This is a genomic window from Phenylobacterium sp., from assembly GCF_019636135.1.
In the GTDB taxonomy this organism is placed as follows: Bacteria; Pseudomonadota; Alphaproteobacteria; order Caulobacterales; family Caulobacteraceae; genus Phenylobacterium.
The window spans coordinates 1-110,189 of sequence record NZ_JAHBYD010000001.1; the positions used below are offsets into that span (position 1 = coordinate 1).

109 protein-coding genes and 2 pseudogenes (1 of these 111 running past the window's edge) are annotated in these 110,189 nt (G+C 70.7%); 54 read left to right on the plus strand and 57 right to left on the minus strand.

The window, feature by feature from the left end; all coding sequences use genetic code 11:
- The 3 genes from KF737_RS00005 to KF737_RS00015 all read left to right on the plus strand — a co-directional run.
- On the plus strand, positions 1–709 hold a 709-nt coding region (locus tag KF737_RS00005; protein WP_296448768.1), incomplete at its 5' end, for a D-alanyl-D-alanine carboxypeptidase family protein.
- A gap of 11 nt (positions 710–720) precedes the next feature.
- Positions 721–1,518 (plus strand): alpha/beta fold hydrolase, encoded by a 798-nt coding sequence (locus KF737_RS00010; RefSeq protein ID WP_296448771.1) that lies wholly within the window; start codon positions 721–723, stop codon positions 1,516–1,518.
- 257 nt (positions 1,519–1,775) lie between these two features.
- On the plus strand, positions 1,776–3,416 hold the full coding sequence (locus tag KF737_RS00015) for an acyl-CoA dehydrogenase family protein (protein ID WP_296448774.1): 1,641 nt from the start codon (positions 1,776–1,778) through the stop codon (positions 3,414–3,416).
- A gap of 172 nt (positions 3,417–3,588) precedes the next feature.
- Here the strand turns inward: KF737_RS00015 and KF737_RS00020 are convergent, their stop codons facing one another.
- Both KF737_RS00020 and KF737_RS00025 read right to left on the minus strand, forming a co-directional pair.
- The gene (locus KF737_RS00020; RefSeq protein ID WP_296448777.1) at positions 3,589–4,245 is read right to left on the minus strand and encodes a TetR/AcrR family transcriptional regulator; all 657 of its coding nucleotides are present in this window, start codon (positions 4,243–4,245) and stop codon (positions 3,589–3,591) included.
- A 19-nt stretch (positions 4,246–4,264) separates the two neighbouring features.
- Positions 4,265–4,915, minus strand: a complete 651-nt coding sequence (locus KF737_RS00025) for a TetR/AcrR family transcriptional regulator (protein WP_296448782.1) — start codon at positions 4,913–4,915, stop codon at positions 4,265–4,267.
- Positions 4,916–5,252: 337 nt separating this feature from the next.
- Between KF737_RS00025 and KF737_RS00030 the strand changes: the two genes are divergently transcribed.
- The 3 genes from KF737_RS00030 (at position 5,253) to KF737_RS00040 (ending at position 6,553) form a co-directional block, all read left to right on the plus strand.
- Entirely contained in the window at positions 5,253–5,450 is a 198-nt protein-coding gene (locus KF737_RS00030) for a twin transmembrane helix small protein (RefSeq protein WP_296448785.1), read from the plus strand.
- Complete coding sequence (locus KF737_RS00035; protein ID WP_296448788.1) at positions 5,450–6,034, plus strand: cob(I)yrinic acid a,c-diamide adenosyltransferase; 585 nt, start codon at positions 5,450–5,452, stop codon at positions 6,032–6,034. Before KF737_RS00030 ends, KF737_RS00035 begins: the two co-directional genes overlap by 1 nt.
- A 114-nt stretch (positions 6,035–6,148) precedes the next feature.
- Complete coding sequence (locus tag KF737_RS00040) at positions 6,149–6,553, plus strand: endonuclease domain-containing protein (protein ID WP_296448790.1); 405 nt, start codon at positions 6,149–6,151, stop codon at positions 6,551–6,553.
- A 44-nt stretch (positions 6,554–6,597) separates the two neighbouring features.
- Here KF737_RS00040 and KF737_RS00045 read toward each other — a convergent pair whose 3' ends face one another.
- Complete coding sequence (locus KF737_RS00045; RefSeq protein WP_296448793.1) at positions 6,598–6,864, minus strand: hypothetical protein; 267 nt, start codon at positions 6,862–6,864, stop codon at positions 6,598–6,600.
- Positions 6,865–7,012: 148 nt separating this feature from the next.
- Here KF737_RS00045 and KF737_RS00050 point away from each other — a divergent pair, with 148 nt between their 5' ends.
- From KF737_RS00050 to KF737_RS00090, 9 genes and pseudogenes are all read left to right on the plus strand, one after another.
- Complete coding sequence (locus KF737_RS00050; RefSeq protein WP_296448796.1) at positions 7,013–7,759, plus strand: electron transfer flavoprotein subunit beta/FixA family protein; 747 nt, start codon at positions 7,013–7,015, stop codon at positions 7,757–7,759.
- On the plus strand, positions 7,760–8,692 hold the full coding sequence (locus KF737_RS00055; RefSeq protein WP_296448799.1) for an electron transfer flavoprotein subunit alpha/FixB family protein: 933 nt from the start codon (positions 7,760–7,762) through the stop codon (positions 8,690–8,692).
- A 297-nt stretch (positions 8,693–8,989) separates the two neighbouring features.
- Positions 8,990–9,867: pseudogene (locus tag KF737_RS00060) on the plus strand (3-hydroxybutyryl-CoA dehydrogenase).
- Positions 9,868–10,081: 214 nt separating this feature from the next.
- The gene (locus KF737_RS00065) at positions 10,082–10,462 is read left to right on the plus strand and encodes a YciI family protein (protein WP_296448803.1); all 381 of its coding nucleotides are present in this window, start codon (positions 10,082–10,084) and stop codon (positions 10,460–10,462) included.
- Positions 10,459–11,715, plus strand: a complete 1,257-nt coding sequence (locus KF737_RS00070) for an RNA polymerase sigma factor (protein WP_296448806.1) — start codon at positions 10,459–10,461, stop codon at positions 11,713–11,715. Before KF737_RS00065 ends, KF737_RS00070 begins: the two co-directional genes overlap by 4 nt.
- Positions 11,716–11,834: 119 nt before the next feature.
- On the plus strand, positions 11,835–13,148 hold the full coding sequence (locus KF737_RS00075; protein WP_296448809.1) for an EAL domain-containing protein: 1,314 nt from the start codon (positions 11,835–11,837) through the stop codon (positions 13,146–13,148).
- A 58-nt stretch (positions 13,149–13,206) separates the two neighbouring features.
- On the plus strand, positions 13,207–14,067 hold the full coding sequence (locus KF737_RS00080) for a TIGR01459 family HAD-type hydrolase (protein ID WP_296448814.1): 861 nt from the start codon (positions 13,207–13,209) through the stop codon (positions 14,065–14,067).
- A 70-nt stretch (positions 14,068–14,137) separates the two neighbouring features.
- Positions 14,138–14,560: a MaoC family dehydratase gene (locus tag KF737_RS00085; protein WP_296448817.1), complete on the plus strand. Its 423-nt coding sequence runs from the start codon at positions 14,138–14,140 to the stop codon at positions 14,558–14,560.
- 13 nt (positions 14,561–14,573) lie between these two features.
- Positions 14,574–15,515, plus strand: a complete 942-nt coding sequence (locus KF737_RS00090; RefSeq protein WP_296448820.1) for a bifunctional riboflavin kinase/FAD synthetase — start codon at positions 14,574–14,576, stop codon at positions 15,513–15,515.
- A 62-nt stretch (positions 15,516–15,577) separates the two neighbouring features.
- Here KF737_RS00090 and KF737_RS00095 read toward each other — a convergent pair whose 3' ends face one another.
- The 4 genes from KF737_RS00095 to KF737_RS00110 all read right to left on the minus strand — a co-directional run bounded on the left by KF737_RS00095 (position 15,578) and on the right by KF737_RS00110 (position 20,980).
- The gene (locus tag KF737_RS00095) at positions 15,578–16,933 is read right to left on the minus strand and encodes a VWA domain-containing protein (protein ID WP_296448821.1); all 1,356 of its coding nucleotides are present in this window, start codon (positions 16,931–16,933) and stop codon (positions 15,578–15,580) included.
- 212 nt (positions 16,934–17,145) lie between these two features.
- Complete coding sequence (locus tag KF737_RS00100) at positions 17,146–18,099, minus strand: MoxR family ATPase (protein WP_296448824.1); 954 nt, start codon at positions 18,097–18,099, stop codon at positions 17,146–17,148.
- Between the two features lie 84 nt (positions 18,100–18,183).
- Positions 18,184–19,707, minus strand: a complete 1,524-nt coding sequence (locus tag KF737_RS00105) for an aldehyde dehydrogenase family protein (RefSeq protein WP_296448826.1) — start codon at positions 19,705–19,707, stop codon at positions 18,184–18,186.
- Between the two features lie 163 nt (positions 19,708–19,870).
- Entirely contained in the window at positions 19,871–20,980 is a 1,110-nt protein-coding gene (locus KF737_RS00110) for a saccharopine dehydrogenase C-terminal domain-containing protein (protein WP_296448829.1), read from the minus strand.
- A gap of 122 nt (positions 20,981–21,102) precedes the next feature.
- On the opposite strand from KF737_RS00110, the gene KF737_RS00115 reads away from it, so the two are divergent.
- Both KF737_RS00115 and KF737_RS00120 read left to right on the plus strand, forming a co-directional pair.
- Complete coding sequence (locus KF737_RS00115) at positions 21,103–21,528, plus strand: Lrp/AsnC family transcriptional regulator (protein WP_296448832.1); 426 nt, start codon at positions 21,103–21,105, stop codon at positions 21,526–21,528.
- A gap of 4 nt (positions 21,529–21,532) precedes the next feature.
- Complete coding sequence (locus KF737_RS00120) at positions 21,533–22,291, plus strand: PIG-L deacetylase family protein (RefSeq protein WP_296448836.1); 759 nt, start codon at positions 21,533–21,535, stop codon at positions 22,289–22,291.
- A gap of 142 nt (positions 22,292–22,433) precedes the next feature.
- Here KF737_RS00120 and KF737_RS00125 read toward each other — a convergent pair whose 3' ends face one another.
- The gene (locus tag KF737_RS00125; RefSeq protein WP_296448839.1) at positions 22,434–22,763 is read right to left on the minus strand and encodes a hypothetical protein; all 330 of its coding nucleotides are present in this window, start codon (positions 22,761–22,763) and stop codon (positions 22,434–22,436) included.
- Between the two features lie 3 nt (positions 22,764–22,766).
- Entirely contained in the window at positions 22,767–23,609 is an 843-nt protein-coding gene (locus KF737_RS00130; protein ID WP_296448841.1) for a Gfo/Idh/MocA family oxidoreductase, read from the minus strand.
- A 122-nt stretch (positions 23,610–23,731) separates the two neighbouring features.
- Between KF737_RS00130 and KF737_RS00135 the strand changes: the two genes are divergently transcribed.
- Positions 23,732–26,233, plus strand: coding sequence for an ATP-binding protein (locus KF737_RS00135; RefSeq protein WP_296448844.1), 2,502 nt, complete (start codon positions 23,732–23,734; stop codon positions 26,231–26,233).
- Between the two features lie 139 nt (positions 26,234–26,372).
- On the opposite strand, the gene KF737_RS00140 is transcribed toward KF737_RS00135, so the two are convergent.
- Complete coding sequence (locus KF737_RS00140; protein WP_296448848.1) at positions 26,373–27,515, minus strand: hypothetical protein; 1,143 nt, start codon at positions 27,513–27,515, stop codon at positions 26,373–26,375.
- A gap of 14 nt (positions 27,516–27,529) precedes the next feature.
- Positions 27,530–27,931: an OB-fold domain-containing protein gene (locus tag KF737_RS00145; protein WP_296448851.1), complete on the minus strand. Its 402-nt coding sequence runs from the start codon at positions 27,929–27,931 to the stop codon at positions 27,530–27,532.
- A 105-nt stretch (positions 27,932–28,036) separates the two neighbouring features.
- Here KF737_RS00145 and KF737_RS00150 point away from each other — a divergent pair, with 105 nt between their 5' ends.
- Positions 28,037–28,465, plus strand: a complete 429-nt coding sequence (locus tag KF737_RS00150) for a DUF1810 domain-containing protein (RefSeq protein WP_296448854.1) — start codon at positions 28,037–28,039, stop codon at positions 28,463–28,465.
- On the opposite strand, the gene KF737_RS00155 is transcribed toward KF737_RS00150, so the two are convergent.
- From KF737_RS00155 to KF737_RS00165, 3 genes are read right to left on the minus strand one after another with little or no spacing between them, the layout of a single operon-like run.
- Positions 28,462–28,893 (minus strand): hypothetical protein, encoded by a 432-nt coding sequence (locus KF737_RS00155; protein WP_296448857.1) that lies wholly within the window; start codon positions 28,891–28,893, stop codon positions 28,462–28,464. The genes KF737_RS00150 and KF737_RS00155 overlap by 4 nt on opposite strands.
- Positions 28,890–29,144 carry a type II toxin-antitoxin system Phd/YefM family antitoxin gene (locus tag KF737_RS00160; RefSeq protein ID WP_296448860.1) on the minus strand — a complete coding sequence of 85 codons (255 nt, stop codon included), beginning with the start codon at positions 29,142–29,144 and terminating at the stop codon, positions 28,890–28,892. The genes KF737_RS00155 and KF737_RS00160 overlap by 4 nt, the downstream gene beginning before the upstream one ends.
- Before the next feature lie 49 nt (positions 29,145–29,193).
- A complete protein-coding gene (locus tag KF737_RS00165) occupies positions 29,194–29,889 on the minus strand; it encodes a helix-turn-helix transcriptional regulator (RefSeq protein ID WP_296448863.1) in 696 nt (231 codons plus the stop codon).
- 102 nt (positions 29,890–29,991) lie between these two features.
- Here KF737_RS00165 and KF737_RS00170 point away from each other — a divergent pair, with 102 nt between their 5' ends.
- Positions 29,992–30,165, plus strand: coding sequence for a hypothetical protein (locus KF737_RS00170; RefSeq protein WP_296448865.1), 174 nt, complete (start codon positions 29,992–29,994; stop codon positions 30,163–30,165).
- Between the two features lie 211 nt (positions 30,166–30,376).
- Here the strand turns inward: KF737_RS00170 and KF737_RS00175 are convergent, their stop codons facing one another.
- The 4 genes from KF737_RS00175 to KF737_RS00190 all read right to left on the minus strand — a co-directional run bounded on the left by KF737_RS00175 (position 30,377) and on the right by KF737_RS00190 (position 33,316).
- Positions 30,377–30,547 carry a hypothetical protein gene (locus KF737_RS00175; RefSeq protein WP_296448867.1) on the minus strand — a complete coding sequence of 57 codons (171 nt, stop codon included), beginning with the start codon at positions 30,545–30,547 and terminating at the stop codon, positions 30,377–30,379.
- A 66-nt stretch (positions 30,548–30,613) separates the two neighbouring features.
- Positions 30,614–30,997: a hypothetical protein gene (locus tag KF737_RS00180; protein ID WP_296448869.1), complete on the minus strand. Its 384-nt coding sequence runs from the start codon at positions 30,995–30,997 to the stop codon at positions 30,614–30,616.
- Positions 30,994–32,022, minus strand: a complete 1,029-nt coding sequence (locus KF737_RS00185) for a phosphotransferase family protein (RefSeq protein WP_296448872.1) — start codon at positions 32,020–32,022, stop codon at positions 30,994–30,996. The genes KF737_RS00180 and KF737_RS00185 overlap by 4 nt, the downstream gene beginning before the upstream one ends.
- 1 nt (position 32,023) lies before the next feature.
- Positions 32,024–33,316, minus strand: coding sequence for a cytochrome P450 (locus KF737_RS00190; RefSeq protein WP_296448875.1), 1,293 nt, complete (start codon positions 33,314–33,316; stop codon positions 32,024–32,026).
- 147 nt (positions 33,317–33,463) lie between these two features.
- On the opposite strand from KF737_RS00190, the gene KF737_RS00195 reads away from it, so the two are divergent.
- On the plus strand, positions 33,464–34,537 hold the full coding sequence (locus tag KF737_RS00195; RefSeq protein WP_296448878.1) for a hypothetical protein: 1,074 nt from the start codon (positions 33,464–33,466) through the stop codon (positions 34,535–34,537).
- A 192-nt stretch (positions 34,538–34,729) separates the two neighbouring features.
- Here KF737_RS00195 and KF737_RS00200 read toward each other — a convergent pair whose 3' ends face one another.
- From KF737_RS00200 to cpaB, 7 genes are all read right to left on the minus strand, one after another.
- Positions 34,730–35,254 carry a TonB family protein gene (locus KF737_RS00200; RefSeq protein ID WP_296448881.1) on the minus strand — a complete coding sequence of 175 codons (525 nt, stop codon included), beginning with the start codon at positions 35,252–35,254 and terminating at the stop codon, positions 34,730–34,732.
- Between the two features lie 120 nt (positions 35,255–35,374).
- Positions 35,375–36,355 carry a type II secretion system F family protein gene (locus tag KF737_RS00205; protein ID WP_296448886.1) on the minus strand — a complete coding sequence of 327 codons (981 nt, stop codon included), beginning with the start codon at positions 36,353–36,355 and terminating at the stop codon, positions 35,375–35,377.
- A 4-nt stretch (positions 36,356–36,359) separates the two neighbouring features.
- A complete protein-coding gene (locus tag KF737_RS00210; protein WP_296448889.1) occupies positions 36,360–37,331 on the minus strand; it encodes a type II secretion system F family protein in 972 nt (323 codons plus the stop codon).
- Positions 37,331–38,722: a CpaF family protein gene (locus tag KF737_RS00215; RefSeq protein ID WP_296448892.1), complete on the minus strand. Its 1,392-nt coding sequence runs from the start codon at positions 38,720–38,722 to the stop codon at positions 37,331–37,333. The genes KF737_RS00210 and KF737_RS00215 overlap by 1 nt, the downstream gene beginning before the upstream one ends.
- Positions 38,723–38,799: 77 nt before the next feature.
- Complete coding sequence (locus tag KF737_RS00220; RefSeq protein ID WP_296448895.1) at positions 38,800–39,975, minus strand: cellulose synthase operon protein YhjQ/BcsQ; 1,176 nt, start codon at positions 39,973–39,975, stop codon at positions 38,800–38,802.
- A complete protein-coding gene (locus KF737_RS00225; protein WP_296448897.1) occupies positions 39,975–41,294 on the minus strand; it encodes a type II and III secretion system protein family protein in 1,320 nt (439 codons plus the stop codon). The genes KF737_RS00220 and KF737_RS00225 overlap by 1 nt, the downstream gene beginning before the upstream one ends.
- A gap of 14 nt (positions 41,295–41,308) precedes the next feature.
- Positions 41,309–42,226, minus strand: a complete 918-nt coding sequence (gene cpaB / locus KF737_RS00230) for a Flp pilus assembly protein CpaB (RefSeq protein WP_296448900.1) — start codon at positions 42,224–42,226, stop codon at positions 41,309–41,311.
- Between the two features lie 186 nt (positions 42,227–42,412).
- On the opposite strand from cpaB, the gene KF737_RS00235 reads away from it, so the two are divergent.
- Positions 42,413–43,342: an aldo/keto reductase gene (locus KF737_RS00235; protein WP_296448904.1), complete on the plus strand. Its 930-nt coding sequence runs from the start codon at positions 42,413–42,415 to the stop codon at positions 43,340–43,342.
- 29 nt (positions 43,343–43,371) lie between these two features.
- Here KF737_RS00235 and KF737_RS00240 read toward each other — a convergent pair whose 3' ends face one another.
- From KF737_RS00240 to KF737_RS00250, 3 genes are all read right to left on the minus strand, one after another.
- Complete coding sequence (locus KF737_RS00240; protein WP_296448906.1) at positions 43,372–43,857, minus strand: DUF4440 domain-containing protein; 486 nt, start codon at positions 43,855–43,857, stop codon at positions 43,372–43,374.
- 183 nt (positions 43,858–44,040) lie between these two features.
- Positions 44,041–45,537, minus strand: coding sequence for an RNA polymerase factor sigma-54 (gene rpoN, locus KF737_RS00245; RefSeq protein ID WP_296448909.1), 1,497 nt, complete (start codon positions 45,535–45,537; stop codon positions 44,041–44,043).
- Positions 45,538–45,772: 235 nt separating this feature from the next.
- A complete protein-coding gene (locus KF737_RS00250; protein ID WP_296448912.1) occupies positions 45,773–46,513 on the minus strand; it encodes a glutathione S-transferase family protein in 741 nt (246 codons plus the stop codon).
- Positions 46,514–46,594: 81 nt separating this feature from the next.
- Between KF737_RS00250 and KF737_RS00255 the strand changes: the two genes are divergently transcribed.
- A complete protein-coding gene (locus KF737_RS00255; protein WP_296448915.1) occupies positions 46,595–47,311 on the plus strand; it encodes a YafY family protein in 717 nt (238 codons plus the stop codon).
- Between the two features lie 189 nt (positions 47,312–47,500).
- Positions 47,501–49,372 (plus strand): M3 family oligoendopeptidase, encoded by a 1,872-nt coding sequence (locus KF737_RS00260; protein ID WP_296448917.1) that lies wholly within the window; start codon positions 47,501–47,503, stop codon positions 49,370–49,372.
- A 9-nt stretch (positions 49,373–49,381) separates the two neighbouring features.
- Here KF737_RS00260 and KF737_RS00265 read toward each other — a convergent pair whose 3' ends face one another.
- Positions 49,382–49,912, minus strand: coding sequence for an HAD family hydrolase (locus tag KF737_RS00265; protein WP_296448922.1), 531 nt, complete (start codon positions 49,910–49,912; stop codon positions 49,382–49,384).
- A gap of 116 nt (positions 49,913–50,028) precedes the next feature.
- Between KF737_RS00265 and KF737_RS00270 the strand changes: the two genes are divergently transcribed.
- The 3 genes from KF737_RS00270 (at position 50,029) to argE (ending at position 53,111) form a co-directional block, all read left to right on the plus strand.
- Entirely contained in the window at positions 50,029–51,237 is a 1,209-nt protein-coding gene (locus KF737_RS00270) for a threonine ammonia-lyase (RefSeq protein ID WP_296448925.1), read from the plus strand.
- A 150-nt stretch (positions 51,238–51,387) separates the two neighbouring features.
- On the plus strand, positions 51,388–51,897 hold the full coding sequence (locus tag KF737_RS00275; RefSeq protein ID WP_296448927.1) for an FKBP-type peptidyl-prolyl cis-trans isomerase: 510 nt from the start codon (positions 51,388–51,390) through the stop codon (positions 51,895–51,897).
- A gap of 47 nt (positions 51,898–51,944) precedes the next feature.
- Entirely contained in the window at positions 51,945–53,111 is a 1,167-nt protein-coding gene (gene argE / locus KF737_RS00280; RefSeq protein ID WP_296448930.1) for an acetylornithine deacetylase, read from the plus strand.
- Positions 53,112–53,291: 180 nt separating this feature from the next.
- Here the strand turns inward: argE and KF737_RS00285 are convergent, their stop codons facing one another.
- Positions 53,292–54,323, minus strand: coding sequence for a glycosyltransferase family 2 protein (locus KF737_RS00285; protein ID WP_296448932.1), 1,032 nt, complete (start codon positions 54,321–54,323; stop codon positions 53,292–53,294).
- 33 nt (positions 54,324–54,356) lie between these two features.
- Between KF737_RS00285 and rfbC the strand changes: the two genes are divergently transcribed.
- Positions 54,357–54,911, plus strand: a complete 555-nt coding sequence (gene rfbC, locus KF737_RS00290; RefSeq protein WP_296448936.1) for a dTDP-4-dehydrorhamnose 3,5-epimerase — start codon at positions 54,357–54,359, stop codon at positions 54,909–54,911.
- A 148-nt stretch (positions 54,912–55,059) separates the two neighbouring features.
- Here rfbC and KF737_RS00295 read toward each other — a convergent pair whose 3' ends face one another.
- The 4 genes from KF737_RS00295 to KF737_RS00310 form a co-directional block, all read right to left on the minus strand.
- Positions 55,060–55,782 carry a DUF899 family protein gene (locus tag KF737_RS00295; RefSeq protein WP_296448941.1) on the minus strand — a complete coding sequence of 241 codons (723 nt, stop codon included), beginning with the start codon at positions 55,780–55,782 and terminating at the stop codon, positions 55,060–55,062.
- A 16-nt stretch (positions 55,783–55,798) separates the two neighbouring features.
- Positions 55,799–56,920, minus strand: a complete 1,122-nt coding sequence (gene queG, locus KF737_RS00300) for a tRNA epoxyqueuosine(34) reductase QueG (RefSeq protein WP_296448944.1) — start codon at positions 56,918–56,920, stop codon at positions 55,799–55,801.
- Complete coding sequence (locus KF737_RS00305; RefSeq protein WP_296448947.1) at positions 56,901–57,590, minus strand: glutathione S-transferase family protein; 690 nt, start codon at positions 57,588–57,590, stop codon at positions 56,901–56,903. The genes queG and KF737_RS00305 overlap by 20 nt, the downstream gene beginning before the upstream one ends.
- Positions 57,591–57,665: 75 nt before the next feature.
- Entirely contained in the window at positions 57,666–58,604 is a 939-nt protein-coding gene (locus tag KF737_RS00310) for a cation diffusion facilitator family transporter (RefSeq protein ID WP_296448952.1), read from the minus strand.
- 128 nt (positions 58,605–58,732) lie between these two features.
- Here KF737_RS00310 and KF737_RS00315 point away from each other — a divergent pair, with 128 nt between their 5' ends.
- Together KF737_RS00315 and KF737_RS00320 are read left to right on the plus strand one after the other, a co-directional pair.
- Positions 58,733–60,517, plus strand: a complete 1,785-nt coding sequence (locus KF737_RS00315) for an acyl-CoA dehydrogenase C-terminal domain-containing protein (RefSeq protein WP_296448954.1) — start codon at positions 58,733–58,735, stop codon at positions 60,515–60,517.
- On the plus strand, positions 60,517–60,987 hold the full coding sequence (locus KF737_RS00320) for an OsmC family protein (RefSeq protein WP_296448957.1): 471 nt from the start codon (positions 60,517–60,519) through the stop codon (positions 60,985–60,987). The genes KF737_RS00315 and KF737_RS00320 overlap by 1 nt, the downstream gene beginning before the upstream one ends.
- 405 nt (positions 60,988–61,392) lie before the next feature.
- On the opposite strand, the gene KF737_RS00325 is transcribed toward KF737_RS00320, so the two are convergent.
- From KF737_RS00325 to KF737_RS00350, 6 genes are all read right to left on the minus strand, one after another.
- On the minus strand, positions 61,393–61,890 hold the full coding sequence (locus tag KF737_RS00325; RefSeq protein WP_296448960.1) for a GNAT family N-acetyltransferase: 498 nt from the start codon (positions 61,888–61,890) through the stop codon (positions 61,393–61,395).
- Between the two features lie 32 nt (positions 61,891–61,922).
- Positions 61,923–62,336, minus strand: coding sequence for a very short patch repair endonuclease (locus KF737_RS00330; protein WP_296448964.1), 414 nt, complete (start codon positions 62,334–62,336; stop codon positions 61,923–61,925).
- Between the two features lie 160 nt (positions 62,337–62,496).
- A complete protein-coding gene (cysK, locus tag KF737_RS00335) occupies positions 62,497–63,483 on the minus strand; it encodes a cysteine synthase A (RefSeq protein WP_296448968.1) in 987 nt (328 codons plus the stop codon).
- A 180-nt stretch (positions 63,484–63,663) separates the two neighbouring features.
- Complete coding sequence (locus KF737_RS00340; protein ID WP_296448970.1) at positions 63,664–64,830, minus strand: DegT/DnrJ/EryC1/StrS aminotransferase family protein; 1,167 nt, start codon at positions 64,828–64,830, stop codon at positions 63,664–63,666.
- A 400-nt stretch (positions 64,831–65,230) separates the two neighbouring features.
- Positions 65,231–66,478: an amidohydrolase family protein gene (locus KF737_RS00345; RefSeq protein ID WP_296449507.1), complete on the minus strand. Its 1,248-nt coding sequence runs from the start codon at positions 66,476–66,478 to the stop codon at positions 65,231–65,233.
- 107 nt (positions 66,479–66,585) lie between these two features.
- Positions 66,586–67,323: a TorF family putative porin gene (locus KF737_RS00350; RefSeq protein WP_296448973.1), complete on the minus strand. Its 738-nt coding sequence runs from the start codon at positions 67,321–67,323 to the stop codon at positions 66,586–66,588.
- A gap of 49 nt (positions 67,324–67,372) precedes the next feature.
- Between KF737_RS00350 and KF737_RS00355 the strand changes: the two genes are divergently transcribed.
- Entirely contained in the window at positions 67,373–68,284 is a 912-nt protein-coding gene (locus KF737_RS00355; protein WP_296448975.1) for a LysR family transcriptional regulator, read from the plus strand.
- Positions 68,285–68,288: 4 nt separating this feature from the next.
- Here KF737_RS00355 and KF737_RS00360 read toward each other — a convergent pair whose 3' ends face one another.
- From KF737_RS00360 to KF737_RS00375, 4 genes are all read right to left on the minus strand, one after another.
- Positions 68,289–69,872 carry an AMP-binding protein gene (locus KF737_RS00360; RefSeq protein ID WP_296448978.1) on the minus strand — a complete coding sequence of 528 codons (1,584 nt, stop codon included), beginning with the start codon at positions 69,870–69,872 and terminating at the stop codon, positions 68,289–68,291.
- A gap of 215 nt (positions 69,873–70,087) precedes the next feature.
- Positions 70,088–70,501, minus strand: coding sequence for a DUF2177 family protein (locus KF737_RS00365; RefSeq protein WP_296448981.1), 414 nt, complete (start codon positions 70,499–70,501; stop codon positions 70,088–70,090).
- Between the two features lie 137 nt (positions 70,502–70,638).
- Positions 70,639–71,664, minus strand: coding sequence for a cyclopropane-fatty-acyl-phospholipid synthase family protein (locus tag KF737_RS00370; RefSeq protein WP_296448984.1), 1,026 nt, complete (start codon positions 71,662–71,664; stop codon positions 70,639–70,641).
- A 17-nt stretch (positions 71,665–71,681) separates the two neighbouring features.
- Positions 71,682–72,470, minus strand: a complete 789-nt coding sequence (locus KF737_RS00375) for a DUF1295 domain-containing protein (protein WP_296448987.1) — start codon at positions 72,468–72,470, stop codon at positions 71,682–71,684.
- 144 nt (positions 72,471–72,614) lie between these two features.
- Between KF737_RS00375 and KF737_RS00380 the strand changes: the two genes are divergently transcribed.
- Both KF737_RS00380 and KF737_RS00385 read left to right on the plus strand, forming a co-directional pair.
- Positions 72,615–73,952, plus strand: coding sequence for an NAD(P)/FAD-dependent oxidoreductase (locus tag KF737_RS00380; protein ID WP_296448990.1), 1,338 nt, complete (start codon positions 72,615–72,617; stop codon positions 73,950–73,952).
- A 1-nt stretch (position 73,953) separates the two neighbouring features.
- On the plus strand, positions 73,954–74,757 hold the full coding sequence (locus KF737_RS00385) for a DUF1365 domain-containing protein (RefSeq protein WP_296448993.1): 804 nt from the start codon (positions 73,954–73,956) through the stop codon (positions 74,755–74,757).
- A gap of 237 nt (positions 74,758–74,994) precedes the next feature.
- Here the strand turns inward: KF737_RS00385 and KF737_RS00390 are convergent, their stop codons facing one another.
- Positions 74,995–75,762, minus strand: coding sequence for a class I SAM-dependent methyltransferase (locus tag KF737_RS00390; protein ID WP_296448996.1), 768 nt, complete (start codon positions 75,760–75,762; stop codon positions 74,995–74,997).
- Positions 75,763–75,833: 71 nt separating this feature from the next.
- Here KF737_RS00390 and KF737_RS00395 point away from each other — a divergent pair, with 71 nt between their 5' ends.
- The 7 genes from KF737_RS00395 (at position 75,834) to KF737_RS00425 (ending at position 84,964) form a co-directional block, all read left to right on the plus strand.
- Positions 75,834–76,493: a LemA family protein gene (locus tag KF737_RS00395; RefSeq protein WP_296448999.1), complete on the plus strand. Its 660-nt coding sequence runs from the start codon at positions 75,834–75,836 to the stop codon at positions 76,491–76,493.
- 4 nt (positions 76,494–76,497) lie between these two features.
- A complete protein-coding gene (locus KF737_RS00400; protein ID WP_296449001.1) occupies positions 76,498–77,319 on the plus strand; it encodes a YgcG family protein in 822 nt (273 codons plus the stop codon).
- Positions 77,319–78,032, plus strand: a complete 714-nt coding sequence (locus KF737_RS00405; protein WP_296449004.1) for a TPM domain-containing protein — start codon at positions 77,319–77,321, stop codon at positions 78,030–78,032. Before KF737_RS00400 ends, KF737_RS00405 begins: the two co-directional genes overlap by 1 nt.
- A gap of 181 nt (positions 78,033–78,213) precedes the next feature.
- Positions 78,214–78,678: a (2Fe-2S)-binding protein gene (locus tag KF737_RS00410; protein WP_296449007.1), complete on the plus strand. Its 465-nt coding sequence runs from the start codon at positions 78,214–78,216 to the stop codon at positions 78,676–78,678.
- Positions 78,679–78,681: 3 nt separating this feature from the next.
- The gene (locus KF737_RS00415; protein ID WP_296449009.1) at positions 78,682–80,907 is read left to right on the plus strand and encodes a xanthine dehydrogenase family protein molybdopterin-binding subunit; all 2,226 of its coding nucleotides are present in this window, start codon (positions 78,682–78,684) and stop codon (positions 80,905–80,907) included.
- A 56-nt stretch (positions 80,908–80,963) separates the two neighbouring features.
- Positions 80,964–81,098 (plus strand): hypothetical protein, encoded by a 135-nt coding sequence (locus KF737_RS00420; protein WP_296449012.1) that lies wholly within the window; start codon positions 80,964–80,966, stop codon positions 81,096–81,098.
- A 527-nt stretch (positions 81,099–81,625) separates the two neighbouring features.
- Entirely contained in the window at positions 81,626–84,964 is a 3,339-nt protein-coding gene (locus KF737_RS00425; protein ID WP_296449015.1) for a carboxyl transferase domain-containing protein, read from the plus strand.
- 268 nt (positions 84,965–85,232) lie between these two features.
- Here KF737_RS00425 and KF737_RS00430 read toward each other — a convergent pair whose 3' ends face one another.
- On the minus strand, positions 85,233–86,045 hold the full coding sequence (locus KF737_RS00430; RefSeq protein WP_296449018.1) for an SDR family oxidoreductase: 813 nt from the start codon (positions 86,043–86,045) through the stop codon (positions 85,233–85,235).
- A 54-nt stretch (positions 86,046–86,099) separates the two neighbouring features.
- Positions 86,100–86,666 (minus strand): TetR/AcrR family transcriptional regulator, encoded by a 567-nt coding sequence (locus KF737_RS00435; RefSeq protein WP_296449021.1) that lies wholly within the window; start codon positions 86,664–86,666, stop codon positions 86,100–86,102.
- A 105-nt stretch (positions 86,667–86,771) separates the two neighbouring features.
- Here KF737_RS00435 and KF737_RS00440 point away from each other — a divergent pair, with 105 nt between their 5' ends.
- The 4 genes from KF737_RS00440 (at position 86,772) to KF737_RS00455 (ending at position 91,771) form a co-directional block, all read left to right on the plus strand.
- On the plus strand, positions 86,772–87,992 hold the full coding sequence (locus KF737_RS00440) for a serine hydrolase (RefSeq protein ID WP_296449022.1): 1,221 nt from the start codon (positions 86,772–86,774) through the stop codon (positions 87,990–87,992).
- Positions 87,989–88,621, plus strand: a complete 633-nt coding sequence (locus tag KF737_RS00445; protein WP_296449024.1) for a TetR/AcrR family transcriptional regulator — start codon at positions 87,989–87,991, stop codon at positions 88,619–88,621. Before KF737_RS00440 ends, KF737_RS00445 begins: the two co-directional genes overlap by 4 nt.
- Positions 88,622–88,743: 122 nt before the next feature.
- Positions 88,744–90,234 carry an MFS transporter gene (locus tag KF737_RS00450; RefSeq protein WP_296449027.1) on the plus strand — a complete coding sequence of 497 codons (1,491 nt, stop codon included), beginning with the start codon at positions 88,744–88,746 and terminating at the stop codon, positions 90,232–90,234.
- A gap of 46 nt (positions 90,235–90,280) precedes the next feature.
- Positions 90,281–91,771, plus strand: coding sequence for an MFS transporter (locus KF737_RS00455; protein WP_296449030.1), 1,491 nt, complete (start codon positions 90,281–90,283; stop codon positions 91,769–91,771).
- Between the two features lie 461 nt (positions 91,772–92,232).
- On the opposite strand, the gene KF737_RS00460 is transcribed toward KF737_RS00455, so the two are convergent.
- Genes KF737_RS00460 through KF737_RS00470 form a run of 3 tightly spaced genes read right to left on the minus strand, consistent with a single transcriptional unit; the run spans position 92,233 to position 93,403 of the window.
- Complete coding sequence (locus KF737_RS00460) at positions 92,233–92,418, minus strand: DUF3606 domain-containing protein (RefSeq protein ID WP_296449033.1); 186 nt, start codon at positions 92,416–92,418, stop codon at positions 92,233–92,235.
- Positions 92,419–92,424: 6 nt separating this feature from the next.
- The gene (locus KF737_RS00465) at positions 92,425–92,580 is read right to left on the minus strand and encodes a hypothetical protein (RefSeq protein ID WP_296449038.1); all 156 of its coding nucleotides are present in this window, start codon (positions 92,578–92,580) and stop codon (positions 92,425–92,427) included.
- 40 nt (positions 92,581–92,620) lie between these two features.
- Positions 92,621–93,403 (minus strand): prolyl oligopeptidase family serine peptidase, encoded by a 783-nt coding sequence (locus tag KF737_RS00470; protein WP_296449041.1) that lies wholly within the window; start codon positions 93,401–93,403, stop codon positions 92,621–92,623.
- 241 nt (positions 93,404–93,644) lie between these two features.
- Between KF737_RS00470 and ileS the strand changes: the two genes are divergently transcribed.
- The 3 genes from ileS (at position 93,645) to KF737_RS00485 (ending at position 97,770) form a co-directional block, all read left to right on the plus strand.
- Entirely contained in the window at positions 93,645–96,548 is a 2,904-nt protein-coding gene (ileS, locus tag KF737_RS00475) for an isoleucine--tRNA ligase (protein WP_296449043.1), read from the plus strand.
- A 66-nt stretch (positions 96,549–96,614) separates the two neighbouring features.
- Positions 96,615–97,130 carry a signal peptidase II gene (gene lspA, locus KF737_RS00480; protein ID WP_296449046.1) on the plus strand — a complete coding sequence of 172 codons (516 nt, stop codon included), beginning with the start codon at positions 96,615–96,617 and terminating at the stop codon, positions 97,128–97,130.
- A gap of 76 nt (positions 97,131–97,206) precedes the next feature.
- Positions 97,207–97,770, plus strand: coding sequence for a DUF3035 domain-containing protein (locus KF737_RS00485; RefSeq protein ID WP_296449048.1), 564 nt, complete (start codon positions 97,207–97,209; stop codon positions 97,768–97,770).
- A 150-nt stretch (positions 97,771–97,920) separates the two neighbouring features.
- On the opposite strand, the gene KF737_RS00490 is transcribed toward KF737_RS00485, so the two are convergent.
- A complete protein-coding gene (locus KF737_RS00490; protein WP_296449051.1) occupies positions 97,921–98,883 on the minus strand; it encodes a TraB/GumN family protein in 963 nt (320 codons plus the stop codon).
- A 41-nt stretch (positions 98,884–98,924) separates the two neighbouring features.
- Between KF737_RS00490 and mutL the strand changes: the two genes are divergently transcribed.
- Positions 98,925–100,769 carry a DNA mismatch repair endonuclease MutL gene (gene mutL, locus KF737_RS00495; protein ID WP_296449054.1) on the plus strand — a complete coding sequence of 615 codons (1,845 nt, stop codon included), beginning with the start codon at positions 98,925–98,927 and terminating at the stop codon, positions 100,767–100,769.
- 189 nt (positions 100,770–100,958) lie between these two features.
- Here the strand turns inward: mutL and rsmD are convergent, their stop codons facing one another.
- Complete coding sequence (gene rsmD, locus KF737_RS00500) at positions 100,959–101,525, minus strand: 16S rRNA (guanine(966)-N(2))-methyltransferase RsmD (RefSeq protein WP_296449056.1); 567 nt, start codon at positions 101,523–101,525, stop codon at positions 100,959–100,961.
- A gap of 146 nt (positions 101,526–101,671) precedes the next feature.
- Here rsmD and KF737_RS00505 point away from each other — a divergent pair.
- Positions 101,672–102,295 (plus strand): annotated as a pseudogene (locus KF737_RS00505) (enoyl-CoA hydratase/isomerase family protein); the annotation flags it as partial.
- Here the strand turns inward: KF737_RS00505 and KF737_RS00510 are convergent.
- Positions 102,252–103,409 (minus strand): pseudouridine synthase, encoded by a 1,158-nt coding sequence (locus tag KF737_RS00510; RefSeq protein ID WP_296449058.1) that lies wholly within the window; start codon positions 103,407–103,409, stop codon positions 102,252–102,254. The pseudogene KF737_RS00505 and the gene KF737_RS00510 sit on opposite strands and share 44 nt — an antisense overlap.
- Before the next feature lie 12 nt (positions 103,410–103,421).
- Here KF737_RS00510 and tadA point away from each other — a divergent pair, with 12 nt between their 5' ends.
- The 3 genes from tadA to KF737_RS00525 all read left to right on the plus strand — a co-directional run bounded on the left by tadA (position 103,422) and on the right by KF737_RS00525 (position 105,497).
- Positions 103,422–103,862, plus strand: a complete 441-nt coding sequence (gene tadA / locus KF737_RS00515) for a tRNA adenosine(34) deaminase TadA (RefSeq protein WP_296449061.1) — start codon at positions 103,422–103,424, stop codon at positions 103,860–103,862.
- A 23-nt stretch (positions 103,863–103,885) separates the two neighbouring features.
- Positions 103,886–104,344 carry a DUF6265 family protein gene (locus tag KF737_RS00520; RefSeq protein WP_296449064.1) on the plus strand — a complete coding sequence of 153 codons (459 nt, stop codon included), beginning with the start codon at positions 103,886–103,888 and terminating at the stop codon, positions 104,342–104,344.
- 250 nt (positions 104,345–104,594) lie between these two features.
- Complete coding sequence (locus KF737_RS00525; RefSeq protein ID WP_296449067.1) at positions 104,595–105,497, plus strand: SDR family NAD(P)-dependent oxidoreductase; 903 nt, start codon at positions 104,595–104,597, stop codon at positions 105,495–105,497.
- Between the two features lie 149 nt (positions 105,498–105,646).
- Here the strand turns inward: KF737_RS00525 and KF737_RS00530 are convergent, their stop codons facing one another.
- Together KF737_RS00530 and KF737_RS00535 are read right to left on the minus strand one after the other, a co-directional pair.
- Positions 105,647–106,231, minus strand: coding sequence for a GNAT family protein (locus KF737_RS00530; RefSeq protein ID WP_296449068.1), 585 nt, complete (start codon positions 106,229–106,231; stop codon positions 105,647–105,649).
- 239 nt (positions 106,232–106,470) lie between these two features.
- A complete protein-coding gene (locus tag KF737_RS00535; RefSeq protein WP_296449071.1) occupies positions 106,471–107,226 on the minus strand; it encodes a sulfite exporter TauE/SafE family protein in 756 nt (251 codons plus the stop codon).
- Between the two features lie 219 nt (positions 107,227–107,445).
- Between KF737_RS00535 and KF737_RS00540 the strand changes: the two genes are divergently transcribed.
- Together KF737_RS00540 and KF737_RS00545 are read left to right on the plus strand one after the other, a co-directional pair.
- Positions 107,446–107,820 (plus strand): hypothetical protein, encoded by a 375-nt coding sequence (locus KF737_RS00540; protein ID WP_296449074.1) that lies wholly within the window; start codon positions 107,446–107,448, stop codon positions 107,818–107,820.
- Entirely contained in the window at positions 107,817–108,437 is a 621-nt protein-coding gene (locus KF737_RS00545) for an SMI1/KNR4 family protein (protein WP_296449076.1), read from the plus strand. Before KF737_RS00540 ends, KF737_RS00545 begins: the two co-directional genes overlap by 4 nt.
- 59 nt (positions 108,438–108,496) lie before the next feature.
- Here KF737_RS00545 and KF737_RS00550 read toward each other — a convergent pair whose 3' ends face one another.
- A complete protein-coding gene (locus KF737_RS00550; RefSeq protein WP_296449078.1) occupies positions 108,497–109,840 on the minus strand; it encodes an acyl-CoA dehydrogenase family protein in 1,344 nt (447 codons plus the stop codon).
- A 75-nt stretch (positions 109,841–109,915) separates the two neighbouring features.
- Positions 109,916–110,189, minus strand: the 3' portion of a protein-coding gene (locus tag KF737_RS00555) for a sigma factor (RefSeq protein ID WP_296449080.1). 77 nt of this gene lie beyond the right edge of the window; the window shows 274 of its 351 coding nt (coding positions 78–351); its start codon lies beyond the right edge, outside the window — the gene reads right to left on this strand; its stop codon occupies positions 109,916–109,918.

A 110,189-nucleotide genomic window follows, 5' to 3' on the forward strand; every position in this document is an offset into this window, starting at 1 on the left:
GCTGGCGACGCTGGCCTGGGCGCCGTTCGGGCGGGCGGAGACGGGATGGGAGATCTACGTCCCGCTGATCCAGCACGAGATCGGCGCCGCCTGCGGGCCGGAGACCGAGGCGTTCGCCGCGGCGCTCGCCGCCTGGCAGGGCGCGAACGGGCAGCCGGCCGACGGGATGCTGAGCGAACCCTCGTTCCTGGCGATGAAGGGCGCGGTGCAGACGCGGCGCGAGTTCGTGCGGTTCGTGGCCGACGGCGCCTGCCCGGAGACCCCCGACCTGATCACCGCGGCGCGGCCGGAAGAGGGGCTGGGCGGCAAGCCGGTGTGGATGCGGCCGCGGGCGCTGGAGGCCTATCGCGCGATGGTCGCGGCGGCGCGGGCCGAGGTCCCCGAGATCGCCGCCGACCCGCGCAACCTGACCATCTTCTCGGGCTATCGCAGCCCGTCGGCGGACGCGGCGCGCTGCGCGGCCGAGGGCAATTGCAACGGGATCGTGCGCGCCCGCTGCTCGGCGCACCGCACGGGGCTGGCGGCGGACCTGTTCGTCGGCGCGGCGCCCGGCTTCAGCGCGGATTCGACGGCCGACGCGAACCGGCTCTTCATGACGCGGACGGCGGCCTACCGCTGGCTGCTGGCCAACGCCGGGCGGTTCGGCTTCGTGAACTACCCGTTCGAGCCGTGGCACTGGGAGTGGACAGGCGAGGCGCCCGCGCCTTAACGTCGCGCCCCATGCCCACCACGATCCTGAACGGCGCCGAGATCGCCTACGACGACATCGCCCCGCCGGGGCCCGCCGAGCGCACGATCCTGCTGCTCCACGGCTTCGCGTCGAACCGCAACGAGGGCTGGAAGCGGACCGGCTGGTACCAGGGCCTGGGGCGGCGCGGGTTCCGCGTCATCGCCATGGACCAGCGCGGGCACGGCGAGAGCGCCAGGTTCCACGACCCCGCCGACTACGGGCGCGAGACGCTGGCGGCCGATGCGCTCGCGCTGCTGGACCACCTCGGCGTCCGCGCGCCGGAGGTGTTCGGCTATTCGATGGGCACGCGCACGGCCATGCAGATGGCGCTCGACGCGCCCGACCGGGTGAACAACCTGATGCTGGGCGGCGTGGGCGGCAAGCTGTTCGACCCGCCGCAGGCCAACGCGCACGGCGAGAGCATCGTCACCGCCATGAACGCCGAGGACCCGGCCAGCATCAGGACCGAGTTCCTGAGGAGCTTCCGCCAGTTCGCCGACGAGCAGGGCGAGGACCGGCAGGCGCTCGCGGCGTTCTCGCAGGCGCAGAGCCCTGCCCTCGACCGCGCGGCGCTGGGCCGGCTCGACATGCCGGTGCTGGTGGTGGCGGGCGCGGGCGACGACCTGGCGGGCGATCCCGAGGCGCTGGCGCGGGTGTTCCCCCACGGGCGCGGCGTCACCCTGCCGGGCTGCGACCACTTCTCGGCCATCCCGCATGCGGCCCTGAAGGCCACCGTCCTCGATTTCCTGGACGGCATGCTCGACGACGACTTCCCGCCGTTCGAGTAGCGCCGCGAAGGCCGCGAAGCGGCGCCTTCCGATTCGGTCAAACCGCGGAATGCGCGGAATGACGCGGAAAGCGGCTCCGGAACTCCTTCCGCGAAATTCCGCGTATTCCGCGGTTCCAGGTGACTGAGCTTCCGCTTCCGCGAAGGCTCGCGGACCACCGCGCGTACGACAGGTCGATGTCGGCGCCGGCGACGTCCTTTACAGGGCACGGCAAAGCCGCCTCGCCCGATGCCCCGCAACCCTGCCATAGTGTGCGCATGACTCTCGTTATCCCGAAGCTCCCGGGCCTGCTCGAAGAGGCCGCCGACGAGGCCGCCGCCATGGTGGCCTCGATCACCGGCTCGGTGCGGAGCCGGGTGTGCAAGGGCGACGCCCTCGACCGCAAGCTGCTCGACGCCGAGCAGCACGTGGCGCACGGGCTGGCCTGGGCGGCTTCCTACGCGGAGACGCTGCGCCAGGTGGCGGCCTGGGCGCGGGACCTGGGGCCGCTGTTCACGGAGGCCGAGGCGCTGCCGGCGCAGCTCCTGGCGCACGAATACCTGAGCCAGCTCGCCGGCGGCATCCCGATGAGCCAGGGCGAGGTGTTCCGTCCGTCGGACGTGTTCGCGCCGGCCGAGCGGCTGACGCACGTGCTGGGCCGCTTCCGGCCGGCGGCGTCGCAGAAGTGCAAGACGCGGATCGTCGAGCTGCTGGCCCGCGCGCAGGGCCAGCCCTCGCTGGAGGCGAGCGGGCTGGACGAGACCCTGGTGCTGGCGCGCCACCAGTTCCACGAGTTCACGCAGGACAGGATCACCCCCCACGCCCACCGCTGGCACCTGAACGACGAACTGATCCCGATCGAGCTGCTGCAGGAGCTGGGCGACCTCGGCGTGTTCGGCCTGACCGCGCCCGAGGCATGGGGCGGCTCCGGCCTGGGCAAGGTGGCCATGTGCGTGGTGACCGAGGCGTTGTCGCGGGGCTGGATCGGCGCGGGGTCGCTGGCGACGCGCTCGGAGATCGCCACCGAGCTCCTGCTGGCGCACGGCACGGAGGACCAGAAGCAGAAGTACCTGCCGGGCATCGTCTCGGGCGCGATCATCCCGACGGCGGTGTTCACCGAGCCCGACACCGGCTCCGACCTGGGGTCGCTGAAGACGCGGGGCCTGCGCTGGGCCAACGGCTGGAAGGTCTACGGCGCCAAGACCTGGATCACGCATGCGGCGCGCGCCGACCTGATGACGCTGCTGGTGCGGACGGATCCCTCGAAGAAGGACCACCGCGGGCTCTCCATGCTGCTGGCCGAGAAGCCGCGCGGGACGGCCGACAACCCCTTCCCCGCGCCCGGCATGAGCGGCGGCGAGATCGGCGTGATCGGCTATCGCGGCATGAAGGAGTACGAGATCGGCTTCGACGGCTTCGAGGTTCCGCACGAGAACCTGCTGGGCGGCCAGGAGGGCCAGGGCTTCGTGCAGCTCATGGCGACGTTCGAGAGCGCCCGAATCCAGACCGCCGCGCGCGCCATCGGCGTGGGGCAGAGCGCGCTGGACCTGGCGCTGGACTACGCGCTGACCCGCAAGCAGTTCGGCGAGCCGATCGCCCACTTCCCGCGGGTGGCCAACAAGCTGGCGATGATGGCGGCCGAGCTGGCGGGCGCGCGGCGGCTGACCTGGTTCGCGGCGCGGTCGAAGGACGAGGGCCGCCGCTGCGATCTCGAAGCCGGGATGGCGAAGCTGGTGGCGGCGCGGGTCGCCTGGGCGGCGGCGGACAACGCCGTGCAGGTCCACGGCGGCAACGGCTTTGCGCTGGAGAGCCCGATCAGCCGCGTCCTGGCCGACGCGCGCATCCTCAACATCTTCGAAGGCGCCGGCGAGATCCAGGCGCAGGTCATCGCGCGCAGGCTGCTGGAAGGCGCGAACTGAGCAAACCCGATTGTCATCCCGGTTTCGCGAAGCGAAGACCGGGACCCAACCTTCCGGTGCTCTGAGTTTAGTGGGCGGCCCTGAACGTTGGGCCGTACTCCTTGGCGCGGAGCACCAGTCGGTTGGGTCCCGGTCTTGGGCTCCGCCCAAACCGGGATGACAACGCGTGGGGTCAGTCCCGGGGGGCGAAGCCGTCGGCGATGAGGCCGATCTGGCGGTCCATGACGGCGATCATGCCCTTGGCGTCGGTGTCGTTGGTGATGACGAGGCGGTACGTCCAGGCATAGGCGCTGCACAGGAGGTCGATCACCTCCTGCAGGTCGATGTCGTGGCGGACGTCGCCCTCGGCCTGGCCGCGCAGGAGCGTCTCGCGGATGATCTGCTGCAGGCGCTGGTTGCGGCCGTAGGGCCGGGCGCCGGGCGCCAGCGTCCAGTCGTAGGCGGCGGCGATGTGGCTGAGGAACAGCCGCACGTGCCGGGCCTCGAACTCGAAGTGGACGGCGAACATGGTCCTGAGGCGATCGGCCGTGGAGCCGCGCACGTGGGGCATCACCCGGTCGATCTCCGCGTAGAGCGGGTCGAGCCGGGCGGCCATCACCTCGGAGAGGATCTCGCCCTTGGAGGCGAAGGTCGTGAAGACCGATCCCACGGCGACGCCGGCATGACGGGCGATCTCGCGGATCGTCGTGCCTTCGTAGCCGTGGGTGTCGAACAGCTCCCGCGCCGCGGTGATGACCCGCTGGCGCGTCGCTTCCTTCTGCGACTGCCGCGCGGGCGGAACCCCCTTTTCAGGAGAAGGAGGGGGCGTGGGTCCGACGTCAGCCTTCATCCGGGATTCGGTCGCGGCCTCAGCCGCGACGGGCGCCCGCCAGCAGGATGCGGATCTGGTCGCGCGAGCGCGCCTGCAGCGCGTCCAGGCTCCAGCCCTCGAAGATCGCCTGCGGGAAGTTCGACAGGTAGGTGTCGAACAGCATCTGCGAGCGGAGCTTCACTTCGGCTTCCTGCGACAACTCGCCGCGGGTGACGGCGTTCGCCAGGGTCTCGGTGAAGAGATCCTGCATGATCAGGTTGTTGGGCAGCCCGCGCAGCGTGGGGCCGCCGTCCTTGTCCCACGACACCGAGAAGGCCGCGCGGGCAAGCTGGAGGCGGGTCTTGTAGAAGGTGTAGCCCGCCATGAACATCTTCAGCAGGCCGTCCTCGACGTTGCGGCCGCGCTCGGCGGCTTCGCGCATCGACGCGATCAGCGCCTCGATGTCGTCGACCATGATCTCGCGGAAGAGATCCGACTTGTCCGTGAAGTTGGCGAAGACCGCGCCGGTCGACATCCCGGCGGCCGAGGCGATGTCCCGGATGGTGGCGCCTTCGTAGCCTTGTTCGGAGAAGAGGCGGCGCGCGGCGGCCAGGACCTTCAGGCGGGTCTGCTGCTTGGCGAGGGCGCGACGGGTGGGGGCGCGGGCCGGAGCATCGGCGGCGACCGAGTTGGGGGAGATGTGCTTCATTCGTCTCTTGTTGTTCACCGGAGGGGGGTTCCGGCGAAGGGCTTGGTTTGAGGGAGAAACCGGCGTCGGCGTAGCCTATCACCGGCGGTGAACATGTTCAACTAACTCGTTACTCGAACTAGGTTGCAGGCTTGCAATCCGCCAGGCGACGACCTGTCCGGAGCGAGGACCGCGGTCCGCAAATCCTTATTCCACAAGGAAGACTCAGTCATCTCCGATCCAGCCTGCGGGGCCTGAGCAGCGCTCGTTGAACATGATCATGGGCGCTAAAGTCAAGTTTCAAATGAACATGGGCTTGGCGTTGGCCTAGTCCCCGTCTGAGGCCTAAGTTGGGCGCATGGACGTGTTCGACTACCTCATCTACGCGGCGCTGGCGGCGGTCGCGATCGTGCTTGCGGCGGGCATCTATGCGCTGTTCCGCGGCGGCGACTTCGGGCGGTCGTATTCCAACAAGCTGATGCGCCTGCGGGTGCTGACCCAGGCGATCGCGGTGGCGGTGCTGTGCCTGGCGGTCTGGTGGCGCAGCCAGAGCTGATGGTCACGCTCAACCGCATCTACACGCGCACCGGCGACGCCGGGACCACGCGGCTCTCCACCGGCGCGCCGGTGAGCAAGGCCGACCTGCGGGTCGAGGCCTACGGCGCGGTCGACGAGACCAACGCCTGCGTGGGGCTGGCGCGGACGGGCGAAGGCGTCGACGCCGAGCTCGACGCCATGCTGGCGCGCATCCAGAACGAGCTCTTCGACCTGGGCGCGGACCTGTCGACGCCGCCCAGGGACGGGGAGGCCGAGGGCTCCGTGCTGCGGGTGACGGACGCTCAGGTGACCTGGCTGGAGGGCGCCATCGACGCGCTGAACGACCGCCTGCCGGCGCTGCAGTCGTTCGTGCTGCCGGGCGGGACGCCGGCGGCCGCGGCCCTGCACCTGGCGCGGACGGTGTGCCGCCGCGCCGAGCGCGAGGCCGTGCGGCTGGTGGAGGCCGGCGAGCCGGTGAGCGGCCCGGCCATGCGCTACCTGAACCGCCTGTCGGACTTCCTGTTCGTCGCCGCGAGATGGGCCAACAACCGCGGCGAAGCCGAGGTCTTCTGGCAGAGCGGCAAGACGCGTTCCCTCCCTTAATGGGAAGGGACAGACCGCGTAGCGGTCAGGGTGGGGCAGCCTGACCCAAACTCGGCGCCACGCGATTCCCAATCCCCACTTGCATATCGGAACATATCATGAACATTGTGACCCATGCGCTCCGAGATCACCCGTGCCCGCGAGTTTCGCAGCAACATGAGCGAGCCGGAGGTGATGCTGTGGAGCCGGCTCAAGCTGTTGCGCGAGCGGGGCTTCCGCTTCCGCCGCCAAGCGCCGTTCAAGGGCTTCTTCCTCGACTTCGTCTGCTACTCGCGGCGGCTGGTCGTCGAGGTCGACGGGAGCCAGCATGGCGAAGACGTTCAGGGCGCGCACGACGCCATGCGTGACGCGATCCTGCGGCGGCAAGGTTTCACGGTCCTGCGGTTCTGGACCAGCGAGGTGCGCGGAGATCCCGGTGGCGTCGTGGACCGGGTGATCGCTCACTTGGAGGCGACGCCGCGGGTGCATGAGGACGCTAGCCGGCGGGCGCGGAGCCTGGGTCAGACTGCCCCACCCTGACCGCGCTGCGCGCGGTTTGTCCCTCCCCATTAAGGGAGGGAAGGCTACTTCTTCGCCGCCGGCTGGTCGCGGCCGATGGCCTTCTTGGCTTCGGCCAGGGCCTTCTCGTCGGTGATCAAGCGGCCGGTGATGTCGCTGGTCAGGACCGGGGTGGCGCAGATTCGCTCGACCGGGTCCCACCACTTCTTGAGCTCCTTCTCGCAGTGCATGGCGGGCTGCACCCACCACACCTGCCAGACGCCCACGCCGATGGCCGCGGCGATGAAAAGGCCGAAGAAGATCAGCTTCAGGCGCTCGATATTCGGGTTCATGCGGCGCTTTTACGTAAGGAGAGGCGGGTCTGGCTAGGTTTGTGGGACGCCATCGAAGCGCGGCGGCTGCACTTGCAATGCGCGCCGGAACGGGTATCAGCCACCCGCTTATTGCATTTCCGCGAACAATTTGAGGCGCTAGCAACCCATGAAGGTGTTGGTCCCGGTCAAGCGGGTGATCGACTACAACGTCAAGGCCCGCGTGAAGGCCGACCAGACGGGCGTCGACCTCGCAAACGTCAAGATGTCCATGAACCCGTTCTGCGAGATCGCGGTCGAAGAGGCCGTCCGTCTCAAGGAGAAGGGCGCGGCCACCGAGGTCGTCGCCGTGTCGGTGGGCCCGACGCAGGCGCAGGAGACCCTGCGCACGGCGCTGGCCATGGGCGCCGACCGCGCCATCCTGGTGCAGACCGATCAGGACCTGGAGCCGCTGGCGGTGGCCAAGGTGCTGAAGGCGGTGATCGCCGAGGAGGCGCCTGAGCTGGTCCTGATGGGCAAGCAGGCGATCGACGGCGACAACAACGCGGTCGGCCAGATGCTCTCGGCGCTGCTGGACTGGCCGCAGGCGACCTTCGCCTCGGAAGTGACGATCGGCGGCGGCAAGGCCACCGTGACCCGCGAAGTCGACGGCGGCCTGCAGACCATCGACGTGACGCTGCCGGCGGTGGTGACCGCCGACCTGCGCCTCAACGAGCCGCGCTACGCGTCGTTGCCCAACATCATGAAGGCCAAGAAGAAGCCGCTGGACGTGAAGGAGCTGGGCTCGCTCGGCGTCGACACCGCGCCGCGCCTGAAGGTCGTCAAGGTCACCGAGCCGGCCAAGCGCTCGGCCGGGATCAAGGTGGAGACTGCCGGCGATCTCGTCTCGAATCTCAAGACTGCGGGGGTCCTCTAAATGGCCGTTCTCGTCATCGCGGACCACGACAACGCGACCCTCAAGGACAACACGCACAAGGTGGTGACCGCCGCTCAGGGCATCGGCGGCGACGTCGACATCCTGGTGGCCGGGACCAATGTGGCGGCCGTAGCGGCGGAAGCCGCCAAGATCGCCGGCGTGCGCAAGGTGCTGACGGCGGAGAGCGCCGAGCTGGGCCAGGGCCTGGCCGAGGCGGTGGCCGACCTGATCGTGGGCCTGGCCCCCGGCTACGACGCCATCCTGACGCCGGCCACCTCGCAGGGTAAGAACTTCAGCCCGCGCGTGGCGGCGAAGCTGGACGTGGCGCAGATCTCGGACGTGACCGAGGTCGTCTCCGCCGACACCTTCACCCACCCGATCTACGCCGGCAACGCCATGGAGACCGTGCAGTCCTCCGACGCCAAGAAGGTGCTGACGGTGCGCCCGACCGCCTTCAAGGCGGCCGCGGAAGGCGGCTCGGCCAAGGTCGAGAGCGTCGCGGCCCCGGCCGCGCCGGCGAAGACGAAGTTCGTCGACCAGAAGATCGTCAAGTCGGCCCGCCCCGAGCTGGGCGCCGCCAAGATCGTGGTCTCGGGCGGCCGCGCCATGGGCTCGGCCGAAGAGTTCCAGAAGGTCATCGAGCCGCTCGCCGACAAGCTGGGCGCGGCCGTGGGCGCCAGCCGCGCCGCGGTGGACGCCGGCTACGCGCCGAACGACTACCAGGTGGGCCAGACCGGCAAGGTGGTGGCGCCTGAGCTCTATGTCGCCATCGGCATCTCGGGCGCCATCCAGCACCTGGCCGGCATGAAGGACTCCAAGGTGATCGTGGCGATCAACAAGGACCCCGACGCGCCGATCTTCCAGGTCGCCGACTTCGGCCTCGTGGCGGACTACAAGGCCGCGGTTCCCGAGCTGATGAGCGCCCTGGGCTGATCACGGCCCCGGCCGCATCGACGACGGATCGAAGGGCGGGCCGCAAGGTCCGCCCTTTTTCCTTCCCGACGCACGTCATCCCGCGACTTGTTCGCGGGACCCATGATCGCGGGAGAGCGTTGCGACCCGCGGCGGCGGCTCGGCGCCACATCCTCGGCGGCGACCGGAAAGACACGCCTGCCGGAGCATCGATTTTGCGACGCAGCAAAGCTCTTGCCGCGCTGCGCCATACACGTGTTAGAAAGTCGCCTCTTTCAGAAGGGCGCGGCTGGCGCTCGGGCATCGAAGGCCTCGTCTATGGTTGGCATCAAGAAGGTCGGCATCATCGGCGCCGGCCAGATGGGCACCGGCATCGCCCACGTCGTGGCGCTCGGCGGCTATGACGTCCTGCTTCACGACGTGAGCCAGGAGCGGATCGACCAGGGCATCGCGCTGATCGAGAAGAACATGACCCGCCAGGTCGCCCGCGGCCTCATCGAACATACGGCGATGGAAGCGGCGGTCGCCCGCATCAAGCCGGCGGCGGAACTGCAGACCATCGGCGGCGCGGACCTCGCGATCGAGGCGGCCACCGAGAACGAAGAGACCAAGAAGACCATCTTCAAGGCGCTGCAGCCGCACCTGGGCGCGGACACCCTGCTGGCCTCGAACACCTCGTCGATCTCGATCACGCGGCTGGCCTCGGCCACCGACCGGCCGGGCAAGTTCATCGGCCTGCACTTCATGAACCCCGCGCCGGTCATGAAGCTGGTCGAGATCATCCGCGGCATCGCCACCGACGCCGACACCTACGAGACCGCCGTCAGCTTCGCCCAGTCGCTGGGCAAGACCACCTCGAACGCCGAGGACTTCCCGGCCTTCATCGTCAACCGCGTGCTGGTGCCGATGATCAACGAGGCGATCTACACGCTGTACGAAGGGGTGGGCACCGTCGACGCCATCGACACGGCGCTGCGGCTCGGCGCCAACCACCCGATGGGCCCGCTGGAGCTCGGCGACTTCATCGGCCTCGACACCTGCTGTCGATCATGAACGTGCTCTACGAGGGCCTTGCGGACTCGAAGTACCGCCCGTGCCCGCTGCTGGTGAAGTACGTCGAGGCCGGCTGGCTGGGCCGCAAGTCGGGCCGCGGCTTCTACGACTACCGCGGCGACAAGCCGGTCCCGACGCGCTGATTTCCCTCCCTTAATGGGGAGGGACAGACCGCGCGAAGCGCGGTCAGGGTGGGGAAGCCTGGACTAACCCCTGCCTCTCAGATTTCGCACTGCACTGCCCCACCCTGGCCGCTTCGCGGCCTGTCCCTCCCCATTAAGGGAGGGAAATTGCGGCGCTGCTTGTCGGCCCGACCTATCCTCGTTCGTCCTGCGACTGAACGGGAAGGCCTGCGCCATGCTCTACGCCCTGCTCTGCTACAACGACGAGGCCGCCGTCTGGGCCTGGGACAAGGCGCAGGACGACGAGGTCATGGCCCGGCTGGCCGTCGTGCGCGGCAAACTGGAGCGGGAGGGCAAGCTCGGGCCGTCGCTGCGCCTCCTGCCCACCACCGCGGCCACCACGCTGCGCAAGAGCGACCCGCCGCTGGTGATCGACGGCCCCTTCGCCGAGACGAAGGAGCAGTTGCTGGGCTTCTACATCGTCGACGTCGCCGACCTCGACGAGGCGGTCGCGGTGGCCAAGGAACTGGCCGAGGCCAACCCGGGCGGCGCGTACGAGATCCGGCCGCTCGCCCTGTTCAACGCCGGCGCGCCCCTGCGCGTCGAAGCCGTATGAGCGCCGACATCGCCTGGATCGACGCGGCGATCACCGCCGCGCGGCCCCAGGCGGTGGGCGCGCTGCTGCGCTATTTCCGTGACCTCGACACCGCCGAGGAGGCGTTCCAGGACGCCTGCCTGCGGGCGCTGAAGACCTGGCCGGCGAACGGCCCGCCGCGCGACCCGGCCGCCTGGCTGATCATGGTGGGCCGCAACGCCGCGCTGGACGGCGTGCGCAAGCGCTCGCGCAACACCGGGCTGCCGTCCGAGGAGGTGCTGAGCGACCTCTCCGACCAGGAGGCGCGCGCGGCCGACCAGGTGGACGCCGGCGACTACCGCGACGACGTGCTCAGGTTGCTGTTCATCTGCTGCCACCCGGACCTGCCGGCGACCCGGCAGATCGCGCTGGCGCTCAGGATCGTCTCGGGCCTCACGGTGAAGCAGATCGCCCGCGCCTTCCTGGTCTCCGAGGCGGCGATGGAACAGCGGATCACGCGGGCCAAGCGCGAGGTGGCGGCCGGCGAGGTCGCCTTCGAGACGCCGGGCGCGGTCGAGCGGTCGGAGCGGCTGGCGGCGGTGGCGGCCATGCTCTACCTCGTCTTCAACGAGGGCTATTCGGCCGGCGACAACCCCGAGCGGGCGCAGCTCTGCGGCGAGGCGATCCGGCTGACGCGCCTCCTGCTGCGGCTGTTCCAGGCCGAGCCCGAGATCATGGGCCTGCTGGCGCTGATGCTGATCCAGCATTCCCGCACGCCCGCGCGGTTCGACGCCGATGGCCAGGTCGTGCTGCTGGACGACCAGGACCGCGGGCTCTGGGACCGCAAGCTCGTCACCGAGGGCCTGGCGCTGATCGACAAGGCGATGCGCCACCGCCGCCCCGGCGCCTACCAGGTGCAGGCCGCGATCGCCGCGCTGCATGCCCGCGCCGCCACGCCCGCCGACACCGACTGGGCGCAGATCGACGCCCTCTACGCCGGCCTGGAGCGCCTGACGCCGTCGCCGGTGGTGACGCTGAACCGCGCCGTCGCGGTCTCGAAGGTCCGCGGGGCGGAGGCGGCGCTAGAGATGATCGCGCCGCTGGAGGGCCGGCTCTCGGGCTACTTCCACTTCCACGGCCTGCGCGGCGCGCTCAACCTCGAACTCGGCCGCCACGCCGAGGCCCGGGCCGCCTTCGACCGCGCCATCGCCCTGGCCGGCACCGCCGCCCAGGCCGCCCACATCCGCCGGCACCTCGACCGCCTGATGGCGGATCACCCCGCGCCGGCGGCGTGACGCACGGCGCGCCGCCGGCCCGATTCGGCGTTAACCAAACCCGAACCCGCCACATGGTTAATGAATTCGACTGAGCCGGAGTCCGCAGCGGATACTCCGGGTGATTCGGACGGGGTTCCATGCGGCGGCTTACGCTTACGCTTCTCTGCGCGACCTACCTGTGCCTGTCGCTGATCGTGGCGCTCACGCTGTGGCGCAACGGCCTGGGCGGCGGCGCGGCCATCTCGGCGTTCCTGGGCGCCTTCGGGCTCTGCCTGGCCTCGCACGGCATGGTCATGCGCTTCCTGGAGATGCGCGAGATCCGCGGCGAGGTCGAAGCCGTCCGCGACGCCCACAAGATCCTGCTGGACCAGGTGGTGCGCATCGACGGCCGCGTGACCGACGTGGCCCGCGCGGTCGAGGCCGACCTGACCCGCGGCGCCGAGCTTTCCAGCGAGGTCCACATGCTGGAGGAACTGGTGGGCCGGCTGGGCCAGCGGTTCGAAGAGCAGCCCTACCTGGCGGCCCGCGGTCATGACGTGCGTGAGGCGGCGGCCGCCGCCGCGCCGCGGCCGGCGGGCCTGCTGGAGGTGGTGAAGGACGCGCTGACCCAGAACCGCGTCGACCTCTACCTGCAGCCGGTCATGGCGATCCCGCAGCGCAAGACCGTCTTCTACGAGAGCTATTCGCGCCTGCGCGACGCGACCGGCCGCGTGATCCTGCCGGCGGAATACCTGAGCGTCGCCGAGCCCGCGGGCCTGGTCACCGCCATCGACAACCTGCTGCTGTTCCGCTGCGTGCAGATCGTGCGGCGCCTCGCGCGGCAGGACCGCCGCGTCGGCATCTTCTGCAACATCTCCATGGCGAGCCTGGGCGACGAGGGGTTCTTCCCGCAGTTCCTCGACCTGCTGCGCGCCAACCGCGACCTCGCGCCCGCGCTGGTCTTCGAGATCGGCCAGCAGGCGTTCGAGACCCGCAACGGCGTGCAGGCCCGCAACATGGCCCGCCTGGCCGACCTCGGCTTCCGCTTCTCGGTCGACAAGGTCGTGAACCTCGACATCGACCTGGCCGACCTCGGCCGGTCGGACGTGAAGTTCCTGAAGGTCGGCGCCCAGGCGCTGCTGGACGAGCTGACCGAGGTGGAGGACCGCCTGGTCCTGCGCTCGATGCCCGACCTGGCGGCCGAGGACTTCGCGCTGCTGCTCCGCCGCTACGGCGTCGACCTGGTGGCCGAGAAGGTCGAGAACGAGCGGCAGGTGGTCGACCTCCTCGACCTCGACGTCCAGTTGGCCCAGGGCCACCTGTTCGGCGCGCCCCGCGCGATCAAGGAATCGGTCCTCACCGAGGCCCCCGCGGCGCAGGCGGCTCCGCCGGCCACCCCGGTCGCGGCCCCCGCGCCGGCGCCCAGCGCCCAGCGCAGCAACATCGAGCGCATCGCCCGCCGCGCGGCCTGAGCCTCCTCTCCCTCTCCGCTTCGCGGGGGGAGAGGAGTGTGATAACCGCCGCGGCGCCATGACCTCCCCCACGCCGATTTCCGGGCTCCGCGAGCTCGCGTCCCGCTACGACGTCCTGCTGTGCGACGTCTGGGGCGTGATCCACAACGGGCGCGAGAGCTTCCCCGCCGCCTGCGCGGCCCTGGCGCGGTTCCGGGCCGAGGTGGGGCCGGTGATCCTGATCTCCAACGCGCCGCGGCCGCATCCGCCGATCGTCGAGCAGCTCGATTCGCTCGGCGTGCCGCGCGCGGCGTGGACGAAGCTGATCACCTCGGGCGACGCCACGCGCGGGCTGCTGGCCGAGCGAGGCGGCAAGGTCTGGAAGATCGGGCCCGACCGCGACGAGGTGCTGTACGAGGGCCTGGGGCTGGCCGCGGGCGGCCCCGACGACGCCGACTTCATCTGCGTGACCGGCCCCTACGACGACGAGACCGACGAGCCGGCCGACTATCGCGAGCGGTTCGAGGCCTGTGTGGCGCGCGGGCTGGACCTGATCTGCGCCAATCCGGACATCGTGGTGCAGCGGGGCGACAGGCTGATCTACTGCGGCGGGGCGCTGGCGCAGCTCTACGAGAGCCTGGGCGGCCGCGCAGTCATGGCGGGCAAGCCCTATGCGCCGATCTACCGGATGGCGCTGAAGGCCGCCGAAGCCGGGCTGTCGCGACCGATCGACACGGCGCGCGTGCTCTGCGTGGGCGACGGGCTGCCCACGGACGTGCGCGGCGCCAACGCCCGCGGGCTGGATATTCTCTTTGTCGCCAATGGGATACATGGCGGCGAGACCGTGGGGCCGGAGGGGCTGAACCGGGCCGTCGTCGGCGACCTCCTGCGGCAGGAAGGCCTGCAGGCGAACTGGGTGATCGCCGATGTGGCGTGGTGAACGGCGTACGCTGTAAGATCGACGGCAACGGGCTCGCGGCAAGGCGCGCCACGCAGAGCTTGGGGGAGCCGTGCAGGGATTCTATTTCGACGAGTTGACGGTCGGCCAGACCGCGGAGACCAGCCGCGTGGTCGGCCTGGCGGACATCCAGGCGTTCGCGGACGTCTCGGGCGACCACAATCCGCTGCACCTGGACGAGGCCTACGCCAGCACCACGACCTTCGGGGAACGCATCGCCCACGGCATGCTCTCGGCGTCGTTCATCTCGGGCCTGATCGCCAACAAGCTGCCGGGCGCGGGCGCCATCTACCTCTCGCAATCGCTGCGGTTCCGCCGGCCGGTGAGGATCGGCGACCTGGTGGTCGTGCGGGTGACGATCCGGACGCTGGACGAGGGCCGGGCGCACGTCACGCTCGACACCGCCTGCGAGGTGAGCGGCAAGACCGTGATCGACGGCGAAGCTCTGGTGATTGCGCCCCGCCGCCCGGCGTGACAATCGGGGGCGCATGAAGCGCATCCGGGTGATCCGCGGCTGGAACGACCTGTCCCCCGACGATCGGGGGGCGGCCGTCGCCATGGGCAGCTTCGACGGCGTCCACAGGGGCCACCAGCAGGTGATCGAGCTGGCCGGGCGCGCCGCGAACGAGCTGGGCACCCCGCTGGGCGTCATCACCTTCGACCCGCATCCGCGCGTCTACTTCCGCCCCGACGAGCCGGCGTTCCGGCTGATGAAGACCGACCAGCAGGCGCGCGCGCTGGAGAAGCTGGACGTCGACATCCTCTACGTCCTGCCGCTCGACGCCGAGCTGGCCGGCATGACCGACCGCGCGTTCGCGACCCGCGTGCTGCACGAGGGCCTGGGCGCGCGCCACGTGGCGGTGGGCTTCGACAACTCGTTCGGCAAGGGCCGCACCGGCACGCCCGACACCATGCGCCAGTACGGCGCCGAACTGGGCTTCGGCGTCTCGGTGGCCGAGCCGGTGGGCGATGGGGAGGGCGACAAGTATTCTTCGACCGCCGTGCGCCAGGCGCTGCGCGACGGCAGGCCCGAGGCGGCCGCCGAGATCCTGGGCCGCCCGTTCGCCATCGAGGGGCCGGTGCAGCGCGGGCGGCAGCTCGGCCGCAAGCTGGGCTTCCCGACCGCCAATGTCGACCTGGCCGACTACGTCGCCCCGCGGTTCGGGGTCTACGCCACCCGCACCCGGCTGTCGGACGGGCGGGAGTTCGCGGGCGTCGCCAACATCGGCGTGAACCCGACGGTGCATGGCGTCACCCGGCCGCTGCTGGAGGTCTGGCTCTTCGACTTCGACGAGGACATCTACGACCGCGTGATCGAAACCGACCTCGTGGCCTTCCTGCGGCCGGAGGAGAAGTTCGACAGCCTCGAGATCATGACCGACCAGGTCATGCGCGACGCCGACGCCGCCCGGAGGGTGCTGGGAAGCTAGGAGAATTCAACAGCTTCCGCTCATCCCGGCATTCGCCGGGATGAGCGGTATGAGTCGGGACGTCAGTGCGGGACGTAGCTCCTCAGCACGTCCTCGATGATGCGCTCCAGTTGCTCGATGGTGCCGCACTGCTTGGCCACGTGGCAGAAGCGGGCGTAGCGGTTCATGACGCTGTCGCCCTGGCCCCAGTAGCTCTCGGGTTCGGGGTTCAGCCAGATCACGGCGCGGCTGCGGTCGTGGATCTCGCGCATGAGGTCCAGCCGCGGGTCGGCGAAGTTCGAGCGGCCGTCGCCCAGGATGATCACCGTCGTGCGGCGGTCGAGCTTGTCGAGGTGCTGTTCCGAGAAGTCCTGCAGCGAGCGGCCGTAGTCGGTCTGCTGGAAGCCGATCTCCTGCAGCACCTTGAAGATCGCCTGCTCGACGCCGTGGTCGTCCAGGATGTCGTTCACGCTGATCATCCGGCCCGAGAAGGCGAAGGCCTCCATCCGGTCGACCACCTCGTTCAGCGAGTAGAGGAAGGTCAGCAGGAACTGGGCGGCGGCCGCGACCGACTTGCTCACATCGCAGATCGCCACGATCGACGGCTTGTCGACCTTCTTGACCTTGAACTGGATGTCGAAGGGCACGCCGCCGTAGGCGAGGCTGCGGCGCAGCGTCTTCCGGACGTCGAGGTGGCCCTTGTGGGCGATGTGGCGGCGGCGCGAGTACTTGGCGGCCAGGCGCTTGGCCATCTTCTTCACCAGCGCGGCCATGAGCTGGTAGTCGACCGGGTCGACGCCGCCGTCGGCGTTGAGCTGCTTGCGGGCGAGGCGCTCTTCCCGGAGCGCCTGGGCGGAGGCCGCGGCGTAGAGGTCGTGCTGGCGGGCGACGTACGCCTGCGCCTCCGTGAACAGGTCGCGGCGGGCCTGGTCGAGGCGGTCGGCGAGGCCCTGCTGCTCGGGGAAGCGGCGCGCGTTGGCGATGATCCGCTCGATCTCCTCCAGCCCCATCTCCTCCAGCAGGCGGCGCGTGAGGCGCGAGCGCTGGGTAGTGAGGCGGATGTCGGCGACGCCGGCCCGCCCCGCCGCCTCCTCCATGGCCTGCTGGATCCGGGCGTTGTCGCCGCTGAGCACCGCCTGGGCGAGCGGGCTCGACTCGGTGGCGGCCATGTCGGCGTCGCTGGGCTCGCCCTGCGGCGAGGCCGAGGGCGGCGGCATCGAGACGGCGTCGCGGGCGAAGAAGGTGTCGAAGACGGCGTCGAACCGGCCCACCTCGTCGGCCGACTTGGCGAGCGTCGAGCAGAGCGCGTCCTTGAAGAGCGTGCGGTCCGCGTAGCCCGTGACGGTCACCGCGCGCGAGGCGTCGATCGCCTCGGCCGGCGAGACCCGGACGTCGGCGGCCCGCAGCGCGCGGAAGAACTGCTCGAGCGTGTGCTGCATCTAGACCTCCTCTCCCCCCGGCGCAGCCGGAGAGGGAGAGGGCAGGGAGAGGGCGGCTCTGCCTTTCGGCGTTTGCGGCGGCGAAACGAGGGCGCGCGGCAGCCCGGGGTCCTGGCTGAACCTCGGGCGCGGCCGACGGGCCGGCGCCACCCTCTCCCTGCCCTCTCCCTCTCCGCTTCGCGGGGGGAGAGGAGGCCGTAGCGCGTGCGCCCTCATCGCCGGTGCAGCAGTTCGACCACCTGGGGCTCGACGGCGGCGATGTCCTGCTCGAACTTCAGGATGACGTTGAGGGTGTCGCGCACCATCTCCGGCGACAGGCTGTCGGCGTGCAGCAGGACCAGCGCGCGAGCCCAGTCCACCGTCTCGGAGATGGAGGGCGCCTTGCGGAGGTCCAGCGTGCGGAGCGTCTGCACGAAGCCCACCAGTTCGCGGGTCAGCCTGGCCTCGACGCCCGGCACGCGGGAGGCGACGATCTTCTCCTCCAGCGCCGCCTCGGGCAGCGGGATGTGCAGGTGCAGGCAGCGGCGCTTGAGCGCGTCGCCCAGGTCGCGGACGTTGTTGGAGGTGAGGAACACCAGCGGCGGCGTCTTGGCCTGCAGCACGCCGAGCTCCGGCACCGAGACCTGGTAGGCCGACAGCACCTCCAGCAGGAAGGCCTCGAACGCCTCGTCCGACTTGTCGACCTCGTCGATCAGCAGCACGCAGCCGTCGTCTTCCTTCAGCGCGCGCATGAGGGGCCGCGGCTCCAGGAACGGCTCGGAATAGAAGAGGTCGCCCATGCCGTGCAGGCGGACCATGGCCTCGTCCATGTCGGCGGCGTCGGCCAGCGCCTCGCCCATGCGGTCCTTCAGGATCTGGGTGTAGAGGAGCTGCTTGCCGTACTTCCACTCGTACAGCGCCTTGGACTCGTCGAGGCCCTCGTAGCACTGCATGCGGATGAGCGGCAGGCCCAGCAGCGTGGCGGTGGAGAGCGCCAGCTCGGTCTTGCCGACGCCCGCCGAGCCTTCGACCAGGATCGGCTTCTGCAGGTTCACCGCCATGTAGAGCGCCGTGGCGATGCGGCGCGAGGCGATGTAGCCCACGCCGCCCAGGCCCGCGATCAGCGCTTCGACGGAAGACAGCGGACCACCGGCGTTGGCCGCGGCTGCCGGGTTGGAAATGCTCAAAGGACCGGACTTTCGAAAATGAAGATCTGAAAGCCCGATTGTGCCGTGCGGGGCGAGCCTGTGCAAACAGGCGTTTGGATTCGCTCAGACGTCGAACGTCACGCCCTGGGCGAGCGGGAGGGTCTTGCCGTAGTTGAGGGTGTTGGTGGCGCGGCGCATGTAGGCCTTCCAACTGTCGGAGCCCGACTCGCGGCCGCCGCCGGTCTCCTTCTCGCCGCCGAACGCGCCGCCGATCTCGGCGCCCGAGGGGCCGATGTTGACGTTGGCGATGCCGCAGTCCGAACCGCGCGCCGAGATGAACAGCTCGGCCTCGCGCATGTCGTTGGTGAAGATCGACGACGACAGGCCCTGCGGCACGTCGTTCTGCAGCGCGATGGCCGCGTCGAGGTCGCGGTACCTCATGACGTAGAGGATCGGCGCGAAGGTCTCGCGCTTCACGACGTCGGCCTGGGCCGGCATCTCCACGAGCGCGGGGCGCGCGTAGCAGCCCTGGGCCAGGTCCACGGCTCCCCCGCCGTGGACCTGGCCGCCCGCCTGGCGGGCGTCTTCCAGGGCGCGCTGCATCCCCATGAGCGCGGCCTGGTCGATGAGGGGACCCACGAGCACGCCCGCCTCGCGCGGATCGCCGACCTTCACGGAGGCGTAAGCCGCCTTCAGGCGCGGCAGGAAGGCGTCGTAGACGCTCTCGTGTACGAAGAGGCGGCGCAGCGTCGTGCAGCGCTGGCCGGCGGTGCCCATGGCCGCGAAGGCGACGCCGCGGATGGCGAGGTCGAGGTCGGCGGTGGGGGCGACGATCGCGGCGTTGTTGCCGCCCAGCTCCAGCAGGGCGCGGGCGAAGCGCCGGGCCAGGCGCGGGCCGACGGCGCGGCCCATGGCGGTGGAGCCGGTGGCGCTGACCAGCGGGACCTTCGGATGGTCGACCAGGGCCTCGCCGACCTCGCGGGCGCCGATCACCACGGCCGAGAGGCTGGCCGGGGCGTCGCCGAACCTGGCGACGGCGCGCTCGAACAGGGCCTGGACGGCGAGCGCCGTCAGCGGGGTCTTCTCGCTGGGCTTCCAGACGCAGGTGTCGCCGCAGATCAGCGCCAGCGCCGCGTTCCAGCACCACACGGCGACCGGGAAGTTGAACGCCGAGATGACGCCGACGACGCCCAGCGGATGCCAGGTCTCCATCATCCGGTGGTCGGGGCGCTCGGTGGCGATCGTCAGGCCGTAGAGCTGGCGCGAGACGCCGACGGCGAAGTCGCAGATGTCGATCATCTCCTGCACTTCGCCCAGGGCCTCCGAGGTCACCTTGCCGGCCTCCAGGGTGACGAGGGCGCCCAGGTCGGCCTTGGCGGCGCGCAGCTCCTCGCCGAACAGGCGGACCAGCTCGCCGCGGCGGGGCGCAGGGACGTTGCGCCAGGCGAGGAAGGCCGTGTGCGCGGCCTCGACCGCGGCGGTCACGTCGGCGACCGAGGCGTCGTGGACATGGGCCATGGTCTCGCCGGTGATCGGCGAGCGGACGGCGCGGGCGCCGCCGGTCCAGAGGACGTCGGCGACGCCGAGCGCATTGAGGACTTCGCCGGCCTCAGCGGCGGCGGAGGCGATCGGGGTCTGGACGGTCATCGGCGGCTCCGGATTGGGGCTCGAACTCTCTCTATTTGAACGTCCTCCCCGGGCTTGTCCCGGGGATCCATGAGCGCCGTGGCGGCCGGAGTTCCGCAGCCTCGCCGACGGTGTTCATGGGTGGCCGGGACAAGCCCGGCCATGACGTTCCAAGGATGGGTTGCTACTCGGCGGCGGCGCGAAAGGCCGGCGCCTCTTCAGCCGCGTAGTAGCGCCCGAAGCGGTTGGCGAGGAACGCGTGCAGCGGGATGTCCTCCTGGCGGATGAAGCCCTTCGCCGGCAGGTCGCCCGAGGCCAGCATGTCGAGCACCGCGCAGATGGCGCCGGCGGTGGTGATCTGGATGGCGCTCTTCACCTCGCCGCCGATCTCCTGGGCGAAGACCTTGTTGACGTAGGTCTCCTGCATCAGGTGGCCCTTCTTCATCCCCGAGACGGTGACGAAGACGATGACCACGTCCTGCATGGTGGCCGGGACCGAGTTCTCCAGGATGTCCTTGAGCACGTCGCGGCGGTTGCGCAGGTTCAGGTCGTTCAGCAGCGCCTTGATGATCGCCGCGTGGCCCGGATAGCGGATGGTCTTGTAGTTCAGGTTCCGGACCTGGCCGTCGAGGGTGTGGCAGAGGGTGCCGAGCCCGCCCGAGGTGTTGAAGGCCTCGTAGGTGACGCCGTCGAGGGCGAACTCCTCACGCTCCTCCATGGCCGGCGTCTCGCGCAGCTTGCCGTTCACGATGGCCTCGCACGGCTCGCAGTACTCGTTGATCACGCCGTCGGTGGACCAGGTGAGGTTGTAGTTCAGCGCGTTCGACGGATAGCGCGGCAGGGCGCCGACCCGCAGGCGCACGTCGTGGAGCTGGTCGAAGTGCTTGATCAGGTCCCACGCGGCGATGGTGATGAAGCCGGGGGCGAGGCCGCATTGCGGGATGAAGGCGGTGGCCGCGTCGGCGGAGAGTTCGCGGACCACGCGGCTGGAGGCCACGTCCTCGGTCAGGTCGAGGTAGTGGGCGCCGGCGGCCTTGGCGGCGCGCGCGACGGCGATGGTCAGGTGGTAGGGGGCGCAGTTGACGGCGGCGAAGCAGCCCGCGAGCGCGCCTTCGGTCTGGGCGGGGCTGTCGATGGCGAGCGCGGCGGTCTCGACGTGCGCGCGGCCGGCGAATTCGCCGAGCGCCTCGGCCGACTGGTCGATGAGGATGACGCTGTAGCTGCCCGAACCCACCAGGAGGTCGACCACGGTCGAACCGATCTTGCCTGCCCCGACGACGGCGACCTTGCGCATTTCCTGTGCTCCCGCGGCTGAGGGATCGAGATTCGCGCTCGCCGCCGCCGCTTTCAATTGGCGCTTGGTCGATCTGGGGGTTTAGTCTGGGCGTATCGCCGATCAGATTGTGCGGAACGCCGATGGACGACCTGGACGAACACCTGCTGGCCCGGCTGCGCGAGAACGCCCGCGCGCCGGTCGCGGAACTGGCCCGCGCGCTGGGCCTGTCGCGGACCACGGTGCAGAGCCGGCTCGCCAAGCTGGAGCGGAACGGGACGATCGCCGGCTACGCGGTGCGGCTCGCGCCCGCCTACGAGCAGGGCCGGGTGCAGGCCTTCGTCATGCTGACCGTCGAGCCCAAGCAGGCGGCGGCGGTGAACGCGGCCTTGAAGCGCATGTCGGGCGTGCGGCGGCTGCAGTCGGTGAGCGGGCCGTTCGACATGATCGCGACGGTCGAGGCCTCCGGCGTGGCCGAGATGGACGCCGCCATCGACGAGATCGGGGCGGTGAAGGGCGTCGAGCGCACCAACACCTCGCTGGTGCTCTCCACCAAGTTCGACCGTTAGCGGCATGGCGAAGATCGTCGCGATCCATGCGCACCCGGACGACATCGAGTGGCTGGCGGCCGGGACGCTGGCGCTGCTGGGCCGGGCCGGGCACGAGATCGCCATCGTCACCGCCACGGCCGGCGAGGGCGGTTCGGCGGAATATCCGCCCGAGGAGACCGGCCGCATCCGCCAGGCCGAGGCGGCGGAGGCCGCCGCGCTGATCGGAGCGGAGTATCGCTGCCTGGGCTTTCCGGACCTCGGCGTCTTCAACGACGACCCGTCGCGGCGGCGGGTGACCGGGCTGATCCGGGCCATGGCGCCCGACGTGGTGATCGCCGCCTCGCCGATCGACTACCACCCGGACCACGAGGCGATCAGCGTGCTGGTCCGCGACGCCTGCTTCGCCGCCCCGGTGGCGAACTACAGGGCCGGCGAGGCCCCGCCGCTGGCGGCGATCCCGCACCTCTATTTCTGCGACGCCGCGGGCGGCCGCGACCGTGAGGGCCGGCCGCAGGGGCGCGATTTCGCCGTCGATGTCGGCGCCACGTTCCAGCTTCGCCGCGAGATGCTGGACCGGCACGTGAGCCAGGCCAACTGGGTGAGGAAGCACCACGCCATCGACGACCACCTGGCCTCGATGGAGGCCTGGGCGCGGCGCGTGGGCCGCGACTACGGCGTCGCGTTCGCCGAGGGCTTCCGCCAGTACCGCCACGAGCCCTATCCGAAGAGCCCGCGCCTGCAGGAGCTGCTCGGCGACAAGGTCCTCGCCAACCCGTCCTGAACGTCATGGCCCGGCTCGTCCGGGCCACCCACTGGGCTGTGAGTGGCCTGTTGGAGCGCGGCGGCGCCGCTGCTGTTCCCCGCCCGCCTCACAGCCCAATGGGTCCCCCGGACAAGCCGGGGGATGACGAGCGGAGGGGGGTTTATGCGGGCTTCTGTTCCCCCGTACGGGCCGCGTCGTAGCGGGCCCACATGGGGGCGCAGTCGACCAGGGTGCGCTCGTCCATCGCCCGGTCGATGGCCATGACGGTGAGGCCGGCCTCCATCGACTCGTAGGGCGTGACCGGGAAGGGCGCCCGGCCCTCCATCGTCGCCAGGAGGTCCAGCGCCATCGCCTGGTCGGCGCCGTTGTGGGCGTCGGCGGTGCGGGTCTCGAAATCGAGGCGCTCCGGCTTCCCGCGATGGAGCGTGTGGCGGACCATCAGCTTGTTGCGCACCAGGTCGGCGATCAGCGTCCCCTCGGTCCCGGCCACGTACTAGCGCCGCTCGCTGAGCGCCGTGTGGCTGTTGGCGTGGAAGCCGAGCCGCACCTGGTTGTCGTACTCGACCATGGCGACCTGGTGGTCGGCGACGTCCATGTCGGACTGGAAGGCGTCGTTCGCGCCGGCCCAGCCGGCGTCGCGCAGCGCATAGGCGGCCGAGCCGTCCTCGTAGGCGCGCGGGCGGTCGGCCCGCTCGGCTGTGAAGATCCGCCGCCCGCCGAAGCTCGCCACGCGCGCCGGCCGGGCGCCGGCGATGCGGCCGAAGATGTCGAAATCGTGGACCACCTTGTCGAGGAAGTAGGACCCGCCCCATTCCTGGCGGCGGCGCCAGTTGCGGGCCAGGTAGCCGCCGTGCTCGGGCGGCAGGTGCTCGGTGGCGTCGATGGAGACGATCTCGCCCAGCTCGCCGCTGTCCACGCGCTTCAGCACCTCGCGCACGATGGGCAGCGAGCGCATCACCAGGCCCACGTACAGCGGCGGCGCGCCGGGCTGCGCGAGGCGGCGGGCGAGGTCGTCCGTCTCCTGCTCGGTGCGGACGATCGGCTTCTCGGCGAAGATCGGCGTCCCGGCGTCGAGGGCCTGCATCAGGTGGGCGTAGTGCAGGTGGTTGGGCGCGCCGAGCATCAGGAGGTCGTAGGGCCCGCGCGCCAGCAGTTCGGCGACGTCGGCGCACGACCGGCCGGGGCGGACGCGGGTCTTCTCCAGGATCGGCGCGCCCACCGGCGCGGGATCGACATAGGCCGAGAGGTCGATGTTCCAGCTCACCTCGTCCATGGCCGCCAGCACGTGCGCGATCCGCTGGCCCAGCCCGACGACGCCGATCCGATAGGTCCTCATGGCGGCATGAAAGCAGAAGGGTCGGCGGGATCAACAGCCTCGCAGCGGCGTGGGCCTGTCGGTTACCCCGCTTAAACGAAAAAGCTTCAGAATGCCCGCCACTTGAGGGTTTTAAGGCGGCTATGAAGTCTCTCTCGCGGCGGTTCCTGATCAGTGTCGGGGTGATGTCGCTGGTCGTGACCATCCTCGGCACGCTCGGCGCGTTCCTCGTCTTCCAGCGCGAGCTGTCGAACCGGCAGATCGCGTACCTGGCCGACTATGTGCGCGAGCGTTCGTCCAACGTGGAGCGCCGCTTCTCGAACCTGACCGCCCTGCACAAGGCCGCCGGCGAGGAGCTGGAGCGGCGCATGAACCGCCTCTCCGACGCCGAGGTCGACCGGCTGGCCGACCGCTACTTCCCCGTCCGGCCCGACGGCAGCCGCCGCAGCCCCGACAGGTATTTCGACGGGACGACGCAGGACGGGACATACGTCTACGGCATGGCCGCCTTCCTGGCCGACCCGGAGAAGATGACCCGCGACGAGAAGCGCGCGGCCGTGGCGGCCTTCGAGCTGGTGGCCAATTTCGGCCAGGCGGCGCGCAAGGACTACGACAACTTCTACTTCATCGAACCGCCCGCCACGCGGCTCGTCATGTTCGGCCCCGACCGGCCGGACCGGCTGATGTTCTACCGCCACGAGGCGCCCCGCGACCTCGACATCTCCAAGGAGGAGATGGCGTCGCTCACCAGCCCCGAGAACGACCCCTACGGCCTGACCCGCTGCACCAACCTGCAGCGGCTGATCCAGGACGACGTGGGCGAGCGGCTGGCGACGGGGTGCCTGACGCCGGCCTATGTGAACGGGCGCAACGTCGGCGCCTTCGGCTCGTCGATCGAGCTGACCGGCTTCCTGGCCAATGCCGTGAAGACCAGCCTGCCGGGCGCCCAGGCCCTCCTGGTCACCGGGAAGGGCGAGCTGATCGCCTATCCGGGCTTCACGGCGCCGGGCAAGGCTTCGGAGGCGGCGGTCGCGGGCTACGAGAAGCAGTTGCAGCTCAGGACCCTGGTCGCCGCGATCCGCCGGGACGGCAGGCCGAACGGCGTGATCACCAGCCCCGACGGGAAGCTGATCGTCGCCTACGGCCAGTTGGCCGGGCCCGACTGGTACCTTCTCCTCAGCTATCCGAAGGCGTCGGTGGCGGCCTCGGCGGCCCGCTCCGCGTCGTGGGTGCTGGGGCTGGGCGCGATCGCGACGGCGCTGCAGGTGCTGCTGGCGGTGTTCCTCGCCCGGCGGTTCATCGTCTGGCCCTTGCAGCGGCTGGCGGCGGCGTCGGACCCCGCCGCATCGGGCGGCTCGACGCGGCCCGACGTCTCGCGCGAGGAACGGCGCCCCGACGAGATCGGCGTGCTGGCCCGCTCGCTGCGGGCCGAGCGGGAGAAGGTGGAGGCCGTGCTGGCTTCGCTGGAGGACCGCGTCGCCGAACGGACGGCGCAGCTCGAGCGCGCCAACGCCGAGAAGAGCCGCTTCCTGGCCAACATGAGCCACGAGCTGCGCACGCCGCTGAACGGCGTGATCGCCATCTCCGAGACCCTGTCGCGCGAGCAGGCCACGCCCAAGGGCAAGGAGCTGGCCGAGCTGATCGTGGCGTCCGGCCGCCTGCTGGAGCGGGTGCTGACCGACATCCTCGATTTCTCGAAGATCGAGGCGGGCGAGATCAAGCTGGCGCGCGACGAGTTCGCCATGACCACCCTGGTCAGCCGGATCGCCGAGCTGCACCGGGCCGCGGCCGAGTCCAAGGGCCTGGGCTTCCGCTGGTCGGTGGCGCGCGAGGCCGAGGGCTGGTTCGCGGGCGACACCGTGCGCCTGACCCAGGTGCTCTCGAACATGCTGTCCAACGCCGTGAAGTTCACCGAGGCCGGCGAGATCTGCCTCGAGGTCGACGCGGCCGGCGGCACGGTGGGCTTCACCGTCGCCGACACCGGCATCGGCTTCGACGAGGACGTGCGCCGGCGCCTCTTCCGCCGCTTCGAGCAGGCCGACGACTCCATCCGCCGCCGTTTCGGCGGCACGGGCCTGGGCCTCGCCATCAGCCGCTCGCTGGTGGAACTGATGGGCGGCTCGATCGAGGTGGCGTCCGAACCCGGCAAGGGCTCGACCTTCTCGGTCATCGTGCCGCTGGAGCGCATCGACGGCGAGACGGCGACCTACGAGGACGACGAGGTCGAGGCGTTCGACATCTCGGGCGCCCGTATCCTTCTCGCCGAGGACCACCCGACCAACCAGAAGGTCGTCCAGCTCGTGCTGGACTCCGTCGGCATCGCCCCGGTGATCGTCGAGAACGGCGCGCTGGCGCTCGAGGCGCTGAAGGCCGAGCGGTTCGACGTGGTGCTCATGGACATGCAGATGCCCGAGCTGGACGGCCTGTCGGCCACCAGCCAGCTCCGCGCCTTCGAGCGCGCCGCCGGCCTGCCGCGGACGCCGGTGATCATGCTGACCGCCAACGCGCTCGACGAGCACGTGCGCGCCAGCCTGGAGGCCGGCGCCGACGCCCACCTCTCCAAGCCGATCCGCGCCGACGTCCTGATCGAGGCCATCCTGACCGCCATGGCGGGCTCCGAGGACCGCAACGAAGCGGCGGCTTAGCCGGCGATCCTCCACACCCGCCAAGGTGTCATCCCGGTCCCCCGCTTTCGCGAGGGCAGGCTTCGGCTCCGCCCAAACCGGGATGACAGCGGGCGCGCGCCATCTCCTCTTGGAGGAGAAGGGGCCCGCGCCTCGCCCCCTACGGCTTCTCGTTGCCGAAGATCACCGTGCCGGCGGCGCCGAACATGCCGCCGACGCCCTGGCAGACGCTGATCTTCGCGCCCGGAACCTGGGCCGGGGCGATCCCGCGCATCTGCCGCACGCTCTCCTGCAGGGCATACATGCCGTACATGCCCGAGTGCATGTAGCTGAGGCCGCCGCCGTTGGTGTTGAGCGGCAGCTTCCCGCCCGGCCGGGTGTTGCCCTCGCGGATGAAGGCGGCCGCCTCGCCCGGCTTGCAGAAGCCGAGGTCCTCGAGGCCGTAGAGCGGCAGGTGCGCGAAGGCGTCGTAGACCATCAGGTGGTCGACGTCGGCGTGCTTGATCCCCGCCTCGTCGAACGCCGTCTTGCCCGAGATCCTGAACGCCGTGGAGGAGGTCGCGTCGTACATCTGGCTGACCAGCGGGGTCTCCACGCTCTCGCCGGTGCCCAGGACGTAGACGGGCTTGGTCGGGAAGTCCTTCGCCCGGTCCGCCGAGGTCAGGATCAGCGCGCCGCCGCCGTCGGTGACGAGGCAGCACATCAGGATGCGGAACGGCCAGGCGATCATGCGGCTGTTCAGGACGTCGTCGACGGTGATCGGGTCCTTGAAGGTGGCGCGCGGGTTCCTGGCCGCCCATTCGCGCTGGACCACGGCGACATGCGCCAGGTCCTCTTCGCCGAGCCCGTAGGTCTTCAGGTAGCGCAGCACCGGCACGGTGAACATGCTGGGCGGGCCGACCGGGCCGTAGGGCATCTCGAACTGGCCGGCGAGGCTGGAGGGCGAGGCGCCGAAGCGGCCGGCGCCCACGCGGCTCTTCCCGCTCTCGCCGTGGGTGACGAGGATGGTCTTGGCATGGCCCGCCGCGATGGCCGCCGCGGCGTGGCGCACGTGCAGCATGAACGAGCAGCCGCCCACCGACGTGCCGTCGGCGTAGGTCGGCTTGATCCCTAGGTACCAGGCGAGCTCGGTGGGGCTGATGCCGGCGGTGGCGACGCCGTCGATGTCGCTGGGCTTCAGCCCCGCATCGGCCATGGCGTTCAGCGCGGCGTCGGCGTGCAGCCCGATCACCGACTGGTCCGGAATGACGCCCATCTTCGTGGTTTCCGCGGCCCCGACGACCGCGACAGATCCAGGTTTCATGTGCGCTCTTCCCCCTACTTGGCCGGCGCGAAGAGCGGCAGGCTGATGTCGTCGCTCTGCTTCGAGAACGAGACCGTCAGGGGCATGTCGAGCTGAAGCGCCTCCGGCGTCTGCGGGCAGCCTGTGATGTTGGTCATCATGGTCGGGCCCTCATCCAGCTTCACGACCGCGATGGCGTAGGGCTCGGTCCCCATGTCGGGACGCGGGCGGTGGTTGATGACGTACGACCAGAGGATCGCCTTGCCGCTCGCCTTCACGACCGCGACGTCGCGCCCGCCGCACTTCGGGCAGAACGGGCGCGGCGGGAAGTAGGTGTCGGAACAGGCGGTGCAGCGCTGCAGGCGAAGCTCGCCTTCCTTGCAGCCCTCCCAGAAATGGCGGGTCTCCGGAGTCGGCTCCGGCAACATGCGTGGCATCTGAAATCCATCCCCTTCGAAAAATCGGTCTGTTCGCGGGCCGCGAAATGGCGGCGCGCCAGCAAAGACGAGACGGCGGCGCTTGTCACGTGCAGGATGACGCGCATGGGCGATCCGTTCGATCTCACCCGGTTCGTGGACGCGCAGGACGCGGACGGCGTCTACGACCGCGCGCTCGCGGAGCTCAAGGCCGGGCGCAAGCAGACGCACTGGATGTGGTTCGTCTTCCCCCAGCTCCGCGGCCTGGGCGCCAGCCACATGGCGCAGAAGTACGCGATCGCGGGCCTGCCGGAGGCGGCGGCCTATCTCGGCGACGGGGTGCTGGGGCCGCGCTACCGCGCCTGCGTCGCGGCGCTGAACCGGCACGAGGGCCTGAGCGCCCACGCGATCATGGGCAGCCCCGACGACCTGAAGCTCCACTCCAGCCTGACGCTGTTCGCCCTGGCCGCGCCCAACGAGGCCGGCGTGCGCACGGCGCTGCGCAGATACTTCGACGGCAAGCCCGACCCGCGCACGCTGGAGCTGCTGCGCTAGCCCCGATCCCGCGTGCGGGCGCGGCGCGCCCGGGCCAGCGTTTGGATTCGTTGTTTGACCGTCTCGAACAGCGGACGCGGCAGCATTCCGTAGGCGCAGGTGTCGGCGCCCGGAATGGGCCGCAGATCGTAACCCGGCCAGAGGAAGCGGTTCAATTCGTCGAGCCGAATCCAATGGCGCTCGTCATCGAGGCCGAGGGCCCGTGCGGCCTCGGCCGGCAGGAGCTGGGACGCCGCGTCTTCTGGGGGTTCAGCGTGGGTGATCGGCGCGACAATCGTCACGACGCCGCCCTGCGGCCCGACCGCGGCCGCGACGACGATGGCGCAGGGCCGGTCTTTGGCCGCCTCGTCGGCGCCGGCGGCGGCCTCGTGGCTCCAGAGGAAAGAGTAGCGGATGACGAGGCCGGGCCGAGGCTCGGGCAGCTTCAACGCGGGGTCTCGCCGTACTCGGCGGCGGCGATGAGCGCGAGGGTCTCATCGTCGAGGTCATCTACCCGCAGCACTTGTCGTTCGCGCGCCTTCAGCCGTTCGTAGTGGTCGAGTTCCTCGGCTGAGAGGTATCCGCCGACGACGCGGTCGTGGCTGGTGACGACGACCAGCCTCGAGCGGATGGCGGCATGCTGATAGCGCCCGAAGTTGCGGGCGAACTCGCTGGCGGTGACGGTAAGGGCATCGGTCATGGAAGGAACCTCACAGCCTAAATTACGCATTTTCTGCAAAATGCGCAACTCACGCGGCGGCCTCCCGGCCCACCGGGCCGAAGGCGCGCTCGAAGGCGGCGAGGCCCGGGGCGCTGAAGGCGACGACGCGCGTGCCGTCGACCCGGCGCGCCCAGCCCAGGGCGTAGATGCGGTCGAGCAGGGCGGCGCCGAAGACGCCCGAGAGGTGGCTGCGCCGCACGCTCCAGTCGAGGCAGGCCTTGCAGAGGGGCCGGCGGCTGGTGGTCTCCAGGCACGCGCCGAAGTCGCGCGCGAAGGTGCGGCCCGCGTCGGTCAGCACCAGGGAGCCGTCGCGGTCCTCGATGCGCCCGTCGGCGACGAGGGCGTCCAGCATGGCCACGCCGGCGTCGCCCGCGAGGTGGTCGTAGCAGACGCGGGCGCGGCGCATGGCGGGGTCCTTCGGGCCGGGCCGCGTGCGCATATGGCCGGCGCGGCCGGCGAGGAGCGCGAGCTGCTCCATCGCCTCGGCGACGTCCCGGCCGGCCAGCGCGAAGTAGTTGTGGCGGCCCTGGATGCGGCGGGTCAGGAGGCCGCCGGCTTCCAGTTGCGCCAGGTGCGAACTCGCGGTCTGGGGCGTGATCCCCGCCTCGCGGGCGAGCTCGCCGGCGGTCAGCGCCTGGCCGCCCATCAGGGCCGAGAGCATGTTGGCGCGGGCCGGGTCGCCCAGCAGGGCGGCGATGCGGGTGATGTCGGGGCCGAGCCTCATCCGGGCAGACTAGCCGATCCGTGTCCGGGACGCTTCGGGCGCGGCCGAAACATGTGCGGCGCCCGGCCCGCTATCCGGAGCGTCTCGCAACCGGAGCCCGCCATGACCGTCACCTGCTGCATCCGCTACGTGATCGACCCCTTCCAGAAGGACGCCTTCGAGGCCTACCGCGCCCGGTTGAAGCTCAGCCCGCAAGGCGCGGCGAACTTCGCCTTCGCCCAGGAGGCGCGGTTCATCCTCTCCGAAGAGCGGACCTGGCCGACGCCGGTGGTTTGAGGGCTGAGCCACCCACCGATTGTCATCCCGGTTTTGGCGAAGCCAAAGACCGGGACCCAACCGTCCGCACACTGGGTTATGACCGGCCCGCGGACCGGTGGGCCGCCCCATCCATCGACGCACCGGTTGGTTGGGTCCCGGTCTTCGCCGCAGGCGAAACCGGGATGACAGCGGGGGCGAAACCGGGATGACAAACGAGGTGAGGCGGAGGTCAGGACGCCAGCGTGTTCTCGGCCTTCATGGCGGCATAGGCGCGGCGCAGGACCGCGGCGGCGTCGTCGATCTGCGCCTGCCAGCGGGCGAGCTCGCGGTTGTAGTGGCCGTTCCCGAGCTTCTCCACCACGGGATCGGTCTCTTCGGTCTTGCGCTTCGCCGCGGCCATGCCTGCCCACCTCCTGGTCCTGGCGGGCAGTTTGCGCCGGTCGTGGTTTCGGGCGCGTTGACGTTCCTAGACCGGGGCGGAGGAAATCTTGCGGCGCTCGGTCGCAGCCCGCAGTTCCGCCCAGATCGCGTCCTGGCGCGCGGCGTCGCCCGCGGCCTCGGCGGCGGCGTGGGCGTCGATCAGGCGCGCGCGCAGGCGGTCGTTTTCGGCCTTGAGGGCGGAGAGGCGCAGGTCGGGATCGTCGCCGGTCTCGCCCAGCAGCGCGCGGACGGCGCGGTTCTCCTCGACCAGGATCGCGGCCTGGCGGTCCCACATCTCGGCGGCGACGCCCAGCAGCATGGCCGAGAGGCCGAGGTCGCTGGCGCGCTCGGCTTCGGGGACGCCCGGCATGGCGTTCTTCGCGAGGAGCCCGGCGAGTTGGGCGAGGACGGCGGGGACGGGCGGGTTCATGCGAGCTTCCCCATCACCTGCAGCATGGCGCGGTCCTGGGCGTTGATGAGCCACCAGGCGGGATAGATCATGATCGGCGCGGTGTTGCCCCCGCGGTTGAGGGCGGCGGCCGAGCCGACCCAGATTCCCTGCGCCTTCACGCAGTTGAACAGGATCCACCAGTGCAGCGCCGCCGGGTCGGCCTTGAGGCCGGACGCGCGCTCCCAGATGGCGATCGCCTCGCCCTGGCTCGCGAGGCCGCCGGCCCGGCCCGTACCGAAGGCCCAGACCGGCTGCAGGCTCCAGCCCAGGTCCTCCAGCGGATCGCCCAGGTGGCTCATCTCCCAGTCCAGCACGCCGTGGATCTCGCCGGCGTCGTCGTAGAGGAAGTTGCCGGTCCGGAAGTCGCCGTGGACCACGCTGAGCTTCTGCGCCGGCGGCGGTGGGTTGGCCCGCAGCCAGCGGATCGCGGCCCGGGTGACCGGCAGCGGCTCGGCCTGGTCCTTGTCGATCAGGCCCTCCCAGTGGTCGAGTTCGCGCTTCCAGCAGGCGTCGAGGGCCGGGCTCTCCATCCACCTGGTCAGGCCGACGGCGGCCGGGTCGGCCCTGGCGATCTCGCCGAGGATGGCCCACTTCCGATCGGCGACCCTGGCGAGCACCTCGGGCGTCGCGGTGGCGAACAGCATCTGCGGCGAGGCCTGGAAGCCCGCGATCTCCTCGGCGACGAAGAACGGGTGGTCGAGGTGGGCGGAGCCTTCCTCCAGCCACAGCATCTCGGGCACCGGCACCGCCGAGCCGCGGAAGGCGCGGTAGGCCTCGAACTCCACGCGGCGCTCGGTGTCGATCAGGCTGGCCGGCGGGTCGCGGCGCAGGATCATGCGCCGTTCGCGCACCACGCCGCCCTCGCTCCAGCTCAGGATGAAGCGGTAGGTCTCGCGGCTGGCCCCGCCGGAGATGCGCTCCAGCGACGACACCACCACGCCGCGCGCCTCGGGCATCCGGCCGGCGATGTAGGCCGCCAGCCGCGGTTCGAGCGGATGGGCCAAGTCAGGCCAGCGTGAAGCGGATGGGGAGGCGCTTGGGCCCGTTGACGAACACCGCCTCGCTCATCTTCGGCTCGCCGGCCAGTTCGACCGATTTCAGGCGCGGGATCAGCTCCTCCCAGAGGATCCGCATCTCCATCTTGGCGAGATGCTGGCCGAGGCAGAGGTGGGCCCCGTAGCCGAAGGCCAGGTGCTTGTTGGGCTTGCGGTCGACACGGAAGTCCTCGGGCGCCTCGAACACCGCCTCGTCGCGGTTGCCCGAGGCGTAGCAGAGCATGATCCAGTCGTTCTTCCTGAGCTGCCGCCCGGCGAACTCGGTGTCCGCGGTGGCGGTGCGCATGAAGGTCTTCACCGGCGTGGTCCAGCGGATGCTCTCGTCCACCAGCCCCGGGATCAGCGAGGGGTCGGCCCGCAGCTTCGCCAGCTCCTTCGGCCGCTCGGCCAGCGCCCACATGGCGCCGCCCACCGACGACGAGGTCGTGTCGTGCCCGGCGGCGGCCACGATGATGTAGTAGCTCATCGCCTCCAGGTCGGAGATCGGCTGGCCGTCGACGACGCTGTTGGCGATGACCGTGGCGAGGTCGTCGGTCGGGTTCCTGCGCCGCTCCTCCGACAGCGCCCGGAAGTAGTTCGAGAAGTCGACGATGACGCCGAAGTCCATCTCCTGCTCGCCGCGTCCCAGCTTCAGCGGCGCGTCGTCGGCCTGGCGGCCGAGCTCGGGGTCGGAGGCGCCGAACAGCTCCTGGGTGAGCTTCAGCATCCGCGGCTCGTCTTCCTCGGGCACCCCCAGGATCGTCATGATCACGTGCAGGGGATAGTGCAGCGCCACCTCGTTGACGAAGTCGCACTCGCCGCCGAGCGCGGCCATCCTGTCGACGGCGGCGCGCGCGATCCTGCGGATGCGCTCCTCCAGCCCGCGCAGGTTCTGCGGCATGAACCAGCCCTGGGTCAGGGCCCGGTACTTCGGGTGATCCGGGGCGTCCATCTGGACCAGGGTGCGCAGCAGGTGCGGGCTGCCGCCCATCATCTCGCGGACCTTCTTGTCCATCACCTGGGTGGTCAGGGTGGGCGAGCGGTCGCCGGAGTGGAAGAGGTCGTTCTGGCGGCTGATCTCCAGGATGTCGGCATGCCTGGTCGCCACCCAGAAGGGGTCGATGCCCTCGATCTTCGCCACGCCGAACGGCTCGTTGTTCCGCAGCCAGCGGTAGGTCTCGTAGACCTTGCCCGAGGCGTAGTCCGTGGGGGTCGCCAGGGTGTCGGCGTGCTCCTGCGGGATCCGGTGGTCGGCCGCGGTCATGACGCTCATTTCGTCAAATCGTCGTCGGCCTGACGCGAGGTCACGCGGGACGACGCCTCCCGTTTGTCCTTAACTGGGCGCGGAGTTGATACCCGCACGCGACGGCCCGCAAGCATGACCGCGCGTCAACCGCAGGGAGCGCCGGCGATGCTGACCAAGGGCGACGACTACCCCATCCACCAGACGCCGGAGCCGATCGCCTACGCGGGCTCGGACCGCAACTTCTACGACCGCTATTTCTTCAACGCCTACGCCCCGGACGGCGCGGCGTTCCTGGCGGTGGCCTACGGCGTCTATCCGGCCCTGAACGTCGCCGACGCGCACATCGCCATCGTCAAGGACGGCAAGGAGCGGTGCCTGCACGCCTCGCGCATCCTGGGCCTGGAGCGGATGGACCTCCACGTCGGGCCGATCTCGATCGACATCCTGGAGCCGCTGATGCGCCTGAAGGTCTCGGTGGCCAGGACCGAGGGCATCGCGGGCGAGATCACCTTCGAGGGCCGCGCCTTCCCGATCGAGGAGCCGCGGTTCGTGCGCCGCAACGGCCCGCGCCTGTTCATGGACTACACGCGCCTGACCCAGAACGTCCGCGTCTCCGGCTGGGTCGAAGTGGACGGCGAGCGGATCGAGCTCTCGGGCTGGGTCGGCACGCGCGACCGCTCGTGGGGCATCCGGCCGGTGGGCGCGCCCGATCCGCAGCCGACGCCGGGCGGGACCTTCGCGCAGTTCTTCTGGCAGTGGTCGCCGCTGAACTTCCGGGACCGGAGCGTCTACTACCACATCAACGCCGACGCCGACGGCAAGCCGTGGAACACCCGCGCGGTGATCCTGGAGGACGGCGCCGGCCCCGACGGCGGCTACCACACCGAGGCGGCCACCATGGAGACGGTGCTGGTCCCCGGCACGAAGCACGCGAAGTCGGGGGTGCTGACCATCCCGATGGAGCAGGGCGCGGCGACGGTGACGATCGAGCCGGTGGCGACCTTCCTGATGCGCGGCGTCGGCTACGGCGGCGAGTGGCGGCACGGCGGCCTGAAGGGCGAACTGGCCGTGGCGCGCGAGGACCTCGACTGCGAGACCTTCGACAAGGCCGACATGGGCAACCTGCACATCCAGGCGATCAGCAAGGCCACGCTCAGCGTCCCCGGCCAGCCCGACCAGCAGGGCGTCGGCGTCTTCGAACAACTCATCCTGGGCCCCTACCGCCCGCTGGGGCTCTAGGCCCGACTGCGTCCCTGGAGCGATCCGTCTCACCCCTCTTTCGTCATCCCGCGGCTTGTCCGCGGGACCCATGAACACGGGAGAGGGCGATGGCCCGCAGCGTCGCCGCCATGCCCTCTGGTCCTGTCACGGAGTTCATGGGTCCCGCGGACAAGCCGCGGGATGACGTTGGAGGAAGGCACGAGATGACATTCAGGCCCCCGACAGCCTTTGGCCGGAGACCTTCGCAAGCCGCTCGCGCGCCCAATCCGGCGCGTCGGCGCCCGGCAGAACGAACGCGATCAGGTTGGACATCTCGCGCTCGCCGCCGCCCGGCGGCAGGCGAGCGTCCTTCAGCGCCGTCGCGGCCGCGGTCTCGAACGTACGCGGCGGATCCTGATCGAGCGCCCGGTACCTCAGGACCCGGCCGTCGGACGAAACCCGTAGCGCGACGCGAACCCACCCGCATTGTCCCCGCGCCTGGGCGATCGCCGGGTACCTGATACGGGGCGGTCTCGCGTAGTGGATGTCGGGCTCTTCCAGCAGGCTAGGCGGGGGGCGCGTCTCCCTGGCCGGCCAGACGCGGCGCAGGACGGGCGCCAAGGCGAATCTGATGAGGCTGTCGCCAAGACCCAGCACCACGACCAGCGCCAGCAGCGCGGCGGGAAGCGCGAGAAGCCAGAAGTCGCGCAGCACGGTGCCGAATGCGAACATGGCGTAGATCAGCAGGAACCACATGCCCCACGCGCCGGGGTTCGACCAGCGAAGGCCTACGCGGCGCCAGCCCTGTCTCCGCCCCGTCGCCACTCGCTGCCTCGCGCCGTCGGCGGCGACTCTAGCCGTCCTGTCGCTGCGGACTCAACCGCCCATCCCGCCCTTGCTGAAGACGTGCATCAGGCGGGCGGCGGCGGGGAGCATCAGGGCGCCCAGCAGCGACGGGAAGATGAAGAGGATCAGGGGCACGGTCAGCTTGGCCGAGAGACCCAGCGCCTTCTCCTCGGCGCGCAGCATGCGCTTGGCGCGCATGTCGGCGGAGAACACCGAGAGCGTCTCGCCCAGGCTGGTGCCCATCTCCTCGGCCTGGCGCAGCATGGTGGCGAGCGCGCGGGCGTCGTCGATGCCCAGGCGGTCGGCGAAGGCGCTCCAGGCGTCCTTGCGCGCGCGGCCGGCGCGCAGCTCCAGCACCAGGAAGCGCAGGTGGACCGTGAGGTTCGGATAGCGCCGCTCCAGCTCCTCGGTGACGCGCGTCACGGCGGCGTCCAGCGACAGGCCGGCCTCGACCGAGGCCACCAGCAGGTCGAGCAGGTCGGGGAAGCCTTCGGAATATTCGCGCTCGCGGTTGGTCTTGCGATGCTTCAGCACGAGCTCGGGGCCGTAGATGGCGGCCAGCGAGACGCCGACGGCCAGGGCGAGCCCGCCCAGGTTGCCGCCCTTCTTCCCGATGATCACGGGCAGGGTGAACATCACGCCGACGGTGGCCAGCGCCAGCGCCACGGCCTTCATGCCCAGGAAGATGACCGGCGCCTCGCGGCTGTAGAAGCCGGCCTGCATCAGCCGCGAGCGCAGTTGCGAGACCGCCGCCGGATCGCGCACGGCGCTCTGCTGGCCCAGCCGCCGCACCGTGGTGAGAACCTGCTCGGCGAAGGCGCCGCCCGACGTCTCGACCAGGGGGTCCGATGCGCCGCCGGGCGCGGAGGCGGGCGCTGCGCCGACTGCGGCGAGGCGGCTGCGGCGCAGCGCGCGCACGCGCAGCTCGCCCAGCGCCAGGACGCCGAGGCCGCCCAGCGCGCCCACCGTCAGGACGAGGCCCACGATGTAGATCAGCGTCTCCATCGCCATGGGGTCAGAGCCTCATGTCGATCATGCGCCGCATGATCAGGTTGCCGAGGAAGATCCAGAAGCCGAGGCCGGCCAGGCCGTACTTGACCATCGGCTCGTCGATCACGTCGCCGTAGAACTTGGGCGAGATCACCACGATCATCCCCAGCGCCAGGAACGGCGCGGCGGTCAGGATCATCGCCGAGGCGCGGCCTTCCGAGGACGCCGCCCTGATCTTCAGGCGCATCTTGTGGCGGTCGCGCACGGTGTTGGCGTTGAGCTTGAGCAGGCCCGTGAGGTTGCCGCCGGTGCGCTCCTGCAGCCGCACGGTGGCGGCGAAGAGGTCCACGTCCGGGTGCTGGCAGCGCTCGGCCATCCGCTCGACCGACTGCTCCAGGGTGGCGCCGTAGGCGATCTCGTCGGCGGCCATGCCGAACTCGGTGCCGATCGGATCGCTCATCTCGCGGCCGACGAGGCCGACGGCGGCGGGCACCGGGTGGCCGGCCTCGAGGCTGCGGACGATGATGTCGAGCGCCTGCGGGAGCTGGAAGCCCAGGGCCGCGGCGCGCTTGCCGGCGGCGTACTTCAGCACGCCCAACGGCGCGAGCCCGCCGCCGACGACCGCACCGGCGAGGCCGAGCAGCGGGTTGCGGGTGAGGACGGCGGCGCCCACCGCGCCGATCAGGGCGGCGGCGGCGACGTACAGGAGCCACTTCTTCTGGTCGTAGGGCAGGCCCGACGCCACGATCAGGTCCGAGAGCCAGCGCATCGCGCCCTTGTCGCGGGCGCCCGCGGCGCTCAGGCCCCGCTGCTTGCGAAGCTCCACCACGAGCGCCGATATGCCCTCGACCTTCTCGCCCACCTTCAGGCGCCGGTTCAGCTTGCGCTTCTGGGTGGCGACGGTGAGCAGGCCCGACAGGCCCTGGACGCCCGCGAACACCGCGGCGCCGATCATGATCATGACGATCAGCTTGGCGTCGATGGCGAGGCCCGGCATCAGGCGAGCGCCCTGTTCGGGTCGAAGTTGGCGGTGTCGTACGCGATGCCCCGCCGCAGCATCTCGTCCAGCGCGCGCGGCCGCAGGCCCGTGGCGCGATGCTCGCCATACACCGTGCCGTCGGCGTCCGTATGGGTGCGTTGGTAGAGGAAGATGTCCTGCATCTGCACGACGGACCCTTCCATCCCCACGATCTCGGTCACGTGGGTCACCTTGCGCTTGCCGTCCGACAGCCGGTTCACCTGCACGACCATGCCGACGGCGGCGGCGATCTGGTAGCGCACCGCATCGGCGCCGATGTTGAGGCCGCCCATGGCCACCATCTGCTCCAGGCGGCTGATGGCCTCGCGCGGGTTGTTCGAGTGGATGGTGGCCATCGAGCCTTCGTGGCCGGTGTTCATGGCCTGCAGCATGTCGAACGCCTCCTCGGCGCGGACCTCGCCCAGGATCACGCGGTCGGGGCGCATCCGCAGCGCGTTCTTCACCAGCTCCCGCTGGCGGATCTCGCCCTTGCCCTCGATGTTCGGCGGGCGGGTCTCCATGCGCACCACGTGCGGCTGCTGGAGCTGCAGCTCGGCGGCGTCCTCGATGGTGATCAGGCGCTCGCCGTGGCTGATCGCGGCCGAGAGCGCGTTCAGCAGCGTGGTCTTGCCCGACCCGGTGCCGCCCGAGATCACGGTGGAGACGCGGCTCTTGACCGCGCCGTGCAGGAACTCCGCCATGCTGGGCGTCATCGCCTTGAACTCGACCAGCTTCTCCAGGGTCAGCGGGCTCTTGGAGAACTTCCGGATCGAGACCGAGCAGCCGTCGATGGCGATCGGCGGAATGGCGGCGTTCACGCGGCTGCCGTCGGGCAGGCGGGCGTCCACCATCGGCTGGCTCTCGTCGATCCGGCGGCCGACGCCGGCGACGATGCGGTTCACGATCCTGAGCAGGTGGTCGTTGTCGCGGAAGCGGATGGGCGTCAGCTCCAGCTCGCCGCGGCGCTCCACGTACACCTGGAAGGGGCCGTTGATCAGGATGTCGTTGATCGACTCGTCCTTCAGCAGCGGCTCGATGGGGCCCAGGCCCACCATCTCGTCGAAGATCGAGGCGCCCAGGACGTCGAGCTCCTTGGCGTTCAGCGCCATCCGCTCGTCGCGGGCGAACTGGGTGACCTGGCCCAGCACCTGGCGGCGGAGCTCGCCCTCCTCCAGCTTGTCCAGCTTGGCGAGGTCCAGCTCGTCGATCAGCTTGGCGTGCAGGCGCAGGCGCAGGTCGAGGTTGGCGTCGCGGGGCGGCGGCCCCTTGGGCGCGGGCTCGGCCTTCGGCGCCGGCGACGTCGGGGCGACGGCGGGTTGAGCCGCCAGCGCCGGGGCGGGCGCGGTACGCGCGAGACTGAAGCGGCCCATCCTACTTCGCGCCTTTCGGGAGCTTCGAAGGATTGCGGATGACGGCTGCGAAGCCCTGGCGAAACAGGCCCATGGTCCTAGGCGGCCTTCGCGGGCTGGTCGCGGCGCGGCGGCTGGGCCGAGAGGCGCTCGACCAGCATCTGCACGTCCTTGACGATCTTCGACTTCGGCCGGTGCTGGGCGATCGGGCCGCCCAGGTTCACCGACGCGGCGGCGGCTTCCCAGTCGGAGCTGACGCCGGCCTCGGCCTTGCGCTGCAGCGCCTTCTCCGCCTCGGTCATCGACGGCGCGGGGCCGAACATGCGGCTGGCCAGGCGGTTCAGCACGATGCGGGGCTTGAGGCCGGTGCCCAGGCCGTCCTCGATCTCGTCGGCGTAGGCGCGGGCGGCCAGCAGGGCCGGCACGGTCAGTTCGGAGATGACCACCACCTCGTCGCAGCCGGCCAGGGCCTCCAGGGTCCACGGCCTGCGGTGGCGCGGCAGGTCGAGGATGACCCACTCGTAGCACTCGCAGGCGACCTCCAGCATGCGCAGGATCGCGTCGCGGCCGACGGCGTCGAAGGCGCCCGCGTCGCGCACGCCGGCCATCAGGTCGAGGCCCTTCGACACCGGCGTGACGAAGGCGTGCAGCATGGCCGCGTCGATGCGGTCGGCGGCCTGGCCGAAGTCGGCGAGGCGGGTGGTCGGCGAACAGCCCAGGTAGGCGGCCGCCGCGCCGTCGGCGAGGTTCAGGTCGACCAGGCAGACCGCGCGCTCCTTGCCCGAGCGGGCGGCCAGCGTATGGGCGATCTCGATGGCGATGGTGGTCGCGCCCGAGCCGCCGACGGCGCCGGTGACGCCCCAGCAGCGCGAGTTGATCCCAGGCCCCGGCGCCGGGGCGGGCTGCGCCTCGGCGATCAGGCTGGCGACCGCCGCGGCGAGCTGGCCCGGCGCGTAGGGCGCCTCCAGGATGTCGGACGCGGGCAGGCGCAGGATGTTGCGCACCAGGCCGGCCGGCAGGTTCTCGCCCGCCACCAGCACCGGCGGCGGCGCCTTGAGCGCCGAGAGCGACTTCACCGCCTGCGCGAGCTGGCCGGCGTCCCACGCGTCGGCGTCGATCAGCACCAGGTCCCAGGCGCCCGGGGGCAGGCCTTCGAGCTGGCCCACGGTCCCCGGTTCGATCACCGCGCCCGCGAGCGGGCCGTCGGCGGCGCCGGAAACCGCGGCGCCCAGAGACAGGATTCGCCGGCCGCGGATCAGGTTCGGCGGCGCCATCAACGGCCCTCTTCGGGAGTCAGGGGGCGATCCAGGGCCTTGCCGCCGAAGATCAGGTCGAGCGCCTTCGGCTCTTTGCCGGGCGGGGCCTGCATGGCGGCCGCCTTCGCCTTGTCCGCCGCCGTCGTGTAGCGCGGCGTGACGATGACGATCAGCTCGGTGTCGGCCTGCTTCCAGCGGGTGGAGCGGAGCAGGGCGCCCAGGACGGGCACGTTGCCGATGCCCGGCACCTGGCGCATCGAGTTGGCGTACTCGCGCTGGAACAGGCCGCCGATCGAGAGCGCCTCGTTGTCGCGCAGTTCCACCGTGGTCTTGGTCTGGCGGATGATCAGGCCGGGGACCGTGAAGCCCAGGATCCGCAGCGAGTTGGTGAAGTCGAGCTGGCTGACCTTGGGCTCCACCTCCAGGCGGATCAGGCCGTTGTCCTGCACGAAGGGCGTGAACGTCAGCTCGACGCCGTACTTGCGGAACTCCAGGCTCAGCACGTTGTCGCGCTGCGGCACGGGGTAGGGATATTCGCCGCCGGCGTGGAAGGTGGCCTTCTGGCCGGAGATGGCGACCAGGTTCGGCCGGGCGAGCGTGCGGATGACGCCCTTCTCCTCCAGCGCGACCAGGCTGTTGTCGATCGAGATGTTCCCGACGCCGCCGAACAATTGGAACACGCCCGCCGGCGCGCTCTGGCCGATCAGGCCGCCCGAGCCGGTGGCGAAGTTGAACGAGTTGTTGGTGAGCTGGTTGGTGAAGCCGATGTCCTGCAGGGCCGAGCGGGTCGCCTCCAGCACGCGCACCTCCAGCACCACCTGCTGGGCGTCGCGGACCTGCAGGCGCGAGATCACGGCCTCGGGGGCGTACTTCTCGGCGATCTGTTCGGCGCGGGCCTGGACGCCCGAGTTCGAGACCTCGCCCACCAGCATCAGCGACTCGCCGAGGTTCCGGACCTGGATGGGCTCGTTCGGATAGGCGTTGGCCAGGTCGTGCTGCAGGCTGGCCGCGTCATAGCCCACGCGGATGTCGATGACTTCCATCAGCCGGCCGCCGGGGCCGTAGACCAGCATGTTGGTCGAGCCGAACTCCATGCCCTGGACGTAGAAGCTGGAGTCGCCGGTGGCGGTGACCTTGGCGATCTCGGGCTGGGCGATGACGATCTTCGCTGCCGGCTGCGACAGGCGGTACGACAGCGACTTGTCGCGCGGGACATAGACCGTGCGCCGCAGCGCCGCCTCGCTGGCCAGCGTCTGCGCCTGGGCCGAGGCGGCCGGCGCCGCGGCGGCGGCCACGAGGATCGCGGCCGTGATCAGGGTGCGGAGGAACTTCGGCATGATGGGCGTCCGGCTCAGCTCAGGGCGTCGGCGGCGTTGGCCTGCGGCAGCACCGGCTTCGGGGCGGGCGACGCGGAGGCCTTGCGGGACGAGGCGCCGCGCTCGCGTTTCGACGGCGCGCCTTCCACGATGAGGATGCCGTAGCTGCGGACCGGGCCGCGGTAGACGGTGCGCACCGCGCCGGTCTGGCCGCCCGACAGGAAGTCGGCCGTGCGCATGGGCCTGGCGGCGGCCACGGCGGCCTCGCCGTTGCGGCGCAGCGCCAGCGACAGCGTGCCCAGCGTGGACGCGATCGACAGCTTCTGGGAGTCCTCCACCGAGACCTCGATGGTGGCGGTGTTCGGGCTGGCCGGCTTGTCCGAAGTGGGATCCGCGTTGAGGTCGATGCCGAGCACCCGGGCGTTCTGGACGACGACGTAGGAGATGAAGTTCCGCGTCGGGCCGTCGGGCGTCAGGTCGCGCATCAGCACCACGTCGACGCGGTCGCCGGGGAGCGCGTGGCCGCCCACCCCGGTGGCGTCGTCCACCTTCACGGCATAGGCGCGCTTGCCCTCCTCCAGCTCGGCGGCGACGGTCGGCCGCGCCCCGGGGCCCGAGAGCTTGGCCGGCAGCAGCGCCTCGCGCTGGGCGATGGGGGTCAGCACGACCGGCGGCGCGCCGTGGTCGGCCTGAAGGGCCAGGTCGACGGTGGCGTAGGAGCCGGCGGGCACGGCGTTCTGCGGAACCTTGATGACCGTCAGCATGCCCGCTTCCAGCTTCTCGCCGTACTTGATGGCCCGCGACGCCACGACGATCGGCTGGCCGGCCTGCTCGACGCGCGGCTGGGCGCCCTTCGCCGAGGCGGCGTTCGGCAGGGCGATCTTCGCGACGAAGAGGGCGCCCAGGCCGAGGACCGCGGAGGCCCCCAGGCTTGCGATGGTTACGAGCCGCATGACGTCACCCGACCGACTTTTCTTGTGTTCTCTCGGGGAGTTAACGATGCCCGCCTTGCAATATCGCCAACGAACGAGGTGAACGCGGCGGCAATCAGTCTGAAGACCGGCGCTATGCGCTGGCGTTCGCGGAGGGCGAACGGCTAGGTTCAGGCCTCAACGGAAGATGCGAACGGGAGGCCGCAAATGAAGGTGCGCAGGCTCGGGAACTCGGGGCTCAAGGTCAGCGTGGTCGGCCTCGGCTGCAACAACTTCGGCATGCGGATCGACGCGGCCCGGACGCAGGTCGTGGTGGACGCCGCGATCGACGCCGGCATCACCCTCTTCGACACCGCCGACATCTACGGCGGGACCCAGTCGGAGGTGTTCCTCGGCCAGGCGCTGGGCAGGCGGCGGCACGACGTCGTGCTGGCCACCAAATTCGGCATGCGCGTGGGCGGCGACCCCAGGAAGCAGGGCGGCTCGCGCAAGTGGATCATGCAGGCCGTCGAGGACAGCCTGACGCGCCTGGGAACCGACTACATCGACCTCTACCAGCACCACCAGCCCGACCCGGACACGCCGGTGGACGAGACGCTGCGGGCGCTGGACGACCTCGTGACCCAGGGCAAGGTCCGCTACCTCGGGAACTCGAACTACTCGGGCTGGCAGATCGCCGACGCCGACTGGACCGCGGCGGGCGGCGCGCGCTTCGTCTCGGCGCAGAACCAGTATTCGCTGCTGGAGCGCGACGTGGAGCGTGAGGTGCTGCCGGCCTGCGAGCATTTCGGGGTCGGGTTCCTGCCGTTCTTCCCGCTGGGCTCGGGCCTGCTGTCGGGCAAGTACCGGCGCGGCGAGGCGCCGCCCGAGGGCACGCGCCTGGCGGCCTGGGGCGCGCGCGGCGAGGCGGCCATGAGCGACGCCAACTTCGACAAGGTCGAGGCGCTGACGAAGTGGGCCGAAGCGCGCGGCCACACGATCCTGGAGCTCGCCTTCGCCTGGCTGCTCGGCCACCCGGTGGTGAGCTCGGTGATCGCCGGGGCGACCTCGGCCGAGCAGATCGCCGCCAACGCCGCGACGGCCGCCTGGGCGCTGACGCCCGACGAGGTCGACGAGGTGGGCAAGCTGATCGCCTGACCGCGCCCGCGCGAAGCGGCGGGCGATCGTCAGGGCGCGCGGGTGTCGGCGATGATGTCGCGGCTCAGCTTCATCGCGCCGTCGGGCTGGCGCTTGAACACCGCCACCCAGTTCCCGGCCTCGGTCGCGGGCTGCTTCGTGGCCGGGTTGGTGAAGGTGAAGCGGTAGGTCGCGTGGTAGACGGCCAGGTCGCCCGACGCGGCCGCCTCGACGGTCTCGTCCGACACCTCCAGCTTCATCGCCGGATCGGCCATCTGGCCCTTGCTCACCTCGGTGTTCGGCCCGAGGCCCACGACGTTCGCCTCGCCGTGGAACATCGTCACCACGTCCGGCGCCAGGATGCTCGCCGCCTTCGCCGCATCGCGCGCCGCATAGGCGTCGACCTGCGTCTTGATGGCGGCCCGCACCTCGGCCTCGACCTTCGCCGTGTCCATCGCCGCCGCCGGCGCCGCGGGCTTGCCCCCGCACCCCGCGACGAACGCGCCCGCCACGAGCGCGACAACCACAGCCTTCATGACCACCCCCAACCCGGAACCGACGCCACCGACATGCCCCAGGCCCGCCGACAACCGCCAGGACCCCGAGCCGATGATTTGCCGATGCGCCGCCGATGACGCCTCAAGGCTCCTTGTATCCGGACGTTGGCGCCGCGGGAGAGAGTTCGAACGCCTCAGATGGCTGCCATGGGCATAGCCGCCCTACGCCATTTCCTTCAGCATGCGCCGGCGTTCCACGGACGAGGGGATGCGCATGGCTTCGCGGTACTTGGCGACGGTGCGGCGCGCGATGTCGACGCCGGCGGCCTTCAGGATCTCGACCAGGCGGTCGTCGGAGTGGACGTCGGCCTCGGTGCGTTCGCCGTCGATGAGCTGCTTGATCTTGTGGCGCACGCTTTCGGCCGAGTGGGCCTCGCCGCCCTCGGACGAGGCGATGGCGGAGGTGAAGAAGAACTTCATCTCGAACAGGCCGCGCGGCGTGGCGATGTACTTGTTCGAGGTCACGCGGCTGACGGTGGACTCGTGCATGCCGATGGCGTCGGCGACGGTCTTCAGGTTCAGCGGCCGCAGGTGCTCGACGCCGAAGGCCAGGAAGGCGTCCTGCTGGCGCACGATCTCGGAGCTGACCTTCAGGATCGTCCGCGCGCGCTGGTCCAGGCTCTTCATCAGCCAGTTGGCCTGCGCCAGGCAGTCCGAGACGAAGGTCTTCTCCTGGTCGGTCTTCGACTGGCCCGAGACGCGGGCGTGGTAGCGCTGGTCCAGCAGCAGCCGCGGCAGGGTGTCGGAGTTCAGCTCCACGTGCCACAGGCTGCCCGAGCCCTCGCGGACATAGACGTCGGGCTGCACCGGCGTCGCCGCCTCGCCGCCCGCGAACGCCGCGCCGGGCCGCGGCGTCAGCCCGCGGATCTCGGCGATCATGTCGCGCAGGTCCTCGTCGTCGACGCCGCAGACCTTCTTCAGGGCCGCCAGGTCGCGGCGCGCCAGCAGCGGCAGGTTGTCGAGCAGGGCGCCGATGGCCGGGTCGTAGCGGTTCCGGTCCTTGAGCTGGATCATCAGGCACTCGCGCACGTCGCGCGCCGCCACGCCGACGGGGTCGAAGCCCTGGACGACCGCCAGCACCTCCTCGACCAGAGCCTCGGCGCAGCCCAGGCGCCCGGCGGCCTCGGCCGTGTCCAGCCGCAGGTAGCCGCCCTCGTCGACCGCGTCGATCAACACGCCGGCGACGATGTTCTGCGTGGGCGTGAGCCCGGCGGCGGCGAGCTGCTCGGTCAGGTGCTCGGCGAGCGTCTTCTCGCGCGTCAGCGCGCCTTCGAAATCGCCCTCGTCGCGGTCGAAGCTGCCGCCCGACCCGGCCTTGGACCAGTCGACCGTCCCGCCCGCATCGGCCGCCTCGGGCGCGTCGCCCGTGGCGCGCTCGCCGGGCGAGGCCTCGTCGTGGGTGGCGTCGAGGTCGGCGCGGGCCTCGGCGTCCGACGCATGCTCCTCGGTGACGGCGGCCGGCGCCTCGTCGCGATGCTCCTCGCCGCCCTCGGGCTCGCGCTCGTCGCGCTGCAGGAGCGGATTGCGTTCCAGCTCGGTCTCGACGAAGGCCTCGAGCTCGAGATTCGACATCTGCAGCAGCTTGATCGCCTGCTGCAACTGGGGCGTGATGACCAGCCCCTGCCCCTGCCGAATCTCAAGACGTGCGCTGAGCGCCAACGACCTGTCCCCCTGGCCCGCTTCTTGCTTGCAGGCTAGGGCGCGATCCCCACCGACAGGTTAACGCCGCAGCGAATCCTCTCGCCGCGCGTAGCGCCGTCATGCCTGGAACCACAGAAAACACAGAAAACACAGAAGGATGGACACATCGCCCTTCCGTGTTTTCTGTGTTTTCTGTGGTTCGAAGAAGAGAGCCTCCGCTTGCGCGGAGGCCCAGTTGCAGAGCGATTTCTGCCTACGCCGCGACGGGGCGCCGCACCGGCTCCAGGTCCCATTCGAACTCGGGGTAGAACTGCGCCATCAGGCGGTCGACGTAGGCCACCAGCGTGCCGAAGCCCTCGGCGCGGCGGCGCAGCTCGCCCTCGAAGAAGGGGGTCAGCGCCCCGGCCAGCAGCGCGAACACCGTGGCGTCCACCCCGCACGGCCGGTCGCCGAACAGGTAGCGCCTGTCGCCCAGGATCGCCGCCACGGCGGCCAGCGAGCGCACGCCCAGGGCCACGATCTCCAGGTCGGAGTGGCGGCCCATGCCGCCGGCGCGCACGTTGCCGCGCACCTCGGCCAGCACGCCGTCCACCACCGCCGCCGGCGCGCCGTCGAAGAAGTGCGCCGGGCCCTTGGCGAAGTTCACCGGGTCCAGCCAGCGCTCGTGGCACAGCGCCCACGCGAAGTGGTTCTCCATCATCCGCTCGACCGCCCAGGCCGTGGCGCGCTGCTCCGGCGACAGCCCCTCGTCGAAGTCGACGCCGTGGGTGCGCTCGATGTAGCCGCGGATGAAGGTCGAGTCGCCGATCCGCACGCCGCCCCCGAGGGGACCGACGTCCACGAACGGCACCTGCCCCTTCGGCCCCTCGGCCGGGTTCGCGGCCCGCTTCTCGTAGGCCAGCCCGGCCATCTTGAGCTGCACCTCGGTCTTGGTGACGTAGGGGCTGATCTCCGGAAGCCCGAAGCCCTCGCCGCAGCCGTAGAGCGTGATCATCTGCCTTCTCCGCGTTGACAGACGCACCCTGACAGGGCCTTGCTGCCAGCATTCTGTCAGCAGCCTGACAGGGGAACAAAAGTGCGACGCGCCGACCGGCTCTTCCAGATCATCCAGATCCTGCGGCGCGGCTCGCGGCCGGTCACCGCCGACGCCATCGCCGAGGAGCTGGAGACCTCCAGGCGCACCGTCTACCGCGACATCGCCGACCTGATGGCCCAGCGCGCGCCGATCCGCGGCGAGGCCGGCGTCGGCTACATCCTGGAGGACGGCTACGACCTGCCGCCCCTGATGCTGACGCCCGAGGAGGTGGAGGCCGCCGTCCTCGGCGCCCAGATGGTGGCCGCCCGCGGCGACCCGGCGCTCCGCCGCGCCGCCGAGGACCTGATCGCCAAGATCGGCGCCGTCATCCCCGAGCAGCTCCGCCCCCTCGTGGTCGAGCCCGCCACCCGCGCCGCGCCGAGCTGGAAGGCCGTGGCCGACAACATCGACATGGCCAGCGTCCGGCGCGCCATCCGCGGCGGGCTGAAGATCCGCCTCACCTACTCCGACGAGCGCGAGCGCGCCTCGGCCCGCACCGTCTGGCCCTTCGCCATCGGCTACTACGAGACCACGCGGCTGGTGATGTGCTGGTGCGAGCTGCGCCAGGACTTCCGCAGCTTCCGCACCGACCGCGTCTCGGCCGCCGACTTCCTCGACGAGCGCTACCCCGACCGCCCCGCCTCCTTGCGCGCCCGCTGGCGCCGCCGCCAGCAGGAGCACTGGGAGCGCATGAGCAAGAAGCAGGCGGCGGAGTAACCCCGATTGTCATCCCGGTCTTGGGCTCCGCCAAAACCGGGATGACAATCGGGGGCGAAGCCGGGGTGGCAGCCGTTGGGCGGAGCTTTCACGCCGCTCGCCACTTCGAGGTAACTGTTACGCTTCCGTAAGTTGCCGCTCCGCGCGGCCGCCCCTAGCGTCGCGCGTTAGTTTGGGGAGTTCCACCACATGACCACCGACATCAGCCGCCGCCAGGCGCTGTGGCTGGCCGCCTTTGCGGCCGCCGCGCCCGGCCTCGCGCCCAATGGGGCCTGGGCCCAGGCCAGGGACGCCGCGCTTCCGACGGTCTGGGACCTGACCGCGCTCTATCCGACGCCCGAAGCCTGGACCGCCGAGGCCAAGGCCGTCGAAGCCGCCCTGCCGGGCCTCGCGCAATACAAGGGCAAGCTGGGCGAGAGCGCCGCCACCCTGAAGGCCGCCATGCAGGCGATCAGCGACCTGAACCGCCGCAGCGCGCGCCTCTTCGTCTACGCCACCCTGAAGGGCGACGAGGACCTGCAGGTCGCCGTCGACCAGGAGCGCCGCCAGCTCGCCCAGGCCCTGGTCGCGAAGCTCGGCGAGGCCACCGCCTGGGTCAGCCCGGAGATCCTGCAGGTCGGCCGCGCCAGGCTCGACGGCTTCCTCGCCGCCGACCCGGGCCTGGCGAAGTTCCGCTTCGGCCTCATCGACACCGTCCGCCAGGCCGACCACACCCTGGACGCCGGGGGCGAGGCCATCCTGGCCGCCGCGGGCAATCCGCTCACCGGCCCGCGCACCATCAGGAGCCAGCTCGTCGCCGCCGACATCCCCTGGCCCACGGTCACCGTCGCCGGCAAGCCGGTCCGCCTCGACCAGCAGGGCCTCACCCAGGCCCGCGCCACCGCCGACCGCACCGAGCGCAAGATGGTGTTCGACACCGGCTTCGGCGCCTACAAGGCCTTCGAGTCCAGCCTGGGCGCGGCGCTGGCCGCCAAGGTCGACGGCGACCTCTTCAACGCCCGCCAGCGCAAGTACCCGACCGTGCTGGCCGCCGCCGTCGACGGCCCCAACATCCCGCAGAGCGTCTACCGCACCCTCATCGCCGAGGCGAACCGCGGCCTGCCGATCCTGCACCGCTACTTCGACCTGCGCCGCCGCCTGCTGGGCCTGCCCGACATGGGCCTGTGGGACCTCTACCCGCCGGTCACCAGGCTGGACGCGAAGTTCGACCTGGCGACCAGCCGCCGCATCGCCATCGAGGCGCTGAAGCCCCTCGGCCCCGAGTACGGCGCCCTCTTCGCCGAGGCGACCGCCAGGCCCTGGGTCCACGTCTATCCGCAGCGGGGCAAGCGCGGCGGCGCCTACGTCTTCGGCGCGGCCTACGACGTCCACCCCTACATGCTGCTGAACCATACCGACAACTACGAGGGCCTCTCGACCTACGCCCACGAGTGGGGCCACGCGATGCACACCCTGCTGGCCCAGAAGGCCCAGCCCTACGAGCTCGCCGCCTACCCCACCTTCACCGCCGAGGTGGCCTCCACGGTCAACGAGCAGCTCCTCGTCGCCCACATGGTCAGGCAGGCCAGGACCCGGGACGAGAAGCTGTTCTACCTCGACCGCGTCTGCGAGATGATGCGCGCCACCTTCTACCGCCAGACCATGTTCGCCGAGTTCGAGCTCGCCGTGCACGAGGTGGCCGAGAAGGGCGAGGCGCTGTCGGGCCAGCGCGCCAGCGCCATCTACCTCGACCTGCTCAGGCGCTACCACGGCCCCAAGGTCATGATCGAGGACGTCTACGGCGCCGAGTGGATGCTGCCCGGCCACTTCTTCGACTACACCTATTACGTCTACCAGTACGCGACCTCGGTCACCGCCGCCTCGGCCTTCGCCGAGCTGATCCTGAAGGGCGGGCCGAAGGAACGCGACGCCTACCTCGGCGCCCTCAAGGCCGGCGGCTCGGACTATCCCGTCGAGGTCCTGAAGCGCGCCGGCGTCGACATGACCACCCCGGCCCCCTTCCGCGCCCTCCTCGCCAAGTTCGAGCACACCCTGGACGACATGGAGAAGCTGATCGGGTGATCCGCCCGCTCAGTCGGCTCCGCCGGAGGGGAGCAGACGGGCGTCGTGCAGAAACGCCCTGAGGTCGCCGCCCTCGAACAGCACGCCGCGCACGCCGGCCCTGAGCGCCGCCTCCAGGTCCGACGGCTTGTCGCCGATCAGCATCGAGGCCCCGCGGTCGATCGGCCAGTCCCGCAGCGCCTGGAGGATCATGCCGGGGTTCGGCTTGCGCAGCGGCGGGTCGGGGTGGCGGTAGGCCTGCGCCTGCGCCTCGGGGTGCTGCGGCGCGTGATAGAAGGCGTCGATGCGCGCGCCCGCCGTCCCGAGGTCGGCCTGCATCCGGGCGTGGAGCTCATGCACCGCGTCTTCGGTGTAGTAGCCGCGGCCGACGCCCGACTGGTTCGTCACCACGATCACCAGCCAGCCGGCGCGGTTGAAGGCCGCCACCGTCTCGCGCGCGCCGGGGATCCAGTGGAAGTCCTCCCAGCGCGAGACGTAGCCGCGATCCTCGTTCAGCACGCCGTCGCGGTCGAGGAACAGGGCGGGCTTCAGGTCGGGCATCGCTCTCCCAATGCACGATTCAGCGCCTGCGCGGGAGTCGGACGCCCTCGGTTGCCCCTGGGAAGCGGCGCCGCTAGGTTGCGCGGCCTTCCGGAACCCCAGGCCGCACCGATCCCATGAGCCTCGCCTTCGACGACATCCTCGCCGCCCAGGAGCGGCTGCGGGGCCATATCGAGCGCACCCCGTGCCGCCACTCGAAGACCCTCAGCGAGATCACCGGGGCCGAGGTGTGGGTGAAGTTCGAGAACCTGCAGTTCACCGCCGCCTACAAGGAGCGCGGCGCGCTGAACAAGCTCCTGCAGCTCGGCGAGAACGTGCGCGCCCGCGGCGTGATCGCCGCCTCGGCCGGCAACCACAGCCAGGGCCTCGCCTACCACGCCGCCCGCCTCGGCATCCCGGTCACCATCGTGATGCCCAAGGGCACGCCGTTCGTGAAGGTGCAGCAGACCCGCGCCCACGGCGCCGAGGTGGTGATCGAGGGCGACAGCTACGACGAGGCCGCCGCGCACGCCCGCAAGGTCTGCGACGACCGCGAGCTGACCTTCGTCCATCCGTTCAACGACGCCGACGTCATGGCCGGCCAGGGCACGGTGGCGATCGAGATGCTCGAGGACGTGCCCGACCTGGAGATCCTGCCGATCCCCATCGGCGGCGGCGGGCTGATCGCGGGCATGGCGACGGCCGCCAAGCACCTGAAGAAGGACATCCGCATCGTGGGCCTGGAGCCGGCGATGTTCCCGTCGTTCACGGCCAAGATGCGCGGCGTGCGCACCGCGGCGAACAACGGCGCCTCGACCATCGCCGAGGGCATCGCGGTGAAGGAGGTGGGCGCGCTCTCCTATGCCATCGCCCGGCCGCTGATCGACGAGGTGCTGCTGATCGAGGAGCCCTATTTCGAGCGCGGCATCGCCCTCTACTGCAATGTCGAGAAGACGGTGGTGGAAGGCGCGGGCGCGACCTCGCTGGCGGCGCTGCTGGCCTATCCCGAGCGGTTCCGCGGGCGGAAGGTCGGCCTCGTCATCACCGGCGGCAACATCGACACGCGGCTGCTGGCCTCGGTGCTCACCCGCGAGCTGGTGCGCGAGAGCCGGATCGTGAGCCTGCGCATCATCGGCGACGACCGCCCGGGCCTGCTCGCCAACGTCTCGGCCATCATCGGCCAGATGGGGGCCAACATCATCGAGGTGGCGCACAACCGCCTGGCGCTGGACGTGCCGGCCAAGGGCGCCGAGTTCGACGTGATGATCGAGACCCGCGACGCCCAGCACACCCAGGAAGTCATGGACGCCCTGCGCGAGCGCGGCTATCCGCCCCGGGTGGTCTAATCGTTCCACCGCATCGTCACCCCCGGCTTTTCCGGGGGACGGATGGAGCGCGGCGGCGACGCCGCAGATCACCTCGGGCGCACAGCCCGGTGGGTGGCCCGGACGAGCCGGGCCATGACGTAACTTGGATAGGCCTGTTCGGATCGTCCCATGAAACGCATCGTGATCCTCGCCCTCGCCGCGCTCGCGCTCGCCGCCTGCCAGGGCAAGCCCCAGGACAAGGCCGGGGCCGACCTCGCCGGCAAGCCCTCGCCCCAGAGCGAGGCCTACATGGCGAAGATCGCGAAGGAGCCGGGCGTGAAGGTCCTGACGTCGGGCCTCGCTTACAAGATCGTGCGCTCGGGCCCGGCCACCGGCCTCAGGCCCCAGGCCCAGGACGAGGTGAAGGTCCACTACGAGGGCAAGCTCGAGGACGGGACGATCTTCGACTCGTCCTACGAGCGCGGCCAGCCCGCAGCCATGCCGCTGCGCGGCCTGATCCCGGCCTGGCAGGAGGCGCTGCCCCTGATGCGGCCGGGCGACGAGTGGATCCTCTACGTGCCGTCGAACCTCGGCTACGGCGAGCAGGGGCAGGGCCCGATCCCGCCGGGCGCGCCCTTGATCTTCCGCATCGAGCTCATCGACGTCCTCCCCGGCCCGGGCCGCATCCAGCAAGGGTGACGCCGGTTGGGCTTTGACCGGGGCGCCTGCGGGTCTAAGCCTTCGCGATGACCACCGACCTCTATCCGGCGGCGCGGGACCTGCTCGCCAAGCTGGTCAGCTTCGACACCACCTCGCGCGGCTCGAACCTGCCGCTGATCGAATGGGTGGAGGGCTATCTCGACGGCCTCGGCGCGCCGCACCGCCGCGTGCCGAACGCCGACGGGACGAAGTCGAACCTGATGGCCACGCTGGGCCCGTCCGTCGAAGGCGGCGCGGTGCTGTCCGGCCATACCGACGTGGTGCCGGTCGACGGCCAGCCGTGGAGCACCGACCCCTTCGGCCTGGTCGAGAAGGACGGCCGCCTCTACGGGCGCGGGACCTGCGACATGAAGGGGTTCCTGGCGCTGGCCCTGGCCGCGGCGCCGGAGCTGGCGAAGACCGCGAGGAAGCCCGTGCATCTGGCCTTCTCCTACGACGAGGAGATCGGCTGCCTCGGCGCGCCGCACATGATCGAGGTGATCCGCCGCGAGCTGCCGGCGCCCGCGGTCGTGGTGGTCGGCGAGCCCACGAATATGGAGGCGGTGAACGGCCACAAGGGCATCGCCACCTTCCACGTCACCGTCACGGGCCGCGAGGCCCACTCCAGCCAGCCGCACCAGGGCGTCTCGGCGGTGATGGAGGCGGTGAAGCTGATGGGCTCGCTGAACGCGCTGGCGAAGCGACTGGAGGCCGAAGCCGATCCGGCGAGCCCCTTCACGCCCAGGTGGCCGACGCTCACCATCGGCATGGTCCACGGCGGGACCGCCCACAACATCATCGCCCGCGAGTGCAGGTTCGTCTTCGACGTCCGCTCGCCGGGCCCGAAGACGCCGCAGGAGATCGTGGCGGGCTTCATCGCCGAGGCGCAGGCGATGGACGCCGCGCTGAAGGCCCGCGCGCCGGAAGCCGGCGTCGCGGTCGAACTGAAGACCGACGTGCCGCCCTTCATGCCCGAGCGCGACGGCGCGGCCGAGGCCTTCGCCCGCCGCATGGCCGGCGACAACGGCCCCCCGCGCGTGGTCGCCTTCGCCGCCGAGGCGGGCCAGTTCCAGCAGGCGGGGTTCTCGACGGTGATCTGCGGCCCCGGCTCCATCGACCAGGCCCACCAGCCCGACGAATACGTCGAGGTCAGCCAGATGCAACGCGGCGCCGCCTTCATGCGCCGCCTGATCGAGTGGGCCAGCGAGGGCTAGCTCCCAGCGCGCGCCGCCCACCCACGCGTGTCATCCCGGTTTCGCCGCAGGCGAAGACCGGGACCCAACCGTCGGGTGCGTCGATGGTTAGGGGCAGCCCCAGCGGTCGGGCCATGCTGGCCAGCTCAGAGCACCGGAAGGTTGGGTCCCGGTCTTCGCTTCGCGAAACCGGGATGACACTCAGGGGCGAGGTTGGCGCAGCGGCTTGATCACCGGCCGCCGCCCGGAGAGGTCGCGCGGGTTCCAGGTCATCGCCCTGGCGATCCGCGCGAACGACGCGCGCCGCATCCGCTGCACGCCGCGCCGTGCGCGGAACATGGCGGGCGCGCCGGCGAAGGCGGCCTTAACCGCCGTCCAGATCAGCCCGATGTGCGGGCGGTTCTCGCGGCGCAGGTAGATGAAGATCAGCGCCACGAGGTGGAGCGGCACGACCAGCGGCAGCAGGATCGCGGGCGTGTTCTTGAACAGCACCCAGAAGCGGTTGCGCGTGCCGTGGAAGACGGCGAACTCCGACTTGCGCCCGCCGCTGGAGGCCGAGCCCACGTGGCGGATGGTGGCGTCCGGGACCAGCAGCGTGGGCTCGTCGGCGAGCTGCAGCCGATAGCCCAGGTCGACGTCCTCGCCGTAGCAGAAGAAGGCCTCGTCGAAGCCGCCCAGCCGCAGGAACAGCTCGCGGTCGATCATCAGCGCCGCGCCGCAGGGGCTGAACACCTCGCCCTCGCGCGCCTGGCCGCGGTCGGGGCTGAGGTAGCCGCCGCGGTAGGGGATGCCGGTGATGCTCATCACGTCGCCGAGGCCGTCCAGCAGGCCCGGGTCCTCCGCCACCACCTGGCGCGAGGTGAACGAGCGCACCTGCGGATGCCGCTCCGTCGCGGCCATCAGTTGCGCCAGCCAGTCGGGCTCGGCGTAGGCGTCGGGGTTGAGGAGCACGTACCAGCGGCCGCGGCCCTCGCGGGCGCCCTGGTTGCCGGCGCCGGTGAAGCCCAGGTTGTCGCTGTTCCGGATCAGCCGCGCCCAGGGAAATCCGGCGGCGATCTCCGCGTCGCCGGGATCGGGCGAGGCGTTGTCGATGACCAGCGCCTCGAAGTCGCGGAAGGTCTGGGCGCCCAGGTGCTCCAGGCAGGCGCGCAGGGTCGGGCCCGAGTTGTAGGCGATGACGCAGACCGTCGCCGCCGGTTGTGCGCCCTTGTCATCGCCCGGTCCGTGCGCCATGCGAGCGGTCACCTGCTCCGAAGTTGGATGCCCATGACGACGATCACGCCGCTCGCCATTCCCGATGTGCTGCTTATCACGCCCAGGCGCCATGGCGATGCGCGCGGCTGGTTCGCCGAGACCTGGAGCACGCGGGCGCTCGCCGGCACGGTGGCCGACACCGCCTTCGTGCAGGACAACCAGGCCTTCAGCGCCGCCAGGGGCACGCTGCGGGGGCTGCACTTCCAGTTGGCGCCGAACGCCCAGGGCAAGCTGATCCGGGCGCTCCGCGGCGCGATCTTCGACGTGGCGGTGGATGTGCGCGCCGGCTCGCCGACGTTCGGGAAATGGGTCTCGGCCGAACTCACCGCCGAGGGCGGCGAGCAGCTCTGGGTTCCCCGCGGCTTCGCCCACGCCTACTGCACCATCACCGACGACTGCGAGATCTTCTACAAGGTCGACGGCCCGTATGCGCCGCAGTCCGAGGGCGGGATCGCCTGGAACGACCCCGACCTCGCCATCCCCTGGCCGCTCGACGGCGAGCCTCTGCTCTCCGAGAAGGACAAGGTGCTCCCGCGCCTGAAGGACCTCGGGCCGGTGGCGTTCTGACCACTCCTCGATCGTCATCCCGCGGCTTGTCCGCGGGACCCATGAACACCCACGCTTCACTTGATCTGCTGTGTCGCGTCCGCGACCGCCCTGTACCGGCAGCGTGCATGGGTCCCGCGAACAAGTCGCGGGATGACGTTCAGGAGGATCAATAGCTGAGCTTCGGGTACCAGTCGGTCCCGCGGCCCTCGGGCGTCAGGTCCAGCACGTTCCAGAGCGTCATGAGGTCGGGCGCCGTCGTCGGGTCCGAGCCCGGATCTGCGGTCTTGAAGCCGGCCTCCGCGCCCCAGAAGTGGCGGATCACACCGTCGCGGCGGGTGAAGATATTCTGCGCGGCGGTGTCGACGTCGTTCGGCGTCATGCCGCCGTAGTCCTCGCTGAACTTGCCGTTGACGTCCTGGTAAAGCTGCAGGTGCTTCCAGCCGCGCTCGACCTTGAAGGCGATCTGCCGCTCGATGGGCGACAGGCCGACGACCGCCACGGCGATCCGCTGCCGCAGGTGATCGGTGTTGCCGTCCAGGCACTGGAGCAGGGCCGTGCACATCGGGCAGGGCCGCGCGCGCTTCGGGCCGTACATCCAGTTGTAGACGAAGAGGGTGTCCTTATCGCCGAAGAGCCCCTCCAGGCCCTGCGGGTTGGACCCCTGCACGCTGCTGGTCTCGCCCAGGAACTGGTAGTCGCCCTTGACCTCGCCGCCCGGCGGCAGGGCGCGGCGCATCTCGGCGACGCGGGCGATCTGCCGGCGCAGCTCGATTTCCTCGACCATCAGGGCGTCGCGCGCCTTGCGGTACTCGGGGCTTTCGTTCGGCTGGCGGGCGGCCTGCGCGCGGACCAGCTCCGCGGCGGGTTTCAGAATCGAGCCGTCGGGCATGACGGACCTCCTGTCCTTAGGGTGACCATTCCCCAAGGACGTCCACGTCCGCTTCGTTCCGACAATGTGTGTTGCGCAGCATCTCGAAGGATTCCGGCGGGAGCAGGCGTGACAGCGCCCAGACCGCCGCCCCGCGGACGACCGGGGCCGGATCGTCCAGCAGCCGCTCGGCCTCGGTCGCCAAGGTGGCGTCGCCCGCGTTGCCGATGGCGTAGAGCACGTTGCGGACGAAGCGGTCGCGGCCGATGCGCTTGACCGGGCTCTTGCGGAAGAGGCCGCGGAAGGCCGCGTCGTCCAGCCGGGCGAGGTCGGCCAGCGTCGGCGCCTTCAGGGCCTCGCGCGCCGCCAGCTTCTGCTCGCGTCCAGCCTGGGCGAACTTGTTCCACGGACAGACCGCCAGGCAGTCGTCGCAGCCGTAGACGCGGTTGCCCAGCGCCTCGCGGAACTCGCGCGGGATCGGCCCCTTCAGCTCGATGGTCAGGTAGGAGATGCAGCGCCGCGCATCGAGCTCGAACGGGGCCGGGAAGGCCTTGGTCGGGCAGATGTCGAGGCAGGCGTGACAGGTTCCGCAGGTCGTGGGCTCCGGCGCGTCCGGCGGCAACTCCAGCGTCGTCAGGATCGAGCCCAGGAAGAGCCAGGAGCCGAATTCGCGGCTGACGAGGTTGGTGTGCTTGCCCTGCCAGCCGGCGCCGGCGCGCTCGGCCAGCGGCTTCTCCAGCAGGGGCGCGGTGTCGACGAATACCTTCAGCTCGCCGCCGAACTTCGCCGCCAGCCAGCCGCCGAGCTGCTTCAGCCGGCCCTTGATAACCTCGTGGTAGTCGTCGCCCTGGGCGTAGACGCTGATCGCTGCGCGATCCGGGCGCCGGAGGATCTCCAGCGGGTCGCGGTCCGGCCCGTAGTTCACCCCCAGCACGATCGCCGACCTCGCCTCGGCCCACATCGCGCGCGGATGCTTCCGCCGCGCTGCCGTCTCGGCCATCCAGCCCATCTCGCCGTGGCGGCCGGCGCCGACGAATTCCATGAGCCGCGGCCCGGCGGCCCAGGCCTCGTCGATGTCGGTGAAGCGGCAGAGGTCGAAGCCGAGCCTTCGGGCCTCGGCGCGGATCACGTCGCGCGGGTCAGAAGTCGAGGTCGTCATAGTGCCCGGCCGGATGCAGGCCCGGCCAGCGGTCGGAGAGGAGCGGCCGGAACGCCGGCCGCGACTTCAGCTTCATGTACCAGGTCTTGACCGCCGGGAACTCCCGCCACGGCATGTCGCCGAAATAGTCGATGACCGACATGTGCGCCGCCGCCGCGAAGTCGGCGAACGACAGCCGCTTGCCGGCCAGCCACTCGCGGCCCTGCAGCAGGTCGTCCAGCATGAAGAGGTGGTTCTTCAGCCCCTCCTTGCCCTGGCGCAGGTTGGCGAGCTCGGGCGGGCCCAGGCCCAGCAGCCGCTTCTCGATCTTCTCGTGCAGCAGGTAGCCGGAGGCCTCGAACTCGAACTTGCGGTCGAACCAGGTGAGCAGCCGCCGCGCCTCGGCCCGCTCGGCCGGGTCGCTGCCCAGCAGTGGAACCTCGGGGTAGGCCTCCTCCAGGTGCTCCAGGATCGCACGGGTTTCGCAGAGCGCCAGCGGCCGTCCGCCCTCCGGCGTCTCGACCAGCACCGGCACCATGCCCGACGGGTTGAGCTTCGTGAGCTCCTTCGGGCGTTCCCAGTAGCGTGTCGGCTGGTCCGTGAACGCCAGCCGCTTCTCGCCCAGGGCCAGGCGCACCTGCCGCGAGGCGGGATCGAGCGGGAAGTGGTGAAGGGTGCGGTCGACGGTCATGGCGGCTTGAGGGCGCGCGCTTCCTTAGGCGAATCGGAGAGGCTCCAACAGACGCTTCACCCGTTAAGGGCGCGTTTACTTTGCCGCAGGGGTGTCCCAGAAGCCGCCGCCGTGCGTTTCGGCCCGCCCGCGCGGGTCGGCGTGGATGATGAGGTCGGCCGCGGGGAAGGCCGCCAGGATCCGCTGTTCGGCGGCCGTGACGGCGTCATGGGCGGCTTCCAGCGTCAGGTCGGGATCGACGTCGACGTGCATCTGGACGTGGACGTAGGGCCCCGAGGCGCGGGTCCGCAGTTGATGCACGTTCGCGAGCCGGCCGTCGGCGGTGGCGAGGCGCACGATCTCGGCGCGGTCGTCGTCGGACAGTTCGCGGTCCATCAACTGGTTCGAGGCCTCGCGGAACACGCCGACGGCGCTCCAGAGCAGGAGGCCGGCCACGATCGCCGCGGCGGCCGTGTCGAGGCCCGTGATCCCGAGCCAGGCCGCGGCCGCGACGCCGACGAGCGCGACCGCGTTCGACGCCAGGTCGGAGGCGTAGTGCGCCCGGTCGCCCGACACCGCCACCGAGCCGGTCTGCCTCAGCACCCGGCTCTGCGCCGCGATCAGGAGGCCCGTCAGCACGATGGAGACGGCCATCACGCCGACCGCCCAGGCGCCGTTCTCGACCGGCCGCGGATGCAGCGCCGCGTCGGCCGCCTCGCGCAGGATCAGCGCGGCCGAGGCGAAGACCAGGCCGGCCTGCATCAGGCTCGCGAACGCCTCGGCCTTGCCGTGGCCGAACCGATGCTCGGCGTCGGGCGGGGCGGCGGCGTAGCGGACGGCGAAGGCGGTCGCGAGCGAGGCGATCAGGTCCAGCCCCGAGTCCGCCATCGACGCCAGCAGCGCCAGCGATCCCGACGCCGTCCACGCCGCGAACTTGATCGCCACCAGCACCGCCGCCACGCCCACCGACATCAGCGTCACGCGCCGGGTGAGGGCGGAGGTCTCGGCGGCGGACAGGCGGACGGTTGAAGCCATGCCCCACTTAACCCGTCATCCCGGCCGTCGCGAAGCGGAGAGCCTGGACCCGGGATGACGGCGGTGGGGGATGACAGGTTCGAGTGGAACAGCTTAGGTCGGGGCCGAGCGGACATTTCGGAGCGCCCATGCCCTACCAGGCTCCCGTGCGGGACTACGTCTTCCTGTTGCGCGACGTGCTGCAACTGGAGCGCTACGCCGACCTGCCGGCCTTCGCCGACGCGGCGATGGACACCGTCGAGGCGATCCTGGAGGAGGCGGGCCGGTTCACCGCCGAGGTGCTGGCCCCGCTCAACGGCGTGGGCGACAAGCAGGGCTGCACGTGGAGCCCCGACTTCACGGTCAGGACGCCCGCCGGCTTCAAGGAGGCCTACCGCCAGTTCGTCGACGCCGGCTGGCCGGCGCTGGGGTCGGATCCCGAGTTCGGCGGCCAGGGCCTGCCCCACGTCGTCAACGTCGCCGTCTCCGAGATGAATTCGTCGGCCAACATGGCCTTCGCCATGTACCCGGGCCTGACCCACGGCTGCTATTCGGCGATCCACGTCGGCGGCACGCCCGAGCAGAAGGCGCTCTACCTGCCCAAGCTCAGCTCGTTCCAGTGGGCGGGCACCATGAACCTGACCGAGCCGCACTGCGGCACCGACCTGGGCCTGCTGCGCACCAAGGCCGTCGCTCAGGCCGACGGGACCTACCGCATCTCGGGCCAGAAGATCTGGATTTCGGGCGGCGAGCAGGACCTGACCGAGAACATCGTCCACCTGGTGCTGGCCCGCATCGAGGGCGCGCCGGCCGGCGTGCGCGGCATCAGCCTCTTCATCGTGCCGAAGTTCCTGCCGGACGCGGGCGGCGATCCGGGCGAGCGCAACAGCGTCAAGTGCCTGGGCCTGGAAGAGAAGATGGGCATCCACGGCAACGCCACCTGCGTGATCAGCCACGAGGAGTCGGTCGGCTTCCTGATCGGCGAGGAGAACCAGGGCCTCAAGCTGATGTTCGTGATGATGAACGAGGCGCGGCTGGGCGTGGGCCTGCAGGGGATCGCCCAGGCCGAGGCCGCCTATCAGGCCGCCGCGGAATTCGCGAAGGAGCGGCTGCAGGGCCGCTCGCTCACCGGGCCCAAGAACCCCGACGGACCGGCCGACCCGATCATCGTCCACCCCGATGTGCGCCGCATGCTGATGGACGCCCGCGCCATCGTCGAGGGCGGCCGCGCCTTCATGGCCTGGACCGCGCTGCACGGCGACCTCAGCCACGCGCACCCGGACGAGGCCGTGCGGCAGAAGGGCCGCGACTACATGGCCCTGATGACGCCGGTGGTGAAGGCGTTCCTGACCGACCGCGGCTTCCAGGTCTGCTCCGACGCCATGCAGGTCCACGGCGGCTCGGGCTTCACCGAGCACTTCCCGGTCAGCCAGTACCTGCGCGACGTGCGCATCGCCCTGATCTACGAGGGCACGAACGGGGTGCAGGCGCTGGACCTCGTGGGCCGCAAGCTCGCGGCCGACGGCGGGCGCGGCGTGATGAGCTTCTTCGCCGAGCTGGACGCCTTCGTGACCGGCGAGGTCGACCCCGCCATGAAGCCCTTCACCGAGGGCCTCGCCAAGGCCAAGGGCGAGTTGCAGGAGGCCACCATGTGGCTGATGCAGAACGGGCTCGCCAACCCCGACAACGCCGGCGCCGCATCGACCGACTACCTGCACCTCTTCGGGCTGACGGCGCTGGCTTACATGTGGGCGCTCCAGGCCAGGTCGGCGCTCGGCAAGATCGCCGCCGGCTCGGCCGATCCGTTCTACGAGACCAAGCTCACCGTCGGCCGCTACTACCTGGAACGCGTGCTGCCCGAGACGGCGAGCCGCCTTGCGAAGCTGAAGACGGGCTCGGAGCTCCTGATGAAGCTGCCGGCCGAGGCGTTCTGATGGCCACTTTCCGCGCGACGATCGAGTGGGGCCTGAAGGACGGCGAGGACTTCGCGAACGGCCGCTACAGCCGCGGCCACACGGTGAGCTTCGCCGGGCACGTGGTCCCCGCCACCGCCTCGCCCCACGTCGTCGGCAAGTGGGCCGTGAAGGGCGCGGTCGATCCGGAGGAGATGCTGGTCGCCTCGATCTCCAACTGCCACATGCTCACATTCCTGCACCGCGCGCGTCTGGCCGGTTTCGTGGTCACGCGCTACCGCGACGCCGCCGAGGGCGTGATGGAGAAGACCGCCGAGGGCCGCATGGCGGTCACCCGCGTGACGCTCCATCCCGAGATCGCCTACGACGGCCGCCGCCCCACGCCGGCCGAACGCGACCGCCTGCACCACGAGGCGCACGAAGAGTGCTTCATCGCCAACTCGGTGAAGACGCAGATCACGGTCGAGGACGTGGAGCCGGCGGAGACTTAGCGCCACCCTCCAAAACTCACGTCATGGCCCGGCTTGTCCGGGCCACCCATTGGGCTGTGAGTCGGCTGTCGGGCGCAGCGTCGCCGCGCGCACATGGGTTCTCGGCTCACAGCCCAATGGGTCCCCCGGACAAGCCGGGGGATGACGATCAAGGGGAGGATAGAGCCGCAGGTAGTAGAATGCTTCATCGCCACCTCGGTGAAGACGCGGATCACGGTGGAGGAAGCGGAATCGGCGGAGGTTTGACACCGCACTCTATTGAACGTCATGGCCCGGCTTGTCCGGGCCACCCATTGGGCTGTGAGTCGGTTGGTGAACGCAGCGTCGCCGCCCGCACGTGGCCCCTCGGCTCACAGCCCAATGGGTCCCCCGGACAAGCCGGGGGATGACGTTTCTGGGTGAGGATTAGAGCCGCAGGTAGTAGATCGCCGTGCCGACCAGGCCGCCCTGGGGCTTCAGGGCATAGTCGGGGATCACGCCGGCGCGGACCCAGCCCAGGCTCTCGTACAGCTCCGAGGCGCCGCCCTCGGTCGCGGTGTCGAGGTTGAGCAGCGTGCGGCCGCGCTCGGCGGCGATGCGCTGGGCCTCCAGCATCAGCGCCCGCGCGATCCCGCGGCTGCGGGCGTCCGGATGCACCATCAGCTTCCAGATCTCGCCGCGGAACGGCTGGTTGGGCGGCGTGTCCAGGTAGAGCGTCACCGTGCCCTGGAGCACGTCGCCCTCGAACCCGCCCAGAACGAGGCGGCCGGGATCGGCGACCGCGCCCGACCAGTAGGCCTCGGCGCCGCCCGGCGGCACCGGGTCCATGAAGTGCACCGACCCCCCGGCCGCCACTGTCCTCTCCAGGATCTCGGCGAGTCGGGGCACGGCGGCGGCGTCCAGCGGTCGGATGTCCAGTGTCATGGCCGCAGCATCGCGACCGCCGGGCGGGGCCGTCAACGCGCGGCGAGCAACGCGGCGAGCCGCGCCTCCAGCACTGCCGCATCCTTGAGCTCGCACTCCCAGATCACCTCGGCGCGCCAGCCCGCAGCCTCGAGCGCGGCGAGGTTGCGCACGTCCCGCGCCCGGTTGCGCTCCACCTTGGCCACCCAATAGTCCCGGTTCTGCTGCGGCACGCGCGCGCCGCGCGCGCAGTCGTGGCCGTGCCAGAAGCAGCCGTGCACGAAGATCGCCAGCCGGCGGCCCGGCAGCACGATGTCCGGATTGCCGGGCAGGTCCTTGCGGTGCAGCCGGTAGCGCGCGCCGAGCTTCGTCAGCGCCTTGCGCACCTTGAGCTCGGGCGACGTGTCGCGCCCTTTCACCCGCCGCATGACGGCCGAGCGCTTCTCCGGCCCGTAGACGTCGGTCACCTGCCCGGCCCGCGCCGCGGGGAGGGGGGACCATCGGCCAAAGGGCGGATGGCGGGAGGGGCGGGATCAAGCACCGAGGTGTCGGCTCGCCCCCTCCACCACTCGCTCTTCGCTGCGCTCGGCGAGCGGTTCCCCTCCCCCGCTGCGCGTGGGAGGCAGGTCACAGCCCGTCGAACAGAGGGGTCGAGATATAGCGTTCGGCGAAGCTCGGGATGATGGCCACCACCAGCTTGCCGGCCATGTCGTCGCGGCTGGCCACGTCGAAGGCCGCGACCAGCGCCGCGCCCGAGGAGATGCCGACCGGGATGCCCTCGTCCCTGGCGATGCGGCGCGCCATCTGGAAGGCGTCGTCGTTGGCCACCTGGACCACTTCGTCGATCGCCCCGCGGTCCAGGATCGAGGGCACGAAGCCCGCGCCGATGCCCTGGATCGGGTGCGGGCCGGGCGGGCCGCCCGACAGCACCGGCGAGGCCTGCGGCTCGACGGCGATCATCCTGACGGACGGCTTGCGCGCCTTCAGCACCTGGCCGACGCCGGTGATCGTGCCGCCGGTGCCGACGCCCGAGACCACCGCGTCGACGCGGCCGTCGGTGTCGTTCCAGATCTCCTCGGCCGTCGAGACCTTGTGGATCAGCGGGTTGGCGGCGTTGTCGAACTGCTGCGGCATCACCGCGCCGGGCGTCGCCTCGACGATCTCCTTCGCGCGGGCGACGGCGCCCACCATGCCCTTCTCGCGCGGGGTCAGCTCCAGCCTGGCGCCCAGGATGACCAGCATCTTGCGGCGTTCGAGCGACATGCTCTCGGGCATGACCAGGATGATCTTGTAGCCCTTGGCCGCGGCCACGAAGGCCAGCGCGATGCCGGTGTTGCCGGACGTCGGCTCCACGATCGTGCCGCCGGGCTTCAGGACGCCCTGGGCTTCCAGGGCCTCGATCATCGCCACGCCGATGCGGTCCTTCACCGAGGCGAGCGGATTGAAGAACTCCAGCTTGGCGACCACCTCGCCCTTCGGCTTCAGCGCCGCGGTGAGGTGCGGCAGCTTCACCAGCGGCGTGTCGCCGATCAGGTCGAGCACGGAGTCGTAGATCTTGCCCCGGCCGGAGCGGCGGTAGCGCGCGGCGTCATAGCCTTTGTCGGTGGTGTCCATGGATGGACCTCTGGGTTGTCGGCTGCCCTTGTGGGCGCGAAACTAGGCCCACTTTGCGAAGGTCGCCAGCGCCCGCGTGAGGCTCGCCCCATGCCGTTCCTCGACCCCGCCGACATCGAGCCCTCGCGCGCTGACGGACGGCAGGGCGGTCGTGGCCGACCGGCGCCGAGGGGATGACAGCTATTGGGTGATGTTCCGCTTCACGTGGTTGCGGATGGCGGCGGTGATGCGGTCCTGGGTTTCGGGGTCCAGGTAGGCGTGCATCGGGAGCGCGAGCACCTTACCGGCCGCGGCTTCGGTGACGGGCAGGCCGCCGGGCTGGGGGTAGTGGCTGTAGGGCGCCTGCCGGTGCAGCGGCACGGGATAGTAGACGGCGGTGGGCACGCCTTCGGCGCGCAGGTGGGCGGCCAGGCCGTCGCGGTCGTCGGTCTCGATGACGTACTGGGCCCAGACCGAGCGGCCGCCGTCGATCACCGGCGGCACGCGGACGACGTCGCCGAGGTGGTCGGCATAGCGGGCGGCGACCCTGTTCCGAGCTTCGATCTCGTCGGCGAAGATGGTCAGCTTCTGGAGCAGGACCGCGGCCTGGATCGTGTCCATGCGGCTGTTCAGGCCGACGCGCATGTTCAGGTACTTCGGGTCATGGTCGAAGGTGCGGCCTTCGAGGTCGGACGCCACCGCCTGGCCGTGGACCCGCAGGCTGACCAGCAGGTCGTGCAGGCGGGCGTCCTTCGACAGCACCGCGCCGCCGTCGCCGTAGCAGCCGAGCGGCTTAGCCGGGAAGAAGCTGGTGGTCGTGACGTCGGCCCAGTGGAGCGGGTGCTTGCCCCCCAGCGTGCAGCCGAAGCCCTGGGCGGAGTCGGAGATCAGCTTCAGTCCGTACCGGTCCGTAACAGTCTTGATCGCGGGGTAGTCGGCGGGCTGGCCGAAGAGGTCGACCGCGATGACGGCCCGCGGCGTGAGCTTGCCTTCGGCGAGGACGGCGGCGATCGCCGCGTCCAGCCTGGCCGGGTCGATGTTGTAGGTGTCGGGCAGGACGTCGACGAAGACGGGCGACGCGCCGACCAGCGCAACGGCCTCGGCGGTGGCGGCGAAGGTGAAGCTGGGGCAGAAGACGGCGTCGCCCGGGCCGATCCCCCAGGCCATGAGCGGCAGCACCAGCGCCTCGGTGCCCGAGCCGCAGGAGAGCGCGTGCGGCGCCTGGCCGAAGGCGGCGAGCTCGGCTTCGAACCGGGCGATCTCGGGGCCCATGACGTAGGCGCCCGAGCGAACCACCTTGAGGATCGCGTCTTCCAGCGGCTGGCCCAGGCGGGCGCGCTGGGCGGCGAGGTCGATGAACGGAATCATGGGCGCGGCTTATGCCCGCCGGTTGCGGCGGGACCAAGACACGGATGGTTTCGCTTGATTTCCCTCCCTTGATGGGGAGGGACAGCTCGCCGCGAGGCGAGCAGGGTGAGGGAGTCGCATTCGAAACGCCGGGGGTGAGGTCTCAGACAATCCCTGCGCGTCGGCGCCTGGACAACACCGCCTCACCCTGGCCGCTTCGCGGCCTGTCCCTCCCCATCAAGGGAGGGCAATCGCATATGGATGCGGGCGGCCGAAAGGCCGTCAGTCGAACCGCGGAGATCGCGGAGATACGCAGAGGATTCCCGTGGATCCGCGACCCTCTCTGCGGGTCTCTGCGATCTCTGCGGTTCAAGAATCGGGCGGACGAGCCGCCCACAAACCATATGCGATCGCCCTGCCATCAAGGGAGGGAAGGGCCCTTGTGGACCACGCCGCCCTTCATGACGAAGCCGACCTTCGTCAGGATCGTCACGTCCTTCAGCGGGTCGCCCTGGACGGCGATCAGGTCGGCGCTGTGGCCGGGCGTCAGCGAGCCGGCGTCGGCCGAGATCTGCAGGTGGTCGGCGGCGTTGACGGTGGCGGCCTGGATCGCCTCCAGCGGGGTCAGGCCGGCCTTCACCAGCAGGGCGAACTCGCCGGCGTTGTCGCCGTGGGCCGAGACGCCGGTGTCGGTGCCGAACGCGATCTTCACGCCGCCCTCGTGGGCGCGCCGCGCCATGTCGAGCATCTTCGGGCCGGCCTCCAGCGCCTTGGCCGACTGGGCGGGGGTGAGGAAGTTGTCCGGCCCCGAGGCCACCCGGTAGACGAAATCGCCCGCCATCAGGGTCGGGACCAGGTAGGCGCCGTTCTTCCGGAAGAGGGCGATGGAGTCCTTGTCGAGGTAGGTGCCGTGCTCGATGGAGTCGCCGCCGGCCTTCAGGAAGGCGTTGATGCCGTCCAGGCCGTGGGCGTGGGCGGTGACGCGGCGGCCCATGCGGTGGGCGGTGTCGACGATGGCGGCCAGCTCGTCGTCGCTGAACTGCTGGGCCAGGCCCGCGGCGGTGTTGGAGAGCACGCCGCCGGTGGCGGTGATCTTGATCACGTCGGCGCCCTTCTGGACCTGCTGGCGCACGGCGCGGCGGCAGTCGTCGGCGCCCGAGCAGACGGAGTTCGGCCGCAGGAGCTCCAGGATGTCCCACCGGAAGCCGTTCGCGTCGCCGTGGCCGCCATGCACCGAGATGGCCGAGCCCGCGGCGACGATCCGCGGGCCGGGCACGTCGCCGAGCGCTATCGCCTTGCGCAGCGCGAAGATGGCGTCGTCGTCGGCCCCCAGGTCGGCGACGGTGGTGAAGCCGGCCAGCAAGGTCCTCTTCGCGTAGCGGGCGCCGACCAGGGCCTGCTCGGCCGAGGACTGCGTCACCTCCTCGATCCGGGAATTGGGGTTCTGCTGGCCGGTGAGGTGGACGTGGCTGTCGATCAGGCCGGGCAGGACGAAGGCGTCCTTCAGGTCCACGACCTTGCCGCCGGGCTCGGAGACGTAGCCGTCGGCGATGCGCGCCACCTTGCCGCCCTGGATCACCAGGGTCTTGTTCATCTCGACCTTGCCCGACGCCGGGTCGACCAGGACGCGTCCGGCCTGCACGAAGGTGGCCGGCTGGCTCTGCGGGATCGCCGGCGTGGCGACGGCGAAGGCCGCGAGCGCGGCGAGGAGAAGCTGTTTCACGGGCGGCCCCCAAAGAACGTTTCGGGGACCTTAGAGGCAGAGTCGGGGCCGCGTCACCGCCTGCGCTCAGGGAACAGGATCAGCGGCAGGACGGCCGTGACCGCGCCGGTCACCGCGGGTCGGCAGATCTTCGGGGTGAAGCCGCATTCGCGCGGCGTGAGGTCGGTGTCCTGGTACGTCGTCCCGAAGATGAGATGCTTCCAGCGCAGTTCGGCGCCGAAGCTCCAGTAGGTGCGGTCGGGGCGCCGCCCGGAGGCCTGATGGCCCGCCAGCGCCTTCAGGGTCACGCCCCGGCCCAGCGCATAGTCCGCCCCGCCCTCGACACGCCAGACCTGGCCCGCGCCGTAGGAGCCCTCGGGGACGTAGGTGGCGAGGCCGGTCAGCGTCAGCGGGCCTTCCCTGCGGATCAGCGAGACGCCGCCCTGGACGAAGTTCAGCGTCGGGCCGGGCGTGCGGTCGTCGGGGAAGACGCTGGCGAGCGCCTGGAGCTTCAGGTCGGTCTTGCCGTCGAGCTTCAGCGTCTTGCCGCCGTAGACGTCTAGCTCGTAGCTGGGGCTCTGGGCGTAGCCGTAGTCGACCTCGGTGGCGAAGACGCCGGCGTACCAGCCGTCCGGGCGGAAGTGGTGGAGCACGCCCTGGACGACGGGGCGGTTCTGCGAGCTGGAGACGCCCTGGTAGCGGTAGTCCGAGGTGAGCGTCACCTGCGAATAGAGCCCCGACTGCGCGTGGGCAGCCGGGGCGAGGAGCGCCATCGCGACAAGGGCGGCGGCGGGGAGCGCGGCGTGTTTCATGCCGCGGACGGTGGCGCTTCCGCATGTTCAGGCGTACTGAATTCGCTGAATGAGTGATATCGATCTGAATAAACTCAGGCGGCTGGACGGCGGCTTGCTGCTGGTCCTCCAGGGCTTGTTGCAGATGGGTCGCGCCAGCCTCGTCGCGGAGCGGCTGGGGCTTTCGCAGCCGGCCGTGAGCCACGCGCTCGCGCGCCTCCGCGATCTGTTCGACGACCCGCTGTTCGTGCGGCGGCCGCACGGGCTGGAGCCCACGCGCCGGGCGCTGGAACTGAGGCCTCGGGTCGAGGCGCTGATCCGGATGGCCGGGGACGTGCTGAGCGACGGGTCGGGCTTCGACCCGGCCACCAGCGACCGCATCTTCCGCATCGCCGTGCCCGAGTTCGTGGCCGCCCTGATCGGCGCGGGCCTGATCAACCGGCTGAAGGACGTCGCGCCAGGGGTCTCGTTCGCCCTGGATCACCTGTCGGAGGAAGACATCCTGCGGCCGTTGCGGCTGGGCGACGGTGAGTTCGCGATCGGCCGCTTCGGTGCGGCGCGGGCGGGCTACACTGTCGAGCCGTTCCTGGAGGACTATTGGTGCGCGGTGGCGCGGGCCGACCATCCCGACCTCGCGGGCGGCGCGCTGACCCTCGAGCGTTGGCGCAACATCGGCCACGTCTTCGCCTGGAGCCCCAGCGAGACCGGCCAGAAGCCGACGATGGAGCCGGTGCCCGACATGGTGATGCGCGCCGCCGTCCCCGGCTGGCTGACGGCGCTCCTCATGGTGGCCTCGACCGACGCCATCGCCACGGTCCCGCGCCGGCTGGCCGACCGTCATGCGTCCAAGCTGGGCCTCCAGGTGCTGGACCTGCCGTTCCTGCCCGAACGGTTCGCCGTCTCGGTGATGCGCCGCGCGGGCGTGGTCGACGCCGGGGCCGACTGGTTCCTGGGCGAGGTGCGCGCCGCGGCCGGGGTCTGAGCCGTCAGATCTGCCGCGCGCGGCCTTCCCAGTACGGCGCGCGGACCTTGCCACGCTGGACCTTGCCGGCCTCCGAGCGCGGCAGTTCGGTCACGAAGTCGAGGCTGCGCGGGACCTTGAAGCTGGGCAGCGAGCGCCGGGCGAAATCGAGGATCTCCTGCGCCAGCGCTTCGGAGGGCTGGTGGCCGGGCTTCAGCAGGATCACCGCCTTCACCTGCTCGCCCCACTCGTCGTGCGGGACGCCGACGGTCGAGGAGTCGGCGACGGCGTCGTGCTTGATGAGCTCGTTGTCGACCTCCTGCGGATAGATGTTGACCCCGCCGGAGATGATCGTCTCGGCGCTGCGGCCGGTGAGGAACAGGTAGCCGTCGTCGTCGAAGTAGCCCATGTCGCCCATGGTGAAGTAGTCGCCGACGCGCGACGCCTGGGTCTTCTTCTCGTCCTTGTAGTAGGTGAAGCCGCCGCCGGGCGGGAGCTGGTGGTAGATGGTCCCGGCCACGTTCGGCGGGCATTCGTTCCCGGCCTCGTCGAGGATCTTGGAGCCGAGGAGCTCCGGCTTCCTGCCCACCGAGCCCGGCTTCTTCAGCCACTCGTGGCTGTCGATCAGGAAGCCCGCGCCGCCCTCGGAGCCGGCGTAGTATTCGCTGAGCACCGGGCCGAACCATTCGATCATGGCGTGCTTCACCTCGGGCGGGCAGGGCGCCGCGCCGTGGATCAGGTACTTCACCGAAGAGACGTCGTACTGCGCCCGGACCTGGGGCGGCAGCGCCAGCAGCCGCTGGAACATGATCGGCACCAGGTGCAGGTGGCTGACCTCGTGGTCGTGGATGGCCCGCAGCGTCGCCTCGGAGTCCCACTTGTCGAGGAAGACCAGGGTCGCGCCGGCGCCCATGGAGAAGCCGACGTCGAAGGCCAGCGGGGCGGCGTGATAGGCCGGCCCCGCGCAGAGCTGCACCGAGCGGGCGTCGTAGCCGCGCAGGGCGTAGATGCCGGTGACCGGCACGACCGGGGCCGCGCGCCAGACGCCCTTGGGCCGGCCGGTGGTGCCGGACGTGTAGAGCATCTGGTTGCCCAGGACGGGATCGTCGATGTCGGCCGCGTCGAAGCCGGCCAGCGCCGCGTCGTAGTCCTGGAAGCCCTCGACGCCGCCGCCCGCGGCGACCTTCGCGCGCAGGCCCGGCGCCTGGGCCGCGGCCGGGCCGCAGGCGGCCACGCGCGCCTCGCCGAAGACGGCCTTCGCCTCGCAGTCGTTCAGGATGTAGGCGATCTCGTCGGCCGTGAGGTGCCAGTTGACCGGCGTCAGGCGGAAGCCGCCGCGGCGGCACGCGGCCCAGACCTCGATGAACTCGTGGCGGTTGGACATCACGATGGCGACCGCGTCGCCGGCCGCGAGGCCCGCGCCGCGCAGCAGCCGCACGATCCGGTTCGCCCGGGCGTTGAGCTCAGCGTAGGTGATAGCGGTCCCGTCAGGGTCGACGACGGCGGTCTTGTCGGGCTGCAGGCTGGCCCACATCGCCGTGGTCATGCCGGTGGCGGCCGCGGCGTCCGGATCGGTCAGCCACGCGGCCCGCGCCATCACTTCGCTCATCCTGTTTCCTCCGCGCCGGTGTCATTCCCGATCTTCGAAAAAGACTTTGGCACGGCCTGCCTCCCCTGCGAAGCGGGGGAGGGGGACCACTCGCCGAAGAGCGAGTGGTGGAGGGGGCGAGAGCCGCCTTTGAGTCCAGCCACGCCCCTTCCACCATCGGCTCTTCGCTACGCTCGGCCGACGGTCCCCCTTCCCCGTGAACGGGGAAGGCAGGCCTACGCCGCCTTGATCCGCCGGAACACGAAGCCGCCCACCGTAGCGCCGACCGCGGTCAGGAACGTGCCCCAGGCGACGTCGGCGAGGGTGATGTGGGTGGCCCAGACCTTCAGCGTCGCCTGGTTGGTGAGGTCGTAGGTGGCGTAGCACATGGCGCCCAGGAGGCCGCCGGTGACGGTGGTCTGCAATAGCGGCCGGTCGCGGTTGGGCCAGATCGCTAGCGCCAGGATGCCCAGGATGTAGGCCAGGTAGAAGGCGATGGCGGCCGGGAAGTCGACGGGGTCGTCGATCGGCCGCAGCACCTCGTCGAGCGTCGGGTGATAGACGCTCGGCCCGATCTGCGAGAGCCAGACGTAATCCACCGCCGCGAAGGCGACCGCGGTGGCGAGATAGGTGGCGATCAGTCTGAGCATTGCTGTTTCCCCCGTTCCCCTTGGATCGTCATGGCCGGGCTTGTCCCGGCCATCCATGAACACGACCTCACCGGCCTACCTTCGACGCCCGCGCGTATGGATCCCCGGGACAGGCCCGGGGATGACGAGCAAAGGGGCTAGGCGGGCCTCAGCCTGTAGTGGCTCACGCCCCATTCCGTGCCGCCGCGGTGGCCGAAGAGGCCGGCGGTGGCCAGGAAGAAGAGGCGCCAGCGGCGATGCCACAGGGTGGCGTCCCTGCCGTAGACGGCCTCCAGCGTGGGCCGGATCCTGTCGATGTTGCGGTCGTAGGCCTCCAGCCAGTGGAGCGCCGTCTTCTCGTAGTGGGTCCCGCTCCAGCGCCAGTCCTGCTCGACCTCGAACAGGTCGGGGAACTGGGCCATCAGGCCGTGGCTGGGCATGACGCCGCCCGAGAAGAAGTGCTTCCCGATCCAGTCGGCCTCGTCGTCGACGTCGAAGCGGTAGGGCGTGGTCCGGTGCGTGAAGACGTGGATGAAGAGGCGGCCGTCGGGCTTCAGCCAGGTCTTCACCCGGCCCAGGAGGGCGCGCCAGTTCGACATGTGCTCGAACATCTCGACCGAGACGACGCGGTCGAATTCGCCGGGCGCTTCGAAGTCGTTCATGTCGCAGGTGACGACCTCGAGGTTCGACAGGCCCCGCTCCTGCGCGCGGGCCATGATGAAGGCCTTCTGGCTGGCCGAGTTCGAGACCGAGGTGATGCGGGCGTTCGGATAGGCCCTGGCCATCCAGAGCGAGAGCGAGCCCCAGCCGCAGCCGAGCTCCAGGATCCGCTGGCCGTCGGCCAGGTCGGCGTGCTCGGCGGTCTCCTTCAGCGCATGCTCCTCGGCCTCGCGGATGGTGTCGCCGGGGTTCCTGTAGAGGCAGGACGAGTACTTGAGCTGTGGGCCGAGACAGTGGAGGAAGAAGTCGGCGGGGACCTCGTAGTGCTGGGCGTTGGCCGCATCGGTGTGGATGGCGATCGGATGCTCGGCCATGTCGCGGGCGAAGGCGGCTTCCGTGCCGGCGCCGGCCTTGGCGTGTTCGCGGCGCGCATTGGCGACCAGCAGGCGGATCGCGGTCTTGCGCACGATGTCGGGAAGCGGCGCGCCTTCGAAGGTGTCGATGGTGAACGAGATCAGACTCATACGGGAACTCGGGGTCCTCAGCGTTTCGGGGGCGACGGGAAGAATACGGAGACGCGGGCCTGATAGCTGCGGAACCTGTCGCCGCGCGACTTCAGCATCTGGGCTTCCAGCGGCGGGACGCCCGAGACGTAGCGGAGCAGGCCGAACATGACGAGCGGGGCGGCGAGGCTGAGCCAGGTGAGCGGTTGGGCCGGATCGAGGGCGATGGCCGGGTAGGCGAGCCAGCCCATCCACTGGAAGAAGTAGTTCGGGTGGCGCGACCAGGCCCAGAGGCCCCGGTCCATGACCCGGCCCTTGTTCTCGGGGTTGGCGCGGAAGGCCTTCATCTGTCCGTCGGAGAGCCCCTCGCCGACGATGGCGGCCAGGAAGATCGCGACCGCCAGGGCGTCGCGCCAGCCCAGCGGGCCGGGCGCGCGGGCGGCCAGGATGACGGAGAGCGACAGCAGCGCCGTCGCCGGCGCCTGCGGCAGGGTCACGAACAGCATGCGGCTGGCGTACCTGTCGCCGAAGTCCTTGCGGAAGGCGGCGTAGCGGCTGTCCTCGGGATGGCCCGCCACGCGCGGCGTCAGGTAGGCGCCGAGGCGCAGGGCCCAGATCGCCATGAAGGCCGCCACCAGCCAGCGCCGCTCGGGCGGCGACCCGGCGCCGAAGCCGCAGAGGGCCGCCGCCGCCAGCGTGATCCCCGTGCCCCACGTCCAGAAGACGTCGGTCCAGCCGCCGTTCCCACGCGCCACCCCGAACGCCCAGGCCGCGACCATGACCACGAGCATGGCGCCCAACACGCCCAGCACCAGTTGAAACAGCATCCGCCCTCCGCCAGCCCGCGGATACCAGCATGATCCGGCGCGCGACGCATCCGGTGCTGTGACGAAGCCGTAGCCTTTGCTAAGCAGTCCGGCGTCGGGAAGCACGCCGGGGTCGGTTGCGTGCAGAGAGGTGGAAGCGGCGGCATGAGTGCGAATGAGCGGCTGAGCGTGGCCGTGGTCGGCGCCGGCGTGGCGGGGCTCTCGGCGGCGTGGCTGCTGTCGGAACGTCACGACGTCACCCTGTTCGAGGCCGATTCCCGCCTGGGCGGCCACGCCAACACGGCCGAGGCGCCCGGCCGCGCCGGCCCGGTGCCGGTCGACACCGGCTTCATCGTCTACAACGAGGGCAACTACCCCAACTTCACGGCGCTGCTGGAGCACCTGGGCGTGCCCAGCCTCTATGCCGACATGTCGCTCTCGGTGTCGCTGGACGACGGGGCGTTCGAATATTCGAGCTTCGGGATCGCCGGCATCTTCGCCCAGAAGCGCAACGCGCTCTCGCCGCGGTTCTGGCGGCTCCTGGCCGACATCACCCGCTTCTTCCGCACGGCCGAGCGCGACCTGCCCGAGCTGGAGAGCAAGGCCACGTCGCTCGGCGACTACCTGCGTTCGAAGGGCTACGGCGACGCCTTCCGCGACGACCACCTGCTGCCGCAGGCGGCGGCCATCTGGTCGACGCCGCTGGACCAGATCGTCGCCTATCCGGCCGCCTCGCTGATCCGGTTCTTCCTGAACCACGGCATGATGACCATCACCGGTCGGGGCCTCTGGCGCACGGTCGAGGGCGGCAGCCGGGCCTATGTCGCCAAGCTGGCGGAAGCGTTCCACGGCGAGGTGCGCAAGGGCGTGCGCGTGGCCGGCGTCCGCCGCGACGCCAACGGCGCCGAGGTGCGACTGGCCGGCGGCGCGCGCGAACGGTTCGACCAGGTGGTGATCGCCACCCACGGCGACACGGCGCTCACGCTGCTGGAGGATCCGACGCCGGACGAGCAGCGCCTGCTGGGCTGTTTCAAGTACAGCCGCAACATGATCGCGCTGCACACCGACCGCGTGCTGATGCCCAGGCGCAGGCGCGCCTGGACGAGCTGGAACCATATCGGTTCCCGCAGCGCGCCGGGCGAGGGCGCCTGCACCTACTGGATGACGCGGCTTCAGAGCCTCAGGAACGCGCCCGACATCTTCTGCACGCTGAACCCCAACAAGGAGATCGCGGCGGACAAGCTGATCCGCACCGAGGTCTACGAGCACCCGCTGTTCGACGGCGCGGCGATCGCGGCGCAGCGCGAGTTCTGGGACATCCAGGGCGTGCGGCGGACGTGGTTCTGCGGGTCGTATCTGGGCCACGGCTTCCATGAGGACGCGCTGCAGTCGGGCCTGGCGGTGGCCGAGCAACTGGGCGGCGTGCGCCGGCCCTGGACCGTCGAGAACGAGAGCGGCCGCATCCACGTGTGCGAGCCCGATCTGGCGGAAGAGGCGGCCTGACGTGTCCGCCCCAGGTTGGAAATCGGGGCTCTATCCGGGGATCGTGACCCACGCGCGGCTGAAGCCTCGCGTGCATAAGCTGCGCTACCGCATCTTCATGCTGCTGCTCGACCTGGACGAACTGGCGGCGCTGGACCGGGGGCTGAGGCTGTTCTCCCTGAAGGGCTTCAACCTCACCGGCTTCCGCGAGCGCGCGCACGGCGACGGCTCGGCGGTTCCGCTGAAGGCGCAGGTGGAGGCGCAGCTCGCCGCGGCGGGCGTCGCGCACGGTGGGCCGGTCCGGATGCTGGCGATGCCGCGGATACTGGGGACGGGCTTCAACCCGCTCACTGTCTACTACTGCCACCGGGCGGACGGGGCGCTCTCGGCTATCCTGTACGAGGTAAACAACACCTTCGGCGAAAGGCACAGCTACCTCATCCCTGCAGATGATGCGCCCGTGGTGAAGCAGGCCTGCGAGAAGGGCTTCTACGTCTCGCCCTTCATGGACATGGAGCTCAGCTACGCGTTCCGCATGCGCCCGCCCCTCTCCGGGGAATCGGGCGAGCAGGTGCAGGTCTTCGTCGACGTGGACGACGCCGAGGGCCGGGTGCTGGCGGCGGGCTTCACCGGCGTGCGCCAGGACCTCACCGACCGCAACCTCCTCCGCGCCTGGCTGACGCACCCCTGGATGACGCTCGGCGTGCTGGGCGCGATCCACTGGGAAGCGCTCTTCATCTGGCTCAAGGGCGAAAAGATCCGCACCCGCCCGCCGAAACCGCAATGGGCCGTGACGGTCGTGACGCCCGCGAAGCTTGCGGCCTGAGCTTCTCACCTCCCCCACTGCGGCAGCGACGGCGGGAGGGGGACCGTTCGCCGATCCCGGCCTTGGGCCGGGAGAAGAGCGAATGGTGGAGGGGGCGAGCTTCATCCGCAGCATCAAGTCCGCCCGGTCGACCCGCCGAGCCTGAGGCTCGCCCCCTCCACCACCCGCTCTACGGCCTGCGGCCTCGGCGGGCGGTCCCCCTCCCGCCACTGCTGCCGCAGTGGGGGAGGTGAAAGGTCAGGTCTTACGGAACACCTGGATCGCGCCGACGCCGCCGAGTTCGATCGGGTCGCGGTCGCGGACGAGGCCGGCGGCGGCGGCCGGCGGTTCGGGGTCGGTCCACCAGTAGGTGAGGCGCTCGGCGCTCTTCCGGACGATGCGCCCGGCGGCGTCGGCCACGGCGTATTCGATCACCTGGTCGAGGCGGCCCACGCCTTCGCGGAAGCGGCGCTCGCGGACGAAGAGCAGCAGCCGGCGGCCGTCCTCGAGGGCGAGCTCCATCACCGGCCGCGACGGATCGGCCGGGCCGGGCAGGCGCATGATGTCGGGCTTGGGCAGGTGGAAGGCGGCGAGGCCGCCGGGGCCCAGGTGCCGCGCGGCGGTGGCGAAGGTGTTCCGCCAGGCCGCGCCGCCCGGCACGTGCGCGAGGGTGAAGAACGGGCAGATCACCAGGTCGAAGGCGCGCTTCAGGTCGAGCGCCGTCATGTCACCGCGGACGAGCTGCGCGCGGGCGCGGACGCCCGGCGCGAGCGCCTCGATGCGCGCGCGGCCCTGGGCCAGCATCGCCGGCGAGATGTCGACGCCGGTGACGTCGTGGCCGCGGGCGGCGAGCGCGGCGGTCAGGCGGCCGGTCCCGGCGCCGAGCTCCAGGATCGCGCCCTCCGGTGGGGCGAGGCCGGCATAGACCTGCTCGTCGCCCACGAGCGTGGGGTCGGCCGCGGTGACGCGATCGTAGAAGGCGGCGCTCAGGCTGCCGGCCGCATAGTAGGGCGCCACCTTCGCCATCGCCTGCGTTGTGCCGCCCCCGTTGCGCCGGATCAACCGTCGCGGCACAGTCCCCCGCTCACGACAGAGGGATGCCCATGATCCGCTTCGTCCGCCGCCTGGCGCTTCTGGTGACCCTGCCGCTGCTGCTGGCCGCGTGCGGGATCAACACGATCCCGACCAAGGAGGAGAAGGCCAAGGCCCAGTGGGCCGAGGTGCAGAACCAGTACCAGCGCCGCGCCGACCTGATTCCCAATCTCGTCGCCACGGTGAAGGGCTATGCCGCCCAGGAATCGAGCGTGTTGATCGGGGTGACCGAGGCCCGCGCCGGCGCATTGCAGGTCAAGAGCGACGCCAGCATCACCACCGACCCGGCGGCGTTCCAGCGCTACGCCGCGGCCCAGCAGAACCTGTCCCTGGCCCTGGCGCCGCTCCGCGTGCTGCAGGAGAACTATCCGGACCTGAAGTCGAACGAGAACTTCATGGCCCTGCAGGCCCAGCTCGAGGGCACGGAGAACCGCGTCGCCATCGCGCGGCGCGACTACAACGAGGCGGTCCGCGACTTCAACACCACCCTCCGGACCTTCCCGCAGGTGATCTGGGCCAAGACCATGTACGGCTCCTCGCAGCCGATGCAGCTCTTCCAGGCCACGGCGACGGCGCAGTCGGCGCCCACCGTCGACTTCGCGCCTGCCGCGCCCGCGGCCGCCCCGCCGCCCGGCGCCGCCCCCGGTTCGCCGCCGCCGAAGTAGGACCGTGCGGGCCGCCGTCCTCCGGATCGTCCTGGCGATCGGTCTGCTGCTGGCCGCCGCGCCGGCGTGGGCCGCGCCCAAGTTCCCGCCGCTGACGGGGCGGGTGGTGGACGATGCGCAGATCCTGTCGCCGGAGACGGAGGCGAAGCTGACGGCGGAGCTCGCGGCGCTGGAGCAGCAGACCGGGCATCAGCTCGTCGTCGCCACGCTGCCAGACCTCCAGGGCTATGAGATCGAGGACTACGGCTACCAGTTGCTGCGCGCCTGGGGTATCGGCCGCAAGGGCCAGGACGACGGGGCGATCCTCATCGTCGCGCCCCGCCAGCGGAAAGTGCGGATCGAGGTGGGCTACGGGCTGGAGCCGGTGCTGACCGACGCCATGTCGAGCCTCATCCTGTCGCGCGCGGTGCTGCCGGCGTTCAAGGCCGGCGACCTGGAGAAGGGCGTCGTCGACGGGACCGAAGCGATCGCCGCCCAGATCGGCCTGCCCCCCGCCGAGGCCCAGGCGCAGGCCGCCGCGGCGGAGGCGGCGCAGCAGCGGGCCATGGCGTCGGACGGCGGCGGGCGCGAGGGCTTCCCGTGGGTCATCGTGGCCGTCTTCATCGTCTTCTGGCTGCTGAGCGGCGTCACCCGCGTGTTCGGTGCGCGGCGGCGGTTCGGGGGCAGCGGGCTGTGGTGGCTGCTGCCGCTGATCCTGTCGAACTCGAGCCGGCGCGGCGGGTGGAGCAGCGGCGGCGGAGGCGGCTGGAGCGGCGGTGGCGGTGGCGGCGGCTTCTCCGGCGGCGGCGGTTCGGGCGGCGGCGGCGGCGCCTCCGGGAGCTGGTGATGGCCAAGACCCTGCTCAGCGCCGAGGACTTCGCCGCCGTCGAGGCCGCGGTGCGCGCCGCCGAGGCCCGGACCACGGGCGAGATCTACTGCGCCGTCGCCGAGGAGAGCGCCGACTACCACGCGACCCCGCTGGCCTGGGCGGCGGGCGTGGCGCTGCTGGCGCCGGCGCTGCTGCTGATGGCGGGCCTGCAGGTCAGCGCGCCCGACATGGCGCTCGTCGGCGGCTGGACGGCCGATCAGGTGGAGGACGTCGGCGAGGCCATGGCGCGCGCCGCGCTGATCGGCACGCTGGTGCTCCAGGCGGCGCTCTTCCTCGTGACCCTGTTCGTGGTGGCCATCCCGCCGGTGCGGCGGGCGCTGACGCCGCGGGGCATGAAGCGCGAGCGGGTGCGGATGCGCGCCGAGGAGCTGTTCCTGTCGAAGAACCTGCACGCCACCCGCGAGCGGACGGGCATCCTGATCTACGTCTCGGCGGCCGAGCGGATGGCGGAACTGATCGCCGACGACGGCATCCACGCCCGGGTGGAGGACGGCGTCTGGGACCGCGCCATGGCGGCCCTGGTCGCCGGCCTGAAGCGGGGCGAGCCGGCCCGGGGCTTCGAGGCGGCCATCGGCCTCTGCGCCGACGTCCTGGCCGACGCGTTCCCGGCGCGCCCGGGCGACAACCCGAACGAGCTTCCCGACGCCGTGACGATCGTGCCGAGCCCCTGAGGCCGCCCCTTCCACGTCCGGAGCCCCGGAACCTGACGAAAATCGACCCGTGCCGGCGGCCGTTTGCCCCTCTCGTTATGTAGCTGGCCTGCCGGACGTGGCGAAGAACGCTGGCCTCCGCGCCTTTGCCGCGGGGGGCGCAGGCGGTAGGATTCCGCCCAGGAACGGGCGGAGACCGGGCATGGCCTACACTCTCGATGTGAACGGGAAGGCGCTGAGCGCCGACGTGGACGGCGACACGCCGCTGCTGTGGGTGCTGCGCGACACCCTGGGCCTGGTCGGCACGAAGTACGGCTGCGGCGTCGCGGCCTGCGGCGCCTGCACGGTGCATGTCGACGGCCAGCCGATGCGCTCGTGCCAGATCCCGGTCGAGGCGGTCGGCAAGGCCAAGGTCTCCACCATCGAAGGCATGTCGAGGAACGCCGTCGGCAAGAAGGTGCAGGCGGCCTGGATGGAGCTGGACGTCGCCCAGTGCGGCTACTGCCAGGCCGGCCAGATCATGAGCGCGACGGCGCTGCTCACGGCGACGCCCAAGCCGACCGACGCCCAGATCGACGAGGCCATGAACGGCAACCTCTGCCGTTGCGCCACCTACGTCCGCATCCGCGCGGCCATCAAGCGCGCCTCCGGCCAGAAGGAGGCCTGAGCCATGACCTACCACGACAAGCTCCTGAAGGCGTTCGGCGCCAACCGCCGCGAGGTCCTGGTGTCCGTCGGCGCCGGCGGCTTGACACTGGGCTTCGCGATGGCCGGCCAGGCGCAGGCTGAGGACGATGCGGTGAAGCCGCTGAACGCCTACGTCAGCGTGGCCCCGAGCGGGATGGTCACCATCACCGCGAAGAACCCCGAGGTGGGCCAGGGCGTGAAGACCATGCTGCCCATGCTCATCGCCGAGGAGCTCGACGTGCCGTGGGACAGCGTGCGGATCGAGCAGGCCGACAACGACCCCAAGGCGTTCGGCCGCCAGTTCGCCGGCGGCTCGATGGCGACGCCCCTGCACTGGGACGAGCTGCGCCGCGTGGGCGCGGTAGCGCGCGCCATGCTGATCCAGGCGGCGGCGACGGCGTGGAACTGCGGCCCCGGCGACTGCGCGACCGACGCGGGCGCCGTGATCCACAGGCCCTCGGGCAGGAAGCGCACCTACGGCTCCCTGGCCCTGGCCTGCGCCGGCGTCACGCCGCCCGACCCCAAGTCGCTGACGCTGAAGGACCCCAAGGCGTACAGGATCCTCGGCAAGTTCACGCCGCAGTACGACGTGGCCAAGATCGTCAACGGCGAGCCGCTGTTCGGCATCGACGTGCGCCGGCCGGGCATGCTGTACGCGTCCATCGTCAAGGCGCCGGTGTTCGGGGCCAGGGTGGCGAGCGCCGACCTCGATGCGGCCAGGGCCGTGAAGGGCGTGAAGAAGGCCTTCGTCATCGAGGGCGACCCGAACGGCCTCTTCCCGCAGGGCATGACGGGCCAGGGCCTGCTGCCCGCCGTCGTGGTGGTGGCCGACAACTGGTGGGCCGCCAGGAAGGGCCGCGACGCGCTCAACGTGACGTGGGCCGACCATCCCACGGCGAAGCTGTCGACCAGGGGCTTCGACGAGCAGGCCGCCGCGTTCAACGCCGGGACCCCGCAGAAGAACGCCCGCAACGACGGCGACGTGGCCGCCGCGCTGAAGGCCTCGGCCAGGACGGTGGAGGCGGTCTACAGCTACCCCTTCCTGAGCCACGCCAACCTCGAGCCGCAGAACTGCACCGCCGAGTTCAAGGACGGCAAGCTGGAGATCTGGGCGCCGACCCAGAACCCTGAGCCCGGCCGCCAGCTCACCGCCAAGACCCTGGGCCTGAAGCCCGAGGACATCACCGTCCACATGATCCGCGGCGGCGGCGGCTTCGGCCGCAGGCTGGCCAACGACTACATGGTCGAGGCCGCGTGGGTGGCCCGCGAGGTGGGCGCGCCGGTCAAGCTGCTCTGGACCCGCGAAGACGACATGGCCCACGACCACTACCGGCCGGGCGGCTATCACTTCTTCAAGGGCGGCGTGGACGCGGACGGCGCCCTGATCGCGCTCCAGGACCACTTCGTCACCTTCACCAACAACACGTCCGGCCAGCCCAGCCCCAGCGCCGGCATGGCGGCCAGCGAGTTCCCGGCCCGCTTCGTGCCGAACGTGAAGTACGACGTCTCGATGATCCGGGCCGACATCCCGACCGGGCCCCTGCGGGCGCCGGGGTCCAACGCGCTGTCGTTCGTGTTCCAGTCCTTCATCGACGAGATGGCGCACGCGGCGAACGCCGACCCGCTGGCCTTCCAGATCAAGCTCCTGGGCACGCAGGACGTGGTCGGCGAGGCGCCGGCCCGCTACGGCGCCGGGCGCATGCGCGGCGTGCTGAAGGCCGTGGGCGAGATGTCGGGCTGGGCGAACCGCGGCAAGCTGCCGAAGGGCGAGGGCCTGGGCGTCGCCTGCTACTACAGCCACCAGGGCTACTTCGCCGAAGTGGCGCATGTGGCGGTGGCCGGGGACGGGACGCTCAAGGTCAGGAAGGTCTGGGTGGCCGCCGACGTCGGCAGCCAGATCATCAATCCGGCGGGCGCGATCAACCAGGTCCAGGGCTCGGTGCTGGACGGCGTCTCCGAGGCGCAGCATCAGGCCATCACCTTCGAGAACGGCGCGACGGTGCAGTCGAACTTCACCGACTATCCCCTGATGCGCATCGCCGAGTCGTTCCCGGTGGAGGTGAAGTTCCTGAAGACGGACTTCCCGCCGACCGGCCTGGGCGAACCGGCCCTGCCGCCCGCCCTGCCTGCGGTCACCAACGCGATCTTCGCCGCGTCGGGGAAGCGGGTGCGCTCGCTCCCGATCACGCCGGATATGCTGAAGGCGTAGGGCCGCATAAGGATCGTATGCCTCGGGGCCCGGCGCGGGCGCGCTAAGCCCTGCGGATGGAAGAAGTGCTTTCGGTCGTGATCGCCCTGGCCGCGCTGGCCGGTCCGTCCGTGCTGCTGCTCGCGGGCTTCGCGCTCCACGCGAGAGCGGGCCGCAAGCGCGCCGCCGAGGGCGAGGCGGACGCCGGCTAGGACCGGCATTCGGCACGCCGCGTGAAGCGCGCCCTGCCTCTCCCGCAAGCGGGAGAGGGGAACCGCACGCCGAGCCCGCGCAAGCGGGCGTAGAGCGGGTGGGGGAGAGGAAAGCCTCATCCACGACGTCGGCAACAGCCCGGTCCAGCCGCCCTGCCGGCCGCTTGCCCTTCCCCCCCTCGCTCTACGCCCGGCGTGCGCCGGGCTCGGCGAGCGGTCCCCCTTCCCGCAAGCGGGAAGGGAAGGTCGCCGCGCGCCCTTCTCCCCTCCTGAACGTCATGGCCGGCCTTGTGCCGGCCATCCATGAACACCGATGCCGGAAAGCTTGCGCCGGCGCCCGACGCGGGCCGCTTCCGCGCGCCGGCGTGTCTGGATGGCCGGGACAGGCCCGGCCATGACGTTCAGGGGTTCGTGGTTGAATCGAATGGCGCCGCCGCTGCGCTTCTCAGGCGGCTTGCCGGTACGTCACGGCTTGGCGGGTCGGCGCGCATCGGCATGATGGCGGCCCGCAAACGAGAGGGACGCCCGTGAAGACACTGCTGATCGCCAACCGGGGGGAAATCGCGGTCCGCATCGCGCGCACGGCGGCGGAGATGGGGATCGCCACGGTGGCGGTGTTCTCGCAGGACGACGCGGCCTCGCTGCACACGCGCAAGGCCGACCGGGCGGTGGGGCTGACGGGCTCGGGGCCTGCGGCCTATCTCGACATCGCCCAGGTGATGGCCGCGGCGAAGGACGCCGGGGCCGATGCGGTGCATCCCGGCTACGGCTTCCTGTCGGAGAACGCGGCGTTCGCGCGGGCCTGCGCCGAGGCGGGGCTGACGTTCGTGGGGCCGACGCCGGAGACCCTGGAGCTGTTCGGCGACAAGGCGCGGGCGCGGGCGCTGGCGAAGCAGTGCGGCGTCCCCGTGCTGGAGGGCAGCGACGGCGTGGTCTCGCTGGAAGACGCGCAGGCGTTCTTCGCCGAGCACGGGCCGGTGATGGTCAAGGCCGTGGCGGGCGGCGGCGGGCGCGGCATGCGGCCGGTGACCGAGGCCTCCGAGCTGGCGGCGGCGTTCGAGCGCTGCGCGTCGGAGGCCAGGGCGGCGTTCGGCAACGGCGACCTCTACGTCGAGCGCTTCCTGCCGCACGCGCGGCACCTGGAGGTGCAGATCGTCGGCGACGGCGAGAGCGTGGTCCACCTCTGGGACCGCGAGTGCTCGCTGCAACGCCAGCGGCAGAAGGTGATCGAGATCGCGCCGGCCGACATGCTGGCCGACGGCGTGCGCGAGCGGCTGTTCGGCTACGGGGTGGCGCTGGGCCAGGCGGCCGGCTACCGCAGCCTGGGCACCATGGAGTTCCTCGTGGAGGGCGAGGAGATCGTCTTCATCGAGGGCAATGCGCGGTTGCAGGTGGAGCACACGGTCACCGAGGAGGTGACCGGCCTGGATCTCGTGCGGCTCCAACTCCAGATCGCGGCGGGCCGGTCGCTGGCGGACCTGGCGCTGACCCAGGACCGGGTGCCCGCGCCGCGGGGCCACGCCGTGCAGGCCCGCGTGAACCTGGAGACCATGGCCGCCGACGGCTCGGCGCGGCCGGCCGGCGGGACGCTGGGGGTGTTCGAACCACCCAGCGGGCCGGGCGTGCGCGTCGACGGGTTCGGCTATGCCGGCTATCGGACCAGCGCGCGGTTCGACAGCCTGCTCGCCAAGCTGATCGTGCATGCGGGCGCGGGCGGCCTGAGCCGCGCCGTCGCCAAGGCCTACCGCGCCCTCAGCGAATTCCGCATCGAGGGCTCGCCCACCAACATCGCCTTCCTGCAGAACCTGCTGGCGCATCCGTCCGTGGCGGCGGGCGAGGTCCACACGCGCTTCATCGAAGAGCACATGGGCGAGCTGGCGGGCGAGCCCGACGCGCATCCGCGGCTCTACTTCGACGCCGCCGCGCGGGGCGCCGGCGGGCCGAAGCGGGCGGGCTATCAGGTGGACGCGAGCGACCCGCTCGCGGTGCTGGCGCTGGGCAAGGAAGCGGCCGACGCGGCCGAGGTCGAGGAGGAGGCCGAGGGGCCGGAGGGCACGAAGCCGCTGCGCGCGCCCCTCCAGGGCACGCTGGTCAGCGTCTCGGTGGCGGCGGGCGAGACGGTGCGCGCCGGGCAGGCGCTGATGATCATGGAATCCATGAAGATGGAGCACGTGATCGCGGCCGAGGCGTCGGGCGTGGTGCGGCTGGTGAACGTCGAGGCCGGCGACACGGTCTACGAGGGCCACCCGCTGGCCTTCATCGAGGAGAGCGACGACGCGGGCGCGGGCGCCGTGGAGGAGGAGGCTGTCGATCTCGACGTCATCCGCCCCGACCTGGCCGAGGTGATCGCGCGCCACGAGAAGACCCTGGACGCCGCGCGGCCCGACGCGGTGGCGCGCCGGCGCAAGACGAAGCAGCGGACGCCGCGGGAGAATATCGAGCAACTGGTCGATCCCGGCAGCTTCGTGGAGTACGGCCCGCTGGTCGTGGCCGCGCGGCGGCGGCGCAACACCCTGCAGGAGCTGATCGACACCACCCCGGCCGACGGGATGCTGATGGGCCTCGCCTCCGTGAACGGCGACCTGTTCGGCGAGGAGAGGTCGCGCTGCGCGGTGATGAGCTACGACTACACCGTGCTGGCCGGCACCCAGGGCGGCAACAACCACTGGAAGCTCGATCGCATGGCCGAGCTCGCCGAGCGCTGGAAGCTGCCGATCGTCTTCTTCACCGAGGGCGGCGGCGGGCGGCCGGGCGACACCGAGGGCGGCGGCTTCACCCGCGGCTTCGAGTTCTGGGGCCGGCTCTCGGGCGCGGTGCCGCTGGTGGGGGTGAACTCCGGCCGGTGCTTCGCGGGCAACGCGGCCATCCTCGGCTGCTGCGACGTGATCATCGCCACCAAGGACTCGGCGCTCGGCATGGGCGGCCCGGCGATGGTGGAGGGCGGCGGCCTGGGCGTCTTCCGGCCCGAGGAGATCGGCCCGATCAAGGTGATGCAGGCCAACGGCACCATCGACGTGCTGGTGGAGGACGAGGAAGAGGCCGTCTTCACGGCAAAGAAGTACCTCAGCTACTTCCAGGGGCCGGTCAGCGAATGGTCGTGCGCCGACCAGCGGCTGCTGCGGCGCGCGATCCCGGAGAACCGCCTGCGAGTCTACGACATCCGCAAGGTGATCGAGCTGATCTGCGACAAGGACTCGGTGCTGGAGCTGCGGCCCAAGTTCGGCCTCGCCATGGTGACGGCGTTCGGGCGGATCGAGGGGCGGCCCGTCGGGATCTTCGCCAACAACCCGATGCACCTGGGCGGCGCGATCGACTCGGACGCCTCGGACAAGGCGGCGCGGTTCCTGCAGCTCTGCGAGGCGTTCGACATTCCCGTGGTGTCGCTGTCGGACACGCCCGGCAACATGGTGGGGCCGGAGGCGGAGAAGACGGGCCTGATCCGCCACTGCTCGCGGCTGTTCGTGATCGGGGCCAACCTGACGGTGCCGATCCTCTCGATCATCCTGCGCAAGAGCTACGGCCTGGGCGCCATCGCCATGACCGGCGGCAGCTACCAGGGGGCGATGTTCTGCGTGAGCTGGCCGACGGGCGAGTTCGGCGGCATGGGCCTCGAGGGCTCGGTGAAGCTGGGCTACCGCAACGAACTCGCCGCCATCGAGGACCCGGTCGGGCGCAAGGCCAGGTTCGACGAGATGGTCGCCGCCGCCTATGCCCGCGGCAAGGCGCTGAGCCAGGCCACCTCGCCCGCCCTGGATGACGTCATCGACCCGGCCGACACGCGAAAATGGATCGTCGCAGGTCTCAGGAGCCTGCCGCCGAAGCCGGTGCGCGAGGGCAAGAAGCTGCGCTGGATCGATAGCTGGTAGCGTGGCGGCTGTCGGGTGCGCGGGCGCGCCCTCGGAGCGGCCGCATGATCCTCATCGTTCGTCATCCCGCGGCTTGTCCGCGGGACCCATGGACACGTGAGAGCGTGGTGATCCGCGGCGTCGCCGCCTGCGCCCCATCCGGCGCCACGGAGTTCATGGGTCCCGCGGACGAGCCGCGGGATGACGAGTGAGGGGAGGGGAGGTGATCTTGGCTGCGGGACTGGATGCGCATGCCCGCTGCCCGCCGCGAGTCCCAAACAGCCTTCAGCTAGCGCCCCAGGAACATCTGGCGGATGCCCTTCCGGAAGGCGTCGATGCCGACTTCGAGGCGGCGCGCGTAGTTGGCCTTGGCGTCGGCGCCGGCGACGAAGGTGACGCGGTCGCTCTCGTCGTTGGCGGCCTCCCAGACGACCTCGGCGATCTGCTCGGCGGTGGAGGCGCCGGAACGGCGCGACGGGTCCGAGAAGGCGGCGAACGTCTTGGCCATGTCCCCGGCGTAGGCGGCGTGCGGGGTCATCACCAGCGAGCGGCCGGTGAAGTCGGTGGCGATGCCGCCGGGCGCGACGGTCTTCACGCGGATGCCGAACGGCTCCAGTTCGAACGCCAGGCTCTCGCTCCAGCCTTCCAGGCCCCACTTGGTGGCGTGGTAGACCGAGTTGAACGGGAAGGTGACGAGCCCGCCGATCGAGGTGGTGGTCAGGATCGCGCCCGACTTCGCCTCGCGCATGGCCGGGAGGAACGCCTGGGTGACGCGCATGACGCCCAGGAGGTTGGTGTCGAGCTCGGCGGTGAGCTGCTCGTCAGTGGCGCCTTCGAACGGGCCGGCCAGGCCATAGCCGGCGTTGTTGAAGAGCACGTCGACGGGGCCCTCGGCGAGGGCGGCCCCGGCGGCGGCGGCGATCTGGTCGGGCCTGGTGACGTCGAGCGCCAGGAGCTTGATCCCGGGCGTGGCCGCGAGCTCGGTCTCCTTGGCCGGGTTGCGCATGGTGGCGAAGACCTTCCAGCCCTTCGACGCGAAGAGCAGGGCGGTGGCGCGGCCGAGGCCGGTGGAGGCGCCGGTGATGAAGATGGTCCTGGTCATGAGTGTCGTCCTCTTTTCTGAATTTCCATTCGGTTTTGGGGCAAGCGAAGCGAACTAGGCCTTGAGCGCGTCCCAACACAGGGTCGCGACGGTCTCCTGGAACTCGCGGTAGCGTTCCGGCGGCAGGCCCCTGGCCAGCGGGGCCATGGACTTCACCGTCTCGTAGAGGAAGGTGGCCATCCAGCCGGTGTCGATGTCCTTCAGCAGGTGCTCGGCCTTGCCGCGTTCCAGCAGCGCCGCCAGCGGGCGCAGGCCGATCGCGGCCTGCTCGCGGGTCTCGGCGGTCAGGTAGGGCGAATTGGCCATCTGGCTCATGAAGACCAGCTCGGCGGCGTTCTCGATCACATAGTCGACGTAGGCGATGGTCATGCGGGTGAAGGCGGCGCGGATCGGCCCGCCGTCGTCGCGCAGCACCTGGGTCGCGAACTTCTGCTTGGTGCGCAGGTAGAGCTGGTCGAGCAGGGCGTCCTTGCCCTTGAAGTAGACGTAGACGGTGCCGGTGGCGACGCCGGCGCGGCGGGCGACGGCCTCGACCGACAGGCCCGCCAGGCCCACGTCCCGGACCTCGTCCAGGGTGGCCTGCAGGATGTCCTGCGCCTTGGTCTCGTCCTTCGTTCTCACCCATCTATAATGAATTGGAATTCAGTTATCCGCAAGGCCCTGCATCGGACTCGACATGGCTAAAAATATGAACTTGAATTCAATTTCATAAACAGGGAGGCGAGGATGACGAGGAACGCTCTGATCGCGGCGGCGGTCTGGTTGGCCGGCGCGACGGCGATGGCGGCGACGGCGGCGACGGCGGCCGACGTGGGCACGCGGGAGACCTGGCTGGCGCCGGCGCACAATGCGGCTGCGTTCCAGAACATCGACGAGCTGTTCCCCTCCCGGCGCGTGCCCGGCGCCACGAAGGTGCTGCCGCTGACGCCCGCCGCGACGCCGCTGGCCGCGACCTACGTCTACGAGGGCAGGACCTACTCGACCGAGGACTTCATGACCCGCAACAAGGTCAGCGGCCTGCTGATCCTGAAGGGCCAGACGGTGCTGCTGGAGCGCTACGCCCAGGGCGCGGACGCCGGCACGACGTTCGTCTCGTTCTCGATGGGCAAGTCGATCGTCTCGACCCTGATCGGGCTGGCCATCGCCGAGGGCAGGATCGGCGGCCTGGACGATCCGATCGCGAAGTACCTGCCCGACGTGAAGGGCGGCGCCTACGAGGCGGCGACGATCCGCGACGTGCTGGAGATGTCGTCGGGCACCAGCTTCCAGGAGGCCTACGCCGAGGGCGGCTCGTCGATCGCGAAATTCATCGGCGTGTTCGAGAAGAACGAGGGCGGCCTCTACGACTTCGCGCGCGACTTCCCGGCGGTGCGCAAGCCAGGAACGAAGTTCCAGTACGCCAGCGCCGACACCGAGGTGCTGGGCGCGGTGCTGCGCAAGGCGCTGGGGGGCGAGCCGCTGGCGGCCTACCTGTCGCGCAAGGTCTGGGCGCCGATGGGGGCCGAGGCCGAGGCCCGCTGGATGATGGATGCGCCGGGCGCGCCAGGCCACGAGGTGGCGGCGGGCGGCGTGCTGGCGCGCCTGCGCGACTACGGCCGCTTCGGCCTGATGTTCGCGCGCGGCGGCGAGCTGAACGGCCGGCGGATCGTCCCGGCCGACTGGGTCGCGGCGGCGACCCGGGCCAATCGTCCGCAGGTGGAGAACGGCAGACTCTCGGCCGAGCACGGCTGGGGCTACGGCTACCAGTGGTGGCTGCCGCCGGGCGAGAAGGGCGTGTTCGTGGCGATCGGGATCTTCGGCCAGTACATCTACGTCGACCCCGGGCGGGACCTGGTGATCGTGAAGACCGCGGCCTGGCCGACCGCCGACGACGGGCTGAGCGCGGTGGAGACGCTGGAGTTCTACCGCGGAGTCGCCGCGGCGGTGGACAAGCGGGGCGGCCGGTGAGCCGCGGGGCCGCGCGGACCGGGCTGGCGCCGCGCAAGGCGCCGGTCCAGGCGCGCGGCCAGCGCAGCATCGAGAAGCTGCTGGCGGCGACGCACACGGTGCTGCGCCGCGACGGCGCCGAGGCGGCGACCACCACGGCCATCGCCCGCGAGGCCGGCGTCGCGGTGGGCTCGCTCTACACCTACTTCCCGAACAAGGAGGCGGTGATCCTGGCGCTCTACGAGCAGAAGCTGGTGGAGCTGCGGGCCTTCGCCGCCGAGCCGATGGCGCGCGGCGGGACCTGGCGCGAGACGCTGGCCGCCTGGATTACGGCCATCAAGCACAGGGAGCGGGAGATCGGCTTCGACGTCGCGCTGTTCGACGCGGCCAACCACTACGGCCGCCTGGAGGAGATCGCCGGCCGCCACGCCCGGGCGATGGCGCAGGCGCTGGCCGGGGCCATGCGGGCGCTGGGGTCGTCCTGGCCCGACGAGGCGCTCTTCGAGCTGGGGCTCAACACCTACTACCTGAACGCCGCGAGCTGGCTCTACTGGCGCGCGCTGGGCCGCTACGACGAGAAGGCGGTCGAGCGGCTGGCCGCGGCGGCCGTGGCCGTGATGGCCGAGGCGTTCGAGGATCCACCGGCGTAGAAGCGTCTCGGACGCCAGATTAACTTCTGGTCACGTTCCGTCTGTGACGTGGGGTCACGGTTGCCAGCGGGTCGTGCGGGCGTACCGTCGATTCCAACGACAGGCCGCGCGGGAGGAACGACGTGGCGATTGCGGAGGAAGCCGGCGCCGTCCCGATGGGGGCGGCCGCCGCCGGTGCGGTCGAGGATGAGCTGCGCCCGCCCGCGCACGTGAAGTTCTTCTACAGCGTCGGCCAGACCGTCGAGTCCGGCTACCTCGCCGTGAACGGCTTCATCTTCTTCTACTACACCGCCGTGCTGGGCCTCTCGGGCAGCCTGGTGGGGCTCGCCGTGGCGATCAGCATGTGCGTCGACGCGGCGCTCGATCCGATCATCGGGTCGTGGTCGGACAGCGTCCGCTCGAAGTACGGCCGCCGGTTGCCGGTCATGCTGATCGGCGCGCCGATGACGATGATCAGCATGGGGCTCCTGCTGGCGCCGCCGGCGACGCTCAGCCCCTTCCTCCTGTTCGTCTGGCTGACGGTGATGAAGGGCGCGTTCCGGGCCTTCGCGTCGGTCTACAACATCCCCTACTTCGCCCTCGGCGGCGAAATGACCGGCGACTACAACGAGCGCTCGAAGATCGTCGCCTATCGCCTGCTGGGCGGGATCGTGGCGACCGTGGCGATCACGGTGCTCGCCTTCACCTTCTTCTTCCCCGGCAAGGGCGGCCTGCAGCGGCCGGAGCCCTATCCCCAGTTCGGCTGGGCCATGGGCGCGCTGGTCTTCGCCTGCGCCATGATCGCGATCGTCGGGGTCTGGCGCTATGCCAAGGCGCTTCCGCAGCCCCAGGCCCGGCCCGCGCCGATGACGCGTCGCCTCCTCCCGGAGATGGTCGAGGTGTTCCGGAACCCCTCGTTCCGCATCCTCTTCCTGTCGATGCTGGTGTTCGCGAGCGCGGCGGGCGCGCACAACGCGCTGAACTTCCACAACTACGTCTTCGTCTGGAAGCTCCAGCCGGAGATGATCCAGTTCATGACCTATTCGGCGCTGGCCGGCCTCACCGTGGGCGTGCCCGTGGCGGCGGCCCTGCTGCGCGCCTTCGAGAAGAAGACGGTCGTCGCCATGGGCTTCTCCCTGCTCGTCGCCGGCTGGGTGGTCCTGCCGGTCGTCCGCGCCACGGGCCTCTATGCGCCGGCGGGCCTGGACGCGCTGCCCGCATTGATCGCCACCCAGCTCGTCGTGGGGCTGGGCCTCGGGCTCGCCTACATCGCCTATCCGTCGATGATGGCCGACGCGGCCGAGGAGCACGAGCTGTTGTTCGGCGCCCGGCGCGAGGGGCTCTATTTCTCGGGGCTCGGGTTCGCCGGCAAGGCCGCGGCGGGCGTCGGCACCATGGTCGGCGGCTTCGCCATCGACCTGCTGAGGTTCCCGAAGAGCGCGGGGCGCAGTCCCGACGCGGTGGTCGACGAGAGCATCCTGCAGGGCCTCGTGATCGCCTGGGGGCCGTTCAGCGCGGGGCTCGTCGTGATCGGGGCCCTGATCTTCGCGCCCTACGGCATCAGCCGCGCCCGGCACAGCGAGATCATGACGGCGCTGCGGCGCAGGCGGGTGCAGGAGGCGGCCGCGACCTGAGGGTCCGGTCGTGACGGGGCTTCGGAACAAGAGCGTGGGAGAGACGATGGCGGTCGCAGAAGGTGCAGGCGCCCCGGCGCCTCAGGCCGTGGCCTACGGCGAAGGCCGCAAGCCGCCCGCGACGGTCAAGTTCGCCTACAGCCTGGGCCAGGTGATCGAGTCCGGCTACCTGGCGATGAACAGCTTCGTCTTCTTCTACTATACCGCGGTCCTCGGCCTCTCCGGCACGCTGGTCGGCGCGGCGCTCGCGATCAGCATGTGCCTGGACGCCGTCTTCGACCCGTTCATCGGCTCGTGGTCGGACAGCGTGCGCTCGCGGCTAGGACGCCGCCTGCCGGTGATGCTGATCGGCGCGCCGCTGACGTTCCTGACGCTGGGCATGCTGTTCGCGCCGCCGTCGGGCCTGGCGCCGATGCTGCTCTTCGCCTGGCTGACGGCCAGCAAGATGGGCGTGCGCGCCTTCGCCTCGATGTTCAACATTCCCTACTTCACGCTCGGCGGCGAGATGAGCGACGACTACGTGGAACGCGCCCGGATCGTGGCCTGGCGGCTGATGGGCGGCATCCTGGCCACGGTGCTGGTGACCTGGGTCGCCTTCACCTTCTTCTTCACCGGCGAGGTCGGGCTACAGCGGCGCGAGGCCTATCCGGCCTTCGGCTGGACCATCGCGGGCCTCATGCTGGCCGGCGCCCTGATCAGTTGCCTGGGCGTCTGGCGCTACGCCGCATCGCTGTCGCGTCCGATCGATGCGCAGACCCACATGCTGTCGCGCCTCCCCGGCGAGGTGCGGGAGATCTTCCGCAACCGCTCGTTCCGCATCCTCTTCCTGTCGATGCTGATGTTCACCAGCGCGGCCGGCCTGAATGCGGCGCTGAACAACCACACCTTCGTCTTCGTCTGGAAGCTGCCGCCGGGCACGATCCAGCTCGTGTCCTACGCGCTGCTCGCCGGCATCACGGCCGGCATTCCCGTCACGCCGCTCCTGCTGCGGCGGATGGAGAAGAAGGCGGCGATGATGTGGGGCTTCGCCCTGGTGATCGTGCCGTGGATGATCCTGCCGACGCTGCGGGCGCTGGGCCTCTTCGCGCCGACCGGCGCCGAGGCGCTCGGATGGCTGGTCGCCACGACCCTGATCGTGGGCCTGGGCTCGGGCCTGATCTTCATCGCCCTGCCCTCGATGATGGCCGACGCCGCCGACGAGCACGAGCACGTGTTCGGCACGCGCCGCGAGGGGCTCTACTTTTCGGGCCTGGGCTTCGCGGGCAAGGCGGCGGCGGGCGTCGGCGCCATGGTGGGCGGCTTCGCGCTCGACCTCATGCACTTCCCGGCGCAGGCCGGCGCGAAGGTGGGGGCGGCGATCCCCGAGGACGTGATCGGCAAGCTGATCCTGGCCTGGGGCTTCGTGCCGGCGACCATGTCTGTGATCGGCGCATTGATCTTCATGCCCTACGCCATCACCCGCGTCCGCCACGCCGAGATCGCCGCGGGCCTGAAGGTGAAGCGCGCCGCCGACGTCAGCGCCGGCCGCAGCTCGTGAGCGGCCAGGCAGATTCGCCGAAGAACTCGAACGGAAGCGTCCGCCCAAACGAAAGCCCTCCTCCTCGATGGAGGGCAGTCGCATATGGTTTGTGGGCGGCTCGTCCGCCCGATTCTTGAACCGCAGAGATCGCGGAGACACGCAGAGAAGGTCGTGGATCCACCGGACTCCTCTGCGTATCTCCGCGATCTCTGCGGTTTGACTGACGGCCTTTCGGCCACCCGCATCCATATGCGATTGCCCTCCTCCTCAATGCAGGAGGGCTGGGTGGTGGTGTGGCCGCTGCGTTGGTGAAGTCCCGCACTTGGCGATGAGCCTCATGCGTCCAGCCGGCTTCGGTGTCGCGCACACCACCATCCCCGGCCCTTCCTCCATCGAGGAGGAAGGGAGACCAGCTCTCGCCTATCTGTCGGGCGGGCATCGCAATTTTGCCTGGGGCCGGTCGCAGCGCGACGAATGTCCTAGCGCCTCTTGCCGAGTTCGGCGGCGATGTCCTTGGTGAGGCGGCCGACCTTGCGGTGGGCGGCCGTCAGTTGATCCTTGGTCACGCCCCAGCGCTTCATCCAGTATTCGACCGCCTTGCGCTCGGTGAGGTCGAGGCGGTCCTTGTCGATGAAGAAGCCGCCCTTGTCCTTGAGCCCGGGCACGCCGTGTCAGTCCTCTTCGGCCGGCGCGTCGGCCGGATCGGCCCCGTCGGTGCGGGCGCGCTCGCGGGCCTCCTTCTTGGCGGCGGCTTTCTCCGCGACCTTGAGCGCCTTCAGCCGCTCGCGTTCGCGCCGTTCGAAGTCGTAATTGGGTTTCCTGGCCATGTGACGGATGTAAGCGGAGACTGCGCCGCCGCCAACCTTTTCAGCGCGAAGGCGTCGCGCCGCGGCGCTGCTGGAACAGCCATTTGGGCAGCGCCTCGTCGTCGAAGCCGGGGTCCCACGCGTTGTGGTTCACGCCGGGCAACTCCCTGTAGGTGACGTCGGCGTCGCCGGCGGCTTTGAGCGCGGCGAACATCTTGCGGGACTCGTCGACCGGCACGACCACGTCGGCGTCGCCATGCACGATCCAGATCGGCGTGCGGGCGATGCGGGCGGCGAGCGCGGCGTAGGGGTCGGGCCCCGGGCCCGCCACGGGCGGCAGGCCGAAGACCGACCCGGCGAAGGCGCAGACCGGCACGAGGGCCGCGAACCGGTCGGGGTTCTCGTAGGCGAGGCGCCACGTGCCGTTGCCGCCCATCGACAGGCCCATCAGGTAGACGCGGTCCTTGTCGGTCCTGAACTCGGCCTCGGCCGCCGCCAGCGCGGCCATGGCCACCTTGGCCGGCGCGCCCATCCAGAGCGTATTCAGCGGCGCCTGCGGCAGGACCACGATGGCCGGCCAGCGCTCAGGATGGCGGCGGATCGCGCCGGCCAGCCCCACCTCGGTCTGGAAGAGCCCGTCCGAGCCGCGCTCGCCCGCGCCGTGCAGCGCCAGGATGACGGGCCTGGCGCCCGCTATGGGCGCCCTCGGCACATAGACCTGATAGGCGTAGTCCTTGCCGTCGACCTTGATCGACCGGTCGAGGAAGCCGGTCTCGGCCAGCGCCGCCGACGGCGCGGACATTACGAACAGCGCCGCCAGCGCCAGGAACCACCGCATCATCATCGACGCCCTCCCCATTTTGACGGAGCCTAGCCGCTGGAGGCGTCGCGGCAAGCCGTCCCGGCGCCGCCCGGACACGGCCGGGGATGACGCCCTGCCGTCTCTCTGTTAGAGGCTCGCCCCATGACTTCGGTCCGGAAGAGCGCGCGAATTATCCGCCCGGCGTGACGCCGCCGGACGAGGCTCCAGCGCGCGCCGGGTTTCACCCCGCACCTCTACAAACCCGGACCCAACGGACAGAGTTATGGCCGACGACGCCCCGCAGCCGACCCGCGACTACCGCGAGACCGTCTTCCTTCCCGAGACGCCCTTCCCCATGCGCGCGGGCCTGCCACAGAAGGAGCCGCAGACGCTGGCCCGGTGGGACGAGGTCGACCTCTACCACGCCATGCGCGCCGAGCGGCAGCGGGCGGGTGCGCCGCTGTTCGTGCTGCACGACGGGCCGCCCTACGCCAACGGGGCCATCCACATCGGCCACGCGCTGCAGAAGACGCTGAAGGACTTCGTGGTCCGCTCGCGCTTCCTGCTGGGCTACGACGTCGACTACGTGCCCGGCTGGGACTGCCACGGCCTGCCGATCGAGTGGAAGATCGAGGAGGAGCTGCGCGCCAAGGGCCGCCGCAAGGACGAGGTCTCCAAGGCCGAGTTCCGCAGGCTCTGCCGCGACTACGCCGCCCACTGGATGGAGGTGCAGAAGCAGGGCTTCAAGCGCCTGGGCGTGATCGGCGACTGGGAGAACCGCTACGCCACCATGGACTATTCGAGCGAGGCCGCGATCGTGGCCGAGTTCCACAAGTTCGTGGCCTCGAACCAGCTCTACCGCGGGTCCAAGCCGGTGATGTGGAGCCCGGTGGAGCGCACGGCGCTGGCCGACGCCGAGGTCGAGTACCACGACCACGTCAGCCCCACGATCTGGGTGAAGTTCCCGGTGACGGAGGGCAGCGACGCCGCCCGCGGCGCCTCGGTGGTGATCTGGACGACCACGCCCTGGACCATCCCGGCCAACCGGGCGATCAGCTACAACGACGCCATCGACTACGGCGTCTATGTGGTCGAGGCCATGGAAGAGGGCCTGGAGTTCGAGCCCTGGGCCAAGGCCGGCGACAAGCTGATCGTGGCCGACAAGCTCGCCGCCGACGTGTTCGCGGCCGCCAGGATCGCCAAGGCGCGCCGGCTCGAGACGGTCGACTGCCAGGGCATGGAGTGCGAGCACCCGCTGGCCAACCTGGACCCGCACTACCGGTTCGCCGTGCCGCTGCTCGCCGGCGACCACGTGACCGACGACGCGGGCACGGGCTTCGTCCACACCGCGCCGGGCCACGGCGCCGACGACTACCTGGTCTGGCTGGCGCACGGGCATCGGGAGATCCCCGAGACGGTCGATCTGGACGGGGCCTACTACCCGCACGTGGCGCTGTTCGCCGGCCTGAAGGTGCTGGAGACCGAGGGCAAGAAGGCCGGCAGGTTCGGCCCCGCGAACCCGGCGGTGATCGACAAGCTGATCGAGGCCGGGCGCCTGCTGGCGCGTGGGCGGATGGAGCACAGCTATCCGCACTCGTGGCGGTCCAAGGCGCCGGTGATCTTCCGCAACACGCCGCAGTGGTTCATCCGCATCGACGAGCCGATCGACACGCCGGCGCTCGGCGGCCGCACCCTGCGCGAAACGGCGCTGGAATCGATCGAGGCCACGGCCTTCTACCCGGCGCAGGGCAAGAACCGCATCCGCGCCATGGTGGAGAGCCGGCCCGACTGGCTGATCAGCCGGCAGCGGGCGTGGGGCGCGCCGCTCGCCATGTTCGTCGACAAGGAGACGAACCAGCCGCTGCATGACCCGGCGGTGGATAGGCGCATCGTGGACGCCATCGCCAGGGACGGCGCCGACGCCTGGTTCGACCGGCCGGTGACCGACTTCCTGGGCGAGGCCTACGACCCCGACCGCTACGAGAAGGTCGAGGACATCCTCGACGTCTGGTTCGACTCGGGCTCCACGCACGCCTTCACGCTGGAGAACCGCGCCCACACCCGGTGGCCGGCCGACCTCTACCTGGAAGGCTCGGACCAGCATCGCGGCTGGTTCCAATCCTCGCTGCTGGAAAGCTCGGGCACGCGGGGCCGCGCGCCCTACGACGCCATCCTCACCCATGGGTTCACCATGGACGAGAACGGCGAGAAGATGAGCAAGTCCAAGGGCAACACGGTCGACCCCGAGGCGGTCATCCGCGAGTCCGGGGCCGAGATCATCCGGCTGTGGGCCTCGATGATCGACTACGCCGACGACAGCCGGATCGGGAAGACGATCCTGCAGACCACGTCGGACGCGTACCGCAAGCTGCGCAACACCGTCCGCTACATGCTGGGCGCGCTCGCCGATTTCTCGCCCGACGAGGCGGTGGAGCTTTCCGAGATGCCGCCGCTGGAGCGCTACGTCCTGCACCGGCTGTGGGAGCTCGATGGGCAGGTCCGCAAGGGCTACGAGGGCTACGTCTTCCAGGACGTGATCCGGCCGATCCTCGACTTCTGCCAGGAGGACCTGTCGGCGCTGTTCTTCGACGTCCGCCGCGACGCGCTCTACTGCGACCGCCCCGACAGCCTGCGCCGCCGGGCGGCCCGCACGGTGATGGACGCCGTGTTCGAGCGGCTGACGGCGTGGCTGAGCCCGCTGATCCCGTTCACGATGGAAGAGGCGTGGCTGACGCGGTTCCCGCAGGCGCATTCGAACAGCCTGCGCACGATCCCGACGACGCCGGCCGAGTGGCGCAACGACGCCGAGGCCGCCCGCTGGGCCAGGGTGCAGAAGGTGACCTCCGTGGTGACCGGCGCCATCGAGATCGAGCGGCGCGAGAAGCGCATGGGCGCCGCCCTGGAGGCCGCGCCGGTCGTCCGCGTGGGCGACGCCGAGCTGCTGTCGGCCTTCGAGGGCCTGGACGCCGCGGAGGTGTTCCGCACCAGCGCCGCGGACCTGGCGGCGGGCGCGGGCGGCGCCTTCACGCTGCCGGAAGCGCCGGGCGTCGGCGTCGAGGTGGCCAGGGCCGCCGGCCACAAGTGCGCCCGCTGCTGGCGGGTGCTGCCGGAGGTGACCGCGCCGAAGTTCCTCTGCGAGCGCTGCGACGATGCGGTCGGGGCCTGGGACGCGGAGCACGCCGCATGACCCTCCTACGCCAAGGCTTCGGAGGGTTCACCGGTCCTTCGAAGCTCCTGAAAGGAGCGAAGTAGGATGAGCGAGGCGGCGCAACCCGCAGCGCCCGAGCCGCGCATCACCGCCTGGGGCTGGCGCGCCTTCGCCATCGCCGTGGCGGTGATCCTGCTGGACCAGGCGACCAAGTACTGGATCCTCGAGGTCCTGCGCCTGCCCGAGCGGGCGACGCAGGAGGTCATGTGGCCGCTGCAGTTCACCCGCATCTGGAACGAGGGCGTCAGCTTCGGCCTCTTCCAGGCCGGCCACGACGTCGTGCGCTGGGGGCTGGTGGTCTTTTCGCTGGGCGTGGCGGTGCTGCTGGGCTTCTGGGCGCGGAACCAGACACGGCTGCTGTCGGCGCTGGGCCTGGGGCTGGTGATCGGCGGCGCGATCGGCAACGCCATCGACCGGGCCCGCTTCGGCGCGGTGGTCGACTTCATCGACGTGCAGCGGCTGGGGTTCTTCCCGTGGATCTTCAACATAGCCGACAGCGGCATCACCATCGGCGTGATCCTGCTGCTCTGGGACAGCCTGCGTCCACAACGCGCGCCGTGACGTCGTTGGCTTAGTCCGGCGATTGCGGTAATCCAGTCATTCCGGGCCGGGGGGCCTGAAGGAGTTTCTAGGGTTGATGACGTTCAATCGCGTGATCGTGGCGACCGCCCTGGTCGCGGCCGCCGGCCTCGCCGGCTGCCAGTCCACCCAGAAGGCCCTGGGCATGTCCAAGGTGACCCCCGACGAGTTCCGCGTCGTCACCAAGGCGCCGCTGGTGGTGCCGCCCGACTACGCGCTGCGCCCGCCGGCGCCCGGCCAGCCGCGGCCGCAGGAGCTGCAGCCCGACAGCGCCGCGCGCAACGCCCTGCTGGGTCAGCGTGAGGCCGAGCAGCGCTCGGACGGCGAGAAGCTGCTGGTGGCCAAGGCTGGCGCCGACAAGGCCGACCCGCTGGTCCGCTACGTTGTCGACGACGAGTTCGGCAGCCTTGCCCACAAGGAAAAGAGCTTCGCCGACCGCGTGATGTTCTGGAAGAAGGGCGACGAGGCCTCGTCGGAGCCGGTCCAGAAGACCGCCCTCGACGGCACGGACGCGCCCCTCGACGCCGCCTCCGAGAAGGAACGCATCGCCAAGCTCACGGGCAACAAGGCCGTCGTGATCGAGCGCCAGGCTAAGACCAAGATCAAGCTGCCGGGCCTCTAGGACTCATCCCTCCCCTTCAGGGGAGGGAAAGCTCGCCGAAGGCGAGCAGGGTGGGGAAACCCGGATCATCCCCACCGCAGCGTTTTCGCACCTGACATCCCCACCCTGGCCGCTCTCGCGGCCTGTCCCTCCCCTGAAGGGGAGGGATGTTCACTCCTCGCCCGGCGTTTTCACGGTGACGCCCTGGCTGCGGAGGCGGTCGAGGACGCCGCCCTGGGCCAGGAGCGGTCGCAGTTGCACCAGCACGATGGCGTGGCCGGGCTGACGGAGCGCGTTCGTGATCGCCGCCGCCGTGTCGGCCTTGGTGCGTTCGTCGTAGGTGCGCCCGCCCGCGACGGCGGCGAGGCAGCGCTCATAGGTGCGCTCGTTGGCGAGCGCGCCCGCCACGTCGCCTTCGGCCCAGGCGCGGGCGGCGGCCAGGGTGACGCCCGGGCCGGCCTCTGCCTGGCTGAGCACCTCGTCGAAGCAGAGGCGGCCGACGTTCGCCGGCGTGCGCGCTATGCCGCCGAGCTGCCCGCCCAGGTCGTAGCTCTTCTCGACCACCTTCACCCGGCGCTGCTGGGCCAGGTAGCGGACCAGCTTGGCAGGATCCATGTTGGTGAGCTCGTTCTTGTCCCGGTAGTCGATGGCGAGCTGGACGCCCGCGGCCAGCGGATTGTTCGTGCCGTAGTGCCGGGCGTCCTGGCCCAGCCGCGTGCGGACGGCGACGAAGCGGGCGCGCGTGCCGGCGTCGAGCCGGTCCTCGTACGGCCCGCCCGACTTCAGGCGCATCAGGTTGAAGGCCGTGCCGATCGAGCCCGTCACCTTGGCGCGGACGTTGACGAACGGCAGCACCACGACGTTCGCCCCCTGCAGCCGGCGCTCGAAGATCGAGCGGTCCCACTGCATGCGCTTGGGCGCGAGCGAGGGGACGCCCAGGACGTAGACGGTGGTGTCGGCGTCCTCGACCCGCCACCAGGCCGGGCCGGGCAGGCGGCCGCGCACCACCAGTTCCTCGACGAGGGTGGCGTCCGGGTCGTCGGCGGGGCCGAGCGCGGGCGCAGGCGCCTGGGCCGCGGCCGGCAGGGCGGCGAGCCCGAGGGCCGCGGCGAATGGAAGGAGGCGTTTCAGCACGGGCAGGAGGCTCCTCGGAATCGTACTATGTAGAAAGCCCGATGCCGATCCACCGCCTCCCGCCCGAACTGATCAACCGCATCGCCGCCGGCGAGGTGGTGGAACGGCCCGCGAGTGCGGTCAAGGAGCTGGTCGAGAACGCGCTCGACGCCGGCGCAGCCGAGGTGCAGGTCCAGGCCGACGGCGGCGGGCTGACCCGCATCCTGGTGGCCGACGACGGCGCCGGGCTCTCTGCCGAGGAGCTGCCGCTGGCGGTGGAGCGGCACGCGACCTCGAAGCTCGCGCCCGACGACGCCGGCGACTACGACCTGCTGCGCATCGCCACCCTCGGCTTCCGCGGCGAGGCCCTGCCCTCCATCGGCTCGGTGGCGCGGCTGTCGATCGCGAGCCGTGCGAAGGGCATGGCCGACGCGCACGCGATCTTCGTGGAGGGCGGGGCGGTGGGCCAGGTGACCCCGGCGGGTTTCCCCGGCCCGCACGGGGCGCGGGTGGAGGTGCGCGACCTCTTCTACGCCACGCCCGCGCGGCTGAAGTTCATGAAGTCCGAGCGCTCGGAGAGCCAGGCGATCGGCGAGGAGCTGAAGCGCCAGGCCATGGCGCACGAGGCGGTGGGCTTCGCCCTCGACCTCGACGGCCGGCGCACGCTGCGGCTGCCCGCGGAGGCGGCCGGCGACGCGGGCCGGCTGGCGCGGCTGGGCGCGGTGATGGGCCGGGAGTTCTCGGAGAACGCGCTCCTGATCGACCACGAGCGAGAGGGCGTGCGGCTCACCGGCTACGCGGGCCTGCCGACCTACAATCGGGGGAACGCCGCGCACCAGTACCTGTTCGTGAACGGCCGTCCGGTGCGCGACCGGCTGCTGCAGGGCGCCCTGCGCGGCGCCTACGCCGACTTCCTGGCGCGCGACCGGCACCCGGCCTGCGCCCTCTACATCGAGCTCGACCCGTCGCTGGTCGACGTGAACGTCCACCCCGCCAAGGCCGAGGTGCGGTTCCGCGATCCGGGGCTGGTGCGCGGCCTGATCGTCAGCGGCCTGCGCCATTCCCTGGCCAGCGCCGGGCACCGGGCCTCGACCACCGTCTCGATGGCCGCGCTGGGCGGGTTCCGGCCGCAGGGCTTCCCGCCGCCGCGCCCCTCCGGCGCGGGCTTTTCGGCCTGGGCGCAGGGCGGCTGGACGCCGAACGCCGTGACGGCCGTCGCACAGGCGATCCCGGGGCTGTCGGAGGTCTCGGCGCGCTCGGAGGAGCCCTACGCGCCCGGCGTCGCCGAGGACGGCCCGGCTGCGGCGCCCGCGTTCGACCCGGTGGACCATCCGCTGGGCGCGGCCCGCGCCCAGGTCCACGAGACCTACATCGTCGCCCAGACCCGCGACGGCGTGGTGATCGTCGACCAGCACGCCGCCCACGAGCGCCTCGTCTACGAGCGCATGAAGGGCGAGCTCAGCGAAGGCGGCGTCGCGCGCCAGGCGCTGCTGCTGCCCGAGGTGGTGGAACTCGATCCCGCCGAGGCCGAGCGGGTCGTCGCCCGCGCCGAGGAGCTCCTGGCTCTGGGCCTCGCCATCGAGAGCTTCGGCCCCGGCGCGATCCTGGTGCGCGAGGTCCCGGCCCTGCTGGGCGAGACCGACGCGGCGGGCCTGGTCCGCGACATCGCCGACGACCTCGCCGAGAACGGCCAGGCGCTGGCGCTGAAGGAGCGGCTGGAGGACGTCTGCTCGACCATGGCCTGCCACGGCTCGGTGCGCGCCGGCCGCCGGCTGACGGCCCCCGAGATGAACGCCCTGCTGCGCCAGATGGAGGCCACGCCCCACTCCGGCCAGTGCAACCACGGCCGTCCCACCTACGTCGAACTCAAGCTCGCCGACATCGAACGCCTGTTCGGACGGCGGTGAGCGCCTGGCCCGGAGCCCGAGACCCGGCGCTCGGCCGACAGCGTGACGATCGGCTTCGAGGCGCCGAAGGGCCAAAGGCCGAACCGCGTCCTGGAAAACGTCCGCACGCCTCACCATCGTCATCCCGCGGACAAGCCGCGGGATGACGGCGTGGGGGAGCGTTGTCGGGCGCAGGGCGCCGGGGGATACTTACGCCGCGAACCTCAGGAAATGCACGCGCGCGGCGCCGTAGTCGCGGGCGTCGAGGGGTTCGTAGCCGGGGGCGTCGAAGGGGGGCTCCGTGACGCCGCGTTCGAAGACCACCACCACGCCCTCGGCCAGCCAGCCGCCTTCGGCGAGGCGCGCGAGCGCCTGTTCGCCCAGGCCCCTGGCGTAGGGCGGGTCGAGGAAGGCGAGGTCGAAGGCGGGGCCGTCCGCGCCCGGACGGACGCCGAGGTCGATGGCGCTGCGCCGATGGACGCGGGTGCGGCCGAATAGCCCCATGGCGTCGACGTTCTCGCGGATCGCGCCGCGGGCGGCCTCGTCGGTCTCGACGAAGAGGCAGAACTCCGCGCCGCGCGACAGGGCCTCGAAACCCAGCGCGCCGGAGCCGGCGAACAGGTCGATCACGCGGCGTCCGCGCACGCCCTCGCTCCACGGCGCGTGTTCCAGGATGTTGAAGATGGCCTGGCGGGCGCGGTCCGAGGTGGGGCGCGTGGCGTCGCCCTGCGGTGCGATCAGCGCCTTGCCGCGGAATTCCCCAGAGACGATGCGCAACGCTGGCTCCTTGTGGCGTCCGCCGCCTCGTTCCAAGGTTTCGGCCAACAATCAAGAGAGACGGGAGAAGCGCCATGGGCCTGGTGACGGTGGAGCGCCGCGGCGGGACCGCGATCATGACCTACGCGAACCCGCCGTGGGGCACGATGACGGCCACGGGCGCGCAGGAGATGCTGGACCTGTTCCGGCCGCTGGCCGCCGACCCGGCCGTGCGTTGCGTGGTGATCACCGGCGGGCTGCCCGGCATCTTCATCCGCCACTACGACGTGGACGAACTCGCCGGCATGGGCGAGGCGCTGAAGGACCGGCCCCCGCCGCCGTCCCAGGACGGGCCGCCCGAGTCGGGCTTCCTGGCGCTGGTCGACGGGATCGCCGCGGCGCCCAAGCCGGTGATCGCGGCGATCAACGGGCTCTGCATGGGCGGCGGGTTCGAGCTGAGCCTCGCCTGCGACCTGCGCATCGCCGACCCGAAGGCCGAGGCCATCGGCCTGCCCGAGACTCGCGTCGGCATCTTCCCCGGCGGCGGCGGGACGCAACGGCTGCCGCGCGTGATCGGCGAGGCCCGGGCGCTGGAGGTGATCCTGCGCGGGCTGACGTTCACGGGCGAGCAGGCGCACGCGATCGGGATGGTCCACGAGGTGGCGGCCGACCCGCTGGCGAGGGCCTTGGAAATCGCGGCCGAGTTCGAGGCGAAGGGCGCCGAGGGCGTGGCCTACGCCAAGCGCCTCACCCGCGCGGCCCTCGACCGCCCGGTGGCCGAGGGGCTGGCCGACGAGCGGGCGAGCTTCCTGGCCGTGATGGGGACGGCTTCGGCCCGCGCGGGCCTGGACGAGGGCCGGCGGCCGGCCGAGATCCAGAAGGCCTAGCCGCCCCTTCGGCGCTGGGCCCCTTCGAGGCCTTGCGCTTCGGCGGCGGGTGCGGGCGGGCCTTGAGCTTCGGCTTGGCCCAGCCGGCCTTGTATTCCTTCTTGCCCTTGGGCTCGGCGGGCGCGGGCCGGGCGGTTTCGGCCTGCGCGGCGGCCTGTTCGCGGCGGCGCTGCTTCGCCGGCGTGCGGTACTGGGGCCGGTCGCCGGTGGGCAGGTTGGCGGGGTCGATGTGCTGGGCGAACTGCTCGCGGACCACGCGCGGTCCGACTTCCTCCAGCTCGCCGACGCCCAGGGTCCCCAGGGCCAGCGGCCCATAGGCCAGGCGGATCAGCCGGTTCACCTTCAGGCCGATGGACTCCAGCACGCGGCGGACCTCGCGGTTCTTGCCCTCGTGCAAGGTGACGGTGATCCAGAGGTTCGCGCCCTGCGGCCCTTCCCTGGCCTTGTCGAGCCTGGCCTCGACGGGCCCGTACTTCACCCCCTCGACGGTGACGCCGGCCTTCAGGCGGTCCAGCCGCTCCTGGGTGGTGCGGCCGTGCGCGCGGGCGCGGTAGCGGCGCACGATGGCCGTCGACGGCATCTCCAGCGCCCGCGCCAGCTCGCCGTCGTTGGTCAGCAGCAGCAGGCCCTCGGAGTTGAGGTCGAGGCGGCCGACCGAGATCAGCCGCGGCAGGCCTTCGGGCAGCGCCTGGAAGACGGTCGGGCGGCCCATGGGGTCCTTGTGCGTCGTCACCAGGCCCACGGGCTTGTGGTAGCGGAAGAGGCGCGCGGGCTCGGGCTCGCCCACCACCTCGCCGTCGAGGGTGACGATATCGCCGGGCGCGACCTTCACCGCGGGCGTGTCCAGCGTGCGGCCGTTGATCGCCACGCGGCCCTCGCCGATCAGCCGCTCGACGTCGCGGCGCGAACCGACGCCGGCGCGCGCCAGCAGCTTGGCGACGCGTTCGCCGCCCTCGCCATCCGCGGGTTCGTCTTGACCGTCGTCGTCCGGCTGGGGTCTGAGGGGATCGTGGACCATGATCGCCGGACAATGCGCATCGCGCTCGAAGCCGCGCAAGCCGCCGCCGAGGCCGGCGAGACGCCGGTGGGCGCCGTCGTGGTCGATCCGGCGACCGGCGAGGTGGTGGCCGTGGGCGCGAACCAGCCGATCGGATCGCACGATCCCACCGCGCACGCCGAGATCGTGGCATTGCGGGCGGCGGCGCAGAAGCTGGGCAACTACCGGCTCACGGGCCTCACCCTCTACGTGACGCTGGAGCCCTGCGCGATGTGCGCCGGGGCCATCAGCCACGCGCGGATCGGGCGGGTGGTGTTCGGCGCGGAAGACCCCAAGGGCGGCGCCGTCGTGAACGGCCCGCGCGTCTTCGAGCAGCCCACCTGCCACTGGCGGCCGAAGGTGGAGGGCGGCGTGCTGGGCGAGGAGGCGGGCGAACTGCTGCGCGGCTTCTTCCGCGCGCGCCGCAAGCCGTGAGCGGAGCAAGGATGTCTCGAGCGTTGCGACCCATCCTTGCCGCCCTCGCCGCCGTCGCTCTCGCCTCTGCCGCCCACGCGGCGCCGGCCGACGACATCGCCAAGCTGGGCTGGATGGCCGGGAGCTGGATCCACGAGAAGGACGGCGTGGTCACGCGCGAGGCGTGGCTCCCGCCGCTGGGCGGGGTGATGGCGGGCGCGGGCCAGACGAACACGCCGGGCAGGCGCCCCTTCGTCTCGCACTACAAGATCACGCCCGAGCCGGCGGGCGCGACCTTCACCGCCATCCTGCCCGGCCAGCCGCCGACGGCCTTCGTGCTGCTGCCCGGCAAGGACGGCGAGGCGGTGTTCGAGAACAAGGCCCACGACTTCCCGCAGCGCGTCATCTTCCGCCGCTGCGGCGGCGCGCTGTGTGCGCGGATCGAGGGTGAGATCAAAGGTAAGCTCGAGTTCGAGGCGTGGCGCTATCAGCGGCTCAAGTAGCGTCGCCGTTCATCATCCCATCGCGTGTCATCCCGGTTTCGCCGCAGGCGAAGACCGGGACCCAACCATCGGGTGCTTTGAGCTTGTGAGAATGGCACGGCGGTCGAGGCCGCGCTGGATGCACGGAGCACCGGACGGTTGGGTCCCGGTCTTTGGCTACGCCAAAACCGGGATGACAATCGGTGGGGGATGACAAGTTGTGGGCGATGACAACATGATGCTTCCAAACAACGGTATGGAGGAGGACGTCATGGCGGGACTGCTCGAGGGCAAGGTCGCGATCATCACCGGGGCCGGCAACGGGCTGGGCGAGGCCTACGCGAAGCTGTTCGCGAAGGAGGGCGCGGCGGTGGTCGTCAACGACCTGGGCGGCGCGCGCGACGGCTCCGGGGCCGACAAGTCGGCGGCGCAGAAGGTGGTGGACGCCATACAGGCGGCCGGCGGCCGGGCGGTGGCCAACGGCGACGACGTGTCCACCCTGGCCGGCGGCGAGAACATCCTGAAGACCGCGCTCGACGCCTTCGGCCGCTGCGACATCCTCGTCTGCAACGCCGGCATCCTGCGCGACAAGACCTTCGCCAACACCTCCGAGGCCGACTGGGACGCGGTGATCAAGGTCCACCTGCGCGGGACCTACAACTGCGCGCTGCCCGTCTGGAAATACATGAAGGATCACGGCGGCGGGTCGATGGTGCTGACCTCGTCCACCTCGGGCCTCTACGGCAACTTCGGCCAGACCAACTACGGCGCGGCCAAGGCCGGCATCTACGGCATGGTCAGGGTGATGGCGATCGAGGGGCGCAAGTACAACATCCGGGTCATGGGCCTGGCGCCCGGCGCCTACACCCGCATGACCAGCGACCTCCCCGGCCGCAAGGACCGCGAACCCGACCCGCTGTCGCTGCCCGAGAACGTGGCCCCCGGCGTGCTGTTCATGGCCTCGGACCTGGCCGCCGACCACTCGGGCAAGATCCTGGGCGTCTCCTCGCGCGGCGTGCGCGAGATCAAGATGATGGAGACCGAGGGCTTCGAGCCCGGCCGGCCCTACACCGCCGAGGAGGTGGCGAAGAACGCCGACAAGGTCTTCTTCCCCACGCCGGAGTCGCGGCGGGTGGAATCCGTGCGGATGGTCCAGCCCAAGGCGCCGGCCTAGGCGCACTGCGGCGGCAGCGCCCCCTCCACCACTTCGTGGTCCCCCTCCCCCGCTTCGCAGGGGAGGTTCGCGTTTTCCAGTACCTCCCCCATTCATGGGGGAGGGGGACCGCGAAGCGGTGGAGGGGGCGCTGGGGCCGTGCGCCAACCTTAGGAGAACGCCGCCAGCCGCGCCTCCAGGCCGTCGCGCACGGCGGGCCATTCCGCGGCCAGCACCGAGAAGTGGACGGTGGAGCGGATGCGGCCCGTCCACGTGACCTTGTCGTCGCGCAGGATGCCCTCCTGCACCGCGCCCAGCTTCAGCACGGCGGCGCGGCTGCGGGCGTTCGCCGCGTCGACGCGGAACTGCACCCGCTGGGCGCCGCAGGCGAAGGCGTGGCCGAGCAGGAGGTGCTTGGCCGCCGGGTTCACCGCGCCGCCGCGCGCGTCGGGGTGGTAGTAGGTGAAGCCGATCTCGACGGTGTTGTGGTGGTTGTCGACGTCGATGTAGGTGCTCATCCCGCAGACCCTGCCGCCCGCGATCACGGCGAACGGGATGGTCTTGCCGGCCGCCGCCTCGCGTTTGAGCCGGTCCCAATGGACGTCGAACTGATCGCCCAGCATCGAGATGACGTAGAGATCGCGCCACAGGTCGGGGTCGGCGGCGCACGCCGCCCGCAGCGGCTCCCTGTGCGCCTCGGTGAAGGGCTCCAGCCGGACGCGGGCGTTCTCCAGCACCTGGGTGTCGAGCTTCATGACGTCGTCTCCTGCGGGATCGGAGCGCTGCCTTAGCCACGGACCGGCCTGCCCGAAACGGCCAATCCGCCACAATTAGCCAGACCACTTCCGGCGACCGGCCACGCTTTTCGGATGACCGCGTAAAAAATCGCGCGCGGCGGCCTTGCGGCCACCGCAGCGCAACATATCTGAGGCGTGCCCATTCCTGGGCGTTTCCTCCCTATGACTTCCGGCCGGGCCTCGCGCCCGGCCTTCTTTTATCCGGCGTGCGTGAGCAGTTGCGCGGCCTGGATCAGGTAGCTCACGCCCACGGCGGTGACGATCCAGCGGGTCCAGCGCTTGAAGTTCACGTCGCTCATCCGGTCCAGGATCATGCCGCCGCAGACGGTGCCCAGCATCGAGAGCGGGATGGCGATGGCGAACACCTGCCAGGGCGGGATGCCGACGTTCGCGCCGGTCACCAGCGGCGCGCCGTAGACCAGGATCTTGGCCAGGTGGGCGAACACCTGGGTCGCGGCCTTGGTGGCGACGATGGCGTGGCGCGTGAGTTCGGTGCGCACGAAGAAGATGTCGAGCAGCGGGCCTGCGACGCCGGCGGTGAGGTTCAGGCCGGTGACGGTGAGGCCCGAGACGAAGGCCTGCGGCGGCTTGGCGGCGTCGAGGTTGATCCAGCTCTGCGGCAGCCAGGTGAGGAACGGCACCAGGCCCAGCAACAGGAAGAGCAGCGGCTTCGAGGGGACGAAGCTCAGCATCCAGACGCCGGCCATCGCGACGAACGAGGCCGCCGCGTACCAGCCGACGATGTCCCAGCGGACGTGCCTACGATGCAGGACGGCTCGCCAGCCGTTGGCGACGAGCTGAAGGATGCCGTGGGTGACGAAGGCCGCCTGCACGGGCAGCACGAAGGCCAGCGCCCCCATCAGCACCAGGCCGCCCGCCATCCCGAACACGCCCGAGAGCGTGGCCGTGACGAAGGCCATGGCGACCACGAAGGCCGCGGAAATCAAAGACATGGTAGTCCTCCGGAGTTGCGATGGGCTCCGGAGGACGGGCACAGGCCGCCTCCGGTCGCTCATCGGCTGCGCGTCGCGCGCGGGACGGAGAGGGCGCTGCGAGCCTGTCGAGGCGAGCGCCGCGGGGGCCACGACCGCAGTCGGGCGGGATATGGCGGTTTGCAGTCTGCAAAGCGGCGTTCGCTTACACTGAAGCTGAGCCCAGCGCCACTTTGCCGGATGAAACAGGCGGCGAAGCGTCACGCCTTCGCCACCCCAACGCTCGTCATCCCGCTCGGCGCCGCACAAGAACTCTCCGCCCGCGCCATCCCCGGCGCCGCGGCCAGCGCCAAAATGTTTGGCGGGACCGAATTCATGCAGAGGCTTGGGGGATTTCGATGGCTGAGATGCCAAAGGAGAAAGCGCGTTCGGTACTCGACCCTGTGGGAGACGAGGTCGCGGATGGTGCGTAACGGCGAATTCGTCGATTATTCCGTGACGCCGATCTACGGACGCGAAGCCTTGCCGCCTCGCTTCGTCATGATGACGGCTCGTGGATCCAACGGCTCACAGATGGCGCGGATCGTGGAAAACCCGGCTGGACGACCGAGGTGAGCATCGGGAATCTCCTGCGCGTCGTGCCGCCGCCTGAGAGGCCGGGCGATCCGTTTCCCGGCCCGTGGCGCGACATCGAGGCAAAGCTCGGGACGGCGTTGCCGAGCGACTACAAGGCCTTCGTGCGGGCGTACGGCCGCGGGAAGTTCATGGGACACATCTGGATCTGGACGCCGCGAGCCTGGGACCCGTACGACAGGCTCGAGTCGATGGCGCCAACCGTCCTGAAGTTGTTTCGCGAGGACGAGGACTTCACGTTTCCACTCTGGCCCGAGCCCGGCGGCCTGTTGCCCTTCGGCTCGACACTCGATGGGGACTACCTCGCCTGGACGACGTACGGCTCACCCGACGATTGGACTGTCACCGTGCTGGATCGAGGCATGGGCTATCAGGAGGCCCATACCTACGGATGTGGCATGACGGATTTCCTCGCGGGCGTGGCGACCGGTGAAATAGGCGCACCGGCGTTTCATCCAGGCATCCTGGAGTGCGAGCACCTGTTCATCCCGAACCCACGAGGCCCCGATCCGGTCGTAGAGATAGGTTGGCGGCTCGGCCCGTTCGGCGGCAGCGGTACATCGACGAGCCGCCTCGGGCGCAGCCAGTCTGGTTCCTGAATCGAAAGAGCCCCGGCTTTCGCCGGGGCTCCCACGACATACCCGATCGGATCGGGACCTTAGTTCCGGAAGACCGCCGCCAGGGAGGGGTCGTTCGGCATTTCGCGGTACTGTTGCAGTTCGTTGCGGCCGACCACCATGTGGTGGACTTCGTCCGGGCCGTCGGCGATGCGGAGCGTCCGGGTGTTGGCGTACATGCGGGCGAGCGGCGTGTGCTGCGACACGCCCAGCGCGCCGTGCATCTGGATCGCCTGGTCGATGATCTGGCAGACCTTCTCGGGCACCATCGCCTTGACCATGTGGATCCAGATGCGGGCTTCGCGGTTGCCCCGCACGTCCATCGCCCTGGCCGCCTTCAGGACCATGAGGCGCATGGCCTCGATCTCGATGCGGGCGCGGCTCACCTTCTCGATATTGCCGCCGAGCTGGATGATCGGCTTGCCGAAGGCCACGCGGGTCATGCCGCGGGCGACCATCAGGTCGAGCGCCTTCTCGGCCGAGCCGATGGCGCGCATGCAGTGGTGGATGCGGCCGGGGCCCAGGCGGAGCTGGCTGATCTCGAAGCCGCGGCCTTCGCCGAGCAGCATGTTCGAGGCCGGCACGCGCGCGCCGTTGAAGCGGATGTGCATGTGGCCGTGCGGCGCGTCGGGGTCGCCGAACACCTGCTGGCCCTGCACGATCTCGACGCCCTCGGTGGGCAGCGGCACCAGGATCTGCGACTGCTGCAGGTGCGGCGGGTCATTCTCGCCGCCGGTGCGCACCATGCAGATCATCACCTTGCAGCGCGGCGAGCCGGCGCCGGAGATGTAGTGCTTCTCGCCGGTGATGACGTACTCGTCGCCCACGCGCACGGCGCGGGTGTCGATGTTCTTGGCGTCGGAGCTGGCCGTGTTCAGCTCGGTCATGCAGTAGGCCGAGCGGATCTCGCCCTTCAGCAGGGGCTCCAGCCACTGCTTCTTCTGCTCGGGCGTGCCGACGCGCTCCAGCACCTCCATGTTGCCGGTGTCGGGCGCGGCGCAGTTCATGATCTCGGAGGCGAGGCGCACCTTGCCCAGCTCGACGGCGATGTAAGCGTAGTCGAGGTTCGACAGGCCCTCGCCCGTCTCCGCGTCGGGCAGGAAGAAGTTCCAGAGGCCGGCGGCCTTGGCCTTGGCCTTGGCGGCTTCCAGCACTTCGAGCTGGCCGGGGGCGTATTGCCACGGGTCGGGGCGGCCCTCGCCCAGGCGGTGCCATTCCTCGGAGGCGGGCTCGGCCACGTCTTTGATGAACGCCTTCACGGCGTTGTAGAGCGGCAGCGCCTTGTCCGACATGCGCAGGTCGTTGAGGTCGTCCTGCGGCGAAAGGCCGAAGCTGGACTGCGCCTGCGTCTTGGCGCCGGCCGGCCGGTCGGAGGTCATGGTCATCGGGGCTGCTCCCAGGGTTTTTTCTCTGCTGTCTGTTCTGGCGCACTTTCAGCCAGATTCAAACAACTGTTTTAGTCACGGGCGCGTCATCGCGCCGATGCCGACAAGGCTCAGCCGCGTCGGAGGGTCGTCGGAGGCGGCGGCCTCGGCCAGGGCGTCCAGGGTGGTGAAGTCGGCCCGCCGGCGCTTCGCGGCCAGGATGTGCGTGGTCGCGACGTTGTGGGCCACGCGGTAGACCCAGGTCCGCAGCGAGCAGCGGCCGTCGAAGCCGGCGAAGCTGCGCCAGAGCGCGACGTGGATCTCCTGGGCGAGGTCGCGCCGCAGGTCCGGGTCGGCCTCATAGGCGCGG

What these genes read in the sequence shown, in the direction of transcription:
- KF737_RS00140 (WP_296448848.1), bottom strand. Translation starts at nt 27,515, where the DNA reads ATGAAACCTGGATCTGTCGCGGTCGTCGGGGCCGCGGAAACCACGAAG.
- KF737_RS00305 (WP_296448947.1), bottom strand. Translation starts at nt 57,590, where the DNA reads ATGACCGTCGACCGCACCCTTCACCACTTCCCGCTCGATCCCGCCTCG.
- KF737_RS00050 (WP_296448796.1), top strand. Translation starts at nt 7,013, where the DNA reads ATGAAGGTGTTGGTCCCGGTCAAGCGGGTGATCGACTACAACGTCAAG.
- rfbC (WP_296448936.1), top strand. Translation starts at nt 54,357, where the DNA reads ATGACGACGATCACGCCGCTCGCCATTCCCGATGTGCTGCTTATCACG.
- KF737_RS00380 (WP_296448990.1), top strand. Translation starts at nt 72,615, where the DNA reads ATGAGTGCGAATGAGCGGCTGAGCGTGGCCGTGGTCGGCGCCGGCGTG.
- KF737_RS00075 (WP_296448809.1), top strand. Translation starts at nt 11,835, where the DNA reads ATGCGGCGGCTTACGCTTACGCTTCTCTGCGCGACCTACCTGTGCCTG.
- KF737_RS00090 (WP_296448820.1), top strand. Translation starts at nt 14,574, where the DNA reads ATGAAGCGCATCCGGGTGATCCGCGGCTGGAACGACCTGTCCCCCGAC.
- tadA (WP_296449061.1), top strand. Translation starts at nt 103,422, where the DNA reads ATGCGCATCGCGCTCGAAGCCGCGCAAGCCGCCGCCGAGGCCGGCGAG.
- KF737_RS00105 (WP_296448826.1), bottom strand. Translation starts at nt 19,707, where the DNA reads ATGACCGTCCAGACCCCGATCGCCTCCGCCGCCGCTGAGGCCGGCGAA.
- KF737_RS00310 (WP_296448952.1), bottom strand. Translation starts at nt 58,604, where the DNA reads ATGGCTTCAACCGTCCGCCTGTCCGCCGCCGAGACCTCCGCCCTCACC.
- KF737_RS00355 (WP_296448975.1), top strand. Translation starts at nt 67,373, where the DNA reads ATGAGTGATATCGATCTGAATAAACTCAGGCGGCTGGACGGCGGCTTG.
- KF737_RS00470 (WP_296449041.1), bottom strand. Translation starts at nt 93,403, where the DNA reads ATGATGATGCGGTGGTTCCTGGCGCTGGCGGCGCTGTTCGTAATGTCC.
- KF737_RS00170 (WP_296448865.1), top strand. Translation starts at nt 29,992, where the DNA reads ATGACCGTCACCTGCTGCATCCGCTACGTGATCGACCCCTTCCAGAAG.
- cysK (WP_296448968.1), bottom strand. Translation starts at nt 63,483, where the DNA reads ATGGACACCACCGACAAAGGCTATGACGCCGCGCGCTACCGCCGCTCC.
- KF737_RS00020 (WP_296448777.1), bottom strand. Translation starts at nt 4,245, where the DNA reads ATGAAGGCTGACGTCGGACCCACGCCCCCTCCTTCTCCTGAAAAGGGG.
- KF737_RS00010 (WP_296448771.1), top strand. Translation starts at nt 721, where the DNA reads ATGCCCACCACGATCCTGAACGGCGCCGAGATCGCCTACGACGACATC.
- KF737_RS00195 (WP_296448878.1), top strand. Translation starts at nt 33,464, where the DNA reads ATGCTGACCAAGGGCGACGACTACCCCATCCACCAGACGCCGGAGCCG.
- KF737_RS00095 (WP_296448821.1), bottom strand. Translation starts at nt 16,933, where the DNA reads ATGCAGCACACGCTCGAGCAGTTCTTCCGCGCGCTGCGGGCCGCCGAC.
- KF737_RS00275 (WP_296448927.1), top strand. Translation starts at nt 51,388, where the DNA reads ATGAAACGCATCGTGATCCTCGCCCTCGCCGCGCTCGCGCTCGCCGCC.
- KF737_RS00035 (WP_296448788.1), top strand. Translation starts at nt 5,450, where the DNA reads ATGGTCACGCTCAACCGCATCTACACGCGCACCGGCGACGCCGGGACC.
- KF737_RS00220 (WP_296448895.1), bottom strand. Translation starts at nt 39,975, where the DNA reads ATGGCGCCGCCGAACCTGATCCGCGGCCGGCGAATCCTGTCTCTGGGC.
- KF737_RS00015 (WP_296448774.1), top strand. Translation starts at nt 1,776, where the DNA reads ATGACTCTCGTTATCCCGAAGCTCCCGGGCCTGCTCGAAGAGGCCGCC.
- KF737_RS00165 (WP_296448863.1), bottom strand. Translation starts at nt 29,889, where the DNA reads ATGAGGCTCGGCCCCGACATCACCCGCATCGCCGCCCTGCTGGGCGAC.
- KF737_RS00530 (WP_296449068.1), bottom strand. Translation starts at nt 106,231, where the DNA reads ATGAAGCTCGACACCCAGGTGCTGGAGAACGCCCGCGTCCGGCTGGAG.
- KF737_RS00040 (WP_296448790.1), top strand. Translation starts at nt 6,149, where the DNA reads ATGCGCTCCGAGATCACCCGTGCCCGCGAGTTTCGCAGCAACATGAGC.
- KF737_RS00370 (WP_296448984.1), bottom strand. Translation starts at nt 71,664, where the DNA reads ATGAGTCTGATCTCGTTCACCATCGACACCTTCGAAGGCGCGCCGCTT.
- KF737_RS00240 (WP_296448906.1), bottom strand. Translation starts at nt 43,857, where the DNA reads ATGAAGGCTGTGGTTGTCGCGCTCGTGGCGGGCGCGTTCGTCGCGGGG.
- KF737_RS00455 (WP_296449030.1), top strand. Translation starts at nt 90,281, where the DNA reads ATGGCGGTCGCAGAAGGTGCAGGCGCCCCGGCGCCTCAGGCCGTGGCC.
- KF737_RS00410 (WP_296449007.1), top strand. Translation starts at nt 78,214, where the DNA reads ATGGCCTACACTCTCGATGTGAACGGGAAGGCGCTGAGCGCCGACGTG.
- KF737_RS00350 (WP_296448973.1), bottom strand. Translation starts at nt 67,323, where the DNA reads ATGAAACACGCCGCGCTCCCCGCCGCCGCCCTTGTCGCGATGGCGCTC.
- KF737_RS00265 (WP_296448922.1), bottom strand. Translation starts at nt 49,912, where the DNA reads ATGCCCGACCTGAAGCCCGCCCTGTTCCTCGACCGCGACGGCGTGCTG.
- KF737_RS00055 (WP_296448799.1), top strand. Translation starts at nt 7,760, where the DNA reads ATGGCCGTTCTCGTCATCGCGGACCACGACAACGCGACCCTCAAGGAC.
- KF737_RS00045 (WP_296448793.1), bottom strand. Translation starts at nt 6,864, where the DNA reads ATGAACCCGAATATCGAGCGCCTGAAGCTGATCTTCTTCGGCCTTTTC.
- KF737_RS00065 (WP_296448803.1), top strand. Translation starts at nt 10,082, where the DNA reads ATGCTCTACGCCCTGCTCTGCTACAACGACGAGGCCGCCGTCTGGGCC.
- KF737_RS00295 (WP_296448941.1), bottom strand. Translation starts at nt 55,782, where the DNA reads ATGCCCGACGGCTCGATTCTGAAACCCGCCGCGGAGCTGGTCCGCGCG.
- KF737_RS00150 (WP_296448854.1), top strand. Translation starts at nt 28,037, where the DNA reads ATGGGCGATCCGTTCGATCTCACCCGGTTCGTGGACGCGCAGGACGCG.
- KF737_RS00270 (WP_296448925.1), top strand. Translation starts at nt 50,029, where the DNA reads ATGAGCCTCGCCTTCGACGACATCCTCGCCGCCCAGGAGCGGCTGCGG.
- queG (WP_296448944.1), bottom strand. Translation starts at nt 56,920, where the DNA reads ATGACGACCTCGACTTCTGACCCGCGCGACGTGATCCGCGCCGAGGCC.
- mutL (WP_296449054.1), top strand. Translation starts at nt 98,925, where the DNA reads ATGCCGATCCACCGCCTCCCGCCCGAACTGATCAACCGCATCGCCGCC.
- KF737_RS00315 (WP_296448954.1), top strand. Translation starts at nt 58,733, where the DNA reads ATGCCCTACCAGGCTCCCGTGCGGGACTACGTCTTCCTGTTGCGCGAC.
- KF737_RS00365 (WP_296448981.1), bottom strand. Translation starts at nt 70,501, where the DNA reads ATGCTCAGACTGATCGCCACCTATCTCGCCACCGCGGTCGCCTTCGCG.
- KF737_RS00285 (WP_296448932.1), bottom strand. Translation starts at nt 54,323, where the DNA reads ATGGCGCACGGACCGGGCGATGACAAGGGCGCACAACCGGCGGCGACG.
- KF737_RS00215 (WP_296448892.1), bottom strand. Translation starts at nt 38,722, where the DNA reads ATGGGCCGCTTCAGTCTCGCGCGTACCGCGCCCGCCCCGGCGCTGGCG.
- KF737_RS00340 (WP_296448970.1), bottom strand. Translation starts at nt 64,830, where the DNA reads ATGATTCCGTTCATCGACCTCGCCGCCCAGCGCGCCCGCCTGGGCCAG.
- lspA (WP_296449046.1), top strand. Translation starts at nt 96,615, where the DNA reads ATGAGCGAGGCGGCGCAACCCGCAGCGCCCGAGCCGCGCATCACCGCC.
- KF737_RS00145 (WP_296448851.1), bottom strand. Translation starts at nt 27,931, where the DNA reads ATGCCACGCATGTTGCCGGAGCCGACTCCGGAGACCCGCCATTTCTGG.
- KF737_RS00080 (WP_296448814.1), top strand. Translation starts at nt 13,207, where the DNA reads ATGACCTCCCCCACGCCGATTTCCGGGCTCCGCGAGCTCGCGTCCCGC.
- KF737_RS00485 (WP_296449048.1), top strand. Translation starts at nt 97,207, where the DNA reads ATGACGTTCAATCGCGTGATCGTGGCGACCGCCCTGGTCGCGGCCGCC.
- KF737_RS00415 (WP_296449009.1), top strand. Translation starts at nt 78,682, where the DNA reads ATGACCTACCACGACAAGCTCCTGAAGGCGTTCGGCGCCAACCGCCGC.
- KF737_RS00420 (WP_296449012.1), top strand. Translation starts at nt 80,964, where the DNA reads ATGGAAGAAGTGCTTTCGGTCGTGATCGCCCTGGCCGCGCTGGCCGGT.
- KF737_RS00525 (WP_296449067.1), top strand. Translation starts at nt 104,595, where the DNA reads ATGGCGGGACTGCTCGAGGGCAAGGTCGCGATCATCACCGGGGCCGGC.
- KF737_RS00070 (WP_296448806.1), top strand. Translation starts at nt 10,459, where the DNA reads ATGAGCGCCGACATCGCCTGGATCGACGCGGCGATCACCGCCGCGCGG.
- KF737_RS00200 (WP_296448881.1), bottom strand. Translation starts at nt 35,254, where the DNA reads ATGTGGTTCCTGCTGATCTACGCCATGTTCGCATTCGGCACCGTGCTG.
- KF737_RS00190 (WP_296448875.1), bottom strand. Translation starts at nt 33,316, where the DNA reads ATGACCGCGGCCGACCACCGGATCCCGCAGGAGCACGCCGACACCCTG.
- KF737_RS00120 (WP_296448836.1), top strand. Translation starts at nt 21,533, where the DNA reads ATGGCGAAGATCGTCGCGATCCATGCGCACCCGGACGACATCGAGTGG.
- KF737_RS00025 (WP_296448782.1), bottom strand. Translation starts at nt 4,915, where the DNA reads ATGAAGCACATCTCCCCCAACTCGGTCGCCGCCGATGCTCCGGCCCGC.
- KF737_RS00225 (WP_296448897.1), bottom strand. Translation starts at nt 41,294, where the DNA reads ATGCCGAAGTTCCTCCGCACCCTGATCACGGCCGCGATCCTCGTGGCC.
- KF737_RS00130 (WP_296448841.1), bottom strand. Translation starts at nt 23,609, where the DNA reads ATGAGGACCTATCGGATCGGCGTCGTCGGGCTGGGCCAGCGGATCGCG.
- KF737_RS00030 (WP_296448785.1), top strand. Translation starts at nt 5,253, where the DNA reads ATGGACGTGTTCGACTACCTCATCTACGCGGCGCTGGCGGCGGTCGCG.
- KF737_RS00360 (WP_296448978.1), bottom strand. Translation starts at nt 69,872, where the DNA reads ATGAGCGAAGTGATGGCGCGGGCCGCGTGGCTGACCGATCCGGACGCC.
- KF737_RS00110 (WP_296448829.1), bottom strand. Translation starts at nt 20,980, where the DNA reads ATGCGCAAGGTCGCCGTCGTCGGGGCAGGCAAGATCGGTTCGACCGTG.
- KF737_RS00440 (WP_296449022.1), top strand. Translation starts at nt 86,772, where the DNA reads ATGACGAGGAACGCTCTGATCGCGGCGGCGGTCTGGTTGGCCGGCGCG.
- KF737_RS00210 (WP_296448889.1), bottom strand. Translation starts at nt 37,331, where the DNA reads ATGCCGGGCCTCGCCATCGACGCCAAGCTGATCGTCATGATCATGATC.
- KF737_RS00535 (WP_296449071.1), bottom strand. Translation starts at nt 107,226, where the DNA reads ATGTCTTTGATTTCCGCGGCCTTCGTGGTCGCCATGGCCTTCGTCACG.
- KF737_RS00180 (WP_296448869.1), bottom strand. Translation starts at nt 30,997, where the DNA reads ATGAACCCGCCCGTCCCCGCCGTCCTCGCCCAACTCGCCGGGCTCCTC.
- KF737_RS00550 (WP_296449078.1), bottom strand. Translation starts at nt 109,840, where the DNA reads ATGACCATGACCTCCGACCGGCCGGCCGGCGCCAAGACGCAGGCGCAG.
- KF737_RS00260 (WP_296448917.1), top strand. Translation starts at nt 47,501, where the DNA reads ATGACCACCGACATCAGCCGCCGCCAGGCGCTGTGGCTGGCCGCCTTT.
- KF737_RS00250 (WP_296448912.1), bottom strand. Translation starts at nt 46,513, where the DNA reads ATGATCACGCTCTACGGCTGCGGCGAGGGCTTCGGGCTTCCGGAGATC.
- KF737_RS00390 (WP_296448996.1), bottom strand. Translation starts at nt 75,762, where the DNA reads ATGGCGAAGGTGGCGCCCTACTATGCGGCCGGCAGCCTGAGCGCCGCC.
- KF737_RS00540 (WP_296449074.1), top strand. Translation starts at nt 107,446, where the DNA reads ATGAAACAGGCGGCGAAGCGTCACGCCTTCGCCACCCCAACGCTCGTC.
- KF737_RS00375 (WP_296448987.1), bottom strand. Translation starts at nt 72,470, where the DNA reads ATGCTGTTTCAACTGGTGCTGGGCGTGTTGGGCGCCATGCTCGTGGTC.
- KF737_RS00395 (WP_296448999.1), top strand. Translation starts at nt 75,834, where the DNA reads ATGCCCATGATCCGCTTCGTCCGCCGCCTGGCGCTTCTGGTGACCCTG.
- ileS (WP_296449043.1), top strand. Translation starts at nt 93,645, where the DNA reads ATGGCCGACGACGCCCCGCAGCCGACCCGCGACTACCGCGAGACCGTC.
- argE (WP_296448930.1), top strand. Translation starts at nt 51,945, where the DNA reads ATGACCACCGACCTCTATCCGGCGGCGCGGGACCTGCTCGCCAAGCTG.
- KF737_RS00205 (WP_296448886.1), bottom strand. Translation starts at nt 36,355, where the DNA reads ATGGCGATGGAGACGCTGATCTACATCGTGGGCCTCGTCCTGACGGTG.
- KF737_RS00115 (WP_296448832.1), top strand. Translation starts at nt 21,103, where the DNA reads ATGGACGACCTGGACGAACACCTGCTGGCCCGGCTGCGCGAGAACGCC.
- KF737_RS00160 (WP_296448860.1), bottom strand. Translation starts at nt 29,144, where the DNA reads ATGACCGATGCCCTTACCGTCACCGCCAGCGAGTTCGCCCGCAACTTC.
- KF737_RS00405 (WP_296449004.1), top strand. Translation starts at nt 77,319, where the DNA reads ATGGCCAAGACCCTGCTCAGCGCCGAGGACTTCGCCGCCGTCGAGGCC.
- KF737_RS00320 (WP_296448957.1), top strand. Translation starts at nt 60,517, where the DNA reads ATGGCCACTTTCCGCGCGACGATCGAGTGGGGCCTGAAGGACGGCGAG.
- KF737_RS00510 (WP_296449058.1), bottom strand. Translation starts at nt 103,409, where the DNA reads ATGGTCCACGATCCCCTCAGACCCCAGCCGGACGACGACGGTCAAGAC.
- KF737_RS00430 (WP_296449018.1), bottom strand. Translation starts at nt 86,045, where the DNA reads ATGACCAGGACCATCTTCATCACCGGCGCCTCCACCGGCCTCGGCCGC.
- KF737_RS00465 (WP_296449038.1), bottom strand. Translation starts at nt 92,580, where the DNA reads ATGGCCAGGAAACCCAATTACGACTTCGAACGGCGCGAACGCGAGCGG.
- KF737_RS00135 (WP_296448844.1), top strand. Translation starts at nt 23,732, where the DNA reads ATGAAGTCTCTCTCGCGGCGGTTCCTGATCAGTGTCGGGGTGATGTCG.
- KF737_RS00175 (WP_296448867.1), bottom strand. Translation starts at nt 30,547, where the DNA reads ATGGCCGCGGCGAAGCGCAAGACCGAAGAGACCGATCCCGTGGTGGAG.
- KF737_RS00325 (WP_296448960.1), bottom strand. Translation starts at nt 61,890, where the DNA reads ATGACACTGGACATCCGACCGCTGGACGCCGCCGCCGTGCCCCGACTC.
- KF737_RS00235 (WP_296448904.1), top strand. Translation starts at nt 42,413, where the DNA reads ATGAAGGTGCGCAGGCTCGGGAACTCGGGGCTCAAGGTCAGCGTGGTC.
- cpaB (WP_296448900.1), bottom strand. Translation starts at nt 42,226, where the DNA reads ATGCGGCTCGTAACCATCGCAAGCCTGGGGGCCTCCGCGGTCCTCGGC.